Origin of the sequence: Bordetella bronchialis, from assembly GCF_001676705.1 — a bacterium.
In the GTDB taxonomy this organism is placed as follows: domain Bacteria; phylum Pseudomonadota; class Gammaproteobacteria; order Burkholderiales; family Burkholderiaceae_B; genus Bordetella_C; species Bordetella_C bronchialis.
This window is the reverse complement of record NZ_CP016170.1, coordinates 5,306,638-5,419,236: the sequence shown is the minus strand read 5'-3', so window position 1 is coordinate 5,419,236 and position 112,599 is coordinate 5,306,638. Positions and strand designations below refer to the sequence as shown.

The window sequence follows — 112,599 nt, the reverse complement described above, 5'->3', positions numbered from 1 at the left end:
CGATGGAGGCCTCCGACACGGTGGGGATCTCCGCCAGGGTGCGTGGCGCCGGTGTTTCCTCTGGTTGGAAAGACCAGATGAATTCCGCCAGCCCGCCTTGCTCGCGCAGCCTGATCGTGGCGGCGGCGTTATTGATAGTGGCCAGGATCTTCGCGCGGTTGCGCACGATGCCGGCATCGGCCATCAGGCGTTGGACGTCGGCGTCGGTGTAGGCGGCCACCGTGTCGGGGTCGAAGCGATGGAAGGCGGCGCGAAAGGCTTCGCGCTTGCGCAGGATGGTCGCCCAGGACAATCCGGACTGGAACCCTTCCAGCACCAGGCGCTCGAACATGCCCCGTTCGTCGCGCACGGGCATGCCCCACTCGGTGTCGTAATAGGCCTGGAGCAGCGGATCGACGGCTGCCCACGGCGGCCGGGCCAGGCCGTCCGCCCCGACGATCAGGCCGCTGTCGGCCGCGATGCCGACGGCCGGCACGGGCCGGGCGGCGCGGGTTCCGGTCTTGCGTTCCATCTACATCGGGTGCGCGTCGGCGTTCGCGTAATTCCGCTGCATGTTGGGAACCGGGAAAGCGTTGTTCAGCATCGCGGTGCGCAAATGTTCCGCGTCCATGAAATCCGCATGCCGGCGATTGGAATGCAACAGCACCATCACCACGGGACGGTCCTCGATGGTGGCCTGCATGACCAGGCAGATGCCCGATTCATTGATGAAGCCGGTCTTCTGCAGGCCGATATCCCAATCCGGCTTGCCCACCAGGATGTTGGTACTGCGGTAGTCGAGCACGCCCTTGCCGGTGTTCACGGTATAGCTCTGGTCCGTCGAGTACAGGCGGATCAGGGGGTAGTGCGCCGCGGCCTGGACCATCTTGAAGAGGTCGCGCGCGGTGGATACGTTGTACTTGGATAGCCCGGCCGGATTCTCGAAGTGCGTATGGGTCATGCCGAGCGCGCGTGCCTTCTCGTTCATGGCCGCGATAAACGCCGGCCGTCCGCCGGGGTAGTAGCGCGACAGCGCGGCGGCGGCGCGGTTTTCCGAGGCCATCAGGGCGATGTGCAGCATGTCTTCGCGCGACAGCACCGAGCCTATCCGCAGGCGAGAGCCCGTGTGTTTCTCGAAGTCCTGGTCTTCTTCGGTGACCCGGATGGGTTCGGCCAGGGACGCGCCGGAATCCAGCACCACCATCGCCATCATCAACTTCGTGATCGACGCGATGGGCACCACTGCATCCGCGTCCTTATCCAGCAGCGTCTGGCCGGTGCTCTCGTCCACCATATAGGCCACTTCGGAATGCAGCGTGCTGCCGTCCGGCGCGAACGGGCGCTTGGCGTACGGGTCCAGCTCCAGCGCCGTGCGCGTGGCGACCGCGGCACGAGCCGGCGCCCGGTGATGGCTGGCCGTCGCGCCCTGGCCGCGTTGGCGATAGATGACCTTGCTGGTCTTCTTCTTGGCCGTGGCGGTCTTGGCGCTGGTTTTCTTTACCGTGGTCTTTTTCGTCGTCTGCGGCGTGTCGGACCCGGCCGCATGGGCGGCCACCGGCATGGCCACCAGCGTCGCGGCGGCGGCTTGCATGACCAGGCCGGTCGATACGCGGCGCACTACGGCGTGCAATCTGGATAGGAAATCAGGCATGGGATAGCAAAGGAACCCAGGATGGACGACGCCATGCCGGCGCGGGGATCCCCGCGGCCAGGCGCGTCATCGCGATGTTGTGGAGTGCGGGAGGCCGGCGCGCGACGTTGCCGTTCACGGCCGCTCCCCTTGGAGAAACTGTTCGATTTCCGCGCGTTCTTCGCGCGTGACGTGTCCCCGCAGGGCCGCCAGCACCAGGGCCTTGCCCGATCCCGAAAACACCTTCTGGATCAGGTCCTTCAATAGGCGGCTTTGCAGTGCATTCTGTGGCTGGGCCGGCGCGTAGACATGCGATCGCTCGCTTTCGTCCCGCTCGAGCAGCCCTTTGGCATGCATGATCTGCATCTGGCGCAGGACGGCGGCGTAGGTGATATCCGGCCGTTCGGCCTGCATGGCCTCGTGTGCCTGCCTGACCGTGGCCGGCCCGAGCGACCATAGCACGCGCAGAACCTGGAGTTCGGCGGCGGTGGGCTTGGCGGACGGGGTGGCGGCGGTCACGGAATGGCGGCGTATGGGACAAAATCGTTGCGTAGAATACTTTTTCTAGAAAAAGACGTCTACTTGGCGGTTTGCCCGAGCGCACCCGATGGTGGGTTGGCGCCTTGCGCCGGGGCCCTTCGGGCTGGCGCCGGGCTCTCGACGGGCAGGCGCCGGGCGCGCGCAAATGGATGCCGCCGGCGGCCGGCGCCGGCGTTATGGCGCGCCACGGCGACCACCGTCCGTTTCCTCGAACAAGCGCGACGGCCGGCGTGGCCAAGGCCGCGGAGATGGGCAATCCGTTCTTCCGGCCGGTCATCGAACGCGCCCTGGCAGGACAACCATCCTGAAATGACGATGGAGCTGCCTACCGACGCCGTGTCCGCCCATCGACTTCCGTGCAGCGTTCCAGAGACCGTTGAATCCCGGTCCTGATTCAGCCGCCTCGCGCGGAAACTTCACCGGCGGCCGCAGTTCAAACCCGGACAGTATTCATTTCATCGCCGCATCGAGCCGGTCGGCGACGGCGCCGCTGTTCGCAGCGGTCCCGTTGCCGCGTCATGCCGGATTCACGGCTTCGCAAGCAATGGCCCATCTGCTGCATGAAATCTACGCGAACTTCGTCTACGCGTTCATTTCCTTTTTCTCCATCTTGAATCCCATAGGAATGGCGGCGGTGTTTTTTACGCTGACGCAGGACTATACGGCCGACGAACGCCGGCAGATCGCATGGCGCGTCGCGCTATATGGCTCGATCCTGTTGGCATGCATATTCCTGGTGGGGATTTATGTGCTGGGCTTCTTCGGGATATCGATCGGCTCCTTGCAGATCGCCGGCGGCCTGGTCCTGTTTTCGGCGGCCTGGGGCATGCTCAACCAGCCCACGCACGCGAACAAGGATCACGAGCATCCCGCCGGCACGATTTCCGACGTCGCCTTCTTTCCCCTGACCATGCCTCTTACCGTGGGGGCCGGCGCCATCGTCGTGGCGATTACGCTGGCGGCGCATGTCCGGCATGGAGGCTTCGTCGTCGGCCATATCGCGGTCTTGATGGCCATCGTGGTCAACCTGCTCATCGTCGGATTGGCCTATGGCTTTTCGGACCGGATTCTCCGGCTCCTGGGGAAAAGCGGCACCAACGTCATCAGCCGGTTGACCGCTTTCATCCTGCTGGCCATCAGCGTGCAGATCGCCTGGGACGGCATCCAGGGCCTGATCGCGACGATGGGTAAATGAACGCGGTCCCGACCGCAACGTGCCGCGCGGGCCGCGGGGAAGATTTTTCCCGCGCATGAACGCGGATTTTCTTGAATGCCGTAAACGCGAGCCAATGTCATGAAGAACCTGATCCTGAAGCACTGCAATATCGTCGACGCGACGCAAGCCGAGCCCCGCATGAACCAGCAAGTCCTGATCGAGGACGGAAAAATCGCGAAGATATCCAGCGCACCGATCAAAGGGCAGGACTGCGAATCGATCGACCTGGACGGCCGCTACCTTATGCCCGGGCTGATCGACGCGCACGTGCACGTGACGGCGGCCCAGTTCGACCTGCATAACGACATGCTGCCGGAGAGCCAGATTTCCGTGCAGGCGGCGCGATTCATGGAAAACATGCTGCTGCGCGGTTTCACCAGCATCCGGGATGTAGGCGGCGCGGATTTCGGTTTGGCGCGCGCGGTGGATTCCGGCCTGATCGCCGGGCCGCGGCTGTTCTACGGCGGCAAATCGTTGAGCCAGACCGGCGGGCATGGGGATTTCCGTCCCGTGAATGCGCACGCGGAGGGCTGGTCCGTCTGCCTGTGCTCCGGCAGCAGTATCTCGCGCATCGTGGACGGCGTATCCGAAGTCCGCAAGGCCGTTCGCGACGAAGTGCGCAAGGGCGCGTACCACATCAAGGTCATGGCGGCCGGCGGCGTGGCGTCGCCCACCGACCGGATCGACAATCTGCAGTTTTCGGAAGAAGAAATCCAGGCGATCGTGGAAGAGGCCCGCAATGCCGGCATCTACGTCGCCGCGCACGTGTATACCCCGCGCGGCATCGAGCGTTGCGTCAAACTCGGGGTGCGAACGATCGAACATGCCAATCTGCTGGACGAAGCCAGCGCGCGCGCGATGGCCGAGCATGGCGCCTTCATGGTACCGACGCTGATCATCTATGACTCGCTGGCCAAGGACGGCAAGGCCTACGGCATCCCGGACGCCAGCCTGGCGAAAATCGAACAAGTGCGTTCGCGGGCGCTGGAAAGCATCCAGCTGGCCCGCGCGCACCAGGTCAGGATCGGTTTCGGCACCGATCTGCTGGGGGAAGTTGGGCAGGCCGCGGAAAGCCAGGAATTCAGGCTGCGCGCGCGCGTGGAAACCCCCTTGCAAGTGCTGGATGCGGCCACGCTGACCAATGCGGAAATCGTTTGCCGCAAGGGCCTGCTTGGCGTGGTGGCGGAAGGTGCTTACGCGGATCTGCTGGCCCTGGATGTCAATCCGCTGGATGACATCACGGTGCTGTCGCAGCTGGAACAAACCCTGCAACTGATCATGAAGGGCGGCAAGATCTACAAGGATTGCCTGTAGATCCCATCCTTGCGCGGCTGGGGATCGCGCCGGGCGGCCTGGCCTGCTTATGGCTGGGCGCCCGATGCGAAAATGTCGCGGTGTCGACCGGTTCGCCGCCATGGGCCACAGGGGCCGCGCGCGGACCCTGTCGAACGCCGATATCAACCCTTTCAGGAGCGTGGCATGGGTGGCATTGCTGGATTCCCGCATGAAGGAGAAGTGCATATCGACGTCGCCCGGCAGGCCGACGTCGCGCGAATCCGCGGGATGGTCGTCAACGCCTATTCCAAATACATCGAGCGCATCGGAAAAGAGCCGGCGCCCATGCACGCGAACTATGAAGCGCTGGTGGACGAGGGCAAGATCTTCGTGCTCCGAAGGGGGACGGATCTGTTGGGATCGATCCAGCTCGTCCAGGACGGCGACGCGGTCTCGGTGAACAACCTTTGCGTTGCGCCGGATATGCAAGGGAAAGGCTACGGCCGGCTCCTGATGGAATATGCCGAGCAAGTGGCAAGGGAGCGCAAGCTCAGCGCCGTCGAGCTATACACCAACGAGAAGATGCACGAGAACATCGCCCTGTATGGCAAGCTGGGCTTTGTCGAAACGGGACGCAAGACCCAGGATGGCTTCGCGCGCGTCTATTTCCGCAAGCAGGTGGGGTAATGTCGGGGGCGCCGTGCCCGATGCCAGGACAAAGCGCCGAGCAGACCCCGGAAGAAGGCTCGCGCCAGCGAAAAAGACCCATGTCAGGGTGCAAGGAAAGGGGCGAACAACAGGCCTGAACAAGAAAGCCTGGACAAGACGCGCGCGGAAAACCGCCCGAGCGCAGCCGCCCGAGCGAAATTGCCCCAACAAACGGCGCAAACAAAAATGAAAAATGCCCAGCCTTTTCAAGCTGGGCATCGAATTCTTGGTGGCCTGGGGCGGAATCGAACCACCGACACAAGGATTTTCAATCCTCTGCTCTACCAACTGAGCTACCAGGCCGACGCGAGCCCGCTACTATACACAAATTTCCGGAGTCGTGCTCAGCAGCCGTACCGGTCGGTAGCAGAGCGCTATAATCCCACGCATTCCAGCCCCCGGCGGTCTCTCGCGACCCCCGCCGGCTGTTCCCTTACCCGGCCCTGCGATCAGGCGCAGGCGATGGCACATGGCGGTCGACGTTCTTACTTTTGGCTTGAACCATACCTCCGCGCCCGTTTCGGTGCGCGAGCGCGTGTCCATGCCTGTCGATCTGCTGCGCCCGGCGCTGGACGGCCTGCGGGCCACCTTCGGCGGCGCGGTGCGGGAAGCCGCCATCCTGTCCACCTGTAATCGCACGGAAGTCTATTGCGCGGCCGAACCGCAGGTGGCCGAGCATCTGCCGGCCTGGCTGGCGGACGTCAACCAGGTCCAGGCCGTGGATCTGCGCCCCCATCTTTACCAGCACCAGCAGGACGGCGCGGTGCGCCATGCCTTCCGCGTCGCCAGCGGACTGGATTCCATGGTGCTGGGCGAGCCGCAGATCCTGGGACAAATGAAGGACGCCGTGCGCGCCGCCGACGAGGCCGGCTCCTTGGGCACCTTGCTGCACCAGCTGTTCCAGCGCACGTTCTCCGTGGCCAAGGAAGTGCGGTCCACGACCGAAATCGGCGCGCACTCGGTTTCCATGGCGGCCGCCGCGGTCCGCCTGGCCGAGCGGGTATTCGGCAATCTCGGCGAAGCCCGCACGCTGTTCATCGGCGCGGGAGAAATGATCGAGTTGTGCGCCACCCATTTCGCGGCCCAGCGGCCGCGCGAAATGGTGGTGGCCAACCGCACGGTCGAACGCGCCGAAACGCTGGCGGGCCGTTTCGCCGCCGGCACCATGCGTCTTGCCGACCTGACCGAGCGCCTGCACGAGTTCGATGTCATCGTGTCCTGTACGGCCAGTTCGCTGCCCATCCTCGGCCTGGGGATGGTGGAGCGCGCCACCCGGCAGCGCCGCCATCGCCCCATGGTCATGATCGACCTGGCCGTGCCGCGGGATATCGAGCCGGAAGTCGGCCGCCTGGACGACGTCTATCTGTATTCCGTGGACGATCTGGGCCGGCTCGTGCAAAGCGGCACCGATGCCCGCCGCGCCGCGATGGTCCAGGCCGAGGCCATTATCGAAACCCGCGTCCGCAATTTCATGCAATGGATGGCGACGCGGGCCATCGTGCCGGTGGTACAGGAACTGCAACAGGGGGCGGACGCCATCCGCGCGGCCGAACTGGACCGCGCCCGGCGCCTGCTGGCGCGCGGCGAATCGCCGGAAGCCGTGCTCGAACAGTTGGCGCATGGCCTGACCCAGAAATACCTGCACGGCCCCATGGCCGCGCTCAATCGCAGCGAAGGCGCCGACCGCGAGCAGTTGCTGGCCATGGTGCCCCGCCTGTTCCCCGGCCGCGATACCCGGCGTTAGCGGCGATCTCCCGCCTCTGCCCATGCCGCGCCGTGCGCGGTCCAGGCGCCCCTGGTGTCCGCCCGTTCCCTTTTTCCCCTTGAGTACCTATGAAATCTTCCATGCGTGACCGGCTGGAGCAATTGTCCCGACGCCTGGTCGAGGTGGACGCCCTGCTGGCCGAGCCCGATACCGCCGCGGATATGGACCGCTTCCGCAAGCTGTCGCGCGAGCGTGCGGAGGTCGAGCCCGTGGTGTCGGCCTTCGCCTCATACCGCGGCGCCGAGGACGACCTGGCCACGGCGCAGGACATGCTTGGCGACCCGGACATGAAGAGCCTGGCGGAAGAGGAAATCAAGGCCGCCAAGGGCAAGCTGGAGGAACTGGACGGCGTCCTGCAGCGCCTCTTGCTGCCGCGCGATCCGGACGACGGCCGCAGCGTATTCCTGGAAATCCGCGCGGGCACGGGCGGCGACGAGAGCGCGCTGTTTTCCGGCGACCTGCTGCGCATGTACTCGCGCTACGCCGAACGCCAGGGCTGGCGGGTGGAATTGATGTCGGAAAGCCCCTCCGAGCTGGGCGGGTACAAGGAAGTGATCGTCCGCATAGAGGGCGATGGCGTCTACGGCAGGCTGAAGTTCGAATCCGGCGCGCATCGCGTGCAGCGCGTGCCCGCCACCGAGGCCCAGGGCCGCATCCATACCTCGGCGTGCACGGTGGCCGTCATGCCCGAGGCCGATGCGGCCAGCGAGATCGTCATCAACCCGGCGGACCTGCGCGTCGATACCTTCCGCGCCAGTGGCGCGGGCGGGCAGCACATCAACAAGACCGATTCGGCGGTGCGTATCACGCATATCCCGACCGGGCTGGTGGTGGAGTGCCAGGACGACCGTTCCCAGCACCGCAACAAGGACAAGGCCATGCAGGTGCTGGCCGCGCGGCTCAAGGACAAGCAGCAGCGGGAAAGGCAGAGCAAGGAAGCGGCCGAGCGCAAGAGCCTGGTGGGCAGCGGCGACCGTTCCGAGCGCATCCGTACCTACAACTTCCCCCAGGGCCGCCTGACCGACCATCGCATCAACCTGACGCTGTACAAACTGCAGCAAATCATGGAAGGCGACCTGGACGAACTCACCGGCGCGCTGATCGCCGAACACCAGGCCGAACAATTGGCGGCCCTGGGCGAAGAGGTCTGAGTGGCCTGCGCCAAGGACATCCTGTTCGCGTCGGGCCTGCCGCGGCTGGAGGCCCGCATGCTGCTGGAGCATGTGCTGGAAAAGCCGCGCGCATGGATCCTGGCGCACGACACGGATCCCTTGCCGCCGGCCGCCGTGCGCGCCTTTACGGTGCTGGCGGCCCGCCGCGCCGCCGGCGAGCCCATGGCCTACCTGGTGGGCGGCCGCGAATTCATGGGCCGCACCTTCAAGGTCACGCCGGACGTGCTGATCCCGCGCCCTGAAACCGAGCTGCTGGTGGAGGCCGCGCTGGAGTGGCTGGCCGGTTTCGAATCGGTATCGGTGCTGGACCTGGGAACGGGCAGCGGCGCGATAGCGATCTCTATCGCCCTGGCGCGTCCGGACGCCGCGGTCCTGGCCACGGACCGCAGCCTGAAGGCCCTGAAGGTGGCGGCGGAGAACGCCATCAGCCTGGGCGCCCACCTGCATTTCGCGCCGGGCAACTGGTACGGCGCCCTGACGGCCGGCCAGAAATTCGACGTGATCGTGTCCAACCCCCCTTATATCCCGGCGCGGGATCCCCATCTGGAACAGGGCGACCTGCGTTTCGAGCCGCGCCTGGCCTTGACGGACGACGCGGACGGCCTGGAGGCCCTGCGCGCCATCGTCGCCGGGGCGCCCGCCCACCTGAAGCCGGGTGGGGTACTGTGGGTGGAGCACGGCTGGGACCAGGCGCCGGCGGTACGCGATCTGCTGACCCAGGCCGGCCTGCGCGGCGTGGATAGCCGGCGCGACCTGGCCGGCATAGAAAGGATTACTGGCGGGTATCTGTGAAATACCGGCGGATACCTATAATTGAAAGAATCAACCGCCATCGCGGCGGCTCTTTGTGAGTGCATCATGAGCGACGTTCAAGAATTCATCCGCGAGACCGTGACCCAGCACCCGGTCGTGCTTTTCATGAAAGGCACGGCGCAGTTCCCGCAATGCGGCTTCTCGGGCAAGGCCATCCAGCTGCTGAAGAGCTGTGGCGTGAAGAAACTGGTCACCGTCAACGTCCTGGAGGACGACGAGGTCCGCCAGGGCATCAAGGAATTCTCCAATTGGCCCACCATCCCCCAGCTGTACGTGGGCGGCGAATTCGTGGGCGGCTCCGACATCATGGGCCAGATGCATGAAAGCGGCGAGCTGAAGACGCTGCTGGATGGCGTCGGGGCCACTGCATGAAGCTGGCCGTTCGCCGGCTGGTCGTCGGCGTGACGGGCGCGACGGGGTCGCTCTACGCGATACGGATGCTGCAGGCCTTGCGCGATGTGGCCGATGTGGAAACGCATCTGGTCGTATCGGCCGCCGGCGTGCTGAACATCAAGCACGAGCTGGACATGAGCCGGGCGCAGGTGCAGTCCCTGGCGGATCATGTCTACAGCGTGCGCGACGTCGGCGCCACGCTGGCCAGCGGGGCGTTCGCGACATCGGGCATGGTGATCGTGCCGTGCTCCATGCGCACGCTGGCCGCGGTGGCCCACGGGCTGTCGGACAATCTCATCACCCGGGCGGCCGATGTCACGCTGAAGGAACGCCGCCGTTTGGTCATGATGGTGCGCGAGACGCCCTATAACCTGGCGCACTTGCGCAACATGACGGCGGTCACGGAAATGGGCGGGATCGTTTTTCCGCCCTTGCCGGCCTTCTATTTCAAGCCCGCTTCCATCGAGGAAATGGTCGACCAGACCGTGTCCCGCGTGCTGGAGCTGTTCGACATCCATGTGCCGGGCCCGACCTGGACGGGCTCGGCCTGAGGCGGAACCGGGGCGCCGTGCCGCCCCGTGCTATTCGAAGCGGACGAAACTGAGCGCGTGTTCGCGCCGGCTTTCGCCGGCCGGTTCGCCGGCGTCGCCGCAGGCGCCGGAAGCTTCGGGATCTTCCTGGTCGAAGGCCGTGTCGCCGTTGGCGTCGGCCAGGCCGGTGGGGCGCAGCCCGGCAAAGTCGAACAGCTGCCGGTCCATCAAGTGGGACGGCACCACGTTGGCCAGCGCATTGAAGACATTCCACGCCCGGCCGGGATGCTTGCGGTCCCATTCCTGGATCATGCGGCCCACTTCCTTGCGCTTCAGGTTTTCCTGCGAACCGCAGAGATTGCACGGGATGATGGGGAAGCCCTTGTGTTCGGCGTAGGCGGCCATGTCGGCTTCCGGTATGTAGGCCAGGGGCCGGATGACCGTGTGCCGGCCGTCGTCCGAGACCAGCTTGGGCGGCATGGCCTTGATCTTGCCGCCGTAGAACAGGTTCAGGAAGAACGTTCCCAGGATGTCGTCCCGATGGTGGCCCAGCGCGATCTTGGTAGCGCCCAGCTCCGTCGCCACGCGGTACAGGATGCCGCGCCGCAGCCGCGAGCACAGCGAACACATCGTCTTGCCTTCCGGGATCACGCGGGTGACCACCGAATAGGTGTCCTGCGTTTCGATATGGAAAGGCACCCCCAGGCCGCGCAGGTATTCCGGCAGGACATGGTCGGGGAAGCCGGGTTGCTTCTGGTCCAGATTGACCGCGATCAGCTCGAAGGGGAAGGGCGCGCGCTCGCGCAGGCGCATCAGGATGTCGAGCAGGCCGTAGGAATCCTTGCCGCCGGACATGCAGACCATCACGCGGTCGCCCGCCTCGATCATGTTGTAGTCGGCGATCGCGCGCGTCGTCTCGCGCGCCAGGCGCTTGGCCAGCTTGTTGGCGTGCACGCGGGCTTTTTCCTGGGCGGCCCGGTTGCCCGGCGCGGGAGGCCTGCCCGCGGCGTCGGGCGCGGCCGGAAAGGCGGAAGTGTCGGGAGCGTTCATGGTCGAAAGTCAGTCGTGAGGCCGCGCGGAACGGCGCGGCGGCCCGCTCAGCGCGAGGTATAGACCTCCACGCCGACGGCGGCGCAGTCGGAAAACGCCATGGGCTTGCTGATGCGGATGCGCACCGCGCGGATATCCTCGAAATCCGCCATCAGGCGCTCGGCCACGCGCTCGGTCAGGGTCTCGAGCAGATTGACGTGGGCATGGGTGCATTCGGCGACGATGGCCTCGCGCAGCGCGCGGTAGTCCAGCACGCTATGGATATCGTGGTCGTCCACGCTGCGGGTGATGTCCACGTCGATCTCGGCGTCGACGTGCAGCGGCTGCGTGGCGCGGCGCTCGTGCTCCAGAATGCCGATGCGGGCGTCCAGGGCAAGGCGGGAAAAGATGATGCGGCGAGTAGGCATGGTCGAAGGATGTGCGGCATTCGCGGGCGGCCAGCCCCGCGGCGGATTCGTGACGTGTGCGGCATTGTATGCCGGCCGCCGCCGGGCCCGCGCCCGCCCGCGCTATCGCTACAATCGCTGCGGAACCCGAAAATCAGAGCGAAAACCTGGACGGTATGCGGGATACAACGGATGCCATTATTGTAGGCGGCGGCCCGGCCGGCGCCTCCTGCGCGATCTGGCTGGCACGCCTGGGCCTGGCGCCCCTGCTGGTCGAGGCCGCGCCGCGCCTGGGTGGCCTGGAGAACGACAATCCGTTCCGGGACGACTGGATCGCCGTGCTGCCCGGCGTGACGGGCCAGCAGGTTGCCGCCAATATCGCGCAAAGCGTCGCGGCGGCGCGGGTCCCGTCCCTGACCGGGCACCGCGCCCGTCGGGTGGTGCGCGCCGGCAAGGGGCTGGACGTGATGCTGGAGACGGCGGACGGTTCGCCATCCCAGGTGCACGGACGCTTCCTGGTGATCGCCTCCGGGGTCCGGGCACGCGGACTGCCGGGCGCGGAGCCGGGCCGGCAATGGCCCGGCGTGCTGGTCGGCCCCGGCGTGGCGATCCATGAACAGGACTACCGCGGGCGGTCGGTCGCCGTGCTGGGCGGCGGCGATAACGGCTTCGAGAACTATGCCTTCGTCCGCGGGCGCGGGGCGCGCGAAGTGCACCTGTATTCGCGTACGGTGCGCGCCCGGCCGCAATTGGTGGCGGCGGCCGCCACGCCGGACCTGCACGTCGGCGACTACGTGGTCGACCCTGGCGCCCGCACCGTCAATGGGCGCCGCTATGACTTGATCCTGGTGTTCTATGGCTGGGAGCCGCATGCGGGCTTCGCGGACGGCCTGAACCTGGAGCGCGACGGGCGCGGCTACATCGTGACCGAGCCGGCCACCGCCCGCACCAGCGCACCCGGCGTCTATGCCATCGGCGAAGTCGCCAACCGCATGCATCCCTGCGTGGTGACCTCCATGGCCGACGGCGTGGTGGCCGCCAAGGCCATACAGCGCGAGATCGAGCAGGGCGCGCCCTGACGGCGCCGGGCCGCCGTCAGGGGATGCGGTTCCGGCGGGACATCAAATCAAAACATAACGCCCGGCACGCAAAGGCAGGCGCCGCCGGCCTTGCCTATCGTCGAGGCGGCCGCGGATGGCTCACGGTCCCGGCGCCGCCGTCACGGCGCGGCGGCCCCGGCACGAACGAGGCGCGACATGCCCCCATCTTTCCATTCCGAGCGGCGGTCGGTATCCGGGTTCGCCGGAGCCTGCCGGGACCGCGTCGCGGCGGCGTATCCGCTGGGCAACGGGCACCGCTATTACCTTCCCGCACAGATGCGGTTCTCCAGGCCGGACGGCCTGAGCCCGTTCGGCCGGGGCGGCATCAATCCCTACGCCTATTGTGCCGGCGACCCGCTCAATCACAGCGACCCCAGCGGCCGGATCATCTTGTCGATCATAGGCATCGCGCTCGGGGGGCTGGCGGCAGGGGTACTGGGCGGAGCCATGGCTCCCGCGATCCGGGAAGCGTCGGCGCTGTCGCGCGAAATTCCGGGGGCGAGCGCGGGCCGGCTTTCCACGGTGTTCATGGACACGGTCAACCGGGCGCCCGGCAGGGCGGCCATGGCGCTGGGCGGCCTGGGCTTCGGCGCGGCCGCGGTGGCGACGGGCATCGCCAGCGTCGCGGTGCATGGGACGGCGCCCGAGCTGTCGGCCATGCTGGGCATGACGTCACTCGCCCTGGGCGTGCTGGGAATAGGCGGCACGGCCGTTCCCACGGTCAGCATGGGCAGGCATCTGCGGTTCAGTCCGCATCCCCGCACCCTGTCCGCATCCTGGCGCGCGCAAATGGATGTCGGCGAGGAGCTCGACGCGCTGCGGCCCCGCTATGCAACGATCGAGACCGGCGGAGCACGGCAGGCATCACCGCCCGCCTATGAAGAGAGTTTCCGGCACGCGGATCCGCCGCCTTCCTACGTCCGGTACGACGACATCCACCATACGCGGCTGGGGGTGCTGCGGGCCAGGCGTTCTTTCAGCGATCTACGCTCGCTTCGCGTACGGACCAGTGAAATGGCTGTCCCGCCGTCGCGGGCGCGCAGCCATTCGCGCGGCCGATTGCTGGAGCTGGCGGTGGACCACCCCAATCTGGTTCACAGCAGCCACAACCCATGGGGACCGCGGCTTCTCGAGGACGAGGGTTCGCCGGTATTGGACGCAGGCGCGGACGTCGACCCGTAAGGCGCTGCCCATGACGGACCCGCGTCGCCATGGCTGGCGCGAGGACCGCTGTCCGCCGCGCGGCATGGCCGGCGCGGTGGCGCCAGCGTTCCATCAGGCGCGGCAGGCCCGTTGGCGCAGGTATTCCGTTACCGCGCCCGCATCGCCGCGAAAGACGATGCGCGGCGTTTTTTCCTGCATGCGCCAGGCGTACATCGGGTCGTAGTACTCGTTGAGCAGGCCGAGGATCCAGGCACGATGTCCATCGCAATCGCCGCCATCCAGCTGGCGCGCGAGCGCGGCCCGCATCTGGCCCATCAGCCGCGCGTACCGTTCCCCGCCCAGCTTGCGGGAAATCGCCGTCAGGCTATCCTGCAGCCGCTGGGAGAACAGCGCATCGCCCGCCGCGCCATGCCGCGCGGCGAATTCCGCGCGCAGCTCGACCACATACTCGCGCAAGATGCGTTCGACGCGGTCTTCCTGGCTGGCCTCCAGCCACACCAGCGGGGCGGTCTGGATGGTTTGCAATAGCTCCAGCGGCAGCGCATTGGCGCCGATCAGGCGGCTTTCGTCCTCGAATACCATCGCCTGCCAGCCGCAGGCCTGCTTGCGCAGCAGATCGATGGCCACCCGATGCTCGAAATCGATCTGCGAGGGTTGTGGCGTGACCCGCTTGCCGAAACCCGAGCCGCGGTGGTTCGCATGGCCTTCCAGGTCCACCGCGTTGTCCACGTTTCTCAAGACATCGGTCTTGCCGCTGCCCGTCAGGCCGCCCAGCACCAGGTGGCCCGGCGCCAAGGCGCCGTCGCGCAGGACCTCCATCAGGTACCCGCGCATGGCCTTGTAGCCACCGGTCACGCGCGGATAGTCGATGCCGGCTTCCTGCCGCAGCCATTGCTGGCTGATCCGCGAACGCAGGCCGCCGCGAAAGCAGTACAGGTAGCCCCGCGGATGGGCGCGGGCGAAATCGGCCCACTGCCGGATCCGCGCCTGCTTGATCTCGCCCGCCACCAGCCGGGTGCCGAGCGCGATGGCGGCCTCCTGGCCCGCCTGCTTGTAGCGGATCCCTACCTGTTCCCGCTCGCTGTCGTTCATCAAGGGGATATTCACCGCCGTGGGGAAGGCGCCGCGGTGGAACTCCACCGGCGCGCGAACGTCCAGCAGCGGTACGCCGGACAGGAAAAGTTCGCGGAAGGATGCGGTGTCCGGGCGGGTGGCGGGGGTGGCGAGCGTAGCGGGCATGGCAGGCAAGGCAGTGCGGCGGAATAAGCGGCCGGATTCGAAGCGGCGAAATCTATGGGTCGGCTCAGGCCGCGGTCAAAACACAATCCAGGGGCGCCTGGGCGGCCAGCCGCACGCGGAATGCGCGCAGTTCGTCGCGCCGGAATACATGCACCGTGACGGTCTCGCCCGGCCGGTACTGCGATAGCAGCACTTCGAGTCCGGCGGGGGCATCGACCCGCAGGCCGTCGACGGCCACCAGCACGTCGCCGGCCGACAGGCCGCCCTTGTGCGCCGCACCGCCTTCCAGCACGCTGGCCAGCGCCACGCCGTCGCCCTGCTTGCGGGTGCGTACGTCGAGCGAGGGCAGGTTGGATGCCGGCTTCCATTGCAGTGTAATCCCCTGTTCGGCCAGCAGCTCGGCCAGCGGCGGGTCGGCCCGGCCCTCGGCATAGCGCGCGATGTACGCCCGCGCGTCCACCCCGGTGGCCTCGCGCACCAGCGCGGGGAGCGCGTCCTCCGGGATGCCGTGCGGCGCGCCGCGATAGAAATCGCGGCCATAGCGCCGCCACATCAGCCGCATGACGTCATCCAGCGAATGGCGGCCTTCGCTCTTGCGGCGCACGGTCAGGTCCAGGCCCAGGGCGACCAGCGCGCCCTTGGTGTAATAGCTGACGATGGCGTTGGGCGAGTTTTCGTCCTGCTTGTAGTAGCGGGTCCAGGCATCGAAGGAGCTCTCGGCCACCGATTGCTTGGCGCGGCCGGGGGTTCGTGCCACGGAGGTGATGGTCTTGCCGAGCAGGCGCAGGTAATCCGCGCGTGTGATCGTGCCGGCGCGCAGCAGGAAGAGATCGTCGTAATAAGAGGTGAAGCCCTCGAAGACCCATAGCAGGCGGGTCAGTCCCGGCCGGGCCAGGTCGTAGGGCGCGAACGCGGCCGGCTTGATGCGCTTGACGTTCCAGGTATGGAAGTATTCGTGGCTGACCAGTCCCAGGAAGGTTCGATAGCCTTCCCCCTGGCCGGTCTGGCCCTTGACCGGCAGGTCCTTGCGCGCGGCCATCAGCGCCGTGGACGCCCGGTGTTCCAGTCCGCCATAGCCGTCGCCGGTCACCATGGTCATGAAGACATAGCGGTCGCTGCTGTCCAGGAAGGGCGCGCGGCGCGACTGCGGCTCGAAGAAGGCGATCTGGGTTTCGCAAATGCGCTGCACGTCGCGCGCGATGCGAGGCAGGTCCAGCCGCGGGATCGCGCCGGTGAAAACCAGCTCATGCTCCGCGCCGTGGGCGAAGAACCGCGCCACCTGCGGCGTGCCCATCTCCACCGGATGGTCGATCAGCGCGTCGTAGTCCGGGGCGCGGTACAGGCCGAACCCATGGCGCCGCGCGGCGCCCTTGACGCCGCGCGCCTCGGGCAGGCTGGTGTAGACCTTCCATCCCTCGATGGCGGGCGGCGGCTGCAGGTCAACCAGGCAGGGCAGGTGGGATTGCCCCTCTACGCGCAGGAACACGCTGGTGCCGTTGAAGAAGGCGTGCGTTTCGTCCAGGTGGGCGCCGCGAACCGACAGATCCCACGCATACACCGTGTATTCGACGGTCAGCGGGCCGGCCGCCGGCGCCGCTTTCCAGGTATGGTTGTCGGTCTTTTCCACGGGGACGGGACGGCCCCCGGCATACGCCTTCAGCGTCTCGATTTGCCGCGAAAAATCGCGGATCAGGTAACTGCCGGGTATCCAGGCCGGCAGGGCCAGCGACTGGCCTTCCGGGGCGGGCGCCTCGATCGTAAGTACGATACGGAAGCGATGACCCGCCGGGTCATGGGGTTGCAGGCGGTAAATTATGGGATGCGGGTCCATTATTCCGATAGTGCGTCGTCGATGGGCGCATTCTAATGGGTGGGTCCGGTCCGGTACTTTGGGGACGACCGGCGTCGCGGCGCCCGTCCTGCCGCCCGGGGGCCCGGACGCCACCGCATTTTGACCACAGGAGACATCCATGAATGATTCGCTGGTTCTGATCGAGACGCGAGGCCGCGTCGGTTTGCTGACGCTGAACCGGCCCCAGGCCCTGAACGCCTTGAACGATGCCTTGATGGACGAACTGGGCCGGGCGCTCCTGGCTTTCGAACAGGACGCCTCCATCGGCGCCATCGTCATCACCGGCAGCGAAAAGGCGTTCGCGGCAGGCGCCGACATCGGCGCGATGAAGGATTGGTCATACATGGATGTGTATGGCACCGACTACATCACGCGCAACTGGGAGACCCTGAAGCGCATCCGCAAACCGGTGATCGCCGCCGTGGCGGGGTATGCGCTGGGCGGCGGCTGCGAATTGGCCATGATGTGCGACATCCTGGTGGCCGCGGACACGGCCAAGTTCGGCCAGCCGGAAATCAAGCTGGGCGTCATCCCGGGCGCCGGCGGCACGCAGCGCCTGCCGCGCGCGGTAGGCAAGGCCAAGGCCATGGACATGGTGCTGACCGGCCGCATGATGGGGGCCGAGGAGGCGGAACGCGCCGGCCTGGTGTCGCGCGTGGTGCCCGCCGACAAACTGCTGGACGAAGCCGTCGAGGTGGCGACGGTGATCGCCGCCATGCCGCTGCCGGCGGCCATGATGGCCAAGGAGTGCGTGAACCGCGCCTACGAGTCGCCCCTGAACGAGGGCATGCTGTTCGAGCGGCGGGTGTTCCATGCGCTGTTCGGCACGCCGGACCAGAAAGAGGGGATGGCGGCTTTCGTGGAGAAGCGCAAGCCCAACTTCCACCACCGCTGATCGGTGCGGTTGCGCCTTGATACGTTCTTGCAGGGGATGTATCAAGGCCCCGACCTATGCTTGAGGTTCCAACAAACAGGACGGCCCCCGTGGCGAGGCGCTGATGAGCAGGCGCGCCGGTTGCTGACGGGGCCCGCCCGGCAACAACAAAGGAGCCTCTCCATGCCCATTGCCTCCCATTCCGGTAAATGGCGGCTGGCCGCCCTGGCCTGCATTTTCGGCGTCAGCGGCATCGCATCCGCGCAAGCCCCCCAACCCACCTTGCGCATGACGACCCAACCCGTCGCCCCCGTCCCGGCGTCGGTTCCCTCGGCGCCCATGTCGGCCGCCGAACTGCACGACGCCGCCGTCGACGCGTATATCTACGCCTATCCCATGGTGTTGATGGAGCTGACCCGCCGCAACACCACCAGCGTGTCGTCGCCGGCGGACGGCAAGGCCCCCATGAACCAATTCGGTCACAAGACCGCCTTCCCCGACGCGCAAACGCCCAACGCCCGCTGGCCGAACACGGACACCCTGTATTCCAGCATGTGGTACGACGTCAGCAACGGGCCGCTGATCGTTCGCGTGCCGGATGCGGGGGACCGCTTCTACGTCCTGTCGCTGATGGATATGTGGACGGACGTCTTCGCGTCGCGCGGCACCCGTACCAACGGCAACGGCCCGCAGGCCTTCGCCATCGTCGGGCCGTATTGGAACGGCACTTTGCCCCCGGGTATCGACGTGGTGCGCAGCCCGACTTCCATGGGCTGGGTGGTCGGCCACGTGCAGACGCGTGGCCAGGCCGACTATCCCGCCGTGAATCAATGGCAGGCCAATATCGGCGTGACACCTTATGTGGCGCCGCCGGCCCCGCCCGTGCCGGGTGGGCGCACGCCGCCCGGCTCGCTGACGCCCATGCGTCCGTTGCCGCCGGGCGCGCGTCCGGGCCCGGCCATGCCCATGACGCCCGCCTATACGCCCACCACCCAGGTCGCGCCCAGCGCCGCGCCGCCGGTGGAGCAGGTGGCCGGCATGGATGCCGCGACCTTCTTCGGCCTGTTCGCGGACGCCGTACGCAACAATCCGCCCCATGCCAACGACTACCCCATGCTGGACCGCCTGCGCCGCATCGGCCTGGGCACCACGGCGCCGGTGGCTTTCTCGCAGCTGGATCCCGCCGTGCAGCAGGCACTGACCCAGGCCGGGCCGGAAGCCGGCCGCCGCATCGCCGACTACGTGTCTCGGCTGGGGTCGGGCATGAACGGCTGGAATACCGTAACCGGCGGCATCGGCACCTATGGCACCAACTATCTGCGCCGGGCCGCGGTGGCCTACGCGGGGCTGGGCGCCGGCTTGCCGGAGGACATCCTGTATCCCGTGACGCTGATCGATTCGGACGGCGATCTCCTGACCGCGGACGACGACTACGTGCTGCACTTCGACAAGGGCCAGCTGCCGCCGGCCAACGCGTTCTGGTCGCTGAACCTGTACGGGCCCAACCAGACCTTCGTCGAAAACCAGGCGCGCCGCTACGCGATCCGCAGCACCGACAACCTGCGCTACAACGCCGACGGTTCGCTGGACATCTATATCCAGCGGCGCGCGCCCCGCGGGGAGCGGCAGGCCAACTGGCTGCCGGCGCCGGAGTCCGGTCCGTTCATGCTCAACATGCGGTTGTACTGGCCGCGCGACATTGCCCTGGACCAGCAATGGGCGCCGCCTCCGGTTCAGGACAACTGATCCGGCCGGCCGCCCGGGAAGGGCGGCCGGCGGCGGAGCCGCAAGGGGCGCGGAAGCGCCCTTTTTTGCGGCCCGCCTTTCCGGAGGCGACCCGCGGGCGGGCTGACCGGCGACCCGGCAGCCGGGCGACGCGGGGCGGGATGGCGGGGCGTCCGGCCCGGTGTTGTGCCGGCGCCATGGTACCCTCCGCACTCAGCGAGTTGTCAGCCTGGCCGATTTGCGGGTCGCCTCGGATTCCAGCTATACTCCAATAGTTTGACGCTTGCGGGATAACATCGCGGCACGGCGGTTCGCGCCGGGCGGATGTGGACTGCGTGGCGGTGGGTTAAGCAGGTGAGTAAGCAGTCGGTAGCCGGTCGGCAGGCGGCGTGGGATCCCGGTAGGAAACCAGGCTGGAGCCAGGCAAACACGAGGCAACAAAGAGGCAGCAACTAGGCAGCAAACGGCGGTTGGGCAGGTTGATGAGCGGGCGGTAGAGCCGTTGTTCAGCGAGCCGGGCAGCATCTGATGATTGGGTGTGGGGTTGACGGAATTCATCGATGATTCCAAAGGCTTGCCTTCGCCCGAGCGGTCGGATGGGGAGTCGCGGCTGGTGCTCGGTGCGGAAGAAAAAACCGCATTGCGTGCCGGAACCCGTCGCGGGCTGGCAAGGGCCGTTCTGGCGCAATGCGTCATGGCGGTACTGGCCACAGTCGGGGCGTGGGTGATTGCGGGGACGTCGGCGGGCTTGTCGGCGCTGGTGGGGGCGGGGGCGTATCTAGTGCCAAACACTTTGTTTGCGCTACGGCTGCTGCTGGACTCGAACCGGCCGGGCCGAACCAATCCGTTCACGTTCTTCCTGGGCGAGGCATTCAAGCTTGCCGCGACGGTGCTGCTGTTGTGGCTGGCGGTGCGCCTCGGTGGCGACGCGATCGTCTGGCCTGCCATGCTTATCGGCCTGATCTGCACGCTCAAGGGATATGTGCTGCTCTTGATGTTCGGCAAGTTGTCGTAGCGACGCTTCTAATCGTTCTAAATGGCTGGCGTGACGCGCCAGCGACAGCAAACAGGGTAGGAAATAAATGGCTGCTGCCAGCGACGTGTCGCCCCAGTCGGAGTACATCCAGCATCATCTGGTGCACTTCAACAATATTGGCGAAAAGCAAACCGCGATCGCCAATTTCGATGTCATCAACTACGACTCCCTGTTCTGGTCCATCCTGATGGGCCTGGTCGTGGTGTTCTTCCTGTGGCGCGCCGCCCGCAAGGCCACCACTGGCGTGCCGGGCCGTTTCCAGATGTTCGTGGAATCCCTGGTGGACATGGTCGAAGAGCAGGCCAAGTCCATCGTGCCGAACGAAGTCTCGCGCCGTTTCGTTTCGCCGCTGGCGCTGACGGTCTTCCTGTGGATCGTCATGATGAACGCGCTGGACCTGGTGCCGGTCGATCTGCTGGCCACCATCCTGCGCTGGACGGGCTGGGGCGCCCACCATGGCGACCTGCTGTACTACCACCGTATCCTGCCGACGGCCGACCTGAACGTGCCGATGGGTATGTCGCTGGGCGTGCTGCTGCTGATGTTCTACTACGGCCTGAAAATCAAGCACCCGGGCGGCTTCGTCAAGGAACTGGTCAGCGCGCCTTTCCATGCGCATGGCATCGCCGCCGTGCTGCTGTTCCCCTTCAACCTGCTGCTGAACATCATCGAATACGCCGCCAAGTCCGTGTCGCTGGGCATGCGGTTGTTCGGCAACATGTTCGCCGGCGAACTCATCTTCATGCTGATCGCCCTGCTGGGCGGTGCGTGGACGGGCTTCAACGGCACCAGCATCGGGCTGGGCATCGGCCAACTGCTGGCGGGTTCGATCTGGGCGATCTTCCACATCCTGATCGTGCTGCTGCAGGGCTTTATCTTCATGATGCTGACGCTGGTCTATATCGGCCAGGCCCACGAAGGACATTGACCGGTTTTTCGGCGCGGGTTCCGGCCCGCGCCGGGACGCAAGATTTTCTTGCATAGCGCTGTTCCACTTCCAATCTCTTGACATTCAGATTTCTCAACAAGGAGTTGTCATGACCAACGTAGCTTTCGTTGCTCTCGCCTGCGGTCTCATCATCGGTCTGGGCGCTATCGGCGCTTGCATCGGTATCGCGCTGATGGGGGGCAAATATCTGGAAGCTTCGGCTCGTCAGCCTGAACTGATGAACGCCCTGCAAACCAAGATGTTCCTGCTGGCTGGCCTGATCGACGCCGCGTTCCTGATCGGCGTCGGTATCGCGATGCTGTTCGCGTTCGCCAACCCGTTCGTCGGTTAATGGCGCATGCCCGCCGGCACGCCGGCGGGTCGAATAAGCTGGTGGTGGCGCGGGGCGCGTGCTGTCAGGCCCCATCCGGGCTTCCATGCGCGCGTTGCCGCCAGCTGGTATCGAGTGCTCGGTGGCGTTTCCCAGGAAACGCCCGAGCCTTAAGGTGTTAAAGGGAAACGACCGTGAATCTGAACGCGACGATCTTTTTCCAGATGCTCGTGTTCTTCGTTCTGGGCTGGTTCACGATGAAATTCGTGTGGCCGCCCCTGACGAAGGCGATGGATGAGCGCCGCCAGAAAATCGCCGACGGCCTGGCCGCGGCTGAAAAGGGCAAGGCCGACCTCGCCCAGGCGCAGGCGCGCATCAGTCTGATCGAGGCTTCTGCCAAGTCTGAAAACCACGCGCGCATGGTGGAAGCCGAAAAGCAGGCCGCCCAGCTGCTCGAGCAAGCTCGCCGCGAAGCCGAGGCCGAACGGGCCCGCATCGTTGCGCAAGCCAGGCAGGACGCCGAGCTGGAAGTGCAGCGCGCGCGCGACAACCTGCGCGACGAAGTCGCCGCGCTGGCGGTCAAGGGTGCCGAGCAGATCCTGCGGCGCGAGATCGACGCCCGCGCCCATGCCGAGCTGCTCACCCAGCTCAAGGCCCAGCTTTAATCCGGAAACGTCATGGCTGAACTATCGACTGTCGCCCGGCCTTATGCCGAAGCCTTGTTCGCCGCCGCGCGCGACGACAAGGCCGGGCTGGACCTCTGGGCCGGCCTGGTGAATCAAATGGCCCAGGTCGCCGCCAACGCGGACGTCCGTGAGGCCATGTCCGATCCCCGCCTGGGGGACGACGAGCGTGCGCAGACCTTCGCCGCCTTGCTCAAGGGCGAGGTGCCGCAAGCCGCCCGCAACTTCATCGACGTGCTGGTCGAAAACGGCCGCCTGTTGTTGCTGCCCGAAATCGCCGAGCAGTTCCTGGCGCTGAAGAACCGCCACGAAGGCACGGCGCAGGCCAACATCACCAGCGCGTTCGAGATGACGCCCGAACAGGTCAAGGACTTGCTGAGCGCCCTGGAACTGAAGTTCGGCCTCAAGCTCAAGCCCCACGTCACCATCGATCCCTCCCTTATCGGCGGGGTGCGGGTGGCTGTCGGCGACCAGGTACTCGATACATCCGTGCAAGCCCAATTGGCCCGCATGCGCGACACGCTGGCGGCATAAGCCCATCGCCACGCGACTAACAGGATTCCAGGAGTCTGAACATGCAACTCAATCCCTCCGAGATCAGCGAACTGCTCAAGAGCCGCATCGAGGGCCTGGGCGCTTCGACCGATATCCGTACGCAGGGCACGGTCGTTTCCGTGACCGACGGTATCACCCGCATCCACGGCCTGTCCGACGTGATGCAGGGCGAAATGCTCGAATTCCCCAATAACACCTTCGGCCTGGCCCTGAACCTGGAGCGCGACTCCGTCGGCGCCGTGATTCTGGGCGACTACACCGGCGTGTCGGAAGGCGACCAGGTCAAGACGACCGGCCGCATTCTGGAAGTGCCGGTCGGTCCCGAACTGAAGGGCCGCGTGGTCAACACGCTGGGCGAGCCCATCGACGGCCGCGGTCCGGTCAATACCAAGGAAACCGACGTGATCGAAAAGGTCGCGCCGGGCGTGATCGCGCGCCGTTCCGTGTCCCAGCCCGTGCAGACCGGTATCAAGGCCATCGATTCCATGGTGCCCATCGGCCGTGGCCAGCGCGAGCTGATCATCGGCGACCGCCAGACCGGCAAGACCGCCGTCGCGGTGGACACCATCATCAGCCAGAAGGGCAAGGGCGTGACCTGCGTCTACGTCGCCATCGGCCAGAAGGCGTCCACGATCAACAACGTGGTGCGCAAGCTGGAAGAGCACGGCGCGATGGAATACACCATCGTCGTCGCCGCCTCGGCGTCGGATTCCGCGGCCATGCAGTACCTGGCCCCGTACGCCGGCTGCACCATGGGCGAGTACTTCCGCGATCGCGGCGAAGATGCCCTGATCATTTATGACGACCTGACCAAGCAGGCCTGGGCCTATCGCCAGGTTTCGCTGCTGCTGCGCCGTCCGCCGGGCCGCGAAGCCTATCCCGGCGACGTGTTCTACCTGCACTCGCGCCTGCTGGAGCGTGCCGCTCGCGTCAACGAAGAGTACGTCGAGAAGTTCACTAATGGCGCCGTGAAGGGCAAGACCGGTTCGCTGACCGCGCTGCCCATCATCGAAACGCAGGCGGGCGACGTTTCCGCGTTCGTTCCGACCAACGTGATCTCGATCACGGACGGCCAGATCTTCCTGGAAACCGACCTGTTCAACGCCGGCGTGCGTCCCGCCATCAACGCGGGTATTTCGGTGTCGCGCGTGGGCGGTGCCGCCCAGACCAAGGTCATCAAGAAGCTGTCCGGCGGTATCCGTACCGACCTGGCGCAGTACCGCGAACTGGCCGCGTTCGCGCAGTTCGCCTCCGACCTGGACGACGCCACCCGTCGCCAGCTGGAGCGCGGCAAGCGCGTGGTGGAACTGCTGAAGCAGCCGCAGTACCAGCCGCTGCAGGTCTGGGAACTGGCCGTCAGCCTGTACACCGTGAACAACGGCTACCTGGACGACGTCGAAGTGTCGCAGGTGCTGGCTTTCGAAAAGGCGCTGAAGGACCACCTGAAGTCCAAGCTGCCCGAAGTGATCCAGCGCATCGAAGATACCAAGGAACTCTCGAAGGACGACGAAGCCGTGCTGGCCTCGGAAATCCAGGAGTTCAAGAAGCACGGTGCTTTTTAAGACATTTTGACTGTGATGAGGTCGGCGGGCGCCCTAGGGCGCGCCCGGCCTGCAGGGCGGATGGAGTGAAGGCTCCACCGCCGACCGTCTCACCAGGAAAGCGCAATGCCCGGAATCAAGGAAATCCGTACCAAGATCAAGAGCGTGCAGAACACGCGCAAGATCACCAAGGCGATGGAAATGGTCGCCGCGTCCAAGATGCGCAAGGCGCAGGAACGGATGCGCGCGGGCCGGCCCTACGCCACCAAGGTGCGCGCCATCGCGTCGCACCTGATGCAGGCCAATCCGGAATACAGCCACCCCTACCTGATCGAGCGCGAGCAGGTCAAGGCGGTTGGCGTGGTGCTGGTGACCACCGACAAGGGCCTGTGCGGCGGCCTGAATACCAACGTTTCGCGCGTGACGCTGGCCAAGCTCAAGGAATTCCAGGAGCGCGGCGTCAAGGTGCAGTTCACGGCGCTGGGCAACAAGGGCCTGGGGCTGCTGACCCGTATCAGCGCAAACCTGGTGTCGCAGGAAGTCGGCCTGGGCGACCAGCCCCACCTGGATCGCCTGCTGGGCGCCATCAAGGTGCAGCTGGATGCCTACCTGGACGGTCGTATCGACGAGCTGTATGTCGCCACCACGCGCTTCGTCAACACGATGAAGCAAGAGCCGGTGATGCTGCGCCTGCTGCCGCTGCCCAGCGGCGACCTGGAAGATCCCTTCCATGCCGGCGAAACCACCGCCGCACTGAAGAGCGAATACAGCTGGGACTACATCTACGAACCCGACGCCCGCACGGTCATCGACGATCTGCTGCAACGTTATGTCGAAGGCGTGCTGTTCCAGGCCGTGGCCGAAAACATGGCCTCGGAACAATCTGCCCGCATGGTGGCCATGAAGGCCGCCTCGGACAACGCCAAGAAAGTGATCGGCGATCTGCAACTGGTCTACAACAAGACCCGCCAGGCCGCGATCACCAAGGAAATTTCGGAAATCGTGGGGGGCGCCGCCGCCGTTTGACGCCGGGCCGGACATCGTACCCGGCGTCACGGACGCAGCATCCTGACAGGACATAGAGTTATCAAAGGAATCGACATGAGCAACGGAACCATCGTTCAGTGCATCGGCGCCGTGGTGGATATTCAGTTCCCCCGCGATCAAATGCCCAAGATCTACGAGGCGCTTACCCTGACCGAAGAAGGCAACGCCTTCGCCGAGAAAGGCCTGACCTTCGAAGTCCAGCAGCAGCTGGGCGACGGCGTGGTGCGTACCATCGCGCTGGGTTCCAGCGACGGCCTGCGCCGCGGCATGAACGTCGCCGCCACCGGCGCGCCCATCTCGGTGCCCGTCGGTACCGGTACGCTGGGCCGCATCATGGACGTGCTGGGCCGTCCCATCGACGAAGCCGGCGCCATCCAGCATGAAGAAAAGCGTGCCATCCACCAGGAAGCGCCCAAGTTCGACGAACTGTCGCCGTCCGTGGAACTGCTCGAAACCGGCATCAAGGTTATCGACCTGGTCTGCCCCTTCGCCAAGGGCGGCAAGGTGGGCCTGTTCGGTGGCGCCGGCGTCGGCAAGACCGTGAACATGATGGAGCTGATCAACAACATCGCCAAGCAGCATAGCGGTCTGTCGGTGTTCGCCGGCGTCGGCGAGCGCACCCGCGAAGGCAACGACTTCTACCACGAAATGGAAGAGTCGAACGTGCTGGACAAGGTGGCGATGGTGTTCGGCCAGATGAACGAGCCCCCGGGCAACCGCCTGCGCGTGGCCCTGACCGGCCTGACCATGGCCGAGAAGTTCCGCGACGAAGGCCGCGACATCCTGTTCTTCGTCGACAACATCTACCGCTACACGCTGGCCGGTACGGAAGTGTCCGCGCTGCTGGGCCGTATGCCGTCGGCGGTGGGCTACCAGCCCACGCTGGCCGAGGAAATGGGCAAGCTGCAGGAACGCATTACGTCCACCAAGACCGGTTCCATTACCTCCATCCAGGCCGTGTACGTGCCGGCGGATGACTTGACCGACCCGTCGCCCGCCACGACCTTCCAGCACTTGGACTCCACCGTCGTGCTGTCGCGTGACATCGCCGCCCTGGGTATCTACCCGGCCGTGGATCCCCTGGATTCCACCAGCCGCCAGCTGGACCCGCAGGTCGTGGGCGAAGAGCACTACGCCGTTGCCCGTGGCGTGCAGCAGACGCTGCAGCGCTACAAGGAACTGCGCGACATCATCGCGATCCTGGGCATGGACGAACTCTCGCCCGAGGACAAGCTGGCCGTGGCGCGCGCCCGGAAGATCCAGCGCTTCCTGTCGCAGCCCTTCCACGTGGCCGAAGTGTTCACGGGCTCGCCCGGCAAGTACGTGCCGCTGGCCGAAACCATCCGCGGTTTCAAGATGATCGTGAACGGCGAATGCGACGCCCTGCCGGAGCAGGCCTTCTACATGGTCGGCACGATCGACGAAGCCTTCGAGAAGGCCAAGAAACTGCAATAAGGATCCGATATGGCTACCCTGCATGTCGACGTGGTCAGCGCGGAAGCGGCGATCTTCACCGGCGAGGCGAAGTTCGTGGTTCTGCCTGGCGAAGCGGGCGAGCTGGGCATCCTGCCCGGCCACACCCCGCTGATCTCGCGAATCCGCCCGGGTACGTTGAAGATCGTCCGCGAGGACAATAGCGAAGAGAACGTCTTTGTCGCCGGCGGCATCCTGGAGGTGCAGCCCGGCAGCGTCACCGTGCTGGCCGATACGGCCATACGCGCGGCCGACCTGGACGAAGCCAAGGCCGAGGCTGCCCGCCAGAAGGCGGAAGAGGCCTTGCGCAACGCCAAGGACAAGGCGGACATCGCCGTGGTGGAAGCGGAGCTCGCCATGCTGGCGGCGCAGGCGGTTGCCGCGCGTCGCCTGCGGGCCGCCCCGGGGCGTCGCCACTAAGGCGCGCATGCCCGCCGGCGCTTGCTGGCGGGGCCGCGGCCGCTCTTGCCGTCCCGTGCGGAGCGGCCCTGGGCGATTCCCGCGGCGTCGCGGCCAACCGCGATACGGCGGTCGGGAATGTCCGTGGACTTTCCCGCGATGAAGACAGAAAGGCCAGGCGATCGCCTGGCCTTTTTTTCCCGGATTCGGGCGGGCGCCTGGCTGCCGTGCAGCGGACGCGGGCGTCTGCCTATTTCAGGCCGGCCTTGGTCAGGCCATACAGCTCGTCCGCGGAGCCCGGGACCGGCAGGAAGGCGACGCCCAGGCGGTTCCAGCCGTTGATGCCGACGACCAGGAATGTCAGGTCGGACAGCTCCTCTTCGCTGAAGTGCGCGAGCGCCTGCTGGTAGGCCTCTTCGGGAATACCGTGGGCCGGCAACCGCGTGACGATCTCCGTCCAGGCCAGCGCGGCCTTCTCCCGGTCGATGAACAAAGGCGATTCCCACCAGATGGCCACATGGTGCTGGCGCAGCTCCCGCTCGCCATGGATGCGGCCCTCCTTGACATGCATGTCCACGCAGAACACGCAGCCGTTCATCTGCGATGCGCGCAGTGTCACCAGGTGGCCGAGTTCCTCCACGACGGGGCGCTTTTTCAGCGCCACGCTGAATTCGGTGTACTTCTTGGCCAGTTCGGCGCTCAGCTTGTAGTAGTTCAGGCGTTGGCTCATGGTGTGTCCTCTACGCGGATGGGTTTGCAAGGAGGCGGCCGCCTGCCCGCAAGCCGGGTCTGGTCCTAGGAAGGGCGACGTTGTACTGCGGGCCCGCTTGGCGGCAGCCGGGTTCATGCCGCCCATGATGGTCTATCCGGAGGGGCGCGAAAAGCACCAAGAATATGGACCACGTTTGCACCATTGCGACCGGATGCGCACAAATGGGTACAATATTGAGATAGATTCTTATTATTAACTTCGCGACGCGGACGGAGTTCGACAGCATGGGGAAACTGTCCCTCAAGGCCTGGTTTGAAATTCACAAATGGAGCAGCCTGGTCTGCACCGTTTTCCTGCTGATGCTGTGCCTGACCGGCCTGCCATTGATCTTCACGCATGAAATCGAGCACTGGCTGGACGACGCCAAGCCGTATGCCGAGGTCGCGTCCGGCACGCCGAGGGTCAGCCTGGATGCCGTGGTGGCGGAGAGCAAGCGGCTGTATCCCCAGGAATCCATCGAGTTCCTGTACATCGACGATGAGGATCCGCAGATCCTGATCGGCATGAATCCGCAGCCCGGCAATGACGACATGGCGCATCGCCTGCGCTTCGACGCGCACACCGGGGAGCTGCTCAAGCAGTTTCCGGCAGCCGAGCAGGAGGGGCACGGCTTCATGGAGATCATGCTGCACCTGCATGTCGACATGTTCGCCGGCCTGGCGGGCGAGCTCTTCCTGGGATTCATGGGCCTGCTGTTCTGTGTCGCCGTGGTCTCGGGGGTGGTGCTTTACGCGCCCTATATGAAGAAGATTCCCTTCGGCAGCGTGCGCGCCGACCGCTCCGCGCGCATCAAATGGCTGGACCTGCATAACCTGCTGGGCGTGGTCACCCTGGGCTGGGCCTTCGTCGTCGGGTTCACCGGCGTCATCAACGAGCTGTCGACGCCGATGTTCAAGTACTGGCAAGCTACGGCGATGCAGACGCTGCTGGCACCGTACCAGGGCCAGTCGACCCCCCAGCTGGGCGAACTCAGCTCCCTGGATGCCGCCTACCGGATCGCGGCGCAGGCCCAGCCCGGCATGAAGGTGAACACGGTGACCTTCCCGGGCAACCGGTTCGGCAGCCCGTATCACTATTTCCTGTGGCTCAATGGCGACACCGCGCTGACGTCGCGGCTGTTCAGCCCCGTGCTGGTGGATGCGCGCTCGGGCGCCTTGTCGGCGGCGCTGGAAATGCCGTGGTACCTGCGCGCGCTGGAAGTGTCGCGGCCGCTGCACTTCGGCGACTATGCCGGCATGCCATTGAAGATCATCTGGGCCGTGCTGGATGTGATCACCATCATCGTGCTCGGCAGCGGACTCTACCTATGGTTCGCCCGCCGCAAGTCCGCGGCGGCCCGCATCGCGGAAATCGAAGCCCGTCATCGCGCCTGGGCAGAGGGCGCCAAGGCTTGAGACGGTTCCTGCGCGCTTACCCTTACGTATAAGCCGCAGTGTGGACTTTGCGAATTGCCGCTCGAAACGGCGTTATCTAGGCTTGCTGCTTCCCCCAAACAGGAAGGAGTAGCGATGCGCGAAACGCTAGATTGCGGCGTGCTCATGGTGCCGGCGCATGCCGGCTGGATGGACACCTGGATGCAGCGCCATGCGGGCCATATGGCGCGCGTCAGGCTGCATGCGGTCGACCTGGACGATGGCGCGCCGGTCGTCGTCGCCAATGGCGCGGCTAGCGCCTATGCCGGGGCGCCGGCGGCCGCCCAGTCGCTGGCGCGCCTCGCAATGTCGCTGTGCCGCTTCGACGCCTGCCTGCTGCCCGTTGCGCCCGACACCCTGGGCTGGACGCGCACCGCGCTTTCCTGCGCCAGGGGCGGCCTGCGTACGCCGCTGATCGGGCTGGCGCGCGGGCTCAAGGCGGCGGCCGTCCAGGATCTGCTGGCGCTCGGCATGTGCGATTTCGTGCGCGATCCCTTGTGCCCGGAAGAGCTGCGTGTGCGGGTGGACCGCGTGGCGGGGCGCCGTCCAGCCGGAAGCGAAGCGCAGGCAGGCCTGGGGGCCGGTGGCCCGCCTGCGGGCGGCGAGGGATATCCGCCGGCTGATGGGGCGCGGCCGCCGCAGGGATATCGCGGCCCGCGCGGCGCCCCGGCGCCTTTGGGCCACTGCGTGCCGGAAGATGCCGCGATGGACCCGTACCGGCGTGCGGCCGTCGCATCGGCGCCCGGTGCCGTCCCGGGCTCGGCGGTGGGCCAGGCATTTCAAGAGCCGACGACGCATTACCCGAATGGCGACGCCGGCGCCTGGCCGGTCGCGGCGGCGGCCGCCACCGCCAGGCGGTCGCTGTTTCATTGCGAAGCCCGGGCGCCGCGCGGCGACGCGCGGCCGCGCTTGTCCCGGGAAGCCATCGATAGCAGCCTGCTCGCCATCCAGGCGGCGCCGCGCGTGCATCCCGACGAGCCCTTTCGCATCGCCAAGTCACGTGTGGTGGACAGTTTCGAGCGCGACTATGTCCGCACGGCCTTGTCGCGCCACGCCGGCAACGTGGCGCGCGCCGCGCGCGCGTCGGCCAAGCACCGGCGGGCATTCTGGGCCTTGATGCGCAAGCACCATATCGATGCAGCACCTTATCGGCCGCGCCAGGACTACAAGAATGCGGGCGAATGAGCGCCTCCATCCGCCGCGCGGACGGGCCCGCCCCAGGCGCGCGCGACCCGTCCCCGGGCGGGCAAACCCTGCGCGGCCGTACGGCCGGGACGGCCCGGCGGGTAAAATCGACGGCTTGGATTTTTCAAGGAATGCCGTGTCCGCCGTCCCTTTGCAAAACGATGTATTCCTGCGCGCCTTGCTGCGCCAGCCGGTGCCCTATACGCCGGTGTGGCTGATGCGGCAAGCCGGCCGCTACCTGCCCGAATACAACGCCACCCGGGCGCGGGCCGGATCGTTCCTGGGACTGGCACAGAACCCCGACCATGCCGCCGAGGTCACATTGCAGCCCCTGGAGCGGTACCCCTTGGATGCGGCCATCCTGTTCTCCGATATCCTGACCATCCCCGATGCCATGGGCCTGGGGCTGGACTTCCGCGCGGGGGAAGGGCCGCATTTCGAGCGGCCCGTGCGCACCGAGGCCGACGTCGCGGCATTGATGCCGCCCGATATGGACAGCCTGCGCTACGTGTTCGACGCCGTGTCCCTGATCCGCCGCGAACTGAACGGGCGCGTGCCGCTGATCGGCTTCGCGGGCAGCCCCTGGACCATCGCCTGTTACATGGTGGAAGGCAAGGGCAGCGACGATTACCGCCTGATCAAGAGCATGGCATATGGACGCCCCGACCTGATGCATCGGATGCTGCGGGTGAATGCCCAGGCCACCACCGACTATCTCAATGCGCAGATCGCCGCCGGCGCCCAGGCCGTGATGCTGTTCGACAGCTGGGGCGGTGTCCTGGCCGACGGGCTGTTCCAGGAATACTCGCTGGCCTACACGCGGCAGGTCATCGACGGCCTGACGCGCGAGCGGGACGGGCGCCGCGTGCCCGCCATCGTGTTTACCAAGGGCGGCGGCCTGTGGCTGGAAGACATCGCCGGTTGCGGCGCCGACGCCGTGGGCGTGGACTGGACGGTGAACCTGCGTCGCGCACGCGCCCGGGTGAACGATGCGGTGGCGCTGCAAGGCAACCTGGACCCCATGGCCCTGTTCGCGGGCGGCGCGGCGGTGCGGGCACAGGCGCGGCGTGTCATCGACGATTTCGGGCCGGTGGGCCGGGGCGGACATGTGTTCAATCTGGGCCACGGCATCTCGCAATTCACTCCGCCGGATGCCGTAGCCGAACTGGTCGATGAAGTGCATGCCTATAGCCGCGCGTTCCACGCCGCTCCGGCCTGAAGTGAGTGGTTGCTTTAGGGGGCTCCTACGTGCTTCCGGCAGGCCTTCCAGGCCCCGTTTTGCGCACTTGTGCACAGCAACGAAGGTGTGCGGCTTGACAGGGATGCCCTCTGTGTGCTTCTCCTATTTGTCTTTCAAGTCCTTGATTTTGCACGGAAAACTAATTTCCAGATTTTCCTTATCAGAGCGACCGTCCTGTGGTAAAGGGACGGGTTCTAAAAATCCCCGCGCTTTTCCCCAAAGTTATCCACAGGGCGGTTCCGGCCACATTTTCATTCGCAGGCAGTACAGGCGCTTAGCGAAAACTTCGAGAATTCACTTTAAATGCCGCAAGGCTCCAACTCATGCATTCGACCGATGGCGATGACTAAAGCGGGCTTCGCTCCGCCCGTCGGAACCGCCGTCGCGGGGACGGGGCCCCTGGCCGGAACGGCGGTCGGCGATACCGCGGCCGGTGTGGCGTCGCGCCTGGCATCGGCGCCGCAGGTGGGCCGGGTCGAGGCCGACAGCGCCGTGGCGGAGGGAGCCTCGGCGGCCGATGCGTCCATCGCCGGTGCGTCGACCGGCGATGCGTCCGACAGGGCGGCGCCCGCACGTGTCTGGATCCGGGTCGCGCTGGATGTCCCATTGCAGGGACCTTTCGACTACAGCCATGGCGGGGCGCTCGTGCCCGGCACCCGGGTCGTCGTCCCGTTCGGCCGCCGCCGTCTCGTCGGCATCGTGACGGATGTTCCCGAAGAACCGGCCATCGACCCTGTCCATATCAAACCCGTCGAGCGGGTGCTGGACGACCTGCCGCCGTTTACGTCGGACTGGCTGCGCCTGGCGCGCTTCGCCGCGTCCTACTATCACCGTCCGCTGGGCGAGGTGATGCTGCCGGCGCTGCCGCCACCCCTGCGCAAGCTGTCCGCCTACGAGGGTAAGCGATCGGGCGCGGGGCCGGTGGCGCGGTTCGACGCCAAACAGGCAAAGCAGGGCAAGGCGACGCCGGTCGCGCCGGGCGATCCGCCGCCGGCGGCCCTGGCCGCGCCCGACGACGATACGGACATCGATCCGCGCGAACCGGTGTTGAACGCCGAGCAGGAAGCCGCGGTGGCCGCGATCCAGGCAGTGCGCGGCTTCAAGCCGGTGCTGCTGCACGGCGTGACGGGCAGCGGCAAGACCGAGGTCTACCTGCGCGCGGCGCGCGCGGTGCTGGCACAAGGGCGCCAGGTATTGCTGATGGTGCCGGAAATCAATCTGACGCCCCAGCTGGAGGCGGTGCTGCGCGCCCGCCTGGACGCTGTCGCGGGGCCGGGATCGCTGGCGGTGCTGCATAGCGGCCTTTCGGACGGCGAACGCCTGCAGGCCTGGGTGCGCGCGCAGCGCGGGCAAGCGCGGGTGCTGCTGGGCACGCGCATGTCCATCTTCGCGCCCTTGCCCGAGCTGGGCCTGATCGTGGTGGACGAAGAGCACGACGCATCCTACAAGCAGCAGGACGGCTTGCGCTATTCGGCGCGCGACCTGGCCATATGGCGGGCGCGCGATCGCGACATCCCGGTGCTGCTGGGTTCCGCCACGCCGTCCCTGGAGAGCTGGCAGCAGGCGGAACGTGGACGCTACCTGCGGTTGACGCTGTCGGCGCGCGCCAAGGCCAGCCGGCTGCCCGAGGTGCGCCTGGTCGATACGCGGCGCCTGGCCATGAAGCAGGGCATGTCCCCGCAGTTGCTCGATGCGATCGGCCAGCGCCTGGAACGGGGCGAGCAATCGCTGGTCTTCCTGAACCGGCGCGGCTACGCGCCCGTGCTGCATTGCGCATCGTGCGCCTGGGTCAGCCATTGCCCCCGCTGCACGGCCTTCACGGTGCTGCACCGCGGTTCGGGGCCGGGCGGGCATATCCTGCAGTGCCATCATTGCGGCTACCAGGCGCGCGTGCCGCGCGCCTGCCCGGAGTGCGGCGACCAGGACCTGCAACCCATGGGGCGCGGCACGCAGCGCGTCGAGGAACATCTCGCGCAGCTCTTCCCGCAAGCGCGCATCCTGCGCATCGACGCGGACAGCACGCGCCGCAAGGGCAGCGCGCAAAGCCTGTTCGCCAGCGTCCATGCCGGCGAAGTCGACATCCTGGTCGGCACGCAGATGGTGGCCAAGGGCCACGATTTCGCCAGGCTGGGCCTGGTGGGCGTGCTCAATGCCGATGCCATGCTGTTCGCGCACGATTTCCGGGCGCCGGAAAGATTGTTCGCGCAGCTGATGCAGGTGGCGGGCCGTGCCGGCCGTCACACCGAAGGGGGCCAGGTGCTGATCCAAACAGGCTATCCCGAACAGCCCGTCTACCAGGCGCTGCTCCGCCACGATTACGCCGGCTTCGCCGGCCCCGCGCTGGCGGAGCGCGAAAGCACGGGCCTGCCGCCGTTCGCGCACCAGGCGCTGCTTACCGCGGAGGCGCGCGAACTGCCCCAGGCCCTGGCCTTCCTGCAGGCGGCCCGCGACCTGCCCGATGGCGAGATGGCGGCCTGTTTTCCCACGGCGGACACCGTAACGCGCTACGATCCGGTTCCGTTGCGGGTGGTGCGCGTGGCCAATATGGAGCGTGCGCAACTGCTGGTGGAAAGCGCCAGCCGTCCCGCGCTGCAGGCGTTCCTGGCCACGTGGGCCGCGATGCTGCACGATCTTCCCGCGGCTGCCCGCGTCCGCTGGCAGCTCGAGGTCGACCCCCTGGAAATCTGATCGCTCCCCATGTCCGACTCCCTGCCCGCCGGATTGAACCCCGCACAACGCGAAGCCGTGCTTTACCTGGGCGGCCCCTGCCTGGTGCTGGCGGGGGCCGGCAGCGGCAAGACCCGCGTCATCACGCAGAAGATCGCCTATCTGTTGCGCGAATGCGGCTACATGGGCCGCAATATCGTGGCGCTGACCTTCACCAACAAGGCGGCGCGCGAAATGGACGAGCGCGTCAAGACCCTGGTGGACCGCAAGCTTGCCAAGGGCCTGACCATCAGCACCTTCCACGCGCTGGGCGTGCGCTTCTTGCGCGAAGAAGCGCGGCATGCCGGACTGAAGCCGCAGTTCTCCATCCTGGACGCGGACGATGCCATGGGCATTATCCAGGAGCTGCTGGCGACGACGGACAAGGGCTGGCTGCGCACGGTGCAGACCACCATTTCCCTGTGGAAGAACGCCTTGCTGGACCCGGACGGCGCCGCCGCGGCGGCCAGCACGAAGGCCGAGATCGAGGCCGCGCGCGTGTACCGCAGCTATGCCGCGACCCTGGCGGCCTACCAGGCGGTGGATTTCGACGACCTGATCCGCATTCCGGCCCTATTGCTGGAACACAACGAAGAAGTCCGCACGCGCTGGCAGAACCGCGTGCGCTATCTGCTGGTGGACGAATACCAGGACACCAATGTGTGCCAGTACCGGCTGGTGCAACTGTTGACCGGCGACCGCGCGATGTTTACCGCGGTGGGCGACGACGACCAGGCCATCTACGCCTGGCGCGGCGCCACCATCGAAAACCTGGCCAAGCTGACCACCGACTATCCCGGCCTGAAACTGATCAAGCTGGAGCAGAACTACCGCTCCGTGCAGCGCATCCTGGCGGCGGCCAACAAGGTCATCGAAAAAAACCCCAAGCTGTTCGAGAAAAAGCTGTGGTCGGACCTGGGCGTGGGCGAACCCATCGTGATCACGCCCATGGATGGCGAAGAGGCGGAAGCCGAATCCATCGCCATGCGGATTTCCGCCGCCCGCTTCGAAAGGCAGGGGCAGTGGAAGGACTACGCCATCCTGTACCGTAGCAACCACCAGGCGCGCATCCTGGAACAGGCGCTGCGCAACCTGAAGATTCCCTACACCATCGCCGGCGGCCAGAGCTTTTTCGACAAGGCTGAGATCCGCGACATCCTTGCCTATCTGCGCCTGATCGCCAATGACCAGGACGACCCGGCCTTCATCCGCGCGGCGACCACGCCCCGGCGGGGTATCGGCCAGGGGACGCTGCAGACCCTGGGCCAATATGCGGCCGAGCGGCAGATACCCCTGTTCGAGGCGGTATTCGAACAAGGCGTGGACGCGCTGCTGCAGCCGCGCCAGCTGGAGTCGCTGCGGACCTTCGCGCAATTCATCCAGCGCATGCAGTGGCGGGCGGGACGGGGCGCGCCCGATGGCAGCAAGCCGGCCTCGGCCGAACCGGCGGGGGTGCTGCTGGACGACCTGCTGGGGGCCATCCAGTACGAGCGCCATCTATACGACATGTTCGACGAGAAACCGGCGCAGACGCGCTGGCAGAACGTGCTGGAACTGACGGGTTGGCTCAAGCGCAAGGCCGACGAGGACGGCATGACCTTGTTCGAGCTCGTGCAGCATGTCGCCCTGGTGACCATGCTGGAACGCGGCGAGGAAGAAGAACCCGATGCGGTCAAGCTGTCCACGCTGCACGCGTCCAAGGGGCTGGAGTATCCCCACGTCTACATGGCGGGTGTCGAAGAGGGCCTGCTGCCGCACCTGGGCAAGGACGACGAAGAAGGCGATCCCGCGCGCGCGGCCGAATCGCTGGCCATCCGCATCGAAGAGGAACGGCGCCTGATGTACGTGGGCATCACGCGCGCGCAACGCAGCCTGAACCTGAGCTGGTGCCGCAAGCGCCGGCGCGCGCGCGAAGACCTGGTGCGCGAACCCTCCCGCTTCATCGAGGAAATGGGCCTGGGGGACGCGAACTTCCCGGAGGACGAGGCCACGCGCGCCATGAGCCCGAAAGAGCGTCTTGGCATGCTCAAGGCCCTGTTGAACAAGGGCGGCTAGCCGGGCGTGGCGGCGCCGGCCGCGCGACCGGCCTAGGGACAACTCCCCTGGCGCCGTCGGGGCATCCCTGGTAAGGTGCGGGGCGCGCGTTTTGTATCCAAGCGGATACCAAACCTATTTGCCTGTCCCGCCGCCGTGTCCACCGCCGTTTCCGCCGCTATGCCCGCTCTCCAGGGAGCCGCGCAGGATCCCGTCATCGTGTTCGATCACGTCGATGTGGCGCTGGGCGGCCAACGCATCTACGACAAGCTCAGCTTCCAGGTCCGCCGGGGCGAGTTCCTGTGCATCCTGGGCCCGTCGGGCTGCGGCAAATCGACCTCGCTCAGGGTCATGGGCGGGCTGCTGCCGATCGCCGGCGGGCACGTCAGCGTCGCCGGACGCGGCCCCGACCAGGCCTGGCCGGAAATCGCCTTTGTTTTCCAGTCGCCCCGCCTGGTGGCCTGGCGCAATGTGCTGGACAACATCCTGCTGGCGTCGGAACTGCGCTTCGGCAAGGCGGGCAAGGACGAACGCGCGCGCCGCCGCCAGCGCGCCTTGGACCTGCTGGCCATGGTCGGCCTGGCCGCCGACGCGGGCAAGTATCCCTCGGCGCTGTCCGGCGGCGAACGCCAGCGCGTGGCCATCGCGCGCGCCCTGGCGGTGGATCCGCAAATCATCTTCATGGACGAGCCGTTTTCCGCGCTCGACCCCAACACCCGCCAGCGCATGCGCGCCGAGATCGAACAGATCTGGCAGCGTACCGGCAAGACCGTGGTGTTCGTGACCCACGACATCGACGAAGCCCTGCAACTGGCCGACCGCATCGTGCTGTTTTCCGGCAAGCCGACCGCCGTGCTGGAAACCATGACCATCGATATTCCACGGCCGCGCCGTCCGGACCACGACGTGCTCGCGGCCCATCGCCGCCATCTGGCCGGCCTGTTCCGCGGCATGGAGCCGGCGCCCGCCGATGCGCGGGCGGCGATGACCTAGGAGCCTACTCATGCATCGTCGCAGTATCCTGAAAATGGCCGCGCTGCCCGCCTTGTACGGCATCGCCGCGCCCGTGCTGGCGCAACAGCGCCCCACCGTCACCTACGCCTATCTGCTGGATCCCGCCTACGACGTCGTGACCTGGGCGATGCGCAACGGCAAGGTGGCGTCCTCGGCGATAGATGTGCAGGCGCGCGCGCTGGCCATTCCGCAGCTGATACAGGCCACCTCGGCCAAGCAGTACGACGTCATCATGGCGGCGGTGGTCAGCCTGCCCGCCGCGGTGCAGCGCGGGTTGTCGCTGAACGTGCTGGCGACGTCGCTGCGCGCCGCGCCGGCCGGCGAGGGCGCCGGCGTCTGGGTGCCGCGCGACAGTGCGCTGAAGACGCCGCAGGACCTGAAGGGCAAGACCCTGGGTTCCTATGGCCTGCGCTCGACCGGCTATACGCAGATCCGCATCGCCCTGACGAAAAAATACGGCCTGAACATGGCGCTGGAAGGCGGCGATGTCAGCCAGGTGGAAATCCAGGCGCCCAACCTGCCCGGCGCGCTGGCCTCGGGCAAGCTGGACGCCGCCACGCTGATCCACAGCCAGGCCTACCGGGCGCTGAAGTCGGGCGAATACCGCCTGATCGCCGAAACGGCGCGCGACAACAACGAGATCTTCAAGACGCGCTTCGTCAGCGCGGTCAATATCGCCTATCCGGAGCGCCTGTCCAAGCAGCCGGAGGCCTATATCGAGTTCTGCCGCGTCTTCCGCGAATCGCTCAAATACGCCATGGCGAACAAGGCGGAAGTCTTCGGCGCCGTCGGCAAGGAAAGCGGCCTGGAGCCGGATTTCTTCGAATGGTGGTTCAGCCGGAATTCCGAGGTCCCCGGCTATTTCAGCGAGGAACACGCCCAGGCCATCACCCTGTTCTACGAGCAGGCGCGCGACCTGGGCGTGCTGAAGTCCTATCCGGACATCCGCACGCTGGTATGGGACAAGGCGCCGCGCGCCTGAGGCCGGGCCCCATGTCGTCCACGATCAGCGCCCAGGGCCCGGCCGCCGCGCCGGCGCCACGGCGGCGCTGGGCGGCGCATCTTTTCACGCTGGCTTTCCTGGCGGTGTGGGAAGCCGCCTCGTGGGCGCTGCCGCCCTTCCTGCTGCCCGGCCCTGGCGAGGTCGCCATGGGCCTGTACCGTTTCCTGGCCACCCCGCACCAGGTATGGCACCTGGCGGTATCGATCGGCCACGTGCTGGGGGCGATCGGCCTGTCTTTCGTGATCGGCGCGCTGCTGGCGCTGCTGCCGTATTACTTCCCGGTCTGGCGGTTCGCGATCCAGCACCGGCTGGCGCCGCTCATCAATGCCTTTCCCGGCGTGGGATGGACGCTGCTGGCGGTGATGTGGTTCGGCATCAATTCCGGCGCGGTGATCTTTGCCATCAGCGCCGTGCTGACGCCCTTCGCGCTGGTCAACCTGTGGGCCGGCCTGAGCCACCTGGACGGCGACCTGCTGGAGATGTCCCGCAGCTATACGCGTTCGCGCTGGCGCCAGTTCCGCCTGGTGATCGTGCCGCTGCTGTATCCCTTCGTGTTCGCCACGCTGCGCATCATGTTCGGCGTGGCATGGAAGGTGACGTTGACGGCGGAGCTGTTCGGCGGCAATTCCGGCCTGGGTTACCTGATCAACATGGCGCGCCAGGACTTCGACACCGCGGCGATTTTCGTGTGCATCGTGCTTATCGTGATGTTCGTGTACGGCATGGACCGCCTGGTGTTTTCTCCCGTGCAGAACCGCTTGTCCCGACAGTATGCGCAATAGCTCCCGGACCGCCGCCGATCCCGCCGCCGCCGATTGGAAAGCCCGCCTGCTGGGCGACGGCCTGATCGCGGCCTTGCTGCTGGGATGGTGGCTGATGGCGCGCGGCTTGCCGGAGTTCGTGCTGCCGGGGCCGCTGGCCGTGGGGCGCCGGTTGGTGGACCTGTTCGTCGACCCGCAGTTCCTGGGGCACACGGCCATCTCGACGGTGCGCGTGGTCGTCTCCGTACTGCTCGCCGGGCTGATAGGCAGCGCGCTGGCCTTCCTGTCCCACGGCGCGCCTGCCCGCGAGGCCATCGTGCAGGACCGCATCAAGCCGGTGCTGAATTCCTTTCCCTCCATAGGCTGGGCGATTCTGGCGGCCATCTGGTTCGACGCCGGCAACTTCAGCGTGATCTTCGTCGAGGTCGCCATCCTGATTCCCTTCTGCCTGGTCAATGTCAGCGAAGGCCTGCGGGCCGTCGATCGCGAATTGCTGGAGATGGGACGCAGCTTCACGCGCCATCGGCTGCGCGTGTGGTGGCGCATTACCCTGCCGCTGCTGGCGCCCTACCTGCTGGCCGCCATACGCATCGCCTACGGGATAGGGTGGAAGATCGCGCTGGTGTCGGAACTGGTCGGCGCGCCGAGCGGCCTGGGATACCTGATGCTGCGTGCCCAGACCACCGCCGACAGCGTCACCTTCCTGGCGACCTGTTTCGCCATCGTGTTGCTTTTCGTCGCGGGGGAAAGGCTGGTGATCGCGCCGCTGGAACGCCGCTTTGCCGCGCGATAGGCGCGGCTGTCCACTGCCATGACCGAGTTGACCCCCCGCCGCCGCGCACCGGAACGCAGGTTCCGGATGCGGGCCGGTGACCGGGTCGGGAGATCCTGATGAACGATGCAAACGCCTCCATGCCGGAAGTCGCCACTCGCGCGGGCACGCTGCGCGGCCGCGTGGAGAACGGCATTGCCGTGTTCCGCGGCATTCCCTACGCCGCGCCGCCGGTGGGCGAGCTGCGCTTCGAGCCGCCGCGCGACCATGCCGGCTGGAGCGGCGTGCGCGATGCGCTGCAGGACGGGCCCATCGCGCCGCAGGGGCGATCCCGGCTCGCCCACGTCATGGGCGATTTCGAACGGCCGCAAAGCGAGGACTGCCTGACCCTGAACCTGTGGACGCCCCGGGCCGACGGACGGGGCAGGCCGGTGATGGTGTGGCTGCATGGCGGCGCCTATTCCAGCGGGGCCGGATCGCTGCCGTGGTATGCGGGCGACCGCTTCGCGGCGAACGGCGACGTCGTTTTCGTGTCGGTGAATTACCGGCTGGGGGCGCTGGGCTTCCTGTACCTGCCGGGCGTCAGCGAAGGCAATATGGGCCTGCTCGACCAGATGCAGGCCTTGCGCTGGATACGCGACAACATCTCGGCCTTCGGCGGCGACCCAGGCAATGTCACCGTGGTGGGCCAATCGGCCGGCGGCGGCTCCATCGCCGCCATGATGACCATGCCCGCGGCCAAGGGTCTGTTCCATCGCGCGATCCTGCAAAGCCCCGGCATGGGGCGTCCATCCCGTGGCGCCGCCGAAGCGGCGGAACTCGGCGCCCGCTACGCGCATTTCGCCGGTGTCGAGCCCGGCGACGAGCGGGCGCTGAAACAGGCGCCCGTGGCCAAGCTGCTGGCCGCCCAGGGCGAGCTGGCGCGCAGCCTGCAGGGCTTCGCCGTGCTGTCGCTGCCTTTTTCGCCGGTGCGGGACGGCCGCATCATCGAAGGCAATATCGTCGAACGCCTGCAAGGCGGCGCCGGCGCCGGCGTGGACGTGATGGTGGGCACCACGCGCGAGGAAATGGCCGCCTTCCATTGCGTGGACCAGGCCGTGCTGAACGCCGACGAGGCGGCCGCGCGGCAGGTCTTCGAACGGATCTGCGGGCCCGACTACCCGGCTTACTACGATGAATTCCGCCGCTTGCGTGCCGTGCCCAGCCCGGCCGCCATGCTGGGCGACCTGACGACCGACCAGGTGTTTCGCATGGGGAGTCTGCGGCTGGCCGAGGGGCAGGCCAAGGCCGGCCGCCCCGCCTACGTCTACCAGTTCGACTGGCAGTCGCCGGTGGTCGGTTTCAAGTCCTGCCATTGCCTGGACATCCCCTTCGTGTTCAACAACCGCGACAACTGGCGCGATTCGCCCATGCTGCAGGGGGCCGACGAAGCGGAATTCCAGGGCGTCGCCCATGCCATGCATTACGCCTGGATCGCGTTCGCGCGCGGCGGCGATCCCAACCACGACGGCCTGCCGCACTGGGCGCCCTACGACACGGCCCAACGTACGACCATGCGCTTCGACACGGTGATCGGGCCGGTCAACGACCTGGCCGGCCTGTCGTACCGCTTGCCGTGGCCGGCGATCTGAGGCGATTGCCGCGTACGGCAGGGGCCTTACTCCAGGTCTTTCAGCAGCAGATACCAGAACCGCGCCCGGGCGCCCAGCGTGCTGACCAGGATGTGTTCGTGCAGGGTATGCGCGCCGTCGCCGTCGGCGCCCAGACCGTCCAGCGTGGGGACGCCCATGGCGGACGTGAAATTGGCGTCGCTGCCGCCGCCCGTCATGGGCGCGTCGTCCAGCGTGAAGCCGGCGGCCGTGGCGAACAGCCGGGCCTTGCCCAGCAGCTGCGTGGTGGCTTCGGTCTTGACCATGGGCGGCCGGTTGAGTTCGACGTCGATGTCCAGGCTGACGTCCTGCCCCACGGGCCGCAGGCCGCGCAGGCGCTTCAGCGTGTCTTCCGCCGCCGGCATGTCGGGCACCCGGAAGTCGACCACGCAGCGGCACAGCGCGGGAACCGTGTTGGTGGCGGTGCCGCCCTCGATGGTGCCGACGCTGACGGTGACGCCGCGCGCATAGTCGGTGATGCTTTCCAGCGCCAGCACCTGGTGGGCCATTTCGCGGATGGCGCTGCGACCTTTCTCGTGGGCCACGCCCGCGTGCGCCGCATGGCCCTTTACGCTCAGGCGCAGCATGCCCGTGCCCTTGCGGGCCGTCACGCACTTGCCGCCATTGGCGCGGGCCGGTTCGCAAACCAGCCCGTAGCGGGCATTGCGCGCATAGGCCTCGATGGAAGCGCGCGAGGCATGGCTGCCGGTTTCCTCGTCCGGCACCAGCACCATATCCACCGGCAGGCGCGTCGCGCCCGGCGCCGACAGGCGGCCCAGGGCCTGCAGGGCCATGTAGATCCCCGCCTTCATGTCATAGCAGCCGGGACCGTACAGCTTGTCACCTTCGATGCGGTAGGGGGTTTCCTTCAGCGTGCCGATGGGATGCACGGTGTCCATGTGGGCCAGGATCAGGATGCCCGGCCGCGTGTCGTCCGCCGCGCGATTGCTGACGACCAGCAGCGGCCCGGTCGTGTCGCCCAGCGGCTTCAATTCCGTGCGCAGGCCGGCGGCCTGGGCGTCGGCCTGGACCAGCCTGGCCATGGCCGCCACGCCTTCCGGCGAGCTGGTGGGGGATTCGCATTCGATCCAGGTGCGCAGGCCGGCGGCGATGTCGGCCGACGAGGGCAGGGCGGGAGAGGAAGGCAGGGCGGACATGGGTTTCCTTGGTGGTTCGTCGGCGACGGGTGCCGCGTCGCGTAGCGGGATGGACGGGTTCAGGCGACGGTCTTGCCCGCCAGCCTGGCCATTTGTTCGTCGTCCGGCATGCGGCCTTCGAACCACAGGCTGGCGCACACCGCGGACATGGCCTTGCCGTCGTGGCCGATGCCGGGCACGGATTGCAGGGTCCAGTTGAACGGCACGCCCAGGCGGGTGGCCTCGCGCTTGCCGGCCTCGAAGTAATTGCGCGCGCGGGCGTAGCGGTGCGGACCCTGCCGCTTGGCCGCCGGTTCGGAAGGCAGGTTGGGGTCGTTGGTGGCGGTGTCCTGGTCGCCGGCAAGAATGGTCATGGGATAGGCCAGCAGCCGCACCAGGTGGTCCTGCGTCAGGCCCACGCCTTCCAGCCCTTCCGGGTAGGGGTGGTCGAAGGTGGGCAGCGTGTACCAGCCCGGGTTGCCCACGGCCACCGCCTTGAACGGGGCGTGCGACTGGCTGCTCATCAAGCGGTGCACGAACTGGCCGCCGGCGGAATGGCCGAACAGATAGGCCTGTTCGACCTCGGTGACGCCGGCCGTGCGTAGGTCGTTGAAGACGCGTTCGACCAGCACGTAGGTCCAGGCCGACACCGGACGCACATTGCCGCTGGGCGTGAAGACCCGTCCGTTGTTGTAGCTTTCGGTGCCGGGCCAGATCTCGTTGGAGAAGGTCGGCGCGACGATCAGCAGGTTGTGCTTGTCCGCCGCGGGAATCCAGAAGTCGCGGTAGTCGTCGCCATTGCGCAGCACGCCATGCTGCACGAAGACCACCGGCCGGTCGGGCGTATAGCCGTAGGGGCGGTAGGTGTTCAGGGTGAACGGCCGGTCGCTGTTGCGATCCTCGTCGATATACGGAATGGCGTTGCGGCCGGCGTGGTTCAGGTCCAGGCTGAGGCGTTCGGCGTTGGAGAGTTCCATGATGGTCCTGGGGATACGAGGAGCGAAGTCGTTGCGTGTCCGGGGGTCAGGCGGACCCGGCGCCCGCCAGGTCCTGCGGCAGGCGGGCGCCGGGGTCGTTCAGGTGGCAGGCCGACCAATGGCCGGGTGCGATCTCGGCCAACGCCGGCGCCTGTTCCCGGCAGCGCGGCATGGCATGGGGGCAGCGCGGGTGGAAGGTGCAGCCGGGCGGCGGCGCCAGCGGCGACGGGATTTCGCCCTTGATGGGCGTGAAGCGGCGCCCGCGCCGCGTCACGTCGGGGACTTCCGCCAGCAGCGCCTGGGTGTAGGGGTGATTCGCGCGCGCGAAGACTTCGGCCGCGGGCGCGGTTTCGACGATACGGCCCAGGTACATGATGGCGACGCGGTCGGAGATGTGCCGCACCACGCCCAGGTCGTGGCTGATGAACAGATAGGTGAAGTCGTTGCGCTCGCGCAGGTCCATGAACAGGTTGATGACCTGCGCCTGGATCGATACATCCAGCGCGGCGACCGGTTCGTCGCAGACCAGGAAGGACGGCTGCACCATCAAGGCGCGGGCGATGCCGATGCGCTGGCGCTGGCCGCCGGATATCTGGTGCGGGAAGCGGTCGCGGTAGTCCGCGCCCAGCCCGACGTCGGCCAGCGCGCGCTCGACCCGTGCCGGGATTTCGGCGGGCGGCGCCAGCTTGTGCACCTTCAGGGCCTCGCCCAGGATCTGGCGCACGCGATGGCGCGGGTTCAGGGAAGCCTGCGGATCCTGGAACACCATCTGCACGCCCAGCACGTAGTCCAGCCTGTCGCGGCCGCGCAGTTCTTGCACCGGCCGGCCGTTGTAGCGCAGCTCGCCGCGGCTGGGCGCGTGCAGGCCCGCCACCACGCGGCCCAGCGTGGACTTGCCGCAGCCGGATTCGCCCACCAGTCCCAGCACTTCGCCGGCCGCGATGCTCAGGCTGACGCCATGGACCGCGTGGACGACCGTGCGGTCCAGGGGCCGGCCGGCCAGCGCCAGCAGGCGTTGCGCCAGGTCGGGACGGCGTTCGAAGCGCTTGTGGATATCGCGCAGTTCGATGACGGGCGCGTTCATGCCTGGCCTCCGGCGCGGGCCACGGGCGCGTAGCAGTGGAAGGTGCGCGCGCCTTCTCGCGTGGCGCCCGGGAATTGTTCGGTGCAGCGGGTGACGGCGTTGCCGCAGCGCGGGCGGAACGGACAGCCGGAGGGCCGTGCCGACAGGCTGGGCGCCATGCCGTCGATCTGCCGCAGCCGCGTGCCGGGCTGCGCGGTGCCCGGCATGGAGCGCAGCAGGCCCTGCGTGTAGGGATGGCGCGGCGCGTCCAGGACTTCGTCCACGGGCCCGGTTTCCACGATGCGGCCGGCGTACATCACGGCGATGCGGTCGGCCAGTTCGGCGACGACGCCCAGATCGTGCGTGATCCAGATCAGCGCGGTGTCGCGCGTGCGGCAGATCTCCTGCATGCGATACAGGATCTGCCCCTGGATCGTGACGTCCAGCGCGGTGGTCGGTTCGTCGGCGATGATCAGGTCGGGGTTGTTCAACAGCGCGATGGCGATGGCCACGCGTTGCCGCATGCCGCCCGAGAATTCGTGCGGGAAGCTGCGCAGGCGCGCCTGCGGCGACGGGATGCCCACCATGGCCAGGGCTTCCGCGCAGCGCGACATGGCCTCGGCGCGGCTGACGTCTTCGTGGGTAAGAATGGTTTCCGCCATTTGCTCGCCGATGCGCAGCACCGGGTTGAGCGTCATCAGCGGGTCCTGGAAGATCATGGCGATGCGGTTGCCGCGCAGGCGGCGCATGCCCTCTTCGTCCAGCTTGCGCAGGTCCTGGCCCTTGAAGCGCACGTCGCCGGCGATGACTTCGCCTGGCGGATCGATCAGGCCCATCAGCGAGAACCCGGTCACGGACTTGCCGGAACCGGACTCGCCCACCAGGCCGAGGATTTCGCCGCGGCGCAGCGTCAGGTCCACGCCGTCGACGGCCGGCCACGCGCCGGCGGAAGTATGGAATGCGGTGCGCAGTCCGCGCACGTCCAGCAGAAGATCGCTCATCGTCGGGGATCCAGGCTTTCCCGCAGGCGATCGCCCAGGATGTTGATGGTCAGGATAAGAAACAGCAGCGCCAGCCCGGGGAACAGGCTGATCCAGTAATCGCCGGAAAGCAGGTACTGGAAGCCGTTGGCGATCAGCAGGCCCAGCGAGGGCTCGGTGATGGGCACGCCCACGCCCAGGAAGGACAGCGTGGCTTCCAGGGCGATGGCATGCGCGATCTGCACCGTGGCATAGACCAGGACGGGGCTGGCGCAGTTGGGCAGCAGGTGCACCAGCATGATGCGCCATGCCGGAAAGCCCAGGTTGATGGCGGCCTCGACGTATTCCTTGCGCCTTTCCTGCAGCGCGCGCCCGCGCATGATGCGCGCGTAATTGGCCCATTGCACGAGCACCAGCGCCAGGATCACCTTGTCGACGCCGCGCCCCAGCACGGCCAGCAGGACCAGCGCCACCAGGATGGAAGGAAAGCCCAGCACGAAGTCGACCAGCCGCATCAGCATCGCGTCCACCCGGCCGCCCACGTAGGCGGCCAGCAGGCCGACCGCGCTGCCGATCGCCGTGGCCAGCGCCACCGAGGTCAGCCCGACCAGCAGGCTGATGCGTATGCCATACAGGATCGCGCTCAACATGTCGCGGCCCTGGTCGTCCGTGCCCATCCAGTAGATGTGTCCGTCCATCGAGGCCGAGCGCGGCGGCAGGCGGCCGTCCATGATGCTCAGGTTGGCCAGGTCGTAGGGATTCTGCGGCGCGAAGAACGGCGCGATCAGGATGGCCAGCGCCAGCACGGCCAGCACGATGAGCGTGCCGCGCGCCGTGGGCCTGCCATGCAGCTTGCGCAGGATGGCGGCCCGCCTGGGGGTCTCGGCCAGGGGTGGCACGGTGCGCGTGCGGCCGGAGGAAACGGAATCTGGCATGGCGATGGAACGTGTTATCGGTCTGCGGCGGACGGGATGTCCTTAATGGGCGGGCGCGGCCAGCTGCACGCGCGGATCCAGCGCGGCATACAGGATGTCCACGATCAGGTTGATCACGACGAACAGGAATGTGACGAACATGACATACGCGACCACCACGGGGCGGTCCAGGTGGTAGACGCTGTCGATGAGCAGCTTGCCCATGCCCGGCCAGGCGAACACCGTTTCCGTGATGGTGGAGTAGGCGATCAGGTGGCCGAACTCCATGCCGACCACCGTAACCACCGGGATAAGGATATTGCGCAGGATGTGCCGGCCGACGATGCGGCCGGGGCGGATGCCCTTGGCGCGGGCGAACTTGACGTATTCCTGCTGCTCGGCTTCGGCCACGCCGGATGCCGTCATGCGCAGCACCAGCGCCACATTGGCCAGCGCCAGGTTCAGGGCGGGCATGGCCATGTGGGCCAGGCCGTCGCGCGTCAGGAAGGAAAACGGCACGCCCAGCACGCTGACGGTCTCGCCGCGGCCGGAGGCCGGCAGCCAGCCCAGCCAGACCGCGAACATCAGGATGAGCATCATGCCCAGCCAGAAGGCGGGCAGGGAAAAACCCAGCACCGATGTGGCCAGGATGCCGCGGCCCAGCGCGGTATCGCGTCGCAGGCCGGCCAGCAGGCCCAGCGGAATGCCCAGCAGACAGGTCAGCAGGATGGCGGCCACCACGAGCTCGAAGGTGGCGGGCAGCCGCTGCAGGATCAGCGAGATGGCCGGCACGCCCTGGACGAAAGACGTGCCCAGGTCGCCATGCAGCGCGCGCCACACGAAGCCGGCGTATTGCTGCCATATGGGCAGGTCCAGCCCGAGCCGGGCGATCATCTGCTGGCGATCCGCCAGGCTGGCTTCGGGACTGACCAGGAGTTCGATGGGATCGCCGACGGCGTAGACCGCGAAGAAGACGACGATGGATACAGCAAGAAGAACGAACAGGCTCTGTATGAGCCGGCGCAGGATGAACAATGCCACGCGGCAATTCCCCGATGATGTCTTTTGGATGTGGCGCAAGCGCGTGGCCGCTACTTTACTGCGGCCCGCGTCGGCAGGATAGTCCGGGAATGCGCGTCCGCGCGGCGTTTCAGCCGCGGGCGGCGATGGGCTGCGCCAGGCGTACCACCGTGACGCCCGCGCGGACGTTGGCCAGCGACGGCATGATCAGCACGCAGTCGTCGTAGGGCGTGACGACGGCTTCGCCTTCCGACCAGCCGATCACGGTGCCCGCCTTGGCCAGTTTTTCCAGGCCCTTCCAGGGTTCGGCGAAACGGAAGTCCGCGCTTTTGGCGGCGATGGCGTGCGTGACCCGCAAGGCCTCCTGGCTGGGCGCGGTGGGGGCGAACCAGCTGCCCGGCAGATCGGTGGATTCGACGATGCCCGACGCCACCAGGAAACGCGCGGTCTGGTCCATCGCCACATCGCGTGCCGCCATGGCGCCGTGGAAGCCGCATTCGATCAGCAGCGAACGCGTGCCGTTGTCGCCGGCCTCGCCGAACTTGCCGTAATCGCGCATGCGCACGCCGGCGGCGTGGCCCGCGTCGGCGATGATCTTGGCCGGATTGCCCAGGCTCAGCGCCAGGTCGATATTGCGTTGCCGCACGCCGGCCATCTGCAAGGGCACTTCCGAGTTACTCATGGAATGGATGTCCAGCAGCCAATCGGCTTTTTTCAGCCAGGGCAGGATCAGCGCCGCGCGGCGCCGCTCCTGCGTGCTGTCGTCGGCCAGCTTGTCGTCGCTCCATACCCGGTTCAGGTCTTCGTCCACGTACCGCGACGCGGCATAGTTGCTGGCCTCGAAGCGATCGAAGGCGGCCAGGTTGCAGAAGGCAAGCGTCAACGCGCCCGTGCGCGGACGCACGCCGTGCGCCAGGACGGCCTTCAGCGCCCAGGCACCGCACAGTTCGTTGCCGTGTATCAGCGCCGTCAGCATGACGCTGGGACCGGGCAGGCCCGAGTCGAAGTGCCAGATGCCTTCGGTACCCGTATTACCCAGGCGCTCCACGTTCAGGTCGGGACAGGGCAGCACGAACGGACGGACGGGAAGGCTGGCGGCGGGCGGCATCGAGGCTCCAGGTGCGCGGTTCAGATTGGGCAGCATGGGGAAGACAAGGGCGGAGGAGCGGCGCCGGCGGGGGGCTGGCGGCGTGTCGGGAGGCGGGTTTTGTGAGGCCATGATCGAAAGCAGGTGCGAGCCGCGCCGCGAACCGTAACGAGATCGGGAGTCGAGCGGCTGGATGAATGTAACAGCGTTCCCCCGGTGGGTCGCGTCCTGCGTGACAACGTTGCCCCCGTGTAGGCAGCGGCGTGCGCAAGGCATGCCCTGCCGGCTTTTTGTAAGAATTCTAAGGGTCGCGCACGGCCCAGGGCTATTAGAATATTTCGTCTTTGCATTGCCGAAAAGGCAAACCACCGCCTTGCCGCCGAGAGGTCGCCCATGCACGGTGTCGCTTTGAAGTATTTCGCCGAAGTCGCGGCCACGGGGAGCCTGAGCGCCGCGTCCGAACGCCTTTTCGTGGCCGTATCGGCAATCAGCCGGCAGATCGCCAAACTGGAGGCCGAAGTCGGCACGCCGCTGTTCCAGCGCATGTCGCGCGGCATGGTCTTGAGCGAAGCGGGCGAGCTCCTGCTGGCCCACGCCCGCCGTACCTTGCTCGAGGCCGAGGCCGTGCTCCAGGGCATCGCCGACCTGAGAGGCGCGCCAGGCGGGACGATACGCGTCGTCGCCACCGATGGCCCGGCCCATCATTTCCTGCCCGAGCTGATGTCGGCCTTCCGCGGCCGCCATCCGCACGCGCGCTTCAGCCTGCATGTGTGTTCCCAGGCCGAGGCGGTGCGCCGCGTGGCGGAAGGCCAGGCCGATCTGTCGGTTTCCTTCAACACCGAACACAGCCAGGGGACCGTGGCGCGGCACGCGATTTCCGCGCCCATCTACGCGGTGATGTGCCGCGCCCATCCGCTGGCGCGCCATCTCTGCGTGTCGCCCGGCCAGCTGTTGCCCTATCCGCTGGCGACCGCGGACTCGGCGTCGTCCACGCGCAAATTGCTGGAGCGCTGCTGGCGCCTGGAAGGCCTGCGGTTCGAGCCGGTATTCGTCAGCAACCTGTCGGCCGCCCTGATGTCCTTCGTGCGCAATTCCGACCGCGTGATGCTGGGCGCCTACCTGCCGGCGGTATCCGCGCTGCGGCGCGGCGGCCTGGTGGCGCGGCCCATCGACCATCCGGAAATGTCGACCCGCCGGCTGCAGGTGCACACCATGGAGGGCCGGCTGCTGCCCGGCATGGTAGAGGAATTCCTGGGCCACATCGCCGCATCGCTGGAAGGCATCGCGGAGGACGGCCCCTCTTACGGCGCGCCGCGCGCGCGCCCCAAACCGCGTGCCCGGCTCCCTGCCGCGCCACGCAAGACCCGCGCATTGGCTTAACCCGGCGGGCGCGGGTTATAGTTTGCGGCCACACTCCACAGGGCGGACGCCATCATGCAAACCGACTACGCCGAGCTCGTCCGGCGCACCATACGCAGCGTGCCCGACTGGCCCAAGCCGGGAGTGGTTTTCCGCGACATTACGCCGGTGCTCCAGGATCCGCGCACCTTCCGCGTGCTGATAGACCTGTTCGTCTATCGCTATATGCGGCAGCGTCTGGATCTGGTCGCCGGCGTCGACGCGCGCGGCTTCATCATCGGCAGCGTGCTGGCCTACGAGCTGAACCTGGGCTTCGTCCCGGTTCGCAAGCAGGGCAAGCTGCCGTACCGCACGGTGGCCGAATCGTATGCCATGGAATACGCCAATTCGGCGGTGGAAATGCATGCCGATGCGGTACGCCCCGGGCAGCGCGTGCTGCTGGTGGACGACCTGATCGCCACGGGCGGCACCATGATCGCCGCCATCAAGCTATTGCAGCGGCTGGGCGCCAACGTGGTGGAGGCGGCCACCATCATCGATCTGCCTTTCCTGAACGGCGCCGCGGCCGTGGCCCAGACGGGCACGCCGCTGTACTCGGTCTGCCGTTTCGAAAGCGAAACGGCCTAGTCGGAGGACGGCGCGGCATGCGGGCAGCCTTGGGGGCGGCGGCACGATGAGCGTCAAGACCGCGCTGCGCGTGATCGAGATCATCGAGGTCTACGCGCGCGAAAAGCGTCCGCTGGCCCTGTCCGAACTGGCCCGCCTGCTGCAGGTCCCGGTGTCCAGCTGTCTGGCGCTGATCCGCACGCTGGCCGAGCTGGGCTATCTGTACGAAGTGGGCCGCCGCAACGGCTATTACCCCACCAGCCGGCTGCTGGCCATGGCGCAGCAGATCGCCCGCAACGATCCGGTGCGGGACCGCGTCTACCCCAGCCTGCTGGAATTGCGCGAGGCCACGCAGGAAACCGTGGTGTTCGCCAAGCTGACGCCGGATTACCGCGTCGTCTACCTGGAAGTCCTGGATTCGCCGCACACCATCCGCTATGCGCCCGTGGCGGGCGAATTTCGCGAACTGCATGCCAATTCGCTGGGCAAGGCGCTGCTGTCCACGCTACCCGCGGAAAAGCGCCGCGAGCTGCTGCAGCGCGGCGCGCTGACCCGCTACAACGACAGGACCATGGTGCAGCCGGAGACGGTGGAAGCCGACCTTGCGGCATCGCGCCAGCGCGGCTGGTTCCGCAACCTGGGCGAGTCGCTGGCCGAGGTCGGCGCCATCGCCTGGCCGCTGTCCCTGGGCGGCGAGTATTACGCGATATCCGTGGGCGCGCCGGTATATCGCATCGAGCCCAACCAGGAGGCCTACGCGCGCATCCTGCGCGCCGCGTGCGCGGCGCTGGAGCAGAACGCCATCTAAAGGGCCAGCCCGGGCCGGCGCGTGCCCCGTGGCGACGCGCGCGACGCGATGTGCGGCACGTGCCGGCGCTCGACGTCAATACGACTTCGGCAGGCCCAGCACTTTTTCCGCGATGAAGCACAGGATCAGCTGCGGGCTGACGGGCGCGATGCGCGGGATATAGCTTTCGCGCAACAGGCGCTCCACATGGTATTCCTTGGCGTAGCCCATGCCGCCCAGGGTCAGGACGGCGGTCTGGCAGGCATTGTGGCCCGCCTCCGCGGCCAGGTATTTGGCCGAATTGGCATAGGGGCCGCAAGGCTGCCCGGCGTCGTACAGCGCGGCTGCCTTGAACACCATCAGGTCCGCCGCTTCCAGCTGCATCCACGCCTGGGCCAGCGGGTGCTGCACGCCCTGGTTCTGCCCGATGGGGCGGCCGAACACCGTTCGTTCGTTGGCATAGCGCACCGCGCGCTCAAGCGCCGCGCGGCCGATGCCCACCGCCTCGGCGGCGATCAGGATGCGTTCCGGGTTCAGCCCGTGCAGGATGTACTCGAAGCCGCGGCCTTCCTCGCCGATGCGGTCGGCCACGGGGATGCGCAGGCCGTCGATGAACAGCATGTTGGAATCGACCGCCTTGCGGCCCATTTTGTCGATCTCGCGCACTTCCACGCGCGAGCGGTCCAGGTCGGTATAGAACAGCGATAGCCCGCGCGTGGGCTTGTCGACCTCCGACAGCGGCGTGGTGCGCGCCAGCAGCAGCATCTTGTCCGCCACCTGCGCCGTGGATATCCAGATCTTGCGGCCGTGCACCACGTAGTGGTCGCCCTCGCGCACGGCGCGCGTTTTCAGGTGGGTGGTGTCCAGGCCGGCATCGGGCTCGGTCACGGCGAAGCAGGCCTTGTGGCGGCCGGCGATCAGCTCGGGCAGCCAGCGTTCCCGCTGCGCCGCGTCGCCGAAGACCACCACGGGGTTCAGGCCGAAGATGTTCATGTGCACCGCGGAAGCGCCGGCGAAGCCCGCCCCCGATGCCGCGATCGTTTGCATCATCAGCGCGGCCTCGGTCATGCCCAGGCCGGCGCCGCCGTATTCGGGCGGCATGGCGATGCCCAGCCAGCCGTCGCGCGCCAGGTCGGCGTGCAGGCCGTGCGGGAATCCGCCTTCGCGGTCGCGTTCCAGCCAGTAGTCGTCGGGATAGCGCGCGCAGATTTGTTCCACCGCGTCGCGGATGGCGAGTTGTTCGGGAGTGAAGGCGAAGTCCATCAGCGTGTTCCGTCGTAGGTGGCCTGGGCGTCCAGCAGCGCCTGGATGGCCGATTCGCTATAGCCGGCCTCGCGCAGGATCTCCAGGCTGTGTTCGCCCAGGCGCGGCGCGGGGCGGCGCAGGCCGGTGGGGGTGCCGTCGAAGCGGCCCAGCGGCGCGGGCGTGCGTAGCCGCCCCTCGGTGGGATGGTCCACCGTGCGCACGAAGCCCGTGGCCTGCAGGTGCGGGTCGGCGATCAGGTCTTCGATGCCGTACAGGCGCGAGGCGGGAATGTCGGCGGCGGCCAGCAGGTCCAGCCACTCCGCGGTGTCGCGGGTCAGCATGACCTGGGCCACGTAGGCGTAGACCTCGCCGATATGCCGGGCGCGCGCCGTGTGGGTGGCGAAGCGCGGGTCCGCCGCCATATCGGGCTGGCCGATGGCGGCGAAGAAATTGCGCCAGTGCTTGTCGTTGTAGATGAGCAGGCACACGTGGCCGTCGCGGGTGGCGTAGGGCTTGCGGTGCGGTGCCAGCAGGCGCGCGTAGCCGGTGTCGCCCAGGGGCGGATCGAAGGTCCAGCCCCCCAGATGGTCGCCCAGCACCATGTGGGCCATGCCCTCGAACATGGGGATCTCCAGGCTCTGGCCCTGCCCGGTGGCGCGGGCGTGCAGCACCGCGGATACCAGCGCGATGGCCATGTGCAGGCCGACGGCGCGGTCGGCCAGGGTCAGCGGGGCGTAGCGCGGTTCGCCCTGGCTTTGCCGGCGGAACAGGTCCGCGATGCCGGTCTGGCCCTGGATCAGGTCGTCGTAGGCGGGGCGGCCGGCATAGGGCCCGCCTTCCGCGTAGCCATAGGCCCCGGCGTAGACGATGCGGGGCTGGCGCGCCGCGAACACGGCGTAGTCCAGTCCCAGCCGCGCCATGGCCTGCGGGCGGATGTTGTACAGCACGGCGTCGCAATCGGCCGCCAGCGCCAGGCAGGCGTCCCGCGCGGCGGGCTGCTTCAGGTCCAGCACGATGGACCGCTTGTTGCGGTTCAGGTGCAGGTACAGATGCCCCATGCCCGGGTTGCGCATGGGGCCGACGGCGCGCATGTTGTCGCCGGCGGGCGCTTCCACCTTGATGACGTCCGCGCCCAGGTCCGCCAGCACCTGGGTGGCGTAGGGGCCCATCACCACGGCGGTCAGGTCCAGGATGCGGACCCCTGCCAGGGGGCCGCCGGCAGTGGGGCGTTCGTGGCTTGCGTCGTCTTGCGTCATTCCTGCTGTATCCCTGCGTCCTTGATCAGCTTGCCCCACAGCTGCAGCTGCTGCGCGACGAAGGCCGCGAAGTCGTCCGGCGTGCCGCTGAAGGCGTCGAAGCCCAGTCCCGCCAGCTGCTTGCGCACCTGCGGGTCCACGACCAGTTTGTTGATGGCCGCGTTCAGCGTGCGGACCACGTCAGGCGGCATGCCGGCCGGCCCGAAATAGCCGTTCCAGGAATTGATGTCGAAGTCCGGAATGCCGGCGTCTTCCATCGAGGGAATGTCCGGCACCACGCTGCTGCGCGCGGCGGTGGACACGGCCAGCGCGCGCATCTTGCCCGACTGCACGAAGGGCAGGCCCGACGCCACGTCGGTGAACATCATGTCGACCTGGCCGCCCACCACGTCGGTAATGGCCTGCGGCGTGCCCTTGTAGGGGATGTGCACGATCTCGATGCCGGCCCGGCGCGCCAGGGTGGCGCCGGCGACGATGCCGGTGCTATTGCCGCTGGCATAGGTCAGCTTGCCGGGATGGGCCTTGGCGTAGGCGACCAGCTCCTGCACGGACTTGACCGGCAGCTTGGGATTGACCACCAGGATGAAGGGCAGGTTGCCGCCGCGGGCGATCGGGGTGAAGTCCTTCACCGGATCGTACGGGACGTTTTTCATCAGGTAGGGCGCGGCCGAATGCGAAGTATTGGTGGTGACGAAAAGCGTGTAGCCGTCGGGCTTGGCGCGCGCCACGTAGGACGCGGCGATGGTGGCGTTGCCGCCGGGTTTGTTCTCCACCACGACCTGGCCGTTCAGGATGCGGCCCAGCTCGGTGGCGAAGATGCGGCCCACTGCGTCGGTGCCCGACCCCGCGGGGAAAGGCACCACCAGCGTGATGGGGCGGTCGGGATACGCCGCCTGGGCCTGGCCGGGACCGAGCAGCGCGGCCAGGCCCAGGGCGGCGGCCGCGGCCGCCAGGCGGCGGATAAGGGGATGGGGGTTCATGGGCTTGTCTCCTCGTTGTCGTTGTGTGCGGCGGGTGCCGTCGGCGTGCCCGGCGCGGATGCCGGTCGGCTGGCCGGCTTGGATCGGCTGCCGCTGGAATCGCCGCCGCGCGGTGTGGCAAGGGCGCGCGGCCGGTTGATACGCGGGAAGGCGCGGCGCCATCGCGCCGGGCGGCCGGTTCAGCGGACCACGCGTTCGGGGTTTTCCTCGTAGGGCGGCGAATAGATCACCAGCAGGCGCGCGGGCTCCTCGCTGGTGACGGTGAAGACGTGCGGGATGTCCGGGGGGAAATAGCAGCAATCGCCGGCGCGCATGTCAGCGCCGACACCGTCGACCTCGGCCCGGGCGGTGCCGGAAAGCAGGTAGCACACCTGTTCGATGCCGGGATGGGCGTGCGGCAGGGCGCCCTTGCCTTTTTCGATCACGCCAAGGATGACCTCCACGTGCCGGGCGCCGACGTTTTCCCGGCCGATCAGCCGGCGGTTCGTCGTGCCCAGGTGGTTGGCGGGATGGTAGCCGGGCACATCGGCCTCGCGGACCAGCCAGGCGGGATCGGGAGCGGTCATGCGTGTCTCCAATTTCTGTATTGTGAATATATTTTCACAAGCATGAAAAACGCCGTCAAGGGCGGCGAACCCCTACGGCGGTCGGGCGGTCTACCGCCCGGCGCGCGGGGGACCCCGGCGATAGGGCGGTCCGGCACGCTGGCGGCACGGCGCAACCGGCTGCGCGGCCGGCGGCGAAGGAGGCAGGCGAAGGAGGCAGGTAAAGAAGGGAAGGACGCCTGGCCACGGGCCAGGCGGGAAGCGGGCAGAGGGAAGCGGGCAGCCGGCCGGCGAGCGGGGCCGCGGTGTCGCGCGCCTTAGCGCCGTTCCTGCAGCCGCGGCTGGATGAAGTCCAGGAAGGCCCGCGTTTTCGCCGGGATGGTGCGCGAGGGCAGCAGGGCGAACAGCGGCATGGGGGTCAGGTTCCAGTCCGGCAGCACGCGCACCAGTCCCACCTGGGCAATGGCCTTTTCCATCGCATGGAAGACCGGCAGCGGCACGATGCCCATGCCGCGGGCGGCCAGCCGCCCCAGCATGCCGACGTTGTTGGCGATCAGCCGCCCGAACACGGCGACGCGTTCCACCCGGTCGCCGGAGTGCAGGATCCAGTACGAGGAGCTGCCCTCGCCGCCGGGAAAGCGCAGGCAATCGTGATGGCTCAGGTCGGCGGGCGTCAGCGGCTGCCCGTGGCGTTCCAGATAGTCGTGCGACGCATACAGCTGGTGGCTCATCAGCATCAGCTTGCGGGAGATCAGGCTGGAATCCGGCTGGGGTCCCAGGCGCAGCACCAGATCGAAGGGATTGCTGATGGGGTCCAGGCGGCGCTCCGTGACGTCGAATTCGCATTCGATGTCGGGGTACTGGTCGGTAAACTCGCGCATCACCACCGGCAGGACGAGCGCCGCCAGGCTGGGCCCCATGGAAACGCGCAAGCGCCCGCGCGGCAGCGCCGCCATGTCCTGCAGCTGCTCGTGGGCGACGCGGGCCTCTTCGATGATGTGGCGGCAGCGGTCGAAATACAGGGCGCCGGCTTCGGTAAGTTCGATGCGGCGGGTGGTGCGCGTCAGCAGCTGCATGCCGATGCGGCGTTCCAGTTCGGTGACCCGCTTGGACAGCGTGGCCGAGGGAATGCCCAGCGCTTCGGCCGCATGGCTGAAGTTCTTGCGCTTGGCCACTTCGACGAACAAGGCGATGTCGTTGAGCTGGATGTCCATCCAACGCGTCCCGCTGGTATGCCCCGCGATCCGGAGCCAGGGTTTACAGGGCCTGACGGCAGGTCAGAGTATCAGTTTATAAGCCGGGTTATCGGTCTCGTTCCAGCAGGGATACGCCAGTTCCGCGATGAAGTCCTTGAACTGCTTCTTGTCCGAGGGCGGCACCTGGATGCCGACCAGGATGCGGCCGTAGTCGGCGCCCTGGTTGCGGTAATGGAACAGGCTGATGTTCCAGCTGGGATTCATGGCGCTCAGGAAGCGCATCAGGGCGCCGGGCCGCTCGGGGAATTCAAAGCGGTACAGCAATTCGTCGTGGGCCAGCGCGGAGCGCCCGCCCACCATATGCCGCAGGTGCGTCTTGGCCATTTCGTCGTGCGTCAGGTCCAGCGTATCGAACCCGTGGCGGCGGAAGGTATTGGCCAGCTTTTCCGGTTCGGACGGCGAGGAAACCTGCAGGCCGACAAAGACGTGCGCCCGCACGGCGTCCGAGATGCGGTAGTTGAACTCCGTGACGCTGCGGTCGCCCACCAGTTCGCAGAACTTGCGGAAGCTGCCGCGCTGTTCCGGCATGGAGACGACGAACACGGCTTCGCGCATTTCGCCGACCTCGGCCCGTTCGGCGACGAAGCGCAGGCGGTCGAAATTCATGTTGGCGCCGGAGGCGATGGCCGCCACCGTCTTGCCCTTCCATTTCTGCTGCGACAGATACTGCTTGGCGCCGGCGACCGCCAGCGCGCCGGCCGGTTCCAGCACGCTGCGCGTGTCCTGGAAGACGTCCTTGATGGCGGCGGAAATGGCGTCCGTATCGACGACCACGAAGTCGTCGACGTGCTTGCGCACCAGCTTGAAGGTTTCCGCGCCCACCTGCTTGACCGCCGTGCCGTCGGAAAACAGCCCGACATCGTTGAGCAGCACGCGGCGGCCGGCGCGCACGCTGCGCACCATGGCATCGGAGTCCTCGGTCTGCACGCCGATGATCCGCACTTCGGGACGCAATTGCTTGATGTAGGTGGCCACGCCGGCGATCAGGCCGCCGCCGCCGATGGCGACGAACACGGCGTCCAGCGGCCCGGGATGCTGGCGCAGGATTTCCATGCCCACGGTCCCCTGGCCGGCGATCACGTCCGGGTCGTCGAAGGGGTGGACGAAGGTCAGCTTCTGCTTGCGCTCCAGCTCCTGGGCGTGGGCGTAGGCGTCGGAAAAGCTCTCTCCGGCCAGCACGACCTCGCCGCCCAGTCGCCGCACGGCGTCGATCTTGACGGCCGGGGTGGTGGTGGGCATGACGATGACCGCCCGGCAGCCCAGCCGCCGGGCGGACAGCGCCACGCCCTGCGCATGGTTGCCGGCGGAGGCGGCGATGACGCCGCGGGCGCGGACCGCCGGCGGCATATTCGCCATCTTGTTGTACGCGCCCCGCAGCTTGAAGCTGAAAACCGGCTGAGTGTCCTCGCGCTTGAGCAGCACCGTGTTCGAAATTCGCTGCGACAGCAGCGTGGCCGCTTCCAGCGGCGACTCGACGGCGACGTCGTAGACCTTCGAAGTGAGGATGCGTTTCAGATAGTCGGTGGACATGGACTGCGGGGCAGGATTGAAAGCGTCGGGCAGGTTACCACAGCATTCCGCGCCTATCGGTGCCGTTTTTCCGGGTCCGCCGCCGGGCAGGCGGCCACCCCGGGAATGGGGCCCGCCTCGGGCTACACTGCGCGGCATGGAAGCCGCCCTGACGTCCGCCGTGAACTGGCTTTTGGCCGCGTTGGCGCTGCCCAACGTCGGCCTGAGCGCCATATTCCTTATCAGCCTGGTATCCGCCACGCTGCTGCCCCTGGGATCCGAGCCCGCGGTATTCGGCTACGTCAAGCTGATGCCCGACATGTTCTGGCCCGCCGTGCTGGTGGCCACCGCCGGCAATACGGTGGGCGGGGCAATCAGCTATGCCATGGGCTGGGGCGCCTGGCGCGCCGCCGAGCGCTGGAAGGAAAAGCATCCCCATCGCGCCCATGAGGCCCGCTCGCATGCCGACCAGGGCCGCTGGCACCGCAAGGCCCACGACTGGCTGCACCGCATGGGGCCGCCCGCGCTGCTGATGTCCTGGCTGCCCGCCGTGGGCGATCCGCTGTGCGCGGTGGCCGGCTGGCTGCGCCTGTCGTTCTGGCCTTGCACGATCTATATGGCGATCGGTAAATTCCTGCGCTACCTGGTGATGACGGGCAGCCTGGTCTGGCTGTTCCCGCACGCCTGATGGGGGTCCGCGGCCTTCAGGTCGCTGTCAGTCCCGCGGCGGGCCGGCGGCGCCCTGGGGTTATTACCGGGCGGTTCCATCCCATGGCGTAAAATATTTTTTTAAGGGCCATCCCTCAGCTTCCATGAACGCCCCCCTCGCCAGCCAGCTTCTGAATGCGGCGGTTCCGCCGGCACCGGGCACCCGCCTGCGTGAGATCCCCTACAACTACACCTCGTTTTCCGACCGCGAGATCGTCGGCCGGTTGCTGGGCGAGGACGCCTGGCAACTCTTGACGGACCTGCGCGCCGAGCGCCGCACCGGCCGGTCCGCGCGCATGTTGTACGAGGTGCTGGGCGATATCTGGGTGGTGCGCCGCAATCCCTATCTGCAGGACGACCTGCTGGACAATCCCAAGCGCCGCCGCCAGCTCATCGAGGCGCTGCATCACCGCCTGGGAGAGATCGACAAGCGCCGCGAGCCCGGCCGCATCGATTTCCAGGAAGGGCGCGACCTGTACCGCGACGAAAAGGTGTTGCAGCTGATCGACCGCGCGCGGGCCGCCGTGGCCAGCTTCGAGGCCCAGTTCGACCAGACCGAACAACTGCGCCGGCAGGCCCAGAAGGTGCTGGGCCGCGTCACCGCGCGCGACAACATCAAGTTCGACGGCCTGTCGCGCGTCGCCCATGTCACCGATGCCACCGACTGGCGCGTGGAATACCCCTTCGTCGTCCTGACGCCGGACAGCGAGGACGAGATCGCCGCGCTGGTGCGCGGCTGCTTCGAGCTCGGCCTGACCATCATCCCGCGGGGGGGCGGCACGGGCTATACGGGCGGCGCGATACCGCTGACCTGGAAGTCGGCCGTCATCAATACGGAAAAATTCGAGACCCTGGGCAAGGTCGAGCCCACCGAATTGCCGGGCGTTGCCGAGCCGGTCGCCACGGTATTCACGGGCGCCGGCGTGGTGACCAAGCGCGTGGCCGACGCGGCCGCGCAGGCCGGCTATGTGTTCGCGGTGGACCCGACCTCGGCCGAAGCCTCCTGTGTCGGCGGCAATATCGCCATGAACGCCGGCGGCAAGAAGGCCGTGCTGTGGGGAACCGCGCTGGACAACCTGGCCTGGTGGCGCATGGTCGATCCGGAAGGCAACTGGCTGGAAGTCACCCGCCTCGAACACAACATGGGCAAGATCCATGACGTCGACGTCGCCCGCTTCGAACTGAAGTGGTTCGACGGCCGCGGCAAGCCGGGCGAAACCCTGCTGCGCAGCCGGGTCCTGGAAATCGAAGGCCGGCGCTTCCGCAAGGAAGGCCTGGGCAAGGACGTCACCGACAAGTTCCTGGCCGGCCTGCCCGGCGTGCAGAAGGAAGGCTGCGACGGCCTGATCACGTCGGCGCGCTGGGTGCTGCACCGCATGCCCGCGCATACGCGCACGGTATGCATGGAGTTCTTCGGCCAGGCGCGCGATGCGATTCCGTCCATCGTCGAGGTCAAGCACTACCTGGACAACGAGGGCAAGCAGCGCGGCGCCATCCTGGCCGGGCTGGAGCACCTGGACGAACGCTATCTGCGCGCGGTGGGCTATGCCACCAAGAGCAAGCGCGGCCAGCTGCCCAAGATGGTGCTGATCGGCGACATCGTCGGCGACGACGAAGCGGCCGTGGCCGCGGCCGCCAGCGAAGTCGTGCGCCTGGCCAATACGCGCCATGGCGAGGGCTTCGTCGCCGTCAGCGCGGAAGCCCGCAAGAAGTTCTGGGCCGACCGTTCCCGCACCGCCGCCATCGCGCGCCACACCAACGCCTTCAAGATCAACGAGGACGTGGTGATCCCGCTGGGCCGCATGGGCGAGTACACGGACCACATCGAACGCATCAACATCGAGCTCTCCACGCGCAACAAGCTGCGCCTGCTGGACGAACTGGACGCCTTCCTGGCGCAACCCTTGCCGCTGGGCAAGGCCGAGGACGAGGAAGACGCGGAAATCACCCGCGCCGAAATCCTGGCCGAGCGCACGCGGCAGGCGCAGGCGCTGATCGGCGCGACGCGCGCGCGCTGGCAGTATCTGCTGAACGAACTGGACAAACCGCTGACGCAGGCGCTGCCGGACCTCGCCGGCCTGGGCATGGCCCATATGCAGGCCACCCTGGCGGACCGCATCGCGGCGCAGCCGGCCGCGCGGGTGTTCGACGTGGTGCAGGACCGCACCGTGCGCGTGTCCTGGAAGACCGAAGTCCTGGCCCAGCTGCAGGGGATTTTCTCCGGCTCGGCCTGCAAGAAGGTGCTGGACGAAATGCGTGCCATCCATGCGCGCGTGCTCAAGAGCCGTGTCTTCGTGGCCCTGCACATGCATGCGGGCGACGGCAATGTGCACACCAACATCCCGGTCAACTCCGACGACTACGGCATGCTGCGCGAAGCCAACGAGGCGGTCGCGCGCATCATGCGGATCGCCCGGGACCTGGACGGGGTGATTTCCGGCGAGCACGGTATCGGCCTGACCAAGTACGAGTTCCTGACACAGGAAGAGCTGCAGCCCTTCCAGGACTACAAGCGCAGCGTGGATCCGCATGGCCGCTTCAACGCGGGCAAGCTGATGCCGGGCGCCGACCTGACGCACGCCTGGACGCCCAGCTTCAACCTGATGGGCCATGAGTCGCTGATCATGCAGCAGAGCGACATCGGCGCGATTTCGTCGTCCATCAAGGATTGCCTGCGCTGCGGCAAGTGCAAGCCGGTGTGCGCCACCCATGTGCCGCGCGCCAATCTGCTGTATTCGCCCCGCAACAAGATCCTGGCGACGTCGCTGCTGGTCGAGGCCTTCCTGTACGAGGAGCAGACCCGCCGCGGCGTCAGCCTGAAGCACTGGGAAGAATTCGAGGACGTCGCGGACCACTGCACCGTCTGCCACAAGTGCTACAACCCCTGTCCGGTCGACATCGATTTCGGCGACGTGTCGATGAATATGCGCGCGCTGCTGCGCCGCATGGGCCGCAAGTCCTTCAATCCGGGCACGGCGGCGGCGATGTTCTTCCTGAACGCCAAGGACCCCGCCACCATCAACGCCACGCGCAAGGCCATGGTGGGCGTGGGCTACAAGGTGCAGCGCGCCGCCAACGACCTGCTGTCGGGCCTGGCGCGCAAGCAGACGCGCCATCCGCCGGCCAGCGTGGGCAAGGCGCCGCTGCGCGAGCAGGTGGTGCACTTCATCAACAAGAAGATGCCCGGCGGCCTGCCCAAGCAGACGGCGCGCAAGCTGCTGGATATCGAGGACGCCAACTACGTGCCGATCATCCGCGATCCGCGCGCCACATCGGCCGATACGGAAGCGGTGTTCTACTTCCCGGGTTGCGGTTCGGAGCGGCTGTTCTCGCAGGTGGGGCTGGCCACGCAGGCCATGCTGTGGCATGCCGGCGTGCAGACGGTGCTGCCGCCGGGCTATCTGTGCTGCGGGTATCCGCAGCGCGGCAACGGCATGAACGACAAGGCCGAACAGATCATCACGGACAACCGCGTCCTGTTCCATCGCGTCGCCAATACGCTGAACTACCTGGACATCAAGACGGTGGTGGTCAGTTGCGGCACGTGCTACGACCAGTTGGCGGGCTATGAGTTCGACAAGATATTCCCGGGCTGCCGCCTGATCGATATCCACGAGTACCTGCTGGAAAAGGGTATCAAGCTGGATGGCGTGCAGGGTGTGCGCTACATGTACCACGACCCCTGCCATACGCCCATGAAGCTGCAGGACCCGATGAAGACGGTCAAGTCGCTGGTCGGCGACGGGGCCATCAAGAGCGACCGCTGCTGCGGGGAATCGGGCACGCTGGCGGTGAGCCGCCCGGATGTTTCGACGCAGGTGCGCTTCCGCAAGGAAGAAGAACTGCGCAAGGGCAATGAGGCGGTGCGGGCGGATGGCTTCGACGGCCAGGTGAAGGTGCTGACTTCCTGCCCGTCGTGCCTGCAGGGCCTGTCCCGCTACAAGGGGGATACCGCGATGGACGCGGACTATATCGTCGTGGAGATGGCGCGCCATATCCTGGGCGAGGACTGGATGCAAAACTACGTCAAGCAGGCCAACGCGGGCGGCATCGAGCGGGTGTTGGTGTAGGGATCTGGATCGCGGCTGCGGCCGCGATTTTTGATTTTGTACAGGCTGGCCGTATCGCTTCCTGTCTGCTTGTATCATTGTGTTATGCGTCACGAGCGTATACACAACGGTGCCGTTCAGGAAGAAGGCATGGAAATCAAGGCATCCGCCACCATCCCGTACATGCTGTACGAGCAAGTCCGTCAAATGATCATCGACGGGACCCTGGCGCCCGGCCAACCGCTGCGCGAACAGGAACTGGAAAGACGATTCGGCACGAGCCGCAGTCCCATCCGGGAGGCGTTGCGGCTGCTGGAGCTGAGCGGGCTGGCCACGCACGCCCAGCGCCGCGGTTTTCGCGTGGTGCTGTACACGGAACAGGAGATCCGCCAGCTGTATCTGCTGCGCGCCGAGCTGGAGGCCTATGCCATCCAGGGGCTGGCGGAACACCAGGACCTGGAGCCGCTGCTGGCCAAGCTGCGCGCCGCGCACGAACGGCTGCGGCAATGCGATCCCGATCGCGCGGTCCTGAATTACCTGTCGACGGTGCGGCGGGCGTTCCTGGATGTCGTCGAGTTCATCGGCAACCAGCCTCTGCGCGAATCGGTGCATCGCCTGAACGAACGCTGCGAACCCTTGCGCTATAACCTGTTCCGCCGCGGGTTCTCCGATGTGGGGGCCTCGGCCAGCTATGTGGGACGGGTGGTGGACGCGATCGCACGGCGGGATTTTCCCTGTGCGGCGGCGGTCAGGCGCGAGTGCGCGCACTGGATACTGCCGATGGTGCTGGGCGCGTATGCGGAAGAAGTGGCTGCGCGCTCGGGAGGGGCTGCGGCCTGAACCGTGGGGCTCGGGGGTGTCCGTCGTGTTGGATGCCGTTTCAGGTTGTCTTGCTGGTGCTGTCTTGGACGGGGCTTTCGAAGGTTGCCTTGCTCTTGCCGTCCGGTGGGGGAGATGCCTGTCGGGGCCGGCCCGCTCGGGCGGTCCAGGGCCTTCGCCCTGGACTGCCGCTTTGTCTTCCTCCTTCGGCGGCCGAAGGGGCGGTGGGGTTCTTGCGGCTTTTTTGCCCGGCCGTCCTACGTACGGAAGCCCTCGCGCGCCCTCGGACGGGCCGGCCCCGACAGGCATCTCCCCCGCCGGACTCACGGGTTGCCTTAGAGGCGGTCGCTGGGGCGGGCGGTGTTCTTGGCCTTTCGTGGGTCGCGTGTTCGGGGTAGGAAAGAGCTTCTGTTGCCCGTCGTTTTCGGGCCGCCCTGCGCGGCCCGAAAACGCCTGCGTGGTGTTGGCTTGTGGTGTTGGCTTGCGGTGGTGGCTGTGGTGGCGTGCGGTGGTGGTGGTGCTGGCGGGGGGCGGCTTGCCGCCCCGCGGTGGGCTGTGGCGCCAGCGCGCGGCGGGTGCTACGAGGCGGGCGCGGCCACCGTTTTTACTGCGATGCCGGCTTTCTCCAGCGCCGAGCGGATGCCGCTGGCGAAGACCAGGGCGTTGGGCTGGTCGCCGTGTATGCACAGGGTATCGGCCCGCACCGGTACGTCCTTGCCGTTGACCGAACGCACCTTGCCTTCCTGCACCATGCGCAGCACCTGCGCGACGGCCTTGTCGACCTCGGTGATCATGGCGCCGGGGTGGCTGCGCGGGGTCAGCGAGCCGTCGTCCTGGTAGGAACGGTCGGCGAAGACTTCCTGTGCCACCGGCACGCCCAGGGCCTCCGCGGCGCGGATGTGCTCGGTGCCGGCCAGGCCGTATAGAACGAGCTTGCTGTCGACGTCGCGGATGGCGCGGCACAGCGCCTCGGACAGGGCGCGATCCTTGGCCGCCATGTTGTACAGGGCGCCGTGCACCTTCACGTGATGCAGCCGGGCGCCTTGCGAGGCGGCCACGCCGGCCAGGGCGCCGATCTGGTAGACCATGAAGTCATAGGCCTCGCTGGGGCTGACCTGCATGACGCGGCGCCCGAAGCCGGCCAGGTCCGGCAGGCTGGGGTGCGCGCCCAGCGCGACACCGCGGGCCAGCGCGGCCGCTACCGTGCGGCGCATGGTGCCCGGGTCGCCGCCATGGAAGCCACAGGCGATATTGGCCGAGGAGACGTATTCCAGGACGCCTTCATCGTTGCCCATTTTCCAGGCGCCGTAGCTTTCGCCCATGTCGCAGTTCAAGTCGATGGATAAACCCATGGCTGTGCTCCGTCAGTTCGATTCGGATGTGTGGCGCGCGTACAGGTCGCGCAAGGGGGCCAGCGCCGCGGCCAGGCGCGCGAAGGCGGTCTCGCGCTCGCCATCCAGCCGCTGCGCTTCCTCCAGGGAGATCATTTCAAAGCGTATGGTGCTACCGGGCGCCGCCTGTGCCAAGAGCGGCAGGTCCACGCTGGCGACCTGGGCGATCTTGGGGTAGCCGCCGGTGGTCTGGCGGTCGGCCATCAAGACGATGGGCGCGCCGTCGGCGGGCACCTGTACCGTGCCGAAGCAGGTGGCCTCGGACAGCATCTGGCGCGGCGCTTCCATGGCCAGCGCCGGGCCGTTCAGGCGATACCCCATGCGTTCGGATTGCGGTGTCACGGTGTAGGGGGCCCCGGCGAAGGCGTCGCGCGCTTCGCGGGTGAAGGCCTCCCATTGCCGGCCGGGCATGGCGCGTACCGTGGCGCGCGCCTGGGTCGCCAGGGTGGCGGGCAGGTAGAGCCGGATGTCCCACAAGGCATCTTCCAGGGCCTGCAGTGCGTTCGTTTTCAGGTGCGCGCGCAGGCCGACGCTATCGCCCTTGGCCAGGGCGCGACCCTGGTAGCCGCCGAAGCCGCTGCGCAGGTAGGTGCTTTCGCTGTCCATCACGCGGGGCAGGGTGTAGCCGCCATGCACGGCCAGATAGGCGCGCAGGCCGGGGGCGGCGCTGCCCGGCGCGCCGGGGGCCGCGCCGAAGGCGAGCACTTGGCCGGCACGCGCCAGCAGCGGCCGGTTCAGGGGCACGGGGCTGCCATCGAGGGCCGCCCCCAGGGCGGCGCCGCTCAGGGCGAAGCAGGCGGCGCGCTCGAAGCGCAGGGTGGGGCCTTGCAGGGTGATCTCCAGCGACGCGGTACGGGCGGGATCGTTGCCCGCCAGCAGGCTGGCAAGGCGATGGGCGCGAGCGTCCATGGCGCCCGCCACCGGTATGCCCTGGTGCTGGTAGCCCAGCCGTCCCAGGTCCTGGAAAGAGGACAGCAGTCCCGGCTTCAATACGGAGAGCGTCATTCCTGTTCCGCCCGCATGCGCGCGTAGGCCTGGGCGTCGATGGGCACGAAGCGGATGCGGTCGCCCGGCTGCAGCAGGGACGCGGGTTCGCGCGCCGGGTCGAACAGCCTCAGGGGCGTGGCGCCGATGATGTTCCAGCCGCCGGGCAGGCGGCTGGGATAGATCACGGTCTGGCGGTTGGCCACCGCCACGGATCCCATCGGCACGGCGGTACGGGGCGATGCGCGCCGCGGCAGGTTCAGCCGTGCATCGTGCACGCCGATATAGGGATGGCCGGGCGCGAAGCCCAGCATATAGACCATGCTGCCCGGACGCGTGTGCAGCGCGATGACTTCTTCCGGGCTGATGCCGGCCGCGCGCGCCACGTCTTCCAGGTCGGGGCCATGCTCGCCGCCGTAGCACACCGGGACGGTGACGTCGCGCGCCGCGCTGTCGCCGTCCGGGATGCCTTGCGCCAGCAGGCCGTGTATGTGCTCGGCCAGGGCCGCGTAGGTGGGCCCCCGGCCGTCGGGCCCCGGGGCGTAATGCACGGCCACCGCCACGAAGGACGGCACGACGTCGGTTACCCCGGGCAGGGCGGCGTCGCGCAGCAGGCGCGACACGGCCAGGCAGCGGCGGCCCACCGCTTCGTCGATGGCGTCGCCGAAGACGACGAGCAGGCAGCGATCGCCCTGGGGGTGGATCCGCCAGGCGGGCGCCGGTCTGTCGGGCGCTGCGTCCACGTGCCGCGCGGCCTTACTTCGCGAACAGCGAATCCAGGTTCTTGAAGGCCTTGAATTCCAGCGCGTTGCCGGACGGATCCAGGAAGAACATGGTGGCCTGCTCGCCCACTTCGCCCTTGAAGCGGACGTAGGGCTCGATGACGAATTTGGTGCCGGCCTTGGTCAGCTTGTCCGCCATGGCTTCCCATTGGTCCATGGACAGGACGGCGCCGAAGTGGCGCACGGGCACATCGTGGTCGTCCACGGCGCTGGTCTGCTTGTGTCCGCATTCGTCCGGCGCCAGGTGCGCGACGATCTGGTGGCCGTAGAAGTTGAAGTCCACCCACTCCGGCGCGCTGCGCCCCTCCGGACAGCCCAGCAGGTCGCCATAGAAGCGGCGGGCCTCGGCGATGTCGCGTACCGGGAAGGCCAGGTGGAAGGGGGGCATGGCGGCTTGGGCACTCATTCGGAACTCCAGGGGAAGGATGGAAACCAGGCGCTAGTGTAGGGAGTATATTTTTGATTGAAAAACGATATTTTTTTGGACTTAGCACGAATTTTCACGATGCTCACCGAATTCCGCACCTTCGTCGCCGTGGCCCGCGACGGCACGTTCACCGGGGCCGGGCGCCAACTGGGGCTGACGCAGTCGGCCGTCAGCGCGCAGATCCGGCGGCTGGAGGAGTTCGTCGGCGTGGCGCTGTTCGACCGCACGGCGCGGTCGGCTACCTTGAACGATGCCGGCCGGGAGGTCCTGGCGCAGGCCGAGGAGGTCCTGGGCCTGGTGAACCGGATGGTGACGCAGGCGGGAACCGGGCACGTCACGGGATCGCTGCGCATGGCGGCGATCGCCTCGGTGCAGCAGCACCTGCTGGTGACGGCGCTGCGCCTGTTCCGCGCGGATTTTCCCGACGTCAGCGTGCGCATCGTCCCGGGCGTGTCGCTGTCGCTGCTGGCCCACGTGGATGCCTCGGAGGTGGACCTGGCGGTCCTGATCCGGCCGCCGTTCAAGCTGCCGCCCGAACTGGCCTGGCAGCCCCTGGTCTCGGAGCCCATGGTGCTGGCGGTGCCGGCCTCGCTGCCGGAAACGGGCTGGCGGGAGGCGCTGGCCGTCCACCCCTTCATCCGCTACGACCGCGCCTCCTTCGGCGGGCGCCTGGTGGATGCCTTCCTGCGCCGCCATCGCCTGGCCGTGCACGAGGCCGTGGAACTGGACGAGATCGACGCCATCGCCAATCTGGTGCGGGCCGGGCTCGGGGTGGCGCTGATGCCGCGCACGCGCGACCTGGATGCCGCCGGCCTGCGCTTGCTGGACCTGGGCGCGGCGGGGTTCGAACGGCAGATCGGTATCGTCATCCGCCGTTCCGCCGATGCGGCGGGCGTTGCCGCGCGCATGGCGGCCTGCCTGCATGCGGCGGCACAGGGAGCCGCATAGGGGCGGCGGGGGGCACAGGGACGGCACAGGCCGGCCCCTGAAGGCGCCGGCGCCGGGCCCATGCCGGGCCGGATAACACCCTACCTAGATGCGCTGGCAGCGTATCGTCACGGGATGGCCGCAGAGCGCGCGCATGATCTCGTCGTCGACCACGCCGTCGACGTCGGTGACGACATAGCCGATATCGCCGCGCGTTTGCAGGTTCTGGCTCAGGATGTTCAGTCCCTGCTGGGCCAGCAGGTTGTCCAGCGTGCCCAGCGCGCCCGGCACGTTGCGGTGGATATGCAGGATGCGGGCGGTGCCGGCCCGCTCGGTGAACGGCAGTTCCGGGAAGTTGACCGCGCCCTTGGTGGTGCCGGCCTGCAGGTAGCGCACCAGCTTTTCCGCGACTTCGCGGCCGATGTTTTCCTGCGATTCCTGCGTGCTGCCGCCGATGTGCGGGGTCAGGATCACGTTGGGCATGCCGATCAGCGGGCTGGCCAGGGGCTCATCGACGCTTTTCGGCTCGGTGGGGAACACGTCCAGCGCCGCGCCGGCCAGGTGCTGCGAGGCCAGGGCCGCGTGCAAGGCGTCGATGTCCACCACCGTGCCGCGCGAGGCATTGATCAGGATCGCGCCGCGCTTCATCTGCGCCAGCGTATCCGCGTTGATGATGTTTTCGGTGCTGCGGCCGCCCGGCACGTGCAGCGTGACGACATCGCTCTGCGCCAGGAGCTCGGCCAGGGTGTTGACGGCGTGCGCGTTCCCCAGGGGCAGCTTGGCCTCTACATCGTGATAGACGACGCGCATGCCCACGCTTTCGGCCAGCGTGCCCACCTGCGAACCGATGTTGCCGTAGCCGATGACGCCCAGCGTCTTGCCGCGCGCCTCGTAGGCGCCCGACGCGGTCTTGTCCCAATGGCCCTGGTGCACCCGCGTGCTTTTCTCGGGGATGCGGCGCAACAGCAGGATGGCTTCGGCCAGCACCAGCTCCGCCACCGAGCGGGTGTTCGAAAAGGGGGCGTTGAAGACGGGTACGCCATGGTGCATGGCGCTGTCCACGTCCACCTGGTTGGTGCCGATGCAGAAGCACCCGACCACGCGCAGGTCGGCGAACTGTTCGAAGTGGGCGGCGTCCAGGTGCGTGCGCGACCGTATTCCCACCACATCCGCGCCCTTGAGCGCCGCCCGCAGTTCGTCCGGCGGCAGCGAGGACGAATAGGTCTGGATGTCGGTGTAGCCGGCGTCGCGGAAGACCGCCACGCCGCTGGGATGGATGTTTTCGAACAGGACGATACGCGTCATGCTGGCATGCTCCCTTCGAGAATTCGTGCGTTCCGATGCGGATCCGCGGGCGCAATCATCATGCCAGGGAAGGCCGGGTTTACCCGGGGTAGCCACACACGTGGCAGGGGCGTCCACGCCGGCCCCGGGTTCAGGCGGCGTCGCTCTCGACGACGCGTTCCGGCGGGAACACCAGCACGAAGGTGCTGCCCTTGCCGACTTCGCTGGCGATGCTGAGCTCCGCGTCGTGGCGCATGGCGATGTGCTTGGTGATGGCCAGGCCCAGGCCCGTGCCGCCCACCGCGCGCGAACGGCCGCGGTCCACGCGGTAGAAGCGTTCCGTCAGCCGGGGGATGTGTCGCGCGGCGATGCCGATACCGGTGTCCTGCACGCTGTAGCGCGCGCCGCCCTCGGGCAGCCGTTCCCAGCGGACGGTGATGGTGCCGCCTTCCGGCGTGTAGCGCACCGCATTGGTCAGCAGGTTGGAGACGGCGGAAGACAGTTCGCTTTCCGCGCCCAGCAGGTCCACGCCCTCGTCCAGGCGCCAGACCAGCGTGTGGCGCCCCGAGGACAAGGCCTCGGTCTGCTGGCGCGCCGTCTGCAGCAGCGTCGCCATGCGCACGCGGTGCGGTTCCGCATTGGGCGAGGACTCCAGCGTGGACAGCGTCAGCAAATCGGCCACGATGGCCTGCATGCGCTGCGCCTGCTCATGCATCATGGTCAGGTACTGGCCGCGCTGCTCGCGGCTCAGGGCCTCGTCCGGCATCTCGCGCATGGTTTCCAGGAAGCCCGCCAGCACGGTCAGCGGCGTGCGCAGTTCATGCGAGACATTGGCCACGAAGTCGCGCCGCGTGGTTTCCAGTTTTTCGATCTGCGTGACGTCGCGGGTGATCAGCAGGCGCTGGTCGCGCGCATAGGCGGTCAGCTGCATCATCAGCAGGCGTTCCTGGCTGCCCACCGCCATGCGGACCAGGATGGGTTCGGGCCAGTCGTCCTGGCGGCTGTATTCGATGAATTCCGGCGCGCGCACCAGATTCAGCAGATTGGCGCCGCGATCGGCGGGCAGGCGCAGCCCCAGATGCTGGCGCGCGACGCGATTGCACCAGTCGATCTGCAGGTCCTGGTTCAGGGTGACCGCGCCGTCCGGCAGCGCTTGCGCCGCCGCCAGCATGCCCTGCATGGCGTCGCGGCTTTCGGCCAGCTGGCGTGCCTGTCCGCGGACGTAGCGGTACAAGGGAGCCAGGATGTCGTCCCACGGCCCCACCGCGGCGGGCGGCGCGGACTCGGGGTTGCGCGCCCATTGCGAAACGCGCTGCAGGCGGGCGCTGCGGGCCAGCAGCGTGGCGGCCAGCGCCACGCACATCGCCAGCCAGCCTGCCGGGTCGCCGAAAAGCCATTGGGCCAACGCCGCCAGCAGCGCCCAGGCGGCGATCAGGAGTATCGTGCGCAACAAAATCATTGTGCGCTGGTTTTACCGGGCGGGAGCTGCGCTGTAAACCGGTAGCCGCTGCCGCGCACCGTCTCGACGTGGGTATCGTGTCCGGTGGGCTCCAGGGCCTTGCGCAAGCGGCGGATATGGACGTCCACCGTGCGTTCCTCGACGAAGACGTGGTCGCCCCACACCTGGTCCAGCAGCTGCGAACGGGAAAACACCCGCTCGGGATGGGTCATGAAGAAGTGCAGCAGGCGGAATTCCGTGGGGCCGATCTGCAGCGGGTGGCCGCCGCCGTTCAGCCTGTGCGTCACGGGATCCAGCTTCAGGCCCGCCACGTCGATGACGTCGTCGGTCAGCTGCGGTGCGCGGCGGCGCAGTACCGCCTTGATGCGCGCCATCAGTTCCTTGGGCGAAAACGGCTTGGTGATGTAATCGTCGGCGCCGGCTTCCAGGCCGTCCACCTTGTCCTGCTCCGAGCCCTTGGCCGTCAGCATGATGACCGGCACGGTGCGCGTGCGTTCTTCCGCGCGCAGCTTGCGCGCCAGGGACAGGCCGGAGGTCCCGGGCAGCATCCAGTCCAGCAGGATCAGGTCGGGCAGTTCCGCGCGGATCAGGGTCTGGGCCTGGTCGGCGTCGAACGCGCGCAGCACCTTGTGGCCGGCAAAGGACAGATTGACGGCGATGAGTTCCTGGATGGCGGGTTCGTCTTCTACTACAAGTATGGTGCTGGACATGGTGGTTGCTGCGTAGCGGTGGCAGGCCTGGGTGGCAGGGCGTGGCGCGAACGTTGCGATAGTATGGCCGTAATATTTCAGGTATGTGACGCGCCCGGCCGAGGCCCCGGTCCGAGGCCGCCGGAAGGCGTCCCCCATCGGCTACCATAGCCGATTGACCCGGGAATCATTTATGCAAAACCCCAATTCCGCCTCCCCAGGGGATGGCGCGTCCCCAGGCACCACCCATTTCGGTTTCAAGACCGTCCAGGAGACGGAAAAGGCCGGCAAGGTGGCCGAAGTCTTCCATTCCGTGGCCTCGCGCTACGACGTCATGAACGACCTGATGTCGGGCGGCCTGCATCGTGTCTGGAAGGCCTTCACCATCGGCCGCGCCGCCGTGCGGCCGGGCATGAAGGTCCTGGATATCGCCGGCGGCACGGGCGACCTGGCCCGTGCCTTCGCGCGGCGGGCCGGCCCGGAAGGGCAGGTCTGGCTGACCGACATCAACGATTCCATGCTGCGTGTCGGGCGCGACCGCCTGGCCGATAGCGGCCTGCTGCTGCCCCTGGCGGTCTGCGATGCCGAGCGGCTGCCATTCCCGTCCGGCTATTTCGACCGCGTCAGCGTGGCCTTCGGCCTGCGCAACATGACGCACAAGGACCGCGCCCTGGCCGAGATGACCCGCGTGCTCAAGCCCGGCGGCAAGCTGCTGGTGCTGGAGTTTTCGCGCGTGGCCAAGCCCCTGGCGCCGGTCTATGACTGGTATTCCTTCAACGTCCTGCCCTGGCTGGGCCGCAGGGTCGCCAAGGACGAGGCCAGCTACCGTTATCTGGCGGAGTCGATCCGCATGCACCCCGACCAGGAAACCCTGGCCGGCATGCTGCGCGAGGCGGGACTGGAGCGGGTCCAGTATTTCAACCTGACCGCCGGCGTCGTGGCGCTGCACGAAGGTGTGCGCATGGCCTAGGCGCGCCGCTTGTTGCCCAGGCAAAAGTCGGATATCCTGTAGTTGTTCAGGTTTCTGTAAGAAAGCCAGATCCTTCCGGCCACGGGCAGGGGCCAGGGGGGGCGGCAGGGCGGAAACCCAGGCAAAACCCAATGACGCGCGCGATACGGCAATCCCTTTTCGCGCGCGGCGATTCGCATCCGATCCGATGCGGCGCATTGCGTACGACTACAGGAGCACACCATGTCACGCTGTTCTTATCGCCGAATCCTGGCTGCGGCGCTCATCGCCGTCACGGGCGCGGCCATGATCGCCACCTCGTTTGACGCCGAAGCGCGCCGCATGGGCGGGGGTTCCAGCGTGGGCCGCCAGTCCCCCAATGTGACCATGCAGCGCCAGGCCACGACGCCGCCGGCCACGGGCGCCACCACCCCGGGCGCCGCGTCCGCCGCGGCTCCGGCTGCCGCCGGCGCCGCCACGGCCGGCGCGGCCGCGCGCAGCGGCGCCTCGCGCTGGCTGGGCCCCATCGCCGGTATCGCGGCCGGCCTGGGCCTGGCGGCGCTGCTGTCGCACCTGGGCCTGTCGGGCGCCTTCGCGGAAATGCTCGCCAGCCTGCTGCTGATCGCCCTGGTGGTGTTCGCCGTGCTCTTCATCATCCGCCGCCTGCGCGGTTCGGGCCCGCGTCCCGCCATGCAGGGCGCCTATGGCATGGCTCGCCAGGCCGATACCCCGGCGCAGGCGCCCACGCCCTGGCGTGAAGCCCTGCCCGCCGCCGGCACGGCCGGCGCCGCCACGGCCGCCGGGGCTGCTTCCGCCGCGGCACCCGTTGCCGCCGAACCGGCAGCCGCCCCGCGCCAGGATGCCCAAGGCAATTGGTTCATCCCGGGCGATTTCGATACCCAGGGCTTCCTGAAGCAGGCCAAGGAGCAGTTCGTCCGCATCCAGGGCGTGTGGGATAGCGGCGATACCGAACGCCTGCGCGAGTACCTCACCGACGACCTGATCGTGGAACTCAAGCCGCAACTGACCGAGCGCAAGGGCGCCGCCAACCATACCGAGGTGGTCCTGCTCAACGCGGAAATGCTGGGCATCGAAGCCGTGTCCGACGGCCACCTGGCCAGCGTGCGGTTCTCCGGCATGCTGCGCGAAGAGCCGGGCGCAGAGGCCTTCCGCTTCGAGGAAGTCTGGAATCTCTTCAAGCCGACGCAGGGCGGATGGCTGCTGGCCGGTATCCAGCAGATCCCCGTCCAGTACGCCAGCTGACCGGCTTCTTCACGATTCGTGCTTCCGCGGTTTGCCTTGCTCGGGCAACCGCCCTCACGCCGGCTCCACAGGGGCCGGCTTTTTTTCATCGTGGCCGGGCAGGATGCTGGAACTCCTGCCGGGCCCGCCGCGGCCAGGCTTGCCGACCCGTTAAACTTGCGGTCTGACCATCCCCGGGCGTCGCCACGCCCCGCCGACTATTCATGCTCGCGATTCCCGCCTTGCCCGACCCCGGCCGTGCCGCTGTCCGCGCCCTCAACGCCCTGCTGCGGCGGGAGGACTGGGCGCGGGCGCGCCTGGCCCGCCACGCCGGCAAGACCGTGCGCCTGGCCGGTGGCGCGCTCAAGCTATCCCTGACGATAGACAGCGAAGGCTATACCGACCTGGCCGACCCCGCCGTGGTGCCCGATGTCACCCTGACGGCCGACCCCTCGCGCTTCCGGCTGGCCCGGCTTTTCCAGGCGGGCGCGGAAAACGGGCCCGCGGGCGTCGCCAGTCCCGGGATGGACGATCGCGAGGGCAGCGATCCCGCCGCCTCGGCCCGTGCCCGCGCCGAGGCAATCGCCGACATGACCCACATCGCCGGCGACGCCGGCCTGGCCCAGGTCGTGGCCGAACTGGCCGCGCAGCTGCGCTGGGACGTCGAGGACGACCTGGCGCGCTGGCTGGGGGATATCCCCGCTGCCCGGCTGGTGGCCGGCGCGCGCGCCGTCTCCGCCGGCTTGCGGGGCGCCGCCGCGCGCCTGGGCGGCAATCTGGCGGAATACCTTTCCCAGGAGCGGCCCATCCTGGCGCCGCGCACGTTGATGGAAAACTGGGCGGACGACATCGCCCGCGCGAATGCCGCCCTGGATGCCGCGCATGCCCGCGCCACGGCCCTGCAGGCAAGGCTGGCGCGCGTTCAGGACCGGCAGGACGCCGCGCCGCGCGGCAACGGTGGCGCCTGAGCGATGCTGACCTTCCTTCGTTTCGTGCGCATCGTGGTCGTGGCCCTGCGCTACGGCCTGGATGAACTGGTGCTATCGAGCCTGAACCATCCCTTGGCCACGCTGCTGCTGCGCGTCATGCGGTTCGGCACCCGGCCGCGGTCGCCGCGCGGCGTGCGCCTGCGCCGCGCGCTGGAATCGCTGGGGCCCATCTTCGTCAAGTTCGGCCAGGTGCTGTCGACGCGGCGCGATCTGATCCCCGCCGACATCGCCGCCGAACTGGCCCTGCTGCAGGACCGGGTGCCGCCGTTCCCGTCGGAGCAGGCCGCGCAGTGCATCGAGGCCGCGCTGGGCGCGCCGCCCGCCACCCTGTTCAAGCATTTCGAGGTCGACCCGGTGGCGTCGGCCTCCATCGCGCAGGTGCACTTCGCCGTGCTGCATGACGGGCGGGAAGTCGCCGTCAAGGTGCTGCGGCCGGGCATGCTCGACATCATCGAAAAAGACCTGACCCTGCTGCGCACGCTGGCGTCCGTGATCGAGCGCCTGGGCCCCGACGGCCGCCGCCTGAAGCCGCGCGAAGTCGTGGCGGAGTTCGACAAATACCTGCACGACGAACTGGACCTGGTGCGCGAGGCCTCCAATTGCAGCCAGCTGCGGCGCAATTTCGGCCCCGAAAGCGGTCGCGGCAGGATGTTGATCGTGCCGGAGGTGATCTGGGAGTTCACCGCCAATACGGTCTTCACCATGGAGCGCATGTACGGCATCCCGGTGGGGCAGATCGATCGCCTGCGTGCCGCCGGCATCGATATCCACAGCCTGGCGCGCACCGGGGTGGAGATCTTCTTCACCCAGGTATTCAGCGACGGGTTTTTCCACGCCGACATGCACCCCGGCAACATCTATGTGTCGGACCGGCCGGAAACGCTGGGGCATTACATCGCGCTGGATTTCGGCATCGTCGGCTCGCTGTCGGAATTCGACAAGAACTACCTGGCGCAGAATTTCCTGGCCTTCTTCCGCCGCGATTACCGGCGTGTCGCGCAACTGCATATCGAATCGGGCTGGGTGCCGGCGGACACGCGCGAAGAAGAACTGGAAGGCGCGGTACGCGCGGTATGCGAACCGTATTTCGACCGGCCGCTGTCGGAGATCTCGCTGGGGCAGGTGCTGCTGCGGCTGTTCCAGACCTCGCGCCGCTTCAATGTAGAGATCCAGCCGCAACTGGTGCTGCTGCAGAAGACCCTGCTTAACGTGGAGGGACTGGGACGCGAGCTGGATCCCGATCTCGACCTCTGGAAAACCGCCAAGCCCTACCTGGAACGATGGATGCGCGAGCGCATCGGGATGGCCGGGCTGAAGAAACAGTTGGAGAAAGAAGCCGGGCAGTGGTCCCAGCTATTGCCGGCGATACCGCGCCTGGTGCACGACCGGCTCAACCGCCCCAATGTGGAGCCCGCCGTGCTGCTGGAGCTGGCGCGGCTGCGCAAGGCGCAGGAGCATACCAACCGCTTGTTGTCCGTCGTCGCGGCGGTACTGGCGGTGGGCGTGGCCCTGGTCATCTGGTTTTCTACCCGATAACCGGGCCGCACGCCTGGCGGCCCGCCCGGGGGCCGCCGCTTTTCTTTGCCATCCGGGTAGTTCGACCATTGCGTTTTTTCCGGTGGGCCAGGCGGCCCGCCGCCGTGCCGCGCGCATGGCCGGGACTTTCGTCATAGTTCTGCCATGGTTCTGTCATCAGGCGTTCGCATGCAACGGCGATAAAGGAAGGCCGCGAATGGGTTTCATCCACCGTTTGCCTTTTGCACGTCTTTGATTCGCGTACGCATGACAAATCCATAAGCGATGCGCGCCTGCGCGGTCGAGTTCAGCGGCCACACGAGCGCGGGGGGACATTCACATTATTTTCGGACCGATACCATGCTTTATCCGCAACTCTTCAAATCCATGGAAGCCGTACGCTGGAATATGTCCACCGACATTCCATGGGATGACTTCGATGGCGCCAAGCTGTCAGATGAACAGGCGCGGACCATCAAGATGAATGCCATCACCGAATGGGCGGCATTGCCGGCCACGGAGATGTTCCTGCGCGACAACCATGGCGACAGCGATTTCTCCGCGTTCATGTCGGTGTGGTTTTTCGAGGAGCAGAAGCACTCCCTGGTTCTGATCGAGTACCTGCGTCGCTTCCGGCCGGACCTCGTTCCCACGGAAGAGGAGCTGCACAAGGTGCGCTTCCAGTTCGATCCGGCGCCGCCGCTGGAAACGCTGATGCTGCACTTCTGCGGCGAGATCCGGCTGAACCACTGGTACCGCTGCGCCGCGAACTGGCATACCGAGCCGGTGATACAGGCCATCTACAAAACCATTTCGCAGGACGAGGCCCGCCACGCCGGCGCCTACCTGCAGTACATGCGCCGCGCGCTGTTCGAGCGCGGCGAAACCACGCAGGCGCAGGCGCGGCTGGCGTTCTCCAAGATCGGCATGCTGATGGCGTCGGCGGGCCGCACGTCGCAGGCCATGCATCCGACCAACCTGCATGTGAACAAGGCCATGTTCCCCAACGACACGGTGCAGTCGCGCCTGCCGGAGCCGGGCTGGCTGGAGCGCTGGCTCGATAGCCAGATCCGTTTCGATGGCGTGTGGGAAAAGAAAGTCGGCGATCGCATCCTGCATATCCTTTCCAAGCTGCTGGACCGCAGCTTCGAATCGGTGAAGGACTTGAACCGCTATCGCAAGGAGATCGTGGCCATGGTCGAACGCGGCGGCGACAGCCTGGCGGCGCGCGGGCCGGTGGAAGCGGGCGGCGTGCCGTCCCTGGTCTTGTCCTGAGCACGGACCTGTCCGCGCAAGGCCGCGCATCGCTAAAATGCGCGGATGACCGCTCGCTTCGAATCCAAGATCCTTACCCCTGGGCAATGCCTGGACGCGCTTGCCGGCGGCCGCTTGCCGCGGCCGCTGGTATTCACCAACGGCGTCTTCGACATCCTGCATCGCGGGCACGTGACCTACCTGGACGAAAGCGCCCAGCTGGGCGCGTCGCTCATCGTGGCCGTCAATACGGATGCGTCGGCGCGCCGGCTGGGCAAGGGGCCCGAACGCCCGCTCAATAGCCAGGAGGACCGTGCCGCGCTGCTGGCGGCGCTGGCATGCGTGGATGCCGTCACGGCCTTCGACGAGGACACGCCGGAAGCCCTGATCGGGCTGCTGCGCCCCGACATCATCGTCAAGGGCGGCGATTACGACATGGAAAAACTGCCGGAAACCGCCCTGGTCAGAAGCTGGGGCGGCCGCGCGGTGGCCGTGCCGTTCGAGCACCAGCGTTCAACCACCGCGCTGGTGCGGAAAATCCAGGGCGGCTAGAACTTGAACTGCGACACCGTGGCGCCGCGCAGGGGCTTGATGACCGTTTCGAACAGCTGAACGGTCTCGAAGCTGGCGGCGGTGGTGCGGGTAATGCGACAGGCCGTCATGACCGGCGCGGTGCCGACCACCACGACCAGCCGGCCGCCGATGCGCAGCTGGTATTTCAACCCGTCCGGCACCACGGGCACGGAGCCCGTCAGCAGGATGGCGTCGTATTCCGTCGTGCCCCAGCCGTTGCGCCCATCGCCGGTCTCGACCTTGACGTTGGCGACGTTGTTCATCTGCAGGTTCTGCTGGGCAAAGGCGACCAGGCGGCTGTCGATCTCCACGCTGGTGACCTGTTGCGCCAGGGCGCCCAGCAAGGCGGCCTGGTAGCCCGAACCCGTGCCGATTTCCAGCACGGCGTCGGTGGGCGCCAGCCGCAGCTCCTGGGCGAAGCGCGCCTCGATCTTGGGCGCCAGCATGGTCTCACGCGTATCGACGGCGTTGATCTGCAGGGGGATTTCCAGGTCCGAGAACGCCAGCGAACGCAGCGCGGGCGGGACGAACTGTTCGCGGCGCACCTTGAAAAGGGCGGCCAGCACTTTCTCGTCCAGCACGTCCCAAGGGCGGACCTGCTGTTCCACCATGTTGAAGCGGGCTTTTTCGACGTCGGGCAGAGTGGAGGCGTTCATGACAGCGGCAGAAAGAGTTCGGAAGCGGGGGCAATTGTACCGATTTGCGTCCCCGAGCTACCACCAGGCATGGAAATGGTGTACGGGCCCGTGGCCCTTGCCCACGTCCAGGCGGTCGGCATGGCGGATGGCGTCGGTCAGGTAGGCCTTGGCGCGGCGCGCGGCCTCGGGGACCTCGCCGACCTGCGGAATCAGCGCCGCCAGGGCGGCCGACAGCGTGCATCCGGTACCGTGGGTGTTGCGGGTGGCGATGCGTCCCCCCGGGAGTTCGATCATGCGGTCGCCATCGTGCAGCAGGTCGATGGTTTCCTCGCCCGGCAGGTGGCCGCCCTTGAGCATGATCCAGCGGTGGCCGTCGTAGGCCATCCTGTTGCGCAGGCGTTCGGCGACGCGGCGCATCTCCTTCACCGTTTCCACCGGACGTTCTTCCAGCAGGACGCCGGCTTCCGGCAGGTTGGGCGTCAGTACGGTGGCCTGCGGCAGCAAGGCTTCGCGCAGGGCGCCGACGGCGGCGCGCTCCAGCAGCAGGTCGCCGCTCTTGGCCACCATGACGGGATCCAGCACCACGTGCGGCGGGCGCCAGCGCGCGAGTTTTTCCGCGACGACCTGGATCACCGCCTGCTGGCCCAGCATGCCGAGCTTGACCGCATCGATGCGCACGTCGGCGAAGAGCGTATCGATCTGCTGGCCGACAAAGGCCGGCGGAACGGGGGACACCTGGCTGACGCCTTCGGTGTTCTGCGCCGTCAGGGCCGCGATCACGGCGCAGCCATAGGCGCCCAGGGCGCTCATGGCCTTCACGTCGGCCAGGACGCCCGCGCCGCCGGAGGGATCGACGCCGGCGATGGACAGCGCGTTGGGAATCATCGCACCACGCCCTCGGTGGGCGATGACGGCGAGGCGCTGTACAGCTTCTTGGGCATGCGACCGGCCAGATAGGCCTCGCGCCCGGCTTCCACGGCCTTTTTCATGGCGCTGGCCATCAGGATGGGATCCTTGGCGCCCGCGATGGCGGTATTCATGAGCACGCCGTCGCAGCCCAGCTCCATCGCGATGGCCGCGTCCGAGGCCGTGCCCACGCCGGCGTCCACCAGCACGGGGACGCGCGCCTGGTCCAGGATCAGGCGCAGGTTCCAGGGATTGAGAATGCCCATCCCGGAGCCGATCAGCGACGCCAGCGGCATGACGGCCACGGCGCCCAGGTCTTCCAGCATGCGGGCCTGGATGGGGTCGTCGGTGCAGTAGACCATGACCTTGAAGCCGTCCTTGACCAGGGCTTCGGTGGCCTTCAGGGTTTCCGGCATATTGGGAAACAGGGTGTGCGGGTCGCCCAGGACCTCCAGCTTGACCAGGTCGTGGCCGTCGAGCAGCTCGCGCGCCAGGCGCAGCGTGCGCACGGCCTCGTCCGCCGTGTAGCAGCCGGCCGTGTTGGGCAGATAGGTGAATTGCGAGGGCGGGACGAAGTCCAGCAGGCTGGGCTCGTTGGCGTTCTGGCCCAGGTTCACCCGGCGGATCGCCACGGTGACGATCTCGCAGCCGCTGGCGTCCAGGGCCTGGCGGGTCTGTACGAAATCCTTGTACTTGCCCGTGCCGACCAGCAGGCGGGACCGGAAGTCGCGGCCGGCGACGGTGAAGGTGTCTTGGGATGGCATGGCGGATGATGTCGTCAACAGCCGCCCGCCCGGATGGCGCGCGGCGCACTTATGCCGCCATCATAAAACAGGGCATCGTCCCTGGCCGCGGATACCCTGGCGCCGGCGCGCGTATCGGGGCTTCAGCGCGATGGCGGGGCGGCGGCGCCCTGGCGCGCGGCATCCAGCGCCGCGCACAGCTTTTCCGTGGCGCCGATCAGGCGTGGGCCGGGCCGGTACAGCATATCGGCGTCGATGCCCACGACGTGGCCGGCCAGGGCGGCCGGCAGCCCCAGGGCGCGCCAGGCCGCGGCCGTGGCATCCAGGCTGGCGGGATTGGCCGAGCCCGCGACGACCGCGTCCGGGCGGGCCGCCAGCACCGCTTCCGCCGACACCTGGGGCGCGGTGACGGGCGCATCGGCGAATACGTTCACGCCGCCGCACAGCCGCAGCGCGTCGCTGACGATGCTCGTGCCATTGAGCGTATACAGGGGCTCGCGTCCGGCCTGGACGAACACGCGTACCGGCCGGCGGCCGGCGTAGCGCGCGGCCAGGGCGTCGATACGCGCGCGCAGCGCGGCCGCGGCGGGCGCCGCCACGGCCTGCGTGCCGAACAGCGTGCCCATGTCTTCCACGGCGCGCGGGATGTCGCGCAGCGTACGGGGATCGCTGTAGTAGAGCGGCACGCCCAGGGCCCGCAGGACGGGCAGCAGGGGAGCCGCCCCGCCCGGCAGCCAGCCGATCACCAGGTCCGGGCGCAGCGCCGCGACGCGCTCGGGGTCGGGCGCCAGGCCGTCGCCCACGGAAGGCAGCGCGCCGGCCGCCGGGGGATAGTCGCTGCCGCGCGCCACCCCCACCAGCCTGCCGCCGGCGCCCGCGGCATAGATCAGCTCCGTGGCGTGCGGTGCCAGGGAAATGGCGCGCATGGCCGGATGGGCCAAGGTGACGGTGCGGCTGTCGTCGTCCTGGAGCGAGATGGGGCCCGGGGCGCGCGTGGCGGCGCCTGGCCCAGCATCCCCCGGCGCCGCGCCGGCAGGACGGGGCGTGACCGCGAGCATGGCGGCGCAGGCGATCGCCATGCAGGCGTGCATCCAGCGGGCGCCGGCATGGCCCTTGGCTGCATGGGCGGCGGGCATGCCCGCATGTGTCGGGCGGCGGCCGGATCCCACGCCGCGCCGCGCCCGCCGCGCGATCGGCAATGCCGGCATCGCGATGGCACGTGCGCCCATCCGCCGTTCCCGCCTACATGCGCCAGGTAAGGTTGACGAAGGCGTTCGATCCCGGCGTGTTGTAGCCCTTGACCAAGGCGTACTCCTTGTCGAAGACGTTGTTCCAGCGCACCTGCACCTGGAGATTGCGCGTCAGGTCATAGGATGCCAGCAGGTTGTACAGCGTATAGCCGCCCAGGCGGTCGCCCGTGAGCGCATCGATGCGGTCGCCGCTGGCATACATCTCCGCCCCGACCAGCAGGTCGCCAAAGCGATGGTCCGCCGACAGGCGCAACACCTTGCGCGCGCGCTGCGGCAGGCGCGTGTCCTCGTCGGTATTGCGAGGATCGCTCAGGTCCACGCTGGCCCGCAGGCGACTGTTGCCGAACTGCTTCATGCCGGTCAGCGTCACGCCTTCCAGCAGCGCGTTCGATACGTTGAAGGGCTGGAACACGCTGAAGGGATCGTTCGGGTCGACCGCCTGGTTGACGATCAGGTTCTTGACCTTGTTGTGATAGTAGGTCACGCCCAGCTCGCTGTCGTCGTCCCGGTAGCGCAGGCTGGCCTCGATATTGCGCGAGGTCTCCGGTTTCAGGTCCGGGTTGCCGACGAAGCCGCCGTCATTGGGCCAGTACAGCTCGTTGAAGTTGGGCGCGCGGAAACCCGTGTTGGCCCCCACCGTGGCGCGGATGCGGTCGGTGATGTCATAGCCGTAGGTCAGGCCGCCCGTGGTGCGGTTGCCGAACTGCGAGTTGTCGTCGTTGCGCAGGCTGGCCTGGATATGGTGGGCGCCGAAGTCGCCAAGATAGACGCCGGTGACCGAGTTCACATGGCGGCTCGTCTGCGAATAATCGCCGAAGGTGACCGGGAAGTTGTTGAAATTGCCGATGTCGCCCTCGACGCGCTGGTCCAGGTGCTCATAGGCCAGCGTCAGCTTCTGGTCCTTGGTGAACTGCAGATCGTTCTGCCACAGGTACTGGTTCTGCCGCGTGCGGAAGGTGCTTTTGCCGTCGGGCGTGTCGAAGGGGTTTTCGTCGGCCGGGGCGTTCTCGTTGCGGTTGCGGTCCACCGTGCTGCCCACGCGCAGCGTGCTGGTCCACATGTCTGTCAGTCGGTTGGTGCTGGTCAGCGAATACCCTTGCAGGTCCTGGATGGAGCGGTCGTTGAAGTACGGTTGGCCGTTGTCGTAGCCCCCGTTCAGGTGGGTCTGGTAGAACTGGGCGGTCAGGGTCTGGCCGCGCATCCATTCGTAGCCCAGCGAGCCGGCCACGTTGTTCTCGTAGTAGCTGTCCCGATCCGGGTTGTGCAGGAAGTTCCTGCCGTTGGTCGCGTCGAAGCCGCGGCTCTGGCCGTAGCTGCTGGCCAGGCTGTAGGTCCAGCCCTGCGATGCGCCGGACAGGCCGGCGCTGTAGCGGCTGGTGCCATAGGTGCCGCCGCCCACGGACGCATAGGCCGACAGCGGGCGGTCGGTGGCGCGCTTGGTGATGATGTTGATCACGCCGCCCAGTGCGTCCGCGCCGTACAGGCTGCTGGCCGCGCCGCGCACGATTTCCACGCGGTCTATGGTGTCGACCGGGATGGCGTTCAGCGCCGCCAGGCCGTTGGTGGCGTTGTTGATGCGCTGGCCGTCCACCAGCACCAGCGTCTGGTTGCTGTTGGCGCCGCGCATGAACAGGCTGGTGACCGTCTGCGGGCCGCCGTTGTTCGCGTACTCGATGCCATGCGTGCGCGAGAGCACCTCGGCCAGGCTGCTCTGCCCGGCGCTTTCCAGTGTGGCGTGATCGATGACGCTGACGTCGCCCAGCACTTCCTTCAAGGGCTCGGCGGAGCGCGTCGCGGTGACGACGACGGTATCGAGCTGGGTAACGGGCGGTTGGGCGGCGCTGGCGGCCGGATTCTGTTGGGCGCCGGCCCACACGGGAGCCAGACAGGCGAGCAGCCCGGCACAGCGCCGGGTAAAGAGGGGCTTCATAGCGAGACCTGGTGATGACGCGCGACCCCGCACGTCGTTCAAGGAAACCGGAAGAGGGCGGCGGACGGCGCCGCGGGCGCTACGTACCGCCCGTCTTCCCCGGACGAACCGGCCGGTATCGGGCTGTCCCGCCGTGCCGGCAATCCAGGGACGGATCGCGGCACGGCGGGATGACCGTTGCGGGGGCAGCACAGGCCTGGCGGGGCGCGGCCTGCCTCTTGGGCTGGCGGCCGCCGCGTTCCTGTTTCCCGTTTACCTTTCACCACGCGGCGCGCCCAGGGGCGCGCGGATGCGCTGAAAGCACCGGTTCGAGGGGCCGGACTGTATCACGGACCCGGTATTTCGCGCGCTTTGTTACCATTCCAGGTTGCTTCTTTGCAATCCGTCCTGCCTTCCTCCAGGAATGCCCGTGCCGTCCTATCCCGCCCTGCCTTATCCGATCGATTCCTATACCCATGGCGCCGCCTTCGTGCGCGCGCTGGCCTCGCGCATTCTGATCCTGGATGGCGCCATGGGCACCATGATCCAGCGCTACAAGCTTTCCGAGGCCGATTTCCGCGGCGAGCGCTTCGCCGGCCATGGCAAGGACCTGAAGGGCGACAACGAATTGCTGTCGCTGACCCGGCCCCAGGTCATCGCCGAGATCCATCGCCAGTACCTGGAGGCGGGCGCCGACGTCATCGAGACCAATACCTTCGGCGCCACGTCCATCGCGCAGGGCGACTACGACCTGCCGGAACTGGCCTACGAGATGAATGTCGCCTCGGCCCGGCTGGCGCGCGAGGCCTGCGATGCCTATAGCACCCCCGAGCGGCCGCGCTTCGTGGCGGGCGCGCTGGGACCGCAGCCGAAGACGGCGTCGATCTCGCCGGACGTGAACGACCCCGGCGCCCGCAATGTGACCTTCGACGAGCTGCGCGACGCCTACGTCGAGCAGTTGAACGGATTGCTGGACGGCGGCATCGATATCGTCCTGATCGAAACCATCTTCGATACGCTGAATGCCAAGGCGGCGATCTTCGCGGTGGAAGAAGTCTTCGAGCAGCGCGGCGTGCGCCTGCCCGTGATGATCTCCGGCACGGTGACGGACGCCTCCGGCCGCATCCTGTCCGGCCAGACGGTGGAGGCCTTCTGGAATTCGGTGCGCCACGCGCGGCCCGTGACCATCGGCCTGAACTGCGCGCTGGGCGCGGCGCTGATGCGCCCCTATGTCGCCGAATTGTCGAAGATCTGCGACACCTACGTTTGCGTGTACCCGAACGCCGGCCTGCCCAATCCCATGAGCGATACCGGCTTCGACGAGTCGCCGGACGACACCTCCGGCCTGCTGGAAGAGTTCGCGCGCGCCGGCCTGGTGAACATGGCGGGCGGCTGCTGCGGCACGACGCCGGACCACATCGCCGCCATCGCGCGCCGCGTGGTGAACCTGACGCCCCGCGCGGTGCCCGAGGTGCCGGTCAAGACGCGCCTGTCGGGGCTGGAGCCGCTGAACATCGACGAGGACACGCTGTTCGTCAACGTCGGCGAGCGCACCAACGTGACGGGCAGCAAGATGTTCGCGCGCCTGATCCGCGAGGAAAAATACGACGAGGCGCTGGCGGTGGCGCGCCAGCAGGTGGAAAACGGCGCGCAGATCATCGACGTCAACATGGACGAGGCCATGCTGGATTCGGTGGCCTGCATGACGCGTTTCCTGAACCTGATCGCTTCCGAGCCGGATATTGCCCGCGTGCCGGTGATGATAGACAGCTCCAAGTGGGAAGTGATCGAGGCCGGGCTGAAGTGCGTGCAGGGCAAGGCCGTGGTCAATTCCATCTCGATGAAAGAAGGCATCGAGCCCTTCCTTCATCACGCGCGCCTGTGCCGCCGCTACGGCGCCGCCATGGTGGTCATGGCCTTCGACGAGCAGGGCCAGGCCGATACGCTGGAGCGCCGCAAGGAAATCTGCGGCCGCGCCTATGACCTGCTGGTCAATCAGGAAGGCTTCAATCCCGAGGACATCATTTTCGATCCCAACGTGTTCGCCGTGGCCACGGGGATCGAAGAGCACAACCGCTACGCGCTGGATTTCATCGAAAGCGTCACCTGGATCCGCCAGAACCTGCCGCATGCCCGCCTGTCGGGCGGTATCTCGAACGTCAGTTTTTCGTTCCGCGGCAACGAGCCGATGCGCGAGGCCATCCACACGGTGTTCCTGTACTACGCGATCCGCGAGGGCCTGACGATGGGCATCGTCAATGCCGGCCAGCTGGGCGTGTATGCCGACCTGGATCCCAAGCTGCGCGACCTGGTAGAGGACGTGGTGCTGGACCGCGCCGAGCCGCTGGGCAAGACCGACGATGCCGACGACCGCACGCCCACGGAACGCCTGGTGCAGTTCGCCGACACCATCAAGGGCAGCGGCGCCAAGAAGGAAGAAGACCTGGCCTGGCGCGCCCAGCCGGTCGAACAGCGGCTGGCGCACGCGCTGGTGCATGGCATCACGACTTTCATCGTCGAGGACACCGAAGAGGTGCGGCAGCAGATCGCCGGGCGCGGCGGCCGCCCGATCGAGGTGATCGAAGGCCCGCTGATGGACGGCATGAATATCGTCGGCGACCTGTTCGGCGAGGGCAAAATGTTCCTGCCGCAGGTGGTGAAATCCGCCCGCGTGATGAAGCAGGCCGTGGCCCACCTGGTGCCCTTCATCGAGGAAGAAAAACGCCAGATCGCCGCCGCGGGCGGCGATGTGCGCGCCAAGGGCAAAATGGTCATTGCCACGGTCAAGGGCGATGTGCACGACATCGGCAAAAATATCGTGTCGGTGGTCCTCCAGTGCAATAACTTCGAGGTCGTGAACATGGGCGTGATGGTGCCCTGCGCGCAGATCCTGGAGAAAGCCAAGCAGGAGAACGCGGACATCATCGGCCTGTCGGGCCTGATCACGCCCAGCCTGGAGGAAATGGCCTACGTCGCCAGCGAGATGCAGCGCGACGAATACTTCCGCGAGCGCCGCATTCCGCTGATGATAGGCGGGGCGACGACGAGCCGCGTGCATACGGCGGTGAAGATCGCGCCCAATTACGAAGGGCCGGTCGTCTACACACCGGACGCCAGCCGTGCGGTGGGGGTGGCGACCAATCTGGTGTCCGACCAGGCGCAGGCCTTTATCGACGACCTGAAGCGCGAGTACGAAGACGTGCGCCGCCGCCATGCGAACCGCAAGGCGACGCCGCTGATCCCGCTGGCGGAGGCCCGCGCGGCGCGCCCGGCCATCGACTGGTCCGCCTATGTGCCGCCACGGCCGAAGTACATCGGCCGCCGCACGTTCAAGCACTACGACCTGGCCGAGATCGCGACCTATATCGACTGGACGCCGTTCTTCCAGACCTGGAGCCTGTTCGGCCAGTTCCCGGCCATCCTGGACGACAAGGTGGTGGGCGAGCAGGCCCGCAAGGTGTACGCGGACGCGCAAGCGATGCTCAAGCGCATCGTCGAGGGCCGCTGGCTGACCGCCAACGGCGTGATCGCCTTCTATCCGGCCAACCGCGTGAACGACGAGGACATCGAGGTCTACGCCGACGACAGCCGCTCGCGCGTGCTGTTCACGTGGCGCAATCTGCGGCAGCAGGGTGCCAAGCGCGAAGGCGTGTCCAACAAGTGCCTGGCTGACTATGTCGCGCCGAAGGAAAGCGGCGTGGCCGACTACATCGGGCTGTTCGCGGTGACCGCCGGCTTGGGAATCGAGAAGAAGGAAGCCGAGTTCGCGGCGGCGAACGACGACTATTCCAGCATCATGCTGAAGGCGCTGGCGGACCGCCTGGCCGAGGCCTATACCGAATGCCTGCACGCGCGGGTGCGGCGCGACCTGTGGGGCTATGCGGCGGACGAGTCGCTCGACAACAACGCGCTGATCGCCGAAAAATACGTGGGCATCCGGCCCGCGCCGGGTTATCCCGCCTGCCCGGAACACGTGGTCAAGCGCGAGATGTTCGAGGTCCTGGATGCGGCCGATGTCGGCATCGACCTGACCGAGAGCTACGCGATGTTCCCTGCTTCCAGCGTCTGCGGCTTCTATCTCAGCCACCCCGATTCCCAATACTTCAACGTCGGCACCATAGGGGAAGATCAGCTGCGCGACTACATCGCGCGCAGCGGACGCAGCGAGGAAGACGTACGGCGCACATTGGGACCGGTCTTGGGCTGACGGTCCTTGCTGTCATCGCGGTCAATGGCCGTCGGGGGGCTGTACTGCTCTTAGCGGCTTGGAGATGCGGGGGGCGGGGGTGTCGCGGGGCGTCTTGCTACGGCCGTTCTGGTTGAGTGCTGTCGGTGGGGGGCTTCATGCCGTTCCCTTGATGGTGCCTGCGTTGGTTGTCTTGCTCATGGCGTTCCTTTGATGGTGCCTGCGTCGGTTGTCTTGCTCATGCCGTCCGTCGGTGGAGATGCCTGTCGTGTCCGGCCCGCTCGGGCGGTCCAGGGCCTTCGCCCTGGACTGCCGCTTCGCCTTCCTCCTTCGGCGGCCGAAGGGGCGGTGTTTTTCTTGCGGCTTTTTTGCCCGGCCGTCCTACGTACGGAAGCCCTCGCGCGCCCTCGGACGGGCCGGCCCCGCCAGGCATCTCCCCCGCCGGACTCACGGGGTGCCTTAGAGCCGGTCGCTGGGGCGGTCTTTGTTCTTGGCCCTTCGTGGGTCGCGTTTTCGGGGTAGGAAAGAGCTTCTGTTGCCCGTCGTTTTAGGGCCGCCCTGCGCGGCCCTAAAACGCCTACGCGGTCAGGGCATGCGGTGGTTGCCGGTAACGCCACGGTCGCAGGTAATGCGACGGTTGTCTGTAATGGACGGTTGCTGGTAATCCGACGGTTGCTGGTGATGCAACGGTTGCTGGTAATGCGTAGGTCGGGGAATCAAAGTGGAATCTCGGCCCGCGCAGGGTGGGGGGAAACAAGGCGGTGTGGCGGGCCGCCCGCCGGCCCGCCACACCGTAGCACCGTGCCTTGCCACGGGCATTGGGGGTGGCCCGGCCGCGATTCGATAGGAAACGGTGCGTGCAATCGCGCTAGCGGCGCATGGTACCTACGCCAGCATCCGTGGCATGCCACGATGCCTACGGTGTGGCGGGCCGGCTGGCGGCCCGCACACAAAATTTCTGACACCCTCGGCATTGGGGGTGGCCCGGCCGCGATTCGATAGGAAACGGTGCGTGCAATCGCGCTAGCGGCGCGTGGCACCTACGCCAGCATCCGCGGCATGCCACGGTGCCTACGGTGTGGCGGGCCGGCTGGCGGCCCGCCACACCGACTTGTTTCTCCCCCCAATCTGCGCAGGCAACGCTTCCACTCCGGGCGCAGAACCATCGCAGGCGTGCACCCGCCGCAAGCCACCGCCGCGTAGCCGGTTCGGAGCCGCGCAGGGCGGCTCCGAACCGGCGGGCACCCGAAGATTCTTCTTATCAAGCGACAAACGCCCCACGAAGTGCCAAGCACACATACCGTCCCAGCGACCGACTCTAAGGCACCCCGTGAGTCCGGCGGGGGAGATGCCTGTCGGGGCCGGCCCGTCCGAGGGCGCGCGAGGGCTTCCGTACGTAGGACGGCCGGGCAAAAAAGGCGCAAGAAAAACACCGCCACTTCGGCCGCCGAAGGAGGAAGGCGAAGCGGCAGTCCAGGGCGAAGGCCCTGGACCGTCCGAGCGGGCCGGACACGACAGGCATCTCCCCCGACGGACGGCATGAGCAAGACAACCGACGCAGGATCAAAGGAACGCCATGAGCAAGACAACCGTCGCAGCGCCATCCATCCATCCATCCGGCCGCCAGCATCACCCCCGCCCGATCCACCCCCGTGCCAATAAGCACAAGCATTCATACATCAACGTAGCCCCCAGCAGCGCGGTATTCCCGCTGGGATCATAAGGCGGCGCCACTTCCACAACGTCCGCGCCGAGCAAATCCAGCCCGTCCAGTCCACGCAGCAGCGATAGTGTTTCCCGCGTCGACAGCCCGCCGATTTCCGGTGTCCCCGTTCCCGGCGCGTACACCGGATCCAGCCCGTCGACATCGACGGATAGATAAGCAGGCCCATCGCCGACCACCCGGCGCGCCTCCGCGATCGCGGCATCCACGCCCATACGGTCGAACTCCTCGATGAAGATTACCCGCATGCCCGTCTCCCGCGAGTAACGCCATCCCTCGTCCGAATTCTGCGCCCCCCGTATGCCGATCTGCACCGTGCGCCGGGGATCCAGCAGGCCCGCTTCCACCGCGCGCCGGAATGGTGACCCGTGGCTGAACTTCGAGCCGATGAAATCGTCCCAGGTATCCGTATGGGCGTCTATGTGCACCATACCCAGCGGCGGCCGCGGCGCCATCGCCTGGAAGATCGGGAAGGTGATGGAATGATCGCCGCCGGCCACCAGCGTGCGCTTGCCCGCGGCATACAGCGGCTCCAGGAAGCGCCGGATATCCGCATGCGAGTTTTCCAGATGGAAAACATCCGTGAACGGTACGTCCCCCACGTCCGCCACGCGGCAGGCCGTGAAGGGATTGAAGCCCGTCACGTGATGGATCGCCCGGGTCATCGACGACATATTGCGCATCTCGCGGGGGCCGTAGCGGGCGCCCGGACGGGCGGTCACCCCGCCGTCGAAGGGCACGCCCACGATGGCGATATCGAAGTCCTCCAGCCGCGTGGCGTGGGGAACCCGCATAAAGGTTGGAATGCCGCTGTACCGGGGCAGGGCCTGGGCGCGGGTATCGGTGGCGGAAAGAGACATGTTCAGAAGGTCGTGGGCGTATTCACCCACAGCACGCGCGTCACCGTCTTGCCCGGATTGCGGTAGCTGTGTGGAACATCGCTGGAGAAATAGAAGGAATCGCCGGCATCCAGCTGGTGGATCTCGGATCCCAGCCGCAACTCGAAGCGGCCTTCGATGACGTAGCCCATCTCTTCGCCCGCATGCGCGATCTGTTCCAGGCTTTCGGCCAAAGGCGCCAGCACATGGATATCGGCCTGCAGCAGCTGGCCCCGCATCGGCACGATCACGCGTTCCAGCTTGACGCCGCCCTTGCGGCCGCGCGCCGGGCTGAATGCCAGCACGGGCCGATCCGCGGCGCGCGTCACCGGCGAGGCAGGCGGCGCGTCGGCGGCGGTGAGCTCCGCCACGTTGGTATCCAGCGCCCGGGCCAGGCGATGCAGGGTCGCCAGCGACGGCATGGTCTGGCCGCGTTCGATGCGGGACAGCAGGCTTTCCGAGCACCCGGCCGCCTCGGCCAGTGCCTTGAGCGTCAGGTTATGCACCATGCGGGCATGCTTGACGCGCGGGCCCAGCGCGGCAAGCCCGCGCTCCGGCGTCGACGGAAGGGATCTGCGGATAGCCATGGCGGATATTATGCTTGCTCCAGCACCTGGAAGTGCACTTCCACCGGCCGGTTGTCATTGATCGGGATGATGTCCTGCGGGCAGGCCGACATGACCACCACGCAGTCCATCTCGGCGCGCAGGTCCACGTAGTCGCCGGCCTTCGACACCGGCGCCAGCCACTGCACGCCGGCGTCCGGTCCCACCGGGATATTCATCCACAGGTTCAGCGGTTGCGGCACCTCGCGGGCGCGCAGGCCGATGGCCTTCAGCGCCATGCGCATATTGTCGGCGCAGTTGTCGTGGTAGTGCTCCACGCCCAGGTTGCGGTAGCGGTAGGCGTCGCAGGCGGCCATCAGCGTGTCGTGCACGCCCGGCGAGGTATCCGCCGTCAGCGTCATGATGGGCCGGCGGCGGTTGCTGCCCAGCGGGTCGCCCACCTTGGGGATGATGCGGTCGATCATCGCGCGCGCATGTTCCATGGACATGAACTCGCTCAGGTCGTCGGCCTTGAACGCCCAGGTGTCGCACACCTGGCTGCCATGGGTGTTGATGATGCGGATCACCTGGCCCTTGGATAGCCGGACCGCGCGCCCCTGGCGGGCCGGGACCTCGTACACCTTGCCCGGTTCCGCGCGTCCGTCGGGCGAGATCGGTTCCAGATGGGTGTTGTTCAGGCCGACGGGTTCGCCGTTATCGGCGACCTGCGTAGTGCTGGATAGCGTTTGCATCGTGATGATTCCTTGCGGGGTGGGGTGAACAAAGCGGGGGCGGCATCGGCGTTTCCGGCCAGTTCGGCCAGGCACCAGGCCAGCGCCCGGGTGCAGGCCGTCAGGTCCTCGATACCGGTGTGTTCCTCTGGGTGGTGGCTGATGCCCGCGATGCTGGGCGCGAACAGCATCGCCGTGGGACAGAAGCCCGCCAGCGGCATCGCGTCGTGAAAGGCGCCCGACAGCATGTCGTCGTGCGCCAGTCCCAACGCGCGGCAGGCTTGCCGCGCCAGCGCCACCAGGCCGGCGTCGAAGGCTACGGTGGGCTTGTGCTGCAAGGTATCGACCGTGGCGCCGGGGGGCAGCAGGGCCTGCAGCCGTGCCTGCAGCGCGTCGAGCACCCGTGCGTCCGGGTGCCGCGTATCGACGGTGAAGACCACCTGATCGGCGATGGTGTTGATGGAGTCCGGCCGGCACTGCCAGCGGCCGATGGTCAGGCGCAGCCGATCGTCCTCTTGCGCCCGGCCGTAATCCAGAAGCACGTGGGCCAGCGCGATGGCCTTGGCCTGCGCGTCGTCGCGCGCCGATGCCGGCGTGGTGCCGGCGTGGGCGCTGCGGCCGGGCACGGTCACGCGGAACCAGCGCACGCCTTGTATGGCCGTGACGCAGCCCACCTGCAGGCCGCGCGCCTCCATGATGGGGCCTTGTTCGATATGGGCCTCGATATAGGCATGCAGCGGGCGCGCCAGGGGGGTGTCGAACCATTGCCAGCCCGCGGTGCGCGCCGCTGTCGCGAAGTCCTCCCGGGCATCCGCGCAGGCCTGCCCGAAGGTTACGCCCCGCGCGTCGCGGGCGTCGCGGAATTCCGCCAGGCGGCCGGGCGATACATAGGCCACCGATCCCATCAGCCCCGGCGCGAAGCGCGAGCCTTCCTCGTTGGTCCACATCACCGTTTCGATGGCGCGGCGCGTGCGCACGCCCGCGGCGTCCAGCGCGTCGAATACCTCCAGTCCCGCCGCCACGCCATAGGCGCCGTCCAGCCATCCGCCCAGCGGTTGCGTATCGGCGTGGCTGCCCGTCAGGACGGGTGGCGCGCCGGCGTCGCTGCCCTGGCGCCGGATATACACATTGGCCGCTTCGTCGATGCCCACCGCGTAGCCCGGCCGGCCGCCGAACGCGGCCGCCAGCCAGCGGCGCGCCAGCAGTTCCTGCGCGGTCAGCGCCTGCCGCGCCACGCCGCCCCGATGCGTACCCGGCACGGCCGCGCCAAAGGCGGCCAGGCCTTCCAGTCTTGCTTGCAGGCGGCCGCCGTCCACGGCACGCGCCACGCGGTCGTTGGCATCAGCCGCGTGCATCGTCGTCTCCCGCGGGCAGGGCCAGGCTGCGTCGTATCCAGGGTTGCAGGAAACTCCTGATGCGAGGGTGGGACGGCCGGCGGATGATTTCCTCCGCACTGCCCGTGGCCAGGATGCGGCCCTGTTCCATGAAGACGATACGGTCCGAGACCTCGGCGGCGAAGCTCATCTCGTGCGTGACCATCACCATCGTCATGCCCTCGCGCGACAGCGATTGGATGACCGCCAGGACCTCGTCCACCAGTTCGGGATCCAGGGCGGACGTGGGCTCGTCCAGCAGCATCGCTTCCGGCGATACGGCCAGGGCGCGGGCGATGCCCACGCGCTGCTGCTGGCCGCCGCTCAGGCGGGCGGGCAGCATGCCGGCCTTGTCGGCCAGGCCGACGCGGTCCAGCGCCTGCAAGGCGATCTGACGCGCCTGGGCGGCGGGCTTGGCGCGTGCCAGCGTCAGCGGCGCCATGACATTGGCCAGCACCGTCATGTGGGGCCACAGGTTGAAGTGCTGGAACACCATGGCCAGCGGCGCGCGCACCTCCGCGACGGCACGGTCGCTGTCGCGCACCAGTGCTCCGGCGCCGTTGCGCCGGTAGCCCAGCAAGGCGCCGCGGATCTGGACTTCGCCTTCGTCGTAGGCGTCCAGGAAGTTCATGCAGCGCAGCAGGGTGGTCTTGCCGGAGCCGGACGGGCCGATCAGGGTGACCACTTCGCCGCGGGCGATGTCCAGGTCGATGCCGGCCAGCACGCGATGGCTGCCGAAGGACTTGCCGACGCCACGCAGGGAAATCATGGGCAGCGCCGCGCCGGGGGGCGGTAGGGTATCGGTCATGGAGGGATCCGGTTGCATGGGGCGTCCGCGGATATCAGGCCAGCCGCCGCGCCAGCAAGCGCGAAAGCCGGCCGATCGCCAGCGCCAGCAGCCAATAGCAGGCGGCCAGCAGGATGTAGGGTTCGATGTAGACGAATTGTTCGGAGACGATGCGCGATGCCGTCAAGGTCAATTCCGGATAGGTGATCACCGAGGCCAACGCGGACTCCTTCACCAGCAGGACGGTCTGGTGGGCGATCAGCGGCAGCGCGGCGCGCAAGGCCTGGGGCAGCTGGATATGGCGGAAGATCTGGCCGCGGTCTAGCCCCATGACCTGTGCCGCCTCGACCTGGCCGCGCGGGATGGCTTCCCAGCAGGCGCGGAAAATCTCGGCGAAGTAGGCGCCGCTGTAGATCGACAGCGTGAGGGCTGCCGCGGCGTAGGGGTCCAGCGAAATCCCCGCGCTGGGCAGGCCGAAGTAAACGATGAACAGATGGATCAGGAAGGGGACGCCGCGCCACACCACCGTGTAGGCCCAGTAGAACCAGGTGAACGGCCGCCAGCCGGTCTCGCGCAGCACGTGCGCGATGAAGCCGGCGAGCAGGCCGCCCGCCAGCGCGGCCAGCACCAGGCCGACGGTGTGCAGCAGGCCGGGACCGAATTGCGGCAGCAGCGTAAACAGCAGGTCGATATCCATCATGTTTTCCGGATGGCGTTGCGCCGGATGACGGCACGGCTGGCGTGGCGGCTGCCCGCCATGCGCCGTGCCAGCCAAGTGCCCAGCAGGAACACGGCGGCGGTCAGCACCAGGTACACCAGGCCGGTGGCGACGTAGACTTCCAGCGGCCGGTAGTTGGACGCCACGATCTGCCGCGCGGCACGCGCCAGGTCGGCCACGGCGATGACCGAGACAATGGCCGAGTTCTTGATGACGTCGATGGCTTCCGACACCACCGCGGGCCACACCGCACGCGCCATCTGCGGCAGCTGGATGTGGCGGAATACCTGCCGCGGCGTCAGCCCGAACACCGCGCCGGCCTCCAGCTGGCCCTGCCCGACGGCGGTCAGTCCGCCGCGCAGGATCTCGCACTGGAAGGCGGCGGAATTCAGCGCCATCGCCGCCATCGCGGCCAGCAATGGCGGCAGGTCCACGCCCAGCGCGCTGGGCAGGTAGAACAGCATCAGCAGCTGCACCAGCATGGGCGTGCCGCGAAAGAAGCTGATGTAGGCCACCACCGCCAGCCGCAAGGGACTGCGCCGGCCGCCGGTCAGCGTCAGCCCCAGCAGCACGGCGCCCAGCAGAAAACCGCCGACGATGGCCACCGCCGCCACCAGCAGGGTCATGACGGCGCCGTTGCCCAGGACGGGAGCATAGGCAGCCAGGCGTTCGAGCAGGGTGGCGTCATTCATGGCGCGTGCTCACATCTCGGGCGTCGGGACCTTGTCGGTGGGTACGTCCATGGTGAAGCCGAACCACTTCATCTGCAGCTTCTGCAGCTCGCCGGTCTGCTGCGCGCGGGCGATGCCGTCGCTGAAGAACTTCACCAGGCTGGCGCTGTCGGCGTCCTTGCGGCCCACCCAGCCGAAATAGGTCTTGGGACCGATCGGGCCGTCGATCACGGCATAGACATCGCCACGGGTCTTGACCAGCGTGGCCAGATTGGCCAGCGACTGCGCCACGGCATCCAGCCGCCCGGCGGCGAGGTCGGCATAGGCCTCGTCGAAACTGACGTACTCGCGGATATTCACCGCCGGCTTGCCGGCGGCCTTGAGCTTGTCGGAATACGCCTGCAGGGCTTTCAGCTGCGCGGAGCCGGTCTGCGAACCCACCGTCTTGCCGGCGATGCCGTCGGCGCTGGCCAGGGCGGTGTCGGCCTTGCGCTTGACCAGGGCCGTGGTGGCGTCGGCGATGGGCACCGTGAAGGCGAACTTGGCGGCGCGCTCGCCGGTCATGGTGACCGAGGTCACGATGAAGTCGAACTTGCGCGTCGCCAGGCCGGGCAGGATGCCCTGGAACGGCACGTCCAGCTGCTTGACCTTCACGCCGGGCAGCCCGCTCATGATCATGTTCATCAGGTCCGGGCCGTAGCCGACGATCTTGCCGTCCTGCAGGTACTCGAAGGGCGCGAACTGCGCTTCGGTCCCGATGACGATTTCCTTCTTCTGCTTGATGTTGTCCAGCAGATCCGCATGCGCGGCACCGGCCGCGGCAAAGGCCATGACGGCCATGATCAAACGACTGCGCAGCATGATTAACCCCTTGATAGCGATGCCCGCCGGCAGGCGGGAGATATGGAATCGGTGCAAGTGAAATGTTTGCCATGCAAGTCACTTGCATGCCTATCAAGCAACATGCATGCCAATTCCGGTCGCTGGAGGGATGCGAAGGTGAACGGAACGGCCCGCCCCGATCAGGGGCGTGCCGTGCGCCGCAACGGTGCGCGCGCACCGATCTGGCGATCGCGGCGTGGGCGCGAGGGGATTGCCGGTCGCTGGCGCCATCGCCGGCGAGACGGCGGTCAGCGGGGTGCGCGCGGCGGCGATGCGGCGGTGTGTTTCGCCAAGGGCTGGCCCGCCGCCGGCCGCGGCCGGGCCAGGAAGATGCCGCCCAGTATCAGGGCCAGTCCGACCGCGTGGTAGGGCTGCGGCGCCACGCCCAGCAGCAGTACCGACAGCAGGACGGTGAAGATGGGCGTCAGGTTCATGAAGAAGATCGGCAGCTGCGGGCTGGTGCGCGCCACCGCGGTCTGCCAGCAGAAAAACGCCACCAGCGAGGGGAAGATGCCGATATAGGCGACGATGGCGGCGGTCTTCCCGTCGATGGCCATGGGCGCATAGCCGCCCCATGCATGTTCGGCCAGGACGAAAGGCAGGCTCCAGGCCAGGCCGGCGACGATCTGCGCGGCCAGCAGCACGTCCGTCGGCAGCCGCGTCGGATGGCGTTTCAGCAGCCAGGTGTAGAGGCTCCAGGCGCAGGTGCCCGCCAGCATGAAAAGATCGCCGCGCACGAAGTGGATGGCGTCCAGGCCGTCCAGCCTGCCGCCCAGCATGACCCAGGCTACGCCCACCACGGACAGCGCGGCACCGCAGGCGCTGCGCGCACCGATGGGCGCGCCGAACAGCACGCGGCCCAGCAGCAGGATGAACACGGGCGCGGAGGATCCGATCAGCGAGGTATTGATCGGGTTGGACGTCGTCAGCGCCAGATACTGCAGGGCGTTATAGCAGGTGATGCCCCAGAATCCGCCGATGACGATGGCGCGCCATTCCGCGCGCACCGCCGCGCGATGGCGTGCCACGCGCCGCAGCACGAAAGGCAGCAGCACGGCCAGCGCCATCAGCCAGCGCAGGGTGTTCAAGGTGACAGGCGGAATCAGGCCGGCGGCCATCTTGCCCACGATGGCATTGCTGCCCCAGAGCAAGGGCGGCAGGAGCAGGGCCAGCAACAGGCCGCCGTTCATGGCGCGCCCGGTGCCTGCTGCGGTGGTCCGTTCATGCCGCATCGGTCCACCCCCCGCGCCGGGCCGTGACGGACCTTCCCCCGCTTGCCGCGGCCGTGGGAGCGCTGCCCCTTCGTTCACTGCGCATGCGCTTACAGCCCATTCGTTTACTGCGCATTGGCCAGCACCAGGTCCGCGAAGGCCTTGCCCTTGCCGATGATGTGATCCCGCATCGCCTGGGCCGCCGCCTCGCCATCGCCGGCGCGGATGGCGCGCACGATGGCTTCGTGTTCGGCGCAGGACACCTTCAGGCGGCCGGGCTGGTCGAAGACATTGCGGCGGAAGTTGCTCAGGCGCAGCCGCGCGTCGTTGATTTCGTCGCGCACGATGGCGTTGCCGCTGCCCGCGTAGATCAATTGGTGCAGGGCCAGGTTGCAGGCCTCGTAGCCGGGACGGTCGTCGTCGCCCGCCAGTGCCATTGCCTTCTCGTGCAGCGCCCCCAGTTCGTCGCGCTGCGCCGCGCTCATGCGCAGGGCGGCCAGGCGCGCGGACACGCCTTCCAGCTCGCCCAGGTATTCCAGCAGGGCGATCAGCTCGGCGGGCCCCGGCTTGTAGACGAAGGTGCCGGCGCGCGGAACGATGGCCACCAGTTTGCGGGCGGCCAGCATCAGCAGGGCCTCGCGCACCGGTGTGCGCGAGACATCGAACCGGGCCGCCAGGGCCTTCTCGTCCAACGGCATGCCCGGGGGCAGGACGCCGTCGGCGATGTCGCGTTCGATCAGGGCGCGGATACGTTCGGGCGTATTGACCGCCGCAGTGGACTGCTCCATGTTGATTATTTTAGCTGCACTGCTCATAATTACAGAAGACGCCTAAATTATTACTCTAACAAGGAGACACCATGAAACGCGTCCTGAACGCTGCCGTCCTGGCCGGCGCCGCCCTGGCGGCTACCCTCGCGGGGGGCCCCTCCCATGCGGCCTTCCCGGAACGGCCCCTGCGTATCGTGGTTCCGGTTCCTCCGGGTGGCATTATCGACCAGGTCGTCCGCATCATTACGCCGCCCATGGCGGAAATGCTCAAGCAGTCCATCATCGTGGAAAACCGGGCCGGCGCCAGCGGCAACATCGCGGCTTCCTATGTGGCGCGCTCGACGCCGGACGGCTATACCCTGCTGGCGGGCTACTCCATGTTCCACGTCGGCAACCCGGTGATGTTCCATAAGCTGGATTGGGATCCGGTCAAGGATTTCGCGCCGGTCGCCATGCTGGTTTCCTCGCCACACGTGATCGCCGTCAACCCCAAGCTGCCCGTACGCACGCTGAAGGAGCTGGTGGAGTACGCCCAGGCCCACCCCGGGGAACTGAACTACGCGACCTCGGGCAACGGCTCGGTGCCGCATATCGGCATGGAATTGTTCAAGCAGAAGACCGGCGCGCAAATCACCCACGTGCCGTACAAGGGAGCAGGCCCGGCGGTGCAGGACGTCCTGAGCGGCAACGTCCAGATGACCGTGGCCACGCCGCCTTCGTTGGCGGGCTTCGTCACCACGGGCCGCCTGCGTCCGCTGGCCATCGCCGCCAAATCCCGCATTCCCATGCTGCCCGACGTGCCCACCACCGCCGAAGCCGGCTTTCCGGGATTCGAGCTGGAGGCCTGGGTAGCCCTGTTCGCGCCTGCCGGCACGCCCAAGGACGTCGTCGCGGCCATCAGCGAGGCGGCGCAGAAGTCGCTGCAGACCGACAAGGTCAAGGAGGCGCTGGCCGCCGCGGGCGTATCGGCCTGGTACCTGACGCCGGCGCAGCTGGACACGCAGGTGCGCAAGGATATCGATTACTGGCAGCCGGTCATCCGCAAGGCCAACATTACCGTCGAGTAGCGGGCGCCACGCCCAAGGAGTTATGCATGAATATCGACACCAGCGACGCCAATGTCGTACGGGCCTCCAGGCTGGATTGCGGCGCGCTGAGCGACGCACTGGATCGCCTGGGCATCGTGGGCCAGTGCTACAAGATCAAGCCTTGCGACCCGTCCTTTCGCCTGGCCGGGCGCGCCTTCACCGTCCTGTATGAACCCACCACCATCGAAACCGGCAATGTCGGCGAGTACATGGACGACGTCCCGCCTGGCCGCGTCATCGTCATCGACAACCGCGGCCGCGATGAAATGGGCACCTGGGGCAATATCCTGACGGAGCTGGCGCACCATCGCGGCATGGCCGGCACGGTCATCGACGGCAACAATCGCGATGTCGCCTTGTGCCGCGAGCTCGGTTACCCCATTTTCAGCCACGATACGTGGATGCGCACCGGCAAGGGCCGCATCCAGCTCAAGGCGCTGGAAGTCCCGGTCATCATCGGCGGGGTGGTCGTCAATCCGGGCGATATCCTGCGCGGCGACGCCGACGGCGTCGTGGTGCTGCCCAAGGTGCGCGAGGATGAATTGCTGGACGTGGCCGAGCACATCGCCAGCCAGGAACGCCAGCTGCGCGATGCCATCCGAGGCGGCATGCGCATGGACGAAGCGCGCCGGAAGTTCCGCTACCACGACCTGCAAAGCCCCCACTACGCGCAGGCCGTCCAGAAGTAAGGCGGGCGGGGCCGGGGGTAAGATAGGGGTTTCCATACAGGTACCCCGCATCTCCTATCCTGGTATGACACCCGCCACGCCAGACTCGTCCGCCCTGCAGGCCGATGGCGCTACCCTGCGCCGCCGCACCCTGGGCGACTTCGTGCGCAACGCCCGCGCCCGCATAACGCCGCAGATGGCCGGCCTGCCGCCCGGCCTGCGCCGGCGCACGCCTGGCCTGCGCCGGGAAGAGGTCGCCCAGCTGTGCGGGATCAGCGTCACTTGGTACACCTGGATCGAGCAGGGGCGCGAAGTCTCGGTTTCGCCGGCGGTGTGGGCCCGCATCGCCAGCGTCCTGCAACTGGCGCGCGCCGAGCGCACCTATCTTTTCGAACTGGCCGAGTGCGCCGATCCGCAGCATCCGCGCGACGAGCCCTCCGGCGTGTCGGGCATCCTCAACGCCTGTGTGGATGCGATCGATGCGCCGGCCTATGTGCTGGACCGCGCCTGGAACGTCATGGCCTTCAACGCGGCCATGCGTGAGCTGTTCGACGATTGGCCGGTGGTGGATCCCGCGCCCAACCTGTTGCGCTATATCTTCCTGGACCCGGCGGCCCGCGACCTGGTGGTCGACTGGGAGCAGCGCGCCCGCCGCGCCGTCGCCGAGTTCCGCCACGACGCGGGGCCGCACCTGGACGAAAAGGATGTCCGCGACCTGCTGGAGCCGCTGCTGCGCGATAGTCCCGCCTTCGAGCACTGGTGGACGCGCCATGCGGTGGTCGAACGCGAAGGGGGATTGCGTGAATTCCAGCATCCCCGCCGGGGCCTGCTGCAATTCCAGCAGGTCACTTTCCGGCTGGCCACGCATGCCGATCTGAAGCTGATCATGCTGCTGGAGGAGCGCGCGACGCTGCCCCAGCCGCCGGCCTAGGCTTACAGGTCGAAGCCCATTTCGAGCAGCGCGGCGAAACGGTCGCAGTCGTATTCCAGGGGCGGGCCGGATTCCGGCGGATAGGGCAGGGCGAAGATGATGTCGCGCAGCTTGTCCCCACGCTGCGCCTGGCTGGGGCCGGCGAAGCACGCGCGAGCCCCTTCCAGCATCAAGGTGCGCCCCAGCGGGCCGAAGCGGTAGGTGGCGCCGGCAAAGACCGGCAACGTGCTGTCGAACTGGCGGCTGGACGGTTCTTCCAGCCCTTCGCCCCGGATGCGGAAGTTGCCCAATTCCAGATTGTCTTCGGCGAACCCGGCCAGGAAGTCGCGGGGGTCTTCGCCTTCCTGGACGCGTTGCAGGGCTATCGACAGGAGCAGGATATCCCTGACCCGGTGCGTGGCCACGGCTTCGTTGACCGGCGTGGCCGATATGGCCTGCGCCAGGACGTCGTTCAGCATGGCGTCCAGGCCCTGCGTTTCAACGTCGGAGGCGCCCTTCACATAATGGGCCACCAGGTCCAGCGTTTCGGCCACGCCGGGCACGGGCTTCCATTGCTGGGCGTGCTCCTGCGCGCAGATTGCCTTGAGCTGGTGCTGGATGGCCTGGAAGACGGCCTCGCGGGCGGGCGGGTGGCCGGCGGTCGAGCGACTGCCGTATACGGCGGCGGCGTCGCCGTCCCGCCGGAAGCGATAGATGATTTCCTGGATCTCGCGCAGTCCAGTCCCGGTGGACGGCCCTGCCGACGTGGCGTCCCCCGCGCCGCTACGCGCGGCCGGGATGGGCGCCGGCGCGTTGGCGCCGTAGGGAGCAGCGTTACCGCCGGCCTGGATGGTGGATGGCATGGGAATCTCCGTCGAAGTGATCTGTGGCATGGAGCTGCCTTCGTATCACCAGCCCGAAAGGGATTCCCTGGCGGCAGCCGGAATTCGTCCGGCTCATGGGCACCCGGCCGTGCGAGGCCGGATGCCATGCAGGCCGCGCCTGCGGCGCGTCAGTTCTCGTAGGGCGTCAATACGCCGTCGCGCCAGACGTACAGCATCGCCGAGAGGCCATAGGGCGAACGGGCCATGATGTGGGCCGCGATGTTGCGGATGCGGTTCTGGCCGTGGCGGTCCTTGGTGCCGCAGACCAGCAGCTCCTCGCGCGCCGGGATCGCGACCACCGGGTCGCCTTCGATCTCCACGCGGTCGCGCCATTCGTCGGTCAGGAAGACCAGGCTGGCGTCATAGTTGCCGTCCAGCCGCACGCCATAGCAGCCATCCTCGCCTTCGATGGTCAGCTGCGGCAGCAGGCGGCGCAGGTTCTCCCGTGCCAGCGGCGGCAAGGCCTCGCGCGCGAGGCCCAGGTCCGCCAGGTGATCCGGCGCGACATAGCTCATGGCGTCGGGGCGGTCTTCCACGTACACCGTCATCAGGTCTTGCGTCAGCGGTTCGGCGACGAAGCGCTCGCCATCGCCCGCGCCGGCGGACTGCAGCTGGCGGGTGCTGGCCGTCAGCCACATGCGGGTCTTGACCACGGGCAGGATGGCCGCGCGGCGGCTGGCCGCGTCGGGCTTGGCGCCCGCCGGGGCGGCGTCCAGGTGGGCCGCAAGAATGGCGTCCAGATCGGCGGGCGCCTTGGCATAGGCCGCGTAGGCGTTACCCAGCGACTGCGTGACCTGCTGGCCGTCCGGCAGCGACCAGCGGACCTGTATGCCGTCGCCTTCGGCATCGGCTTCCACGCCGACGCCTTCCTTGGGAAACCGCGCCCGGGCGGCATCGGCATAAGCCCTTGCGAACTCGCGGGCATCGAGCGGGCGCGCGGTGCGCGGGGTCAACAGGCGTTTCAGTAAGCTCATTGCATTGTCCATCGGTGGCCGGCGCGCGCACGCGCACCGGCCGCGCCCCTGGCCGGCGCTTCAGGTCTGATGATAGATTTCCGCGCCCTTGCGGACGAACTCCACGGCCTTTTCCTGCATACCCTTGTGCAGCGCCTCTTGTTCGGCCACGCCCTGGCTGGCGGCGTAGTCGCGCACGTCCTGCGTGATCTTCATGCTGCAGAAATGCGGGCCGCACATCGAGCAGAAATGGGCGACCTTCATGGAGTCCTTGGGCAGGGTCTCGTCATGGAACTCCTTGGCGGTGTCCGGATCCAGTCCCAGGTTGAACTGGTCTTCCCAGCGGAACTCGAAGCGCGCCTTGGACAGGGCATTGTCGCGAATGGCCGCGCCGGGATGTCCCTTGGCCAGGTCCGCGGCATGGGCGGCGATCTTGTACGTGATGATGCCGTCCTTGACGTCCTTCTTGTTCGGCAGGCCCAGGTGCTCCTTGGGCGTGACGTAGCAAAGCATCGCGGTGCCGTACCAGCCGATCAGCGCGGCGCCGATGCCGGACGTGATGTGGTCATAGCCGGGAGCGATGTCGGTGGTCAGCGGCCCCAGCGTATAGAAGGGCGCCTCGTGACAGTGCTCCAGCTGCAGATCCATGTTTTCCTTGATCATCTGCATGGGCACGTGGCCGGGGCCTTCTATCATGACCTGTACATCGTGCTTCCAGGCCACCTGCGTCAGCTCGCCCAGCGTCTTCAGTTCGGCGAACTGGGCTTCGTCGTTGGCATCGTAGGCCGAGCCGGGACGCAGGCCGTCGCCCAGCGAGAAGCTGACGTCGTAGGCCTTCATGATTTCGCAGATTTCCTCGAACCGCTCGTACAGGAAGCTCTCGCGGTGATGCGCCAGGCACCACTTGGCCATGATGGAGCCGCCGCGCGAGACGATGCCCGTCATGCGGTCCGCCGTCATGGGAATGAAGGGCAGGCGCACGCCGGCATGGATGGTGAAGTAATCCACGCCCTGTTCCGCCTGCTCGATCAGCGTGTCGCGGAAGATTTCCCATGTCAGCTCTTCGGCCTTGCCATCGACTTTCTCCAGCGCCTGGTAGATGGGCACGGTGCCGATGGGGACCGGCGAATTGCGCACGATCCACTCGCGGGTTTCGTGGATGTGCTTGCCGGTGGACAGGTCCATGACGGTGTCGCCGCCCCAGCGTATCGCCCAGGTCATTTTCTCGACTTCTTCGCCGATGCCCGAGCTGACCGCCGAGTTGCCGATATTGGCGTTGATCTTGACCAGGAAGTTGCGGCCGATGGCCATCGGCTCCAGTTCCGGGTGGTTGATATTGGCCGGAATGATGGCGCGGCCGCGCGCGACTTCGTCGCGGACGAATTCCGGCGTGATGGCCGCCGGAATGGCCGCGCCGAAGGACTGGCCCGGATGCTGCCGCAGCATGCGCTTGACCAGCTTTTCGCCCTCCGGCCCGCTGGCGCGCAGCGACTCCAGGTATTGTTCGCGGCGCAGGTTCTCGCGGATGGCGACGAATTCCATTTCCGGCGTCACGATGCCGCGGCGCGCATAGTGCATCTGCGTAACGTTGGCGCCGGCCCGGGCGCGGCGCGGCGGACGCTGCAGGTCGAAGCGCATGGCCGTCAGCTTGGGATCGTTCAGGCGCTCGCGCCCATAGGCGCTGGACGGGCCGGACAGCAGTTCGGTGTCGCCGCGTTCCTCGATCCAGGCACGGCGCAGCTCGGGAAGCCCGCGGCGGATATCGATCTTGACGGCGGGGTCCGTGTAGGGCCCGCTGGTGTCGTAGACCGTCAGCGGCGGGTTTTTCTCGCCACCGAACATGGTGGGCGTATCGTGCTGCTCGATTTCGCGGAATGGCACGCGGATGTCCGGGCGCGATCCCTGCTGATAGACTTTGCGGGATTTGGGCAGCGGTGCCACCGCGGCGGCGTCGACTTCGGCCGTAGCGGCCAGAAACTTAGGATTCGCGTTCATGGAAGCTCCAAGCGAGGGTTTGGAGCCGAATCGGGTCGGATTCCGGCGGAGGCCGCCGGAACGCTCCCAGCATCGGCATTATCCGTACTGGTACGAAGGGACTCTCTCAACCTCTGGTCCGCGAGCCGCATGTCTGAAACCTGGCGGCACGTCTGCCGGACCGTGAAGTACCCCTGCGTGCATGCGACAGTATAGAAGACATGAAGGAGACATTACATCTGGAAGCAGTCTGCGCTGGGCCGTGACCTACGTCACCTGTACACTTTTTCTTGCAAACTCCCCCAATAGGAAAACCTGCTATGCACATCGGATTCCGCACGATCGCACCCCTGGTATTGATGGCTACGGTCCTTCTGGCGGGTTGCCAGACGCCTGGCAACAAGACCGGCACGGGCACGGCTTCCAGCGGCACGACTGCGCCTGCCGGTACCACGCCACCCGGCGCGCCGGGCGCGCCCGCGCCGTCCACGGCGCCCGCGGCCTCCTCGGTGGGCTTCTACATCGCCCAGACCGACTCGGCGCCGGACCTGATGGAAGTCAAGCTGAGCGACGCCACCGTCTACGTGCAGCGGCAACCCGTGCTCACGCGCGCGGACCTGACCGAGGCCGCGGCGCTGGTGGACCGCCAAGGCCAGAATTTCGTCGGCCTGCGCTTCAGCCCGGAAGGCGCGCGCAAGCTGGCCCAGGTCAGTTCGCAGAATGTCGGCAAGCTGCTGGTGCTGGTCATCAATGGACAATTGGTGGCGGCCCCGCGCATCGCCGAACCCTTGAATCGCGGCGTGCTGGCCTTTGGCGTGGATTCGGCCCAGACGGCCACCGAGATCGCCGCGCGCGTGCGCGGCGATGCGCCGGCTGCCGGGGCCCGTACCCCCGGCGCGGGCACGTCGGGATCCTCCGGTAACGGCGCGCCCGCCGTGCCGCCGGCCTCCGATCGCAACGCGCCTGCTTCGGGCACCGGCAGCACCGGCCGCTAGGGAGGCCCGCGCCGGTCGACCGGCGCGGCTGCATCAAGCACCAGAATCGCGCCCGGCGTCATTCGCCGCGGCGCGATTTGCTTTTGGGCTTGGGCGGCGCGTAGTTGCCGTGGCACGTCTCGATGAAGGCGGCCACCATGTTTTCCAGCAAGCGCTTGTCGCGCGTCGTCAGGGTCTCGTAGCGGCCGCGCGGGATATTCTGGAATGGCCAGGCCGGGTCCCGGCCGCCATCGGCGAAGCCGCCCTGCGCGCCGTCTTCCATCACGGCGTAGCGCTGGCCGCCCATGGCGTTGGCATAGAGGTCGGCGGGGCGTTCCATCGGGCCCTTGCCCGTGTCCAGCCATTGCGCCTCGATGCGCAGCGCCGCGGCCAGTTTGAACAAGCCCCGGCTGGACTTGCGTTCACCGCTTTCGTAGCTGGCCACCGCGCTTTGCGACAGGCCTGCCAGGCGCGCCAGCTCGGCCTGCGTGTAGCCTCGCAGTGTACGAACGTGCCTCAAACGGTCTGAAAATTTCTTCACGGACCGATTGAAGCTTGCACCGTTGCCACGTTGGTGTTTATATAAATCACGTTCGTGGTTTTGTCGTGTGCAGGAGGAAAAACATGATCGATTACCGAAGCGTCATCGTGCTGCAGGACGCACGCGCGGTCAGGGACAACCTGGCGCAGGAGCTCGCGAAACGCGGCTTCGCGGTGCGCTCGTGCGGTAGCCTCGCCGGCTTCCGGCATCTGTATGCCATGCAGCCGTCGCCCCTGGTCGTACTTACGGGCGAGTCCGACGACCTTGCCTGCGACGCGCAAAGCGCGCGCGCGGCGGCGCCTGGCGCCGTCATCATCGCGCTCGGGACGGCCACCGATACCGCATGGCGCTTGCACGTCATGGCAGCGGGCGCGGACGCCTGCCACGCCGCCTCCGTCGACATCGGGGAACTCGCCGCGATCCTGCTGTCGTGGGCGCGGCATGCGGGGGCACGGCATGGCTTCGAGCCTGTCCGTGGTCATGGGCCTGATCGCGCCCTTCAGCACGGTCATCAGCATTCCCATCCGCATTCCCTTCAACATCCGCATGCACGGGCGCGTGGGCATGCTCGCGCGTACGCCCCGGAATCGGCGCGCGATGCCGGGGCAGGCGATGTGTATCGCCCCGTGGATCACATGCCCTCCGCGCCGCGCGCGGGGCCGGCTCGCACGGGAATGGAATACACGTTGTCCGGGTCTGGCGTTTCCGGCGCCCACCGCCGGACCGTACCGGCCGAGTCGTTCAGTGCTTCATCCCTGGAGCGGGCCAGGCACCCGGCCATGCATTCATCCGGCCATGCCCCCGGGCATGCATACGGACAGCCTGTTCTTCGGGTTTCGCGCCTGGGCAGCGGATGGCGCCTCGATGCGCACTGCCGCGTGCTCGCATGCCCGCGCGATCGCACGCTTTTCGTCACGGCGGCGGAAAACGCCTTCCTCATGCGTATCGCAGCCAGCGAAGGCCAGTTGCTCCGACGCCGGCGACCCGCTTCGTCCGCCGATGACGCCCACGGCGAGCCGCCGGCCGGCGAACTGGATCCGCGCAGTATGGACGTGTTGGTATCGCGCCTGCGACGCAAGGCGCGCGATGCCGGTATCCAGCTTCCGCTGCTGGCCGTACGCGGCTGCGGATACCTGTTCGCCGAGTCCTTGACCGTAACGCCATCCTCGCTTGCCTCCCGCCTGCCGGCACCGCGCAGGCAGACTGCCCAACCGCCCATCCCTAAGTCCTTGTTGCCCACGCATAAAGCGCTGCGTCCATCCATGCAAGCGACTCTCCAGCCGGAGCCTTGCGCCCGCGAGTTCGCCTTCCAGCTTCTGGCTGCCTGACCACCGTCGCCTTCAGTTCGCGTCCGGACGCCAGGCCTGCGAGCCGGTCCGCGCGGCCGAATCCACACGTCCTTCTACGCCGCGCTGCGTACACGATGCCCCCATGCGGTCCGACCTGCGCGGGTCGGCCTACGCGGCGCGGCCTGCGCGGCGCGGCCTACGCGGCCCGGCCTGCGCGGGTCGGCCTACGCGGCCCGGCCTACGCGGCCCGCCATAAACACAAATCCCTACCGGTTTGGTGTCCGGTAGGGATTTATAAGCCTGCGCAAGCTGCGCCGGCTTGATGCCGGCGTTTAATCCAAGCGGTGGCGGCCGCTTTACTTCACGGACTGCACCATGTATTCCACGGCAGCCCGGATATCGGCTTCCGACGCGTTGGCGGCACCGCCCTTGGGCGGCATCGCGCCCTTGCCGGTAATCGCCGTCTTGACCATCGCGTCCATGCCGGTCTGGATGTATTTGTCCCAATCCGCCTTGCTGCCGAACTTGGGGGCACCCGCAACGCCGGTGCCATGGCAGGCGAAGCAGGTCGTCTTGTAGAGTTTTTCGCCGGCCGGGTTCACAGTGGCTTGCTGCGCCGGAGCGGGCGCCGCCGCGGGGGCTTGGGCCTGGGCCTGGGGAGCGGGCGCCTGGGCAGCGGGGGCGGGCGCTTGGGCGGCCGGAGCCGGCGCGGCAGCGGCCGGAGCGGCCTGGGCTTGACCCTGGCCCGCGGCGCCTTGGGCCGGCGCTTCCGGTTCCTTGAAGTTGCCGCCGGACTTGTTGGCCATGAAGACCACGGCGCGCTGGACTTCGTAGTCGCTCAGCGAGGGATTGCCACCCTTGGGCGGCATCGCGCCCTTGCCGTGGATGGCGATGTTGTACATCGCTTCCAGGCCTTCCTTGATGCGCGGCGCCCAGGCCGCGTTGTCGCCGACCTTGGGCGCACCGGCCACGCCCGCCGCGTGGCAGGACATACAGACGGAACTAAAAACCTGCTCGCCGGTCTTGAAGACTTTGGGCGCGTTGGCGTCGACCAGGTCGAAGCCGGCCACGGGGGCGATCCGCTTTTCGATGGCCTCTGGCGTCAGGGCGTTGGATCCCACGCCGCTGCGGCCGTAGGAAGCCACCATATTGACCAGCATCAGGATGATGATGATCGGTACTAGGAATGCCAGAACGACCGTGACGATCAACTGCTTCGGGGTCTTGATGAGTGAGGCGTGTTCTTGTACGTGTTCCTGCTCTTTGCTCATAACCTAATCCTGCTGTCGGGTACCGGGGCGCCTGGGGCGGATAAAGTACTACGGCAAGCGAAGACCTCCTCAGTTCTTCGCCAGCACGCGTGCAAACGCTGGATTATATAACGCGGGGGTAGGGCCGCCTTTCATGATGGCCGTTGCCCATCCGGCTGGCCTTCGTGGCGCCGCAGCAATCCGCCTGCGATGGCTTGGCTCGGGGCCGCCGATGGGAAGCGGTCCCCGTCTGCCAATAGACCTGGCGCGGCCGGCGCGGGCGGCGGGTTGTCGGCGCAGAGCGGCGTACCGGCGTGTCCACGGCCGCGTCGATCGGCCCCTTGGCGAACACGCCCGGATGCCAGCAAGCCGGGTCGCCAAGCACGTAATCCTGTTTTGGGTACAATACTGCCTCTTCGCGCCCGTAGTTCAATGGATAGAATGAGAGTTTCCGAAGCTCTTGATACAGGTTCGATTCCTGTCGGGCGCGCCAAGATTCCTGTCCTGCCCTCACGCAAGGTCTCGGCAGCGGCGCCATAGGCGCCTGGGGCCTCGCCCCATTCCCCACCCCCATCTATCGCCGCTCCAGCAGCCCCCGTCCTTCCAGGATCGCGGGTGTCGCCTTTTCGATTCGTGCGATGCGCGTTTCAGGCCGTTTTGCGTCGCCGAAGTGAAATAAGTATCCCCTTTGCCGGCCGGGCGTTAGCGCTTCGAATGCGCGCTTGAACCGTGGATCGTTCTGGAACTTCTTTTTCAGCTCTTCGGGGATGGGAAGCTCCGGGGGCTTCGTCTCGACCTTCAACCCCGCCTTCGCGGCGGCCATGGCCTCGCGCACGTAGGCTTCGATGGTGGCCGTTCTTGCGGCAATCTCCCTGGCGTTGGTGAATTTCATCACCCGTGCGGCCTGGACGCGCCCGAGCCGCACCAGCAGTTTCTCGGGGTCGTCCAGCAGCGCGCCCTGGAAGAAGCACAAGGCGCAATAGTCCTTGAAGCCCTGAATGATGACGATGTTTTTGCCATCCAGTGTGTAGCAGGGCTTGCCCCACTTGCACTCCTCTTCCAGGTCGAACCGGGACAAGATCTTTTGCAGCTCGGCAATCTCAGCCTGCCATCGCTCTCGATACGCCATCTTCATGCTTGGTCTCCGTTATTGCACGCCGCCGCCGCTGCATGCGCGAGTGCCGTTGGTCTTTGGAACGAGGCCGGCGCGGAGTAAGGCGGCCACCGTCGCGCGTTCGGCCGCCCAGCATACACAGCCGGGAGCGGCTAAATTTAGGTTGACATGGTGTAATCGTTCGATTACAGTTCCGTATGGCCTACATCGTAAAACTTCTCCCCGGATTCTCCGACTGGCTCAAAGGTCTCAAGGATCCCGTAACCCGGCAACGCTTGGTCAAGCGCCTTGATAAGGCTCGATTGGGAAACCTGGGAGAGGTGAAGCCTGTAGGGAATGGCGTCTCTGAAATGCGAGAAGACTTCGGCCCCGGGTGGCGCATGTATTACGTTCAGCGCGGCAATACCGTAGTAGTGATGCTGGCCGGTGGGAACAAGCGAAGCCAACAAGCCGATATTCGACGCGCAATCGCGCTTGCCGAGTCTTTGGAGGACTGAACCATGACCAAAAATAAGATTTCCGAGCTTCCTGAATTCGACGCAGCTGAATTCTTGAATAGCGAAGAAGACATAGCCGCGTACCTGACAACCGTGCTGGAAGATGACGATCCAGCGCTTCTTGCGGTCGCTCTCGGTAACATTGCGCGCGCCCGGGGGATGACTCAGGTGGCGAAAGACGCCGGTATCGCGCGGGAAGCTTTGTACAAGGCGCTGCGTCCTGGTAGCGATCCGCGGTTTGAAACGATTAGCCGCGTATGCGCGGCGTTGGGAGTGCGCCTGGTGGCGCAACCGAAAAGCCTGGCACACTGAGCGACCAGGTAGCGATCCAGGGTTTGAAACCATAGGAACCGTGCCCGCGCGCCGGCGCGGGCACGGGGGCCCCTCAGACGCCGGAGACGGCCGACCAGGCGGCGGCCACCAGCTCGCCAGTGCAAGCAAGTGCCTGCTGGCAGAGGAGGGCCCACGTCAGGATGGCGGGGCACCACAGCCAACGACGACCGTTCCTGGCCAGCGCGGTGAAGACCACCGCGCCGCAGATTGCGAAGATAAAAAACTGCTTCATGGTTAGAAACCTTAGGTACGTGCCCCTGCGGATGCAGGCGCTACGTACCCGTATAGCGTCGCCGTGACAAAAAAACTCGGCGCCGGACGGGCGGGGTCTTGCGCGCGTCGGCGTCAGACCATAATCCCAGCCTCCCGCCGCCAGATTCGGTCACGGGCGATCGAGCCAGGCCGGCCGCTGTTCCCCATCGCCGCGTCCAGCGGGCGGCGACCTGGCCGCCACGCGAAGCGATGCACCTGCTGGATGTGCGACCCATGTAAGGCTCGGAGTCCGATTGCCGGGCGCTTCCCCGTAGGCCACCAGCGCCGCGGCCAAGTACAGCGGATCGTTGACCTCGGCCGGCGATTCCTTGCCGAACACACCCGCGACCTGGCTGGCCCGCGCCGCGATTGCCGCCACTTCGGCCTGGCCCCAAGTGGCGCGCCGCCACCGGGAACGGCTGAATCGGATGCTGAACATAGGGTCGGCGGCCATGCCCCGCGGCCACGAACCATCTCTCGCACGGAAGCGCTCGACACGATTGCCGAGAATAAGGCGCTGCATGCGGAATTGGATCAGCCGTTCAAAGACTTGCGCGGAGCGCGGAGTTTCATGCCTGCTACGGCTGTAGCTTGGTGACAGCGCTCGCCAGGAGCGCACCCCATGCCCATGACGAGCGAGATTGCCACGACAGCGGCACCGAAGGCTCGCCGGAGCCGGTCCAAGCTTAGGCCAGGTTACCGCCGACTGGCACGCGGCAGACGTATGGCTTGCGGTGCTGCGAGCCAGGCCCATGTCGCGCCAAACCCTAGAAACCTATCGGCGCGAGAGCCGGCGCCTGCGCCGGCATTGCGATACCTAGGGGGCGCTGTCGCCGCGCGGCTGGACCTATCAGGACGGACCGCAGTACGTGCGCTTTCTGACGGTGAGAGCGGTCTACTATAGCCGTGGGCTTGCGCGAGTGGATCCGGGATGGACCCCATTCCTCGGTCCGCTCTCGCCTCTTCGTGGGTTCTTGAGCGATGTTTTGAACCCGGCGCGTCCCGGATGCCGCGACACCGCTTCCAGCATGACCTGGCGGAGGCGGTGCAAGGTGGGATTGGTCGGGTCCCGCAGCATGACGGGCGGTTCAATGCAGTTTGCGTCTGGGTGTCCGGGTGGTGCTGGAACTGACGCTGGGCCAACGGTTCCAGAGCACGTTCCGCCGTACGGTTACCGGGACGAGCATCGTTGGTCCCGTCATAGCGGGCGACACCATCGGTGCAGACCTGGGAGTCGT

Annotated in this window: 102 protein-coding genes and 2 tRNA genes (1 of these 104 only partly in view); 53 read left to right on the top strand and 51 right to left on the bottom strand. The window is 67.3% G+C overall.

Going from position 1 to position 112,599, the window contains the following annotated elements; all coding sequences use genetic code 11:
- From BAU06_RS23770 to BAU06_RS23760, 3 genes are all read right to left on the bottom strand, one after another.
- Window positions 1–511, bottom strand: partial view of a DNA-3-methyladenine glycosylase I gene (locus tag BAU06_RS23770; RefSeq protein ID WP_066356432.1) — the 5' portion only. Its footprint begins 155 nt before the window's first position; only the first 511 of its 666 coding nucleotides appear in the window; it begins with the start codon at window positions 509–511; its stop codon lies off the left edge, out of view.
- On the bottom strand, window positions 512–1,630 hold the full coding sequence (locus BAU06_RS26390; RefSeq protein ID WP_082993802.1) for a serine hydrolase: 1,119 nt from the start codon (window positions 1,628–1,630) through the stop codon (window positions 512–514).
- Between the two features lie 114 nt (window positions 1,631–1,744).
- Complete coding sequence (locus BAU06_RS23760; protein WP_066356430.1) at window positions 1,745–2,128, bottom strand: BlaI/MecI/CopY family transcriptional regulator; 384 nt, start codon at window positions 2,126–2,128, stop codon at window positions 1,745–1,747.
- Window positions 2,129–2,693: 565 nt separating this feature from the next.
- Between BAU06_RS23760 and BAU06_RS23755 the strand changes: the two genes are divergently transcribed.
- From BAU06_RS23755 to BAU06_RS23745, 3 genes are all read left to right on the top strand, one after another.
- Window positions 2,694–3,344, top strand: coding sequence for a MarC family protein (locus BAU06_RS23755; RefSeq protein WP_066356427.1), 651 nt, complete (start codon window positions 2,694–2,696; stop codon window positions 3,342–3,344).
- 99 nt (window positions 3,345–3,443) lie between these two features.
- Window positions 3,444–4,679 carry a metal-dependent hydrolase family protein gene (locus BAU06_RS23750; protein ID WP_066356422.1) on the top strand — a complete coding sequence of 412 codons (1,236 nt, stop codon included), beginning with the start codon at window positions 3,444–3,446 and terminating at the stop codon, window positions 4,677–4,679.
- A 165-nt stretch (window positions 4,680–4,844) separates the two neighbouring features.
- A complete protein-coding gene (locus BAU06_RS23745; RefSeq protein WP_066356419.1) occupies window positions 4,845–5,327 on the top strand; it encodes a GNAT family N-acetyltransferase in 483 nt (160 codons plus the stop codon).
- Window positions 5,328–5,575: 248 nt separating this feature from the next.
- Here BAU06_RS23745 and BAU06_RS23740 read toward each other — a convergent pair.
- Window positions 5,576–5,651, bottom strand: a tRNA-Phe gene (locus BAU06_RS23740).
- A gap of 166 nt (window positions 5,652–5,817) precedes the next feature.
- On the opposite strand from BAU06_RS23740, the gene hemA reads away from it, so the two are divergent.
- The 5 genes from hemA to BAU06_RS23715 all read left to right on the top strand — a co-directional run bounded on the left by hemA (window position 5,818) and on the right by BAU06_RS23715 (window position 10,042).
- Window positions 5,818–7,092 (top strand): glutamyl-tRNA reductase, encoded by a 1,275-nt coding sequence (hemA, locus tag BAU06_RS23735; protein ID WP_066356418.1) that lies wholly within the window; start codon window positions 5,818–5,820, stop codon window positions 7,090–7,092.
- 89 nt (window positions 7,093–7,181) lie between these two features.
- Window positions 7,182–8,264 (top strand): peptide chain release factor 1, encoded by a 1,083-nt coding sequence (gene prfA / locus BAU06_RS23730; RefSeq protein WP_066356414.1) that lies wholly within the window; start codon window positions 7,182–7,184, stop codon window positions 8,262–8,264.
- Entirely contained in the window at window positions 8,265–9,077 is an 813-nt protein-coding gene (gene prmC, locus BAU06_RS23725) for a peptide chain release factor N(5)-glutamine methyltransferase (protein WP_156770318.1), read from the top strand.
- Window positions 9,078–9,143: 66 nt separating this feature from the next.
- A complete protein-coding gene (grxD, locus tag BAU06_RS23720; protein WP_066356410.1) occupies window positions 9,144–9,470 on the top strand; it encodes a Grx4 family monothiol glutaredoxin in 327 nt (108 codons plus the stop codon).
- Window positions 9,467–10,042, top strand: a complete 576-nt coding sequence (locus BAU06_RS23715) for a UbiX family flavin prenyltransferase (protein WP_066356408.1) — start codon at window positions 9,467–9,469, stop codon at window positions 10,040–10,042. The genes grxD and BAU06_RS23715 overlap by 4 nt, the downstream gene beginning before the upstream one ends.
- Window positions 10,043–10,072: 30 nt before the next feature.
- Here BAU06_RS23715 and ttcA read toward each other — a convergent pair whose 3' ends face one another.
- Window positions 10,073–11,071, bottom strand: a complete 999-nt coding sequence (gene ttcA, locus BAU06_RS23710) for a tRNA 2-thiocytidine(32) synthetase TtcA (protein ID WP_082993800.1) — start codon at window positions 11,069–11,071, stop codon at window positions 10,073–10,075.
- Window positions 11,072–11,118: 47 nt separating this feature from the next.
- On the bottom strand, window positions 11,119–11,478 hold the full coding sequence (folB, locus tag BAU06_RS23705; protein WP_066356405.1) for a dihydroneopterin aldolase: 360 nt from the start codon (window positions 11,476–11,478) through the stop codon (window positions 11,119–11,121).
- Window positions 11,479–11,633: 155 nt separating this feature from the next.
- Between folB and BAU06_RS23700 the strand changes: the two genes are divergently transcribed.
- Together BAU06_RS23700 and BAU06_RS23695 are read left to right on the top strand one after the other, a co-directional pair.
- Entirely contained in the window at window positions 11,634–12,536 is a 903-nt protein-coding gene (locus BAU06_RS23700; protein WP_066359665.1) for an NAD(P)/FAD-dependent oxidoreductase, read from the top strand.
- 177 nt (window positions 12,537–12,713) lie between these two features.
- Window positions 12,714–13,739 (top strand): RHS repeat-associated core domain-containing protein, encoded by a 1,026-nt coding sequence (locus tag BAU06_RS23695; RefSeq protein WP_066356400.1) that lies wholly within the window; start codon window positions 12,714–12,716, stop codon window positions 13,737–13,739.
- 93 nt (window positions 13,740–13,832) lie between these two features.
- Here BAU06_RS23695 and mnmH read toward each other — a convergent pair whose 3' ends face one another.
- Window positions 13,833–14,960: a tRNA 2-selenouridine(34) synthase MnmH gene (gene mnmH / locus BAU06_RS23690; protein WP_066359660.1), complete on the bottom strand. Its 1,128-nt coding sequence runs from the start codon at window positions 14,958–14,960 to the stop codon at window positions 13,833–13,835.
- Window positions 14,961–15,024: 64 nt separating this feature from the next.
- Window positions 15,025–16,791, bottom strand: a complete 1,767-nt coding sequence (locus BAU06_RS23685; RefSeq protein WP_066356398.1) for a M61 family metallopeptidase — start codon at window positions 16,789–16,791, stop codon at window positions 15,025–15,027.
- Between the two features lie 139 nt (window positions 16,792–16,930).
- Between BAU06_RS23685 and BAU06_RS23680 the strand changes: the two genes are divergently transcribed.
- From BAU06_RS23680 to BAU06_RS23630, 11 genes are all read left to right on the top strand, one after another.
- A complete protein-coding gene (locus tag BAU06_RS23680; protein WP_066356397.1) occupies window positions 16,931–17,707 on the top strand; it encodes an enoyl-CoA hydratase in 777 nt (258 codons plus the stop codon).
- Between the two features lie 162 nt (window positions 17,708–17,869).
- Window positions 17,870–19,432, top strand: coding sequence for a DUF1254 domain-containing protein (locus tag BAU06_RS23675; RefSeq protein WP_066356389.1), 1,563 nt, complete (start codon window positions 17,870–17,872; stop codon window positions 19,430–19,432).
- Between the two features lie 523 nt (window positions 19,433–19,955).
- Window positions 19,956–20,426 carry an ATP synthase subunit I gene (locus tag BAU06_RS23670; RefSeq protein WP_231933950.1) on the top strand — a complete coding sequence of 157 codons (471 nt, stop codon included), beginning with the start codon at window positions 19,956–19,958 and terminating at the stop codon, window positions 20,424–20,426.
- Window positions 20,427–20,493: 67 nt separating this feature from the next.
- Window positions 20,494–21,375, top strand: a complete 882-nt coding sequence (gene atpB, locus BAU06_RS23665; protein WP_066356386.1) for a F0F1 ATP synthase subunit A — start codon at window positions 20,494–20,496, stop codon at window positions 21,373–21,375.
- 109 nt (window positions 21,376–21,484) lie between these two features.
- A complete protein-coding gene (atpE, locus tag BAU06_RS23660) occupies window positions 21,485–21,727 on the top strand; it encodes a F0F1 ATP synthase subunit C (protein WP_003815363.1) in 243 nt (80 codons plus the stop codon).
- Window positions 21,728–21,900: 173 nt separating this feature from the next.
- The gene (locus BAU06_RS23655) at window positions 21,901–22,371 is read left to right on the top strand and encodes a F0F1 ATP synthase subunit B (protein WP_066356384.1); all 471 of its coding nucleotides are present in this window, start codon (window positions 21,901–21,903) and stop codon (window positions 22,369–22,371) included.
- Window positions 22,372–22,383: 12 nt separating this feature from the next.
- Window positions 22,384–22,923: a F0F1 ATP synthase subunit delta gene (locus BAU06_RS23650; protein WP_066356380.1), complete on the top strand. Its 540-nt coding sequence runs from the start codon at window positions 22,384–22,386 to the stop codon at window positions 22,921–22,923.
- 41 nt (window positions 22,924–22,964) lie between these two features.
- On the top strand, window positions 22,965–24,506 hold the full coding sequence (atpA, locus tag BAU06_RS23645; protein WP_066356379.1) for a F0F1 ATP synthase subunit alpha: 1,542 nt from the start codon (window positions 22,965–22,967) through the stop codon (window positions 24,504–24,506).
- Between the two features lie 105 nt (window positions 24,507–24,611).
- A complete protein-coding gene (gene atpG / locus BAU06_RS23640) occupies window positions 24,612–25,511 on the top strand; it encodes a F0F1 ATP synthase subunit gamma (protein WP_066356378.1) in 900 nt (299 codons plus the stop codon).
- Window positions 25,512–25,586: 75 nt separating this feature from the next.
- Window positions 25,587–26,987 carry a F0F1 ATP synthase subunit beta gene (atpD, locus tag BAU06_RS23635; RefSeq protein ID WP_066356376.1) on the top strand — a complete coding sequence of 467 codons (1,401 nt, stop codon included), beginning with the start codon at window positions 25,587–25,589 and terminating at the stop codon, window positions 26,985–26,987.
- A 9-nt stretch (window positions 26,988–26,996) separates the two neighbouring features.
- The gene (locus tag BAU06_RS23630; RefSeq protein ID WP_066356374.1) at window positions 26,997–27,425 is read left to right on the top strand and encodes a F0F1 ATP synthase subunit epsilon; all 429 of its coding nucleotides are present in this window, start codon (window positions 26,997–26,999) and stop codon (window positions 27,423–27,425) included.
- A 229-nt stretch (window positions 27,426–27,654) separates the two neighbouring features.
- Here BAU06_RS23630 and BAU06_RS23625 read toward each other — a convergent pair whose 3' ends face one another.
- Window positions 27,655–28,134: a carboxymuconolactone decarboxylase family protein gene (locus BAU06_RS23625; protein WP_066356373.1), complete on the bottom strand. Its 480-nt coding sequence runs from the start codon at window positions 28,132–28,134 to the stop codon at window positions 27,655–27,657.
- A 266-nt stretch (window positions 28,135–28,400) separates the two neighbouring features.
- Between BAU06_RS23625 and BAU06_RS23620 the strand changes: the two genes are divergently transcribed.
- The 10 genes from BAU06_RS23620 (at window position 28,401) to BAU06_RS23575 (ending at window position 41,934) form a co-directional block, all read left to right on the top strand.
- Entirely contained in the window at window positions 28,401–29,570 is a 1,170-nt protein-coding gene (locus BAU06_RS23620) for a PepSY-associated TM helix domain-containing protein (RefSeq protein ID WP_066356372.1), read from the top strand.
- 54 nt (window positions 29,571–29,624) lie between these two features.
- Entirely contained in the window at window positions 29,625–30,773 is a 1,149-nt protein-coding gene (locus BAU06_RS27170) for a hypothetical protein (protein WP_231933949.1), read from the top strand.
- A 136-nt stretch (window positions 30,774–30,909) separates the two neighbouring features.
- Window positions 30,910–31,992, top strand: a complete 1,083-nt coding sequence (gene hemE / locus BAU06_RS23610; protein ID WP_066356370.1) for a uroporphyrinogen decarboxylase — start codon at window positions 30,910–30,912, stop codon at window positions 31,990–31,992.
- A gap of 546 nt (window positions 31,993–32,538) precedes the next feature.
- Entirely contained in the window at window positions 32,539–34,701 is a 2,163-nt protein-coding gene (locus BAU06_RS23605) for a primosomal protein N' (RefSeq protein WP_156770434.1), read from the top strand.
- 9 nt (window positions 34,702–34,710) lie between these two features.
- Window positions 34,711–36,774 (top strand): UvrD-helicase domain-containing protein, encoded by a 2,064-nt coding sequence (locus BAU06_RS23600; RefSeq protein ID WP_066356369.1) that lies wholly within the window; start codon window positions 34,711–34,713, stop codon window positions 36,772–36,774.
- A 159-nt stretch (window positions 36,775–36,933) separates the two neighbouring features.
- On the top strand, window positions 36,934–37,746 hold the full coding sequence (locus BAU06_RS23595) for an ABC transporter ATP-binding protein (protein WP_156770317.1): 813 nt from the start codon (window positions 36,934–36,936) through the stop codon (window positions 37,744–37,746).
- Window positions 37,747–37,756: 10 nt separating this feature from the next.
- The gene (locus tag BAU06_RS23590; protein ID WP_066356362.1) at window positions 37,757–38,749 is read left to right on the top strand and encodes an ABC transporter substrate-binding protein; all 993 of its coding nucleotides are present in this window, start codon (window positions 37,757–37,759) and stop codon (window positions 38,747–38,749) included.
- Window positions 38,750–38,760: 11 nt separating this feature from the next.
- Window positions 38,761–39,552: an ABC transporter permease gene (locus tag BAU06_RS23585; protein WP_197509371.1), complete on the top strand. Its 792-nt coding sequence runs from the start codon at window positions 38,761–38,763 to the stop codon at window positions 39,550–39,552.
- The gene (locus BAU06_RS23580) at window positions 39,542–40,324 is read left to right on the top strand and encodes an ABC transporter permease (protein WP_066356356.1); all 783 of its coding nucleotides are present in this window, start codon (window positions 39,542–39,544) and stop codon (window positions 40,322–40,324) included. Before BAU06_RS23585 ends, BAU06_RS23580 begins: the two co-directional genes overlap by 11 nt.
- A 98-nt stretch (window positions 40,325–40,422) precedes the next feature.
- Complete coding sequence (locus BAU06_RS23575; protein WP_082993797.1) at window positions 40,423–41,934, top strand: carboxylesterase/lipase family protein; 1,512 nt, start codon at window positions 40,423–40,425, stop codon at window positions 41,932–41,934.
- A 26-nt stretch (window positions 41,935–41,960) separates the two neighbouring features.
- Here the strand turns inward: BAU06_RS23575 and BAU06_RS23570 are convergent, their stop codons facing one another.
- The 7 genes from BAU06_RS23570 to BAU06_RS23540 form a co-directional block, all read right to left on the bottom strand.
- Window positions 41,961–43,109, bottom strand: a complete 1,149-nt coding sequence (locus tag BAU06_RS23570; protein WP_066356351.1) for a M20 family metallopeptidase — start codon at window positions 43,107–43,109, stop codon at window positions 41,961–41,963.
- A gap of 59 nt (window positions 43,110–43,168) precedes the next feature.
- On the bottom strand, window positions 43,169–44,065 hold the full coding sequence (locus tag BAU06_RS23565; RefSeq protein ID WP_066356346.1) for a hydrolase: 897 nt from the start codon (window positions 44,063–44,065) through the stop codon (window positions 43,169–43,171).
- A 46-nt stretch (window positions 44,066–44,111) separates the two neighbouring features.
- A complete protein-coding gene (locus BAU06_RS23560) occupies window positions 44,112–45,149 on the bottom strand; it encodes an ABC transporter ATP-binding protein (RefSeq protein WP_066356343.1) in 1,038 nt (345 codons plus the stop codon).
- Entirely contained in the window at window positions 45,146–46,129 is a 984-nt protein-coding gene (locus BAU06_RS23555) for an ABC transporter ATP-binding protein (RefSeq protein WP_066356341.1), read from the bottom strand. The genes BAU06_RS23560 and BAU06_RS23555 overlap by 4 nt, the downstream gene beginning before the upstream one ends.
- Window positions 46,126–47,043 (bottom strand): ABC transporter permease, encoded by a 918-nt coding sequence (locus tag BAU06_RS23550; protein WP_066356339.1) that lies wholly within the window; start codon window positions 47,041–47,043, stop codon window positions 46,126–46,128. Before BAU06_RS23550 ends, BAU06_RS23555 begins: the two co-directional genes overlap by 4 nt.
- Before the next feature lie 42 nt (window positions 47,044–47,085).
- Window positions 47,086–48,063 carry an ABC transporter permease gene (locus BAU06_RS23545; protein ID WP_066356337.1) on the bottom strand — a complete coding sequence of 326 codons (978 nt, stop codon included), beginning with the start codon at window positions 48,061–48,063 and terminating at the stop codon, window positions 47,086–47,088.
- A gap of 109 nt (window positions 48,064–48,172) precedes the next feature.
- On the bottom strand, window positions 48,173–49,150 hold the full coding sequence (locus BAU06_RS23540) for a M14 family metallopeptidase (RefSeq protein ID WP_066356331.1): 978 nt from the start codon (window positions 49,148–49,150) through the stop codon (window positions 48,173–48,175).
- 372 nt (window positions 49,151–49,522) lie between these two features.
- Between BAU06_RS23540 and BAU06_RS23535 the strand changes: the two genes are divergently transcribed.
- Genes BAU06_RS23535 through BAU06_RS23525 form a run of 3 tightly spaced genes read left to right on the top strand, consistent with a single transcriptional unit; the run spans window position 49,523 to window position 51,902 of the window.
- Window positions 49,523–50,509 (top strand): LysR family transcriptional regulator, encoded by a 987-nt coding sequence (locus BAU06_RS23535; protein WP_066356329.1) that lies wholly within the window; start codon window positions 49,523–49,525, stop codon window positions 50,507–50,509.
- A 54-nt stretch (window positions 50,510–50,563) separates the two neighbouring features.
- Complete coding sequence (locus BAU06_RS23530) at window positions 50,564–51,115, top strand: adenine phosphoribosyltransferase (RefSeq protein WP_066356328.1); 552 nt, start codon at window positions 50,564–50,566, stop codon at window positions 51,113–51,115.
- A gap of 46 nt (window positions 51,116–51,161) precedes the next feature.
- Window positions 51,162–51,902 (top strand): IclR family transcriptional regulator, encoded by a 741-nt coding sequence (locus BAU06_RS23525; protein WP_066356327.1) that lies wholly within the window; start codon window positions 51,162–51,164, stop codon window positions 51,900–51,902.
- A 75-nt stretch (window positions 51,903–51,977) separates the two neighbouring features.
- Here BAU06_RS23525 and BAU06_RS23520 read toward each other — a convergent pair whose 3' ends face one another.
- The 6 genes from BAU06_RS23520 to ilvA form a co-directional block, all read right to left on the bottom strand.
- Complete coding sequence (locus tag BAU06_RS23520; RefSeq protein WP_066356324.1) at window positions 51,978–53,144, bottom strand: acyl-CoA dehydrogenase family protein; 1,167 nt, start codon at window positions 53,142–53,144, stop codon at window positions 51,978–51,980.
- Complete coding sequence (locus BAU06_RS23515) at window positions 53,144–54,382, bottom strand: CaiB/BaiF CoA transferase family protein (RefSeq protein ID WP_066356321.1); 1,239 nt, start codon at window positions 54,380–54,382, stop codon at window positions 53,144–53,146. The genes BAU06_RS23520 and BAU06_RS23515 overlap by 1 nt, the downstream gene beginning before the upstream one ends.
- Window positions 54,379–55,362 carry a Bug family tripartite tricarboxylate transporter substrate binding protein gene (locus BAU06_RS23510; RefSeq protein ID WP_066356319.1) on the bottom strand — a complete coding sequence of 328 codons (984 nt, stop codon included), beginning with the start codon at window positions 55,360–55,362 and terminating at the stop codon, window positions 54,379–54,381. Before BAU06_RS23510 ends, BAU06_RS23515 begins: the two co-directional genes overlap by 4 nt.
- Before the next feature lie 179 nt (window positions 55,363–55,541).
- Window positions 55,542–55,928 (bottom strand): cupin domain-containing protein, encoded by a 387-nt coding sequence (locus BAU06_RS23505; protein WP_066356317.1) that lies wholly within the window; start codon window positions 55,926–55,928, stop codon window positions 55,542–55,544.
- Window positions 55,929–56,224: 296 nt separating this feature from the next.
- Window positions 56,225–57,121 carry a LysR family transcriptional regulator gene (locus BAU06_RS23500; protein ID WP_066356314.1) on the bottom strand — a complete coding sequence of 299 codons (897 nt, stop codon included), beginning with the start codon at window positions 57,119–57,121 and terminating at the stop codon, window positions 56,225–56,227.
- A gap of 63 nt (window positions 57,122–57,184) precedes the next feature.
- Window positions 57,185–58,693, bottom strand: coding sequence for a threonine ammonia-lyase, biosynthetic (ilvA, locus tag BAU06_RS23495; RefSeq protein ID WP_066356312.1), 1,509 nt, complete (start codon window positions 58,691–58,693; stop codon window positions 57,185–57,187).
- A gap of 136 nt (window positions 58,694–58,829) precedes the next feature.
- Between ilvA and BAU06_RS23490 the strand changes: the two genes are divergently transcribed.
- From BAU06_RS23490 to BAU06_RS23480, 3 genes are all read left to right on the top strand, one after another.
- Complete coding sequence (locus tag BAU06_RS23490) at window positions 58,830–59,360, top strand: YqaA family protein (RefSeq protein ID WP_066356311.1); 531 nt, start codon at window positions 58,830–58,832, stop codon at window positions 59,358–59,360.
- 124 nt (window positions 59,361–59,484) lie between these two features.
- Window positions 59,485–63,450, top strand: a complete 3,966-nt coding sequence (locus tag BAU06_RS23485; RefSeq protein WP_066356310.1) for a DUF3683 domain-containing protein — start codon at window positions 59,485–59,487, stop codon at window positions 63,448–63,450.
- A gap of 129 nt (window positions 63,451–63,579) precedes the next feature.
- Window positions 63,580–64,269: a GntR family transcriptional regulator gene (locus BAU06_RS23480; RefSeq protein ID WP_082993796.1), complete on the top strand. Its 690-nt coding sequence runs from the start codon at window positions 63,580–63,582 to the stop codon at window positions 64,267–64,269.
- 557 nt (window positions 64,270–64,826) lie between these two features.
- Here BAU06_RS23480 and BAU06_RS23475 read toward each other — a convergent pair.
- The 4 genes from BAU06_RS23475 to BAU06_RS23460 are packed head-to-tail and all read right to left on the bottom strand — an operon-like array spanning window position 64,827 to window position 67,811.
- On the bottom strand, window positions 64,827–65,600 hold the full coding sequence (locus tag BAU06_RS23475; protein WP_066356303.1) for a LamB/YcsF family protein: 774 nt from the start codon (window positions 65,598–65,600) through the stop codon (window positions 64,827–64,829).
- A gap of 12 nt (window positions 65,601–65,612) precedes the next feature.
- Window positions 65,613–66,644 (bottom strand): 5-oxoprolinase subunit C family protein, encoded by a 1,032-nt coding sequence (locus BAU06_RS23470; protein WP_066356301.1) that lies wholly within the window; start codon window positions 66,642–66,644, stop codon window positions 65,613–65,615.
- Complete coding sequence (gene pxpB / locus BAU06_RS23465) at window positions 66,641–67,366, bottom strand: 5-oxoprolinase subunit PxpB (protein WP_066356299.1); 726 nt, start codon at window positions 67,364–67,366, stop codon at window positions 66,641–66,643. The genes BAU06_RS23470 and pxpB overlap by 4 nt, the downstream gene beginning before the upstream one ends.
- Before the next feature lie 13 nt (window positions 67,367–67,379).
- A complete protein-coding gene (locus BAU06_RS23460; protein ID WP_066356297.1) occupies window positions 67,380–67,811 on the bottom strand; it encodes a VOC family protein in 432 nt (143 codons plus the stop codon).
- Window positions 67,812–67,910: 99 nt separating this feature from the next.
- On the opposite strand from BAU06_RS23460, the gene BAU06_RS23455 reads away from it, so the two are divergent.
- A complete protein-coding gene (locus tag BAU06_RS23455; RefSeq protein WP_066356295.1) occupies window positions 67,911–68,780 on the top strand; it encodes a LysR family transcriptional regulator in 870 nt (289 codons plus the stop codon).
- 84 nt (window positions 68,781–68,864) lie between these two features.
- Here BAU06_RS23455 and serA read toward each other — a convergent pair whose 3' ends face one another.
- The 3 genes from serA to phoB all read right to left on the bottom strand — a co-directional run bounded on the left by serA (window position 68,865) and on the right by phoB (window position 72,212).
- Entirely contained in the window at window positions 68,865–70,064 is a 1,200-nt protein-coding gene (gene serA, locus BAU06_RS23450; protein ID WP_066356293.1) for a phosphoglycerate dehydrogenase, read from the bottom strand.
- 130 nt (window positions 70,065–70,194) lie between these two features.
- Window positions 70,195–71,502, bottom strand: a complete 1,308-nt coding sequence (gene phoR, locus BAU06_RS23445; RefSeq protein ID WP_066356292.1) for a phosphate regulon sensor histidine kinase PhoR — start codon at window positions 71,500–71,502, stop codon at window positions 70,195–70,197.
- Window positions 71,499–72,212 (bottom strand): phosphate regulon transcriptional regulator PhoB, encoded by a 714-nt coding sequence (gene phoB / locus BAU06_RS23440; protein ID WP_066356285.1) that lies wholly within the window; start codon window positions 72,210–72,212, stop codon window positions 71,499–71,501. Before phoB ends, phoR begins: the two co-directional genes overlap by 4 nt.
- A gap of 172 nt (window positions 72,213–72,384) precedes the next feature.
- Here phoB and ubiE point away from each other — a divergent pair, with 172 nt between their 5' ends.
- The 6 genes from ubiE to rfaE2 all read left to right on the top strand — a co-directional run bounded on the left by ubiE (window position 72,385) and on the right by rfaE2 (window position 78,692).
- Window positions 72,385–73,161, top strand: a complete 777-nt coding sequence (gene ubiE, locus BAU06_RS23435; RefSeq protein ID WP_066356280.1) for a bifunctional demethylmenaquinone methyltransferase/2-methoxy-6-polyprenyl-1,4-benzoquinol methylase UbiE — start codon at window positions 72,385–72,387, stop codon at window positions 73,159–73,161.
- Between the two features lie 222 nt (window positions 73,162–73,383).
- Window positions 73,384–74,403 (top strand): Tim44 domain-containing protein, encoded by a 1,020-nt coding sequence (locus BAU06_RS23430; RefSeq protein ID WP_066356276.1) that lies wholly within the window; start codon window positions 73,384–73,386, stop codon window positions 74,401–74,403.
- Window positions 74,404–74,606: 203 nt separating this feature from the next.
- Complete coding sequence (locus BAU06_RS23425; protein WP_066356274.1) at window positions 74,607–75,350, top strand: ubiquinone biosynthesis accessory factor UbiJ; 744 nt, start codon at window positions 74,607–74,609, stop codon at window positions 75,348–75,350.
- Window positions 75,351–75,353: 3 nt separating this feature from the next.
- On the top strand, window positions 75,354–76,907 hold the full coding sequence (ubiB, locus tag BAU06_RS23420) for a ubiquinone biosynthesis regulatory protein kinase UbiB (protein ID WP_066356272.1): 1,554 nt from the start codon (window positions 75,354–75,356) through the stop codon (window positions 76,905–76,907).
- Between the two features lie 339 nt (window positions 76,908–77,246).
- On the top strand, window positions 77,247–78,161 hold the full coding sequence (locus BAU06_RS23415; protein ID WP_066356271.1) for a ferritin: 915 nt from the start codon (window positions 77,247–77,249) through the stop codon (window positions 78,159–78,161).
- A gap of 45 nt (window positions 78,162–78,206) precedes the next feature.
- Window positions 78,207–78,692 carry a D-glycero-beta-D-manno-heptose 1-phosphate adenylyltransferase gene (rfaE2, locus tag BAU06_RS23410; RefSeq protein ID WP_066356269.1) on the top strand — a complete coding sequence of 162 codons (486 nt, stop codon included), beginning with the start codon at window positions 78,207–78,209 and terminating at the stop codon, window positions 78,690–78,692.
- Here the strand turns inward: rfaE2 and BAU06_RS23405 are convergent.
- The 5 genes from BAU06_RS23405 to BAU06_RS23385 all read right to left on the bottom strand — a co-directional run bounded on the left by BAU06_RS23405 (window position 78,689) and on the right by BAU06_RS23385 (window position 84,180).
- Window positions 78,689–79,369: a protein-L-isoaspartate O-methyltransferase family protein gene (locus BAU06_RS23405; protein WP_066356266.1), complete on the bottom strand. Its 681-nt coding sequence runs from the start codon at window positions 79,367–79,369 to the stop codon at window positions 78,689–78,691. The genes rfaE2 and BAU06_RS23405 overlap by 4 nt on opposite strands.
- A 57-nt stretch (window positions 79,370–79,426) precedes the next feature.
- A complete protein-coding gene (thiD, locus tag BAU06_RS23400; protein ID WP_066356263.1) occupies window positions 79,427–80,236 on the bottom strand; it encodes a bifunctional hydroxymethylpyrimidine kinase/phosphomethylpyrimidine kinase in 810 nt (269 codons plus the stop codon).
- Complete coding sequence (locus tag BAU06_RS23395; RefSeq protein WP_066356261.1) at window positions 80,233–81,021, bottom strand: thiazole synthase; 789 nt, start codon at window positions 81,019–81,021, stop codon at window positions 80,233–80,235. The genes thiD and BAU06_RS23395 overlap by 4 nt, the downstream gene beginning before the upstream one ends.
- Window positions 81,022–81,143: 122 nt before the next feature.
- A complete protein-coding gene (locus BAU06_RS23390; RefSeq protein WP_156770433.1) occupies window positions 81,144–82,058 on the bottom strand; it encodes a cobalamin-binding protein in 915 nt (304 codons plus the stop codon).
- A gap of 184 nt (window positions 82,059–82,242) precedes the next feature.
- Entirely contained in the window at window positions 82,243–84,180 is a 1,938-nt protein-coding gene (locus BAU06_RS23385; protein WP_066356259.1) for a TonB-dependent receptor domain-containing protein, read from the bottom strand.
- 403 nt (window positions 84,181–84,583) lie between these two features.
- On the opposite strand from BAU06_RS23385, the gene metH reads away from it, so the two are divergent.
- Entirely contained in the window at window positions 84,584–88,366 is a 3,783-nt protein-coding gene (gene metH / locus BAU06_RS23380) for a methionine synthase (protein WP_066356258.1), read from the top strand.
- Window positions 88,367–89,974: 1,608 nt separating this feature from the next.
- Here the strand turns inward: metH and speB are convergent.
- The 10 genes from speB to BAU06_RS27230 form a co-directional block, all read right to left on the bottom strand.
- Window positions 89,975–90,928, bottom strand: a complete 954-nt coding sequence (speB, locus tag BAU06_RS23375) for an agmatinase (RefSeq protein ID WP_066356255.1) — start codon at window positions 90,926–90,928, stop codon at window positions 89,975–89,977.
- 2 nt (window positions 90,929–90,930) lie between these two features.
- Window positions 90,931–91,533, bottom strand: a complete 603-nt coding sequence (locus tag BAU06_RS23370) for a cupin domain-containing protein (RefSeq protein ID WP_082988436.1) — start codon at window positions 91,531–91,533, stop codon at window positions 90,931–90,933.
- An 8-nt stretch (window positions 91,534–91,541) separates the two neighbouring features.
- Window positions 91,542–92,243 carry a DUF1989 domain-containing protein gene (locus tag BAU06_RS23365; RefSeq protein WP_066359641.1) on the bottom strand — a complete coding sequence of 234 codons (702 nt, stop codon included), beginning with the start codon at window positions 92,241–92,243 and terminating at the stop codon, window positions 91,542–91,544.
- Complete coding sequence (locus BAU06_RS23360) at window positions 92,186–93,577, bottom strand: M20 family metallo-hydrolase (protein ID WP_066356253.1); 1,392 nt, start codon at window positions 93,575–93,577, stop codon at window positions 92,186–92,188. The genes BAU06_RS23365 and BAU06_RS23360 overlap by 58 nt, the downstream gene beginning before the upstream one ends.
- Window positions 93,564–94,403 (bottom strand): amino acid ABC transporter ATP-binding protein, encoded by an 840-nt coding sequence (locus BAU06_RS23355; protein ID WP_066359640.1) that lies wholly within the window; start codon window positions 94,401–94,403, stop codon window positions 93,564–93,566. Before BAU06_RS23355 ends, BAU06_RS23360 begins: the two co-directional genes overlap by 14 nt.
- 34 nt (window positions 94,404–94,437) lie before the next feature.
- Window positions 94,438–95,082 carry an amino acid ABC transporter permease gene (locus BAU06_RS23350; RefSeq protein ID WP_231933947.1) on the bottom strand — a complete coding sequence of 215 codons (645 nt, stop codon included), beginning with the start codon at window positions 95,080–95,082 and terminating at the stop codon, window positions 94,438–94,440.
- Window positions 95,079–95,792, bottom strand: a complete 714-nt coding sequence (locus BAU06_RS23345) for an amino acid ABC transporter permease (RefSeq protein WP_066356251.1) — start codon at window positions 95,790–95,792, stop codon at window positions 95,079–95,081. The genes BAU06_RS23350 and BAU06_RS23345 overlap by 4 nt, the downstream gene beginning before the upstream one ends.
- A 9-nt stretch (window positions 95,793–95,801) precedes the next feature.
- Complete coding sequence (locus BAU06_RS23340) at window positions 95,802–96,632, bottom strand: transporter substrate-binding domain-containing protein (RefSeq protein ID WP_066359634.1); 831 nt, start codon at window positions 96,630–96,632, stop codon at window positions 95,802–95,804.
- Between the two features lie 269 nt (window positions 96,633–96,901).
- Window positions 96,902–97,843, bottom strand: a complete 942-nt coding sequence (locus BAU06_RS23335; protein WP_066356249.1) for a DMT family transporter — start codon at window positions 97,841–97,843, stop codon at window positions 96,902–96,904.
- Window positions 97,844–97,989: 146 nt separating this feature from the next.
- On the bottom strand, window positions 97,990–98,652 hold the full coding sequence (locus BAU06_RS27230) for a GntR family transcriptional regulator (protein WP_082988433.1): 663 nt from the start codon (window positions 98,650–98,652) through the stop codon (window positions 97,990–97,992).
- Window positions 98,653–98,723: 71 nt separating this feature from the next.
- Between BAU06_RS27230 and BAU06_RS23325 the strand changes: the two genes are divergently transcribed.
- From BAU06_RS23325 to BAU06_RS23315, 3 genes are all read left to right on the top strand, one after another.
- Entirely contained in the window at window positions 98,724–99,701 is a 978-nt protein-coding gene (locus BAU06_RS23325; protein WP_066356244.1) for a Bug family tripartite tricarboxylate transporter substrate binding protein, read from the top strand.
- A 26-nt stretch (window positions 99,702–99,727) separates the two neighbouring features.
- Window positions 99,728–100,411, top strand: a complete 684-nt coding sequence (locus BAU06_RS23320) for an RraA family protein (RefSeq protein WP_066356242.1) — start codon at window positions 99,728–99,730, stop codon at window positions 100,409–100,411.
- Between the two features lie 64 nt (window positions 100,412–100,475).
- Window positions 100,476–101,321 carry a helix-turn-helix transcriptional regulator gene (locus BAU06_RS23315; RefSeq protein WP_066356240.1) on the top strand — a complete coding sequence of 282 codons (846 nt, stop codon included), beginning with the start codon at window positions 100,476–100,478 and terminating at the stop codon, window positions 101,319–101,321.
- Window positions 101,322–101,323: 2 nt separating this feature from the next.
- On the opposite strand, the gene BAU06_RS23310 is transcribed toward BAU06_RS23315, so the two are convergent.
- The 3 genes from BAU06_RS23310 to thiC form a co-directional block, all read right to left on the bottom strand.
- The gene (locus tag BAU06_RS23310) at window positions 101,324–102,163 is read right to left on the bottom strand and encodes a hypothetical protein (protein WP_066356238.1); all 840 of its coding nucleotides are present in this window, start codon (window positions 102,161–102,163) and stop codon (window positions 101,324–101,326) included.
- 149 nt (window positions 102,164–102,312) lie between these two features.
- Window positions 102,313–103,158 (bottom strand): DUF1444 family protein, encoded by an 846-nt coding sequence (locus BAU06_RS23305; RefSeq protein ID WP_066356237.1) that lies wholly within the window; start codon window positions 103,156–103,158, stop codon window positions 102,313–102,315.
- Between the two features lie 60 nt (window positions 103,159–103,218).
- Complete coding sequence (gene thiC, locus BAU06_RS23300) at window positions 103,219–105,132, bottom strand: phosphomethylpyrimidine synthase ThiC (RefSeq protein ID WP_066356235.1); 1,914 nt, start codon at window positions 105,130–105,132, stop codon at window positions 103,219–103,221.
- Between the two features lie 299 nt (window positions 105,133–105,431).
- On the opposite strand from thiC, the gene BAU06_RS23295 reads away from it, so the two are divergent.
- Complete coding sequence (locus BAU06_RS23295) at window positions 105,432–106,106, top strand: SecDF P1 head subdomain-containing protein (RefSeq protein WP_066356232.1); 675 nt, start codon at window positions 105,432–105,434, stop codon at window positions 106,104–106,106.
- A gap of 58 nt (window positions 106,107–106,164) precedes the next feature.
- Here the strand turns inward: BAU06_RS23295 and BAU06_RS23290 are convergent, their stop codons facing one another.
- The gene (locus BAU06_RS23290; RefSeq protein ID WP_231933946.1) at window positions 106,165–106,605 is read right to left on the bottom strand and encodes a helix-turn-helix domain-containing protein; all 441 of its coding nucleotides are present in this window, start codon (window positions 106,603–106,605) and stop codon (window positions 106,165–106,167) included.
- A 104-nt stretch (window positions 106,606–106,709) separates the two neighbouring features.
- On the opposite strand from BAU06_RS23290, the gene BAU06_RS23285 reads away from it, so the two are divergent.
- Window positions 106,710–107,954: a helix-turn-helix domain-containing protein gene (locus BAU06_RS23285; RefSeq protein WP_066356229.1), complete on the top strand. Its 1,245-nt coding sequence runs from the start codon at window positions 106,710–106,712 to the stop codon at window positions 107,952–107,954.
- Between the two features lie 317 nt (window positions 107,955–108,271).
- On the opposite strand, the gene BAU06_RS23280 is transcribed toward BAU06_RS23285, so the two are convergent.
- A complete protein-coding gene (locus tag BAU06_RS23280) occupies window positions 108,272–109,186 on the bottom strand; it encodes a c-type cytochrome (protein WP_066356226.1) in 915 nt (304 codons plus the stop codon).
- Between the two features lie 397 nt (window positions 109,187–109,583).
- Between BAU06_RS23280 and BAU06_RS23275 the strand changes: the two genes are divergently transcribed.
- Window positions 109,584–109,658, top strand: a tRNA-Arg gene (locus BAU06_RS23275).
- Between the two features lie 81 nt (window positions 109,659–109,739).
- Here the strand turns inward: BAU06_RS23275 and BAU06_RS23270 are convergent.
- Entirely contained in the window at window positions 109,740–110,300 is a 561-nt protein-coding gene (locus tag BAU06_RS23270) for a YdeI/OmpD-associated family protein (RefSeq protein WP_066356224.1), read from the bottom strand.
- Window positions 110,301–110,476: 176 nt separating this feature from the next.
- On the opposite strand from BAU06_RS23270, the gene BAU06_RS26380 reads away from it, so the two are divergent.
- A complete protein-coding gene (locus BAU06_RS26380; protein WP_082988432.1) occupies window positions 110,477–110,776 on the top strand; it encodes a type II toxin-antitoxin system RelE/ParE family toxin in 300 nt (99 codons plus the stop codon).
- 3 nt (window positions 110,777–110,779) lie between these two features.
- On the top strand, window positions 110,780–111,088 hold the full coding sequence (locus BAU06_RS23260; RefSeq protein ID WP_066356218.1) for an addiction module antidote protein: 309 nt from the start codon (window positions 110,780–110,782) through the stop codon (window positions 111,086–111,088).
- 73 nt (window positions 111,089–111,161) lie between these two features.
- Here the strand turns inward: BAU06_RS23260 and BAU06_RS23255 are convergent, their stop codons facing one another.
- A complete protein-coding gene (locus tag BAU06_RS23255; RefSeq protein WP_066356213.1) occupies window positions 111,162–111,341 on the bottom strand; it encodes a hypothetical protein in 180 nt (59 codons plus the stop codon).
- Window positions 111,342–112,599 lie beyond the last annotated feature (1,258 nt).

Excerpts from the sequence above, each read along its gene's own strand:
- BAU06_RS26390 (WP_082993802.1), bottom strand. The coding sequence starts at position 1,630 with ATGCCTGATTTCCTATCCAGATTGCACGCCGTAGTGCGCCGCGTATCG.
- BAU06_RS23755 (WP_066356427.1), top strand. The coding sequence starts at position 2,694 with ATGGCCCATCTGCTGCATGAAATCTACGCGAACTTCGTCTACGCGTTC.
- BAU06_RS23750 (WP_066356422.1), top strand. The coding sequence starts at position 3,444 with ATGAAGAACCTGATCCTGAAGCACTGCAATATCGTCGACGCGACGCAA.
- BAU06_RS23745 (WP_066356419.1), top strand. The coding sequence starts at position 4,845 with ATGGGTGGCATTGCTGGATTCCCGCATGAAGGAGAAGTGCATATCGAC.
- hemA (WP_066356418.1), top strand. The coding sequence starts at position 5,818 with ATGGCGGTCGACGTTCTTACTTTTGGCTTGAACCATACCTCCGCGCCC.
- prfA (WP_066356414.1), top strand. The coding sequence starts at position 7,182 with ATGAAATCTTCCATGCGTGACCGGCTGGAGCAATTGTCCCGACGCCTG.
- grxD (WP_066356410.1), top strand. The coding sequence starts at position 9,144 with ATGAGCGACGTTCAAGAATTCATCCGCGAGACCGTGACCCAGCACCCG.
- BAU06_RS23715 (WP_066356408.1), top strand. The coding sequence starts at position 9,467 with ATGAAGCTGGCCGTTCGCCGGCTGGTCGTCGGCGTGACGGGCGCGACG.
- ttcA (WP_082993800.1), bottom strand. The coding sequence starts at position 11,071 with ATGAACGCTCCCGACACTTCCGCCTTTCCGGCCGCGCCCGACGCCGCG.
- folB (WP_066356405.1), bottom strand. The coding sequence starts at position 11,478 with ATGCCTACTCGCCGCATCATCTTTTCCCGCCTTGCCCTGGACGCCCGC.
- BAU06_RS23700 (WP_066359665.1), top strand. The coding sequence starts at position 11,634 with ATGCGGGATACAACGGATGCCATTATTGTAGGCGGCGGCCCGGCCGGC.
- BAU06_RS23695 (WP_066356400.1), top strand. The coding sequence starts at position 12,714 with ATGCCCCCATCTTTCCATTCCGAGCGGCGGTCGGTATCCGGGTTCGCC.
- mnmH (WP_066359660.1), bottom strand. The coding sequence starts at position 14,960 with ATGCCCGCTACGCTCGCCACCCCCGCCACCCGCCCGGACACCGCATCC.
- BAU06_RS23685 (WP_066356398.1), bottom strand. The coding sequence starts at position 16,791 with ATGGACCCGCATCCCATAATTTACCGCCTGCAACCCCATGACCCGGCG.
- BAU06_RS23680 (WP_066356397.1), top strand. The coding sequence starts at position 16,931 with ATGAATGATTCGCTGGTTCTGATCGAGACGCGAGGCCGCGTCGGTTTG.
- BAU06_RS23675 (WP_066356389.1), top strand. The coding sequence starts at position 17,870 with ATGCCCATTGCCTCCCATTCCGGTAAATGGCGGCTGGCCGCCCTGGCC.
- atpB (WP_066356386.1), top strand. The coding sequence starts at position 20,494 with ATGGCTGCTGCCAGCGACGTGTCGCCCCAGTCGGAGTACATCCAGCAT.
- atpE (WP_003815363.1), top strand. The coding sequence starts at position 21,485 with ATGACCAACGTAGCTTTCGTTGCTCTCGCCTGCGGTCTCATCATCGGT.
- BAU06_RS23650 (WP_066356380.1), top strand. The coding sequence starts at position 22,384 with ATGGCTGAACTATCGACTGTCGCCCGGCCTTATGCCGAAGCCTTGTTC.
- atpA (WP_066356379.1), top strand. The coding sequence starts at position 22,965 with ATGCAACTCAATCCCTCCGAGATCAGCGAACTGCTCAAGAGCCGCATC.
- atpG (WP_066356378.1), top strand. The coding sequence starts at position 24,612 with ATGCCCGGAATCAAGGAAATCCGTACCAAGATCAAGAGCGTGCAGAAC.
- atpD (WP_066356376.1), top strand. The coding sequence starts at position 25,587 with ATGAGCAACGGAACCATCGTTCAGTGCATCGGCGCCGTGGTGGATATT.
- BAU06_RS23630 (WP_066356374.1), top strand. The coding sequence starts at position 26,997 with ATGGCTACCCTGCATGTCGACGTGGTCAGCGCGGAAGCGGCGATCTTC.
- BAU06_RS23625 (WP_066356373.1), bottom strand. The coding sequence starts at position 28,134 with ATGAGCCAACGCCTGAACTACTACAAGCTGAGCGCCGAACTGGCCAAG.
- BAU06_RS23620 (WP_066356372.1), top strand. The coding sequence starts at position 28,401 with ATGGGGAAACTGTCCCTCAAGGCCTGGTTTGAAATTCACAAATGGAGC.
- BAU06_RS23600 (WP_066356369.1), top strand. The coding sequence starts at position 34,711 with ATGTCCGACTCCCTGCCCGCCGGATTGAACCCCGCACAACGCGAAGCC.
- BAU06_RS23595 (WP_156770317.1), top strand. The coding sequence starts at position 36,934 with ATGCCCGCTCTCCAGGGAGCCGCGCAGGATCCCGTCATCGTGTTCGAT.
- BAU06_RS23590 (WP_066356362.1), top strand. The coding sequence starts at position 37,757 with ATGCATCGTCGCAGTATCCTGAAAATGGCCGCGCTGCCCGCCTTGTAC.
- BAU06_RS23585 (WP_197509371.1), top strand. The coding sequence starts at position 38,761 with ATGTCGTCCACGATCAGCGCCCAGGGCCCGGCCGCCGCGCCGGCGCCA.
- BAU06_RS23580 (WP_066356356.1), top strand. The coding sequence starts at position 39,542 with ATGCGCAATAGCTCCCGGACCGCCGCCGATCCCGCCGCCGCCGATTGG.
- BAU06_RS23575 (WP_082993797.1), top strand. The coding sequence starts at position 40,423 with ATGAACGATGCAAACGCCTCCATGCCGGAAGTCGCCACTCGCGCGGGC.
- BAU06_RS23570 (WP_066356351.1), bottom strand. The coding sequence starts at position 43,109 with ATGTCCGCCCTGCCTTCCTCTCCCGCCCTGCCCTCGTCGGCCGACATC.
- BAU06_RS23565 (WP_066356346.1), bottom strand. The coding sequence starts at position 44,065 with ATGGAACTCTCCAACGCCGAACGCCTCAGCCTGGACCTGAACCACGCC.
- BAU06_RS23560 (WP_066356343.1), bottom strand. The coding sequence starts at position 45,149 with ATGAACGCGCCCGTCATCGAACTGCGCGATATCCACAAGCGCTTCGAA.
- BAU06_RS23555 (WP_066356341.1), bottom strand. The coding sequence starts at position 46,129 with ATGAGCGATCTTCTGCTGGACGTGCGCGGACTGCGCACCGCATTCCAT.
- BAU06_RS23550 (WP_066356339.1), bottom strand. The coding sequence starts at position 47,043 with ATGCCAGATTCCGTTTCCTCCGGCCGCACGCGCACCGTGCCACCCCTG.
- BAU06_RS23540 (WP_066356331.1), bottom strand. The coding sequence starts at position 49,150 with ATGCCGCCCGCCGCCAGCCTTCCCGTCCGTCCGTTCGTGCTGCCCTGT.
- BAU06_RS23535 (WP_066356329.1), top strand. The coding sequence starts at position 49,523 with ATGCACGGTGTCGCTTTGAAGTATTTCGCCGAAGTCGCGGCCACGGGG.
- BAU06_RS23530 (WP_066356328.1), top strand. The coding sequence starts at position 50,564 with ATGCAAACCGACTACGCCGAGCTCGTCCGGCGCACCATACGCAGCGTG.
- BAU06_RS23525 (WP_066356327.1), top strand. The coding sequence starts at position 51,162 with ATGAGCGTCAAGACCGCGCTGCGCGTGATCGAGATCATCGAGGTCTAC.
- BAU06_RS23520 (WP_066356324.1), bottom strand. The coding sequence starts at position 53,144 with ATGGACTTCGCCTTCACTCCCGAACAACTCGCCATCCGCGACGCGGTG.
- BAU06_RS23515 (WP_066356321.1), bottom strand. The coding sequence starts at position 54,382 with ATGACGCAAGACGACGCAAGCCACGAACGCCCCACTGCCGGCGGCCCC.
- BAU06_RS23510 (WP_066356319.1), bottom strand. The coding sequence starts at position 55,362 with ATGAACCCCCATCCCCTTATCCGCCGCCTGGCGGCCGCGGCCGCCGCC.
- BAU06_RS23505 (WP_066356317.1), bottom strand. The coding sequence starts at position 55,928 with ATGACCGCTCCCGATCCCGCCTGGCTGGTCCGCGAGGCCGATGTGCCC.
- BAU06_RS23500 (WP_066356314.1), bottom strand. The coding sequence starts at position 57,121 with ATGGACATCCAGCTCAACGACATCGCCTTGTTCGTCGAAGTGGCCAAG.
- ilvA (WP_066356312.1), bottom strand. The coding sequence starts at position 58,693 with ATGTCCACCGACTATCTGAAACGCATCCTCACTTCGAAGGTCTACGAC.
- BAU06_RS23490 (WP_066356311.1), top strand. The coding sequence starts at position 58,830 with ATGGAAGCCGCCCTGACGTCCGCCGTGAACTGGCTTTTGGCCGCGTTG.
- BAU06_RS23485 (WP_066356310.1), top strand. The coding sequence starts at position 59,485 with ATGAACGCCCCCCTCGCCAGCCAGCTTCTGAATGCGGCGGTTCCGCCG.
- BAU06_RS23480 (WP_082993796.1), top strand. The coding sequence starts at position 63,580 with ATGGAAATCAAGGCATCCGCCACCATCCCGTACATGCTGTACGAGCAA.
- BAU06_RS23475 (WP_066356303.1), bottom strand. The coding sequence starts at position 65,600 with ATGGGTTTATCCATCGACTTGAACTGCGACATGGGCGAAAGCTACGGC.
- BAU06_RS23470 (WP_066356301.1), bottom strand. The coding sequence starts at position 66,644 with ATGACGCTCTCCGTATTGAAGCCGGGACTGCTGTCCTCTTTCCAGGAC.
- BAU06_RS23460 (WP_066356297.1), bottom strand. The coding sequence starts at position 67,811 with ATGAGTGCCCAAGCCGCCATGCCCCCCTTCCACCTGGCCTTCCCGGTA.
- BAU06_RS23455 (WP_066356295.1), top strand. The coding sequence starts at position 67,911 with ATGCTCACCGAATTCCGCACCTTCGTCGCCGTGGCCCGCGACGGCACG.
- serA (WP_066356293.1), bottom strand. The coding sequence starts at position 70,064 with ATGACGCGTATCGTCCTGTTCGAAAACATCCATCCCAGCGGCGTGGCG.
- phoR (WP_066356292.1), bottom strand. The coding sequence starts at position 71,502 with ATGATTTTGTTGCGCACGATACTCCTGATCGCCGCCTGGGCGCTGCTG.
- phoB (WP_066356285.1), bottom strand. The coding sequence starts at position 72,212 with ATGTCCAGCACCATACTTGTAGTAGAAGACGAACCCGCCATCCAGGAA.
- ubiE (WP_066356280.1), top strand. The coding sequence starts at position 72,385 with ATGCAAAACCCCAATTCCGCCTCCCCAGGGGATGGCGCGTCCCCAGGC.
- BAU06_RS23430 (WP_066356276.1), top strand. The coding sequence starts at position 73,384 with ATGTCACGCTGTTCTTATCGCCGAATCCTGGCTGCGGCGCTCATCGCC.
- BAU06_RS23425 (WP_066356274.1), top strand. The coding sequence starts at position 74,607 with ATGCTCGCGATTCCCGCCTTGCCCGACCCCGGCCGTGCCGCTGTCCGC.
- ubiB (WP_066356272.1), top strand. The coding sequence starts at position 75,354 with ATGCTGACCTTCCTTCGTTTCGTGCGCATCGTGGTCGTGGCCCTGCGC.
- BAU06_RS23415 (WP_066356271.1), top strand. The coding sequence starts at position 77,247 with ATGCTTTATCCGCAACTCTTCAAATCCATGGAAGCCGTACGCTGGAAT.
- rfaE2 (WP_066356269.1), top strand. The coding sequence starts at position 78,207 with ATGACCGCTCGCTTCGAATCCAAGATCCTTACCCCTGGGCAATGCCTG.
- BAU06_RS23405 (WP_066356266.1), bottom strand. The coding sequence starts at position 79,369 with ATGAACGCCTCCACTCTGCCCGACGTCGAAAAAGCCCGCTTCAACATG.
- thiD (WP_066356263.1), bottom strand. The coding sequence starts at position 80,236 with ATGATTCCCAACGCGCTGTCCATCGCCGGCGTCGATCCCTCCGGCGGC.
- BAU06_RS23395 (WP_066356261.1), bottom strand. The coding sequence starts at position 81,021 with ATGCCATCCCAAGACACCTTCACCGTCGCCGGCCGCGACTTCCGGTCC.
- BAU06_RS23390 (WP_156770433.1), bottom strand. The coding sequence starts at position 82,058 with ATGCTCGCGGTCACGCCCCGTCCTGCCGGCGCGGCGCCGGGGGATGCT.
- BAU06_RS23385 (WP_066356259.1), bottom strand. The coding sequence starts at position 84,180 with ATGAAGCCCCTCTTTACCCGGCGCTGTGCCGGGCTGCTCGCCTGTCTG.
- metH (WP_066356258.1), top strand. The coding sequence starts at position 84,584 with ATGCCCGTGCCGTCCTATCCCGCCCTGCCTTATCCGATCGATTCCTAT.
- speB (WP_066356255.1), bottom strand. The coding sequence starts at position 90,928 with ATGTCTCTTTCCGCCACCGATACCCGCGCCCAGGCCCTGCCCCGGTAC.
- BAU06_RS23370 (WP_082988436.1), bottom strand. The coding sequence starts at position 91,533 with ATGGCTATCCGCAGATCCCTTCCGTCGACGCCGGAGCGCGGGCTTGCC.
- BAU06_RS23365 (WP_066359641.1), bottom strand. The coding sequence starts at position 92,243 with ATGCAAACGCTATCCAGCACTACGCAGGTCGCCGATAACGGCGAACCC.
- BAU06_RS23360 (WP_066356253.1), bottom strand. The coding sequence starts at position 93,577 with ATGCACGCGGCTGATGCCAACGACCGCGTGGCGCGTGCCGTGGACGGC.
- BAU06_RS23355 (WP_066359640.1), bottom strand. The coding sequence starts at position 94,403 with ATGACCGATACCCTACCGCCCCCCGGCGCGGCGCTGCCCATGATTTCC.
- BAU06_RS23350 (WP_231933947.1), bottom strand. The coding sequence starts at position 95,082 with ATGATGGATATCGACCTGCTGTTTACGCTGCTGCCGCAATTCGGTCCC.
- BAU06_RS23345 (WP_066356251.1), bottom strand. The coding sequence starts at position 95,792 with ATGAATGACGCCACCCTGCTCGAACGCCTGGCTGCCTATGCTCCCGTC.
- BAU06_RS23340 (WP_066359634.1), bottom strand. The coding sequence starts at position 96,632 with ATGCTGCGCAGTCGTTTGATCATGGCCGTCATGGCCTTTGCCGCGGCC.
- BAU06_RS23335 (WP_066356249.1), bottom strand. The coding sequence starts at position 97,843 with ATGAACGGCGGCCTGTTGCTGGCCCTGCTCCTGCCGCCCTTGCTCTGG.
- BAU06_RS27230 (WP_082988433.1), bottom strand. The coding sequence starts at position 98,652 with ATGGAGCAGTCCACTGCGGCGGTCAATACGCCCGAACGTATCCGCGCC.
- BAU06_RS23325 (WP_066356244.1), top strand. The coding sequence starts at position 98,724 with ATGAAACGCGTCCTGAACGCTGCCGTCCTGGCCGGCGCCGCCCTGGCG.
- BAU06_RS23320 (WP_066356242.1), top strand. The coding sequence starts at position 99,728 with ATGAATATCGACACCAGCGACGCCAATGTCGTACGGGCCTCCAGGCTG.
- BAU06_RS23315 (WP_066356240.1), top strand. The coding sequence starts at position 100,476 with ATGACACCCGCCACGCCAGACTCGTCCGCCCTGCAGGCCGATGGCGCT.
- BAU06_RS23310 (WP_066356238.1), bottom strand. The coding sequence starts at position 102,163 with ATGCCATCCACCATCCAGGCCGGCGGTAACGCTGCTCCCTACGGCGCC.
- BAU06_RS23305 (WP_066356237.1), bottom strand. The coding sequence starts at position 103,158 with ATGAGCTTACTGAAACGCCTGTTGACCCCGCGCACCGCGCGCCCGCTC.
- thiC (WP_066356235.1), bottom strand. The coding sequence starts at position 105,132 with ATGAACGCGAATCCTAAGTTTCTGGCCGCTACGGCCGAAGTCGACGCC.
- BAU06_RS23295 (WP_066356232.1), top strand. The coding sequence starts at position 105,432 with ATGCACATCGGATTCCGCACGATCGCACCCCTGGTATTGATGGCTACG.
- BAU06_RS23285 (WP_066356229.1), top strand. The coding sequence starts at position 106,710 with ATGATCGATTACCGAAGCGTCATCGTGCTGCAGGACGCACGCGCGGTC.
- BAU06_RS23280 (WP_066356226.1), bottom strand. The coding sequence starts at position 109,186 with ATGAGCAAAGAGCAGGAACACGTACAAGAACACGCCTCACTCATCAAG.
- BAU06_RS23270 (WP_066356224.1), bottom strand. The coding sequence starts at position 110,300 with ATGAAGATGGCGTATCGAGAGCGATGGCAGGCTGAGATTGCCGAGCTG.
- BAU06_RS26380 (WP_082988432.1), top strand. The coding sequence starts at position 110,477 with ATGGCCTACATCGTAAAACTTCTCCCCGGATTCTCCGACTGGCTCAAA.
- BAU06_RS23260 (WP_066356218.1), top strand. The coding sequence starts at position 110,780 with ATGACCAAAAATAAGATTTCCGAGCTTCCTGAATTCGACGCAGCTGAA.
- BAU06_RS23255 (WP_066356213.1), bottom strand. The coding sequence starts at position 111,341 with ATGAAGCAGTTTTTTATCTTCGCAATCTGCGGCGCGGTGGTCTTCACC.